Here is a 111,506-nt window from a genome sequence, read left to right as displayed (position 1 = left end):
AGCCCGGCTCCGGCGACGGTCTCCGTCGGCTGCCGGGGCGGGCGGCCCTCCCGGAGCGCGTACGGCGCGAGGTTCGCCGCGGCCCAGGGGCGGCCCTCGGCGGTGCGCGCGCCTCCGGGGCCGGGTCCGGTCTCCAGGGTGAGCGGGAAGAGGCGGTCGGCGATCGCGGCCCGGACGCCGTCGACCTCGTGGACCACTCTCACCACGTGCTCCGGGAGGCGGACGCGTTCGGTGAGGGCGGCACTGGTGTGCTGGCGCTCGCCGCCCCAGGGCTCGGCGCTGTGGCGGGTGGTCTGGTCGCCGGTGACGACCAGGTCGGCGGCGGCGTAGCGGTCCGCCCGGCCGTGTCCGAGGGCGGCGGAGCCGATGGTGAGGGCGCTCGCGCCGAGCAGCGTGGAGGCGAGGAGCACGGCGGCGAAGACGGCGGCCCAGGCCGCGCGGTGGGCGCGCAGCCCCCGGCGGGCCAGCAGTTTCACGGCGTTCACCGGGCCACCGCCGTGGGGGCGTCGGCGGAGCCCAGGACGCGCAGCGTCCGCCGGATCAGCTCCGCGTCGGGGCGGGCGAGCACTCCCGCGACCCCGCCCCGGTCGAGGAAGAGGACCTCGTCGGCCCATGCCGCCGCCGCCGGGTCGTGGGTGACCAGCACGACCGCGCGCCCGGAGTCGTCGGCGGCGCGGCGCAGCAGCGCGAGGACCGTCCCGGCGGTCTCCGGGTCGAGCGCGGCGGTCGGCTCGTCGGCGAAGACGACGTCGGGGCGGGTGATGAGGGCGCGGGCCACCGCGACGCGCTGGCGCTGTCCGCCGGAGAGTTCGGCGGGGCTGTCGTCGGCCCGGCCGGCCATGCCGACCGCCGCGAGCGCCGCCTCGGCCCGGCCGTCCTCGGGGAGGCCGGCCAGCAGCAGCGGCAGGGCGGCGTTCTCCCGTACGGTCAGCGAGGGCACCAGGTTGAGCGACTGGAAGACGAAGCCGATCCGGTCGCGGCGCAGCCGGGTCAGCTCGCGCTCGCCGAGACCGGCGAGCGCGGTGCCCCCGATCCGTACGGTCCCGGCGGTGGGCCGGTCGAGCCCGGCGGCGCACTTCAGCAGCGTCGACTTGCCCGATCCGGAGCGTCCCATCACGGCGAGGAAGCGTCCGCGCGGCACGGTGAGGCTCACCCCGTCGAGCGCGGTGCGCGCGGCCGGGCCCCTGCCGTACACCCGGCTCACGCCGTCGAGGGTCAGCGCCGGGAGCGCCGGGGCGGATCCCGTGACCGGTCCCGGATTGGCTCCGGTGCGCCGCTTCAACCTGAACATCCCGCTCGCTCCCCCTCGGTGGCCCGCGGCGTCGGCCGCTCGTCCACCACGCTAGGAAGTTCCGGTTCCGGGCCACAGACAGCGCGCTACCGTCCCGCCGGTGTAGCGGGCTCCACCACTGCGGCTCCCGGGCCCGGGGAAACCCGGTGGAGGCGGGCGGCGCGGGCGATCAGGATGGCGGGACGGACCGAGTGGGCGGAGTGGGCAAGGTGGACAGGGTGGACAGGGTGGACAGGGAAGCGTTCTTGGCGGAAGCCCTGCTCGTGGTGGACATCCAGCGGGCCTCGGCCGCCGGTCCCGGGGCCGTCCCGGGCGCGGCCGTGCTCCTGGAGCGGACGGCGGAGCTGATCGGGCGGGCCCGGCGGAGCGGGGCGCTCGTGATCCATGTACAGAACGACGGCGCGCCCGGCGCGGGCGACGAGCCGCACGCACCCGGCTGGGAGCTGTACCACCCGGTCGTGGACGGCCCCTTGGAGTTCGTGGTCCGCAAGCGGCGGGCCGACGCGTTCGACGGGACGCCGCTGGGCGGCCTGTTGACCGGCGCGGGGGTCCGGGCCCTCGCCGTCTGCGGAATGATGTCGGACATCTGCGTACAGGCGACGGCACGGACGGCGCTGGAGCGGGGGTACGGGGTCGTCCTGCCGTACGACGCCCACGCGACCCAGGACATCCCGGCGGCCCCGGGCATCAGCGACACGGTGCCGGCCGCCACGGTCTCCCGGGCCGCGGCCTGGGCCCTGGGCCAACGGGCCGACATCACCACGCACTCCGCCGACGTGATCTTCGCCGCTCCTGGAGGACGGACGGGTCAGGACAAGGCCGGTCCATTTACACTTAGCCAAGCCTAACCAAACCTGCGCCGGTCTCCCTCGCGCGACCTCGTACGAAAGCAGAACGTCCATGAACAGCAGCACCGCTTCGCGACGCCGCACCCTCGCCCTGGCCGCCGCTCTCGCGGGAGCGCTGACGCTCACCGCCTGCGGTTCCGACGCGGACTCCGCATCGGACGCCAAGGACAAGGGCGGGGACAAGGCCGGCGCGCAGACCCGGGTGGTCAAGACGGCCATGGGCGACGTCAAGGTCCCCGCGGAGCCGAAGCGGGTCGTCGTGCTCGACACCGCCGAGCTGGACTCCGTGATCACCCTCGGCGTGAAGCCGGTGGGCGCGACCCGCACCGACACCGCCTCCGGCTTCCCGGTGCACCTGCCCGCCGAGACGGTGGAGGGCGTGAAGATCGTCGGCGAGATGCCCGAGCCCAACCTGGAGACCATCGCGGCGCTCAAGCCGGACCTGATCCTCACCAACAAGGTCCGCCACGCCGACAAGTACGAGCAGCTGAAGGCCATCGCCGCCACGGTGATGACGGAGTCCACCGGACTCCCGTGGAAGGAGAACTTCCTTGTTCACGCGGACGCGCTGAACAAGAAGGACGAGGCCCAGAAGGCCATCGAGGGCTACAAGAAGCAGACCGCCGCGGTCACCGAGGCGCTGGGCGGCAAGGAGAAGGCCGCCGCCATCAAGGTGAACCTGGTGCGCTTCGTCGAGGGTGCGGACATCCGCATCTACGGCAAGGAGAACTACCTCGGCACCCTGTTCTCCGATGTCGGCCTGGGCCGCCCGGCCATCACCGACAAGGCCGAGGACGGCTTCATGCTCAATGTGAGCCCCGAGAAGATCGACCTCGCCGACACCGACGTCATCTTCCACTCGACCATCGGCGACCCGAAGAAGGCCAAGGCCACCCAGGTCCTGGGCGGCCCGCTGTGGAAGAACATGGACGCCGTGAAGAAGGGCAAGGCCTTCCAGATCAAGGACGAGCTCTGGATCCAGGGCATCGGCTACACCGCGGCCGGCAAGATCCTCGTCGAGATGCAGAACGCGCTCACCAAGTGACCCGCTGACGCACCCCGGCACCGCGCATCACCGCACATCACCGCGCATCACCATCCTGAGCGGGACCTCGCGACCAACCGAGGTCCCGCTCAGGCGTTCGCGGGCACCGGGCGGCCCCTCGCTTACGTCGTCACCGTCCTCGGCACCCAGCCGGGATCCCAGCTCTCGTCGTCGTCGGAGTGGCTCCACGGCAGGGGAACGGCCACGGACATAATTTTGGTCACCTTCATGACACTTACTCCATTCATTACTTTCATTGCCTTCACCGGATTTATGCCTTTGATTCTTTCTGTCCCCGCGTTCGCGATCAAGCTATTTCGAGGAGGCGCGCGAGCGCGGTATGCCCGAGCCCCGGCCGGACGACCGGTCGGGTGAGGTTCTGGGATCTGTCGGGCACGGTGGACGAGCACGGCGGCGCACGGGTCGCCGCTCAGCCCACCGGGTCCACCGGGTCTGCTGGGTTCGCTGGTCCGTTCGTCCGCCGTCCGGCATGCGGGGCGGTGCCACCGTCGGAGCGAGATGTCCGGACGGGGAGGGGTACGCCCGGAAAGGGGCGTACGACGGTGTTTCGGGTGTCTCTCACACGGCCCGGGCGAGCGTGTCACCGGGCTCACCGGGCGTGTGCGGTGTCCGCCTCTCCATCTGTCATACCGAGGATCGTGGCAGCCCTCCCGGGCATCCGCAACGAGGTTTCCCAGTGATCGACGGCGTCCGGCCAAGGCTCCGGACCAGCGCTTCGACTCCCTTGGCCGGTAGGAGAGTTGGAGGCTTTCCGTCCGCCACGGGGCGCCGATCCGGACGGACGCGGCGGGCCTTCGCGTAACACCGCGTGATCGGTGCGGGGGCCACGCGGACCCGGCCCGGTCCCCTCTGGTGCGGGGCCGGGCCGGGCGTATCGGTGGCTGGTGATGGGCGACGGATCAGCCCGCCCAGACGTCTTCCACATAACGGCCTTCGGCCATCAGGCCGGAGAGCCAGGCCGAGGCCTCCTCGGCGGACGCGCCGGTGTGGGCGGTGCGGATCGCGCGGAAGGCGTCCCGGACGGCGGGGGCCATGGCGCGGCCGTCGCCGCAGACGCGGATGTGCGCGCCGGCCGCGAGCAGGGACCAGACCTCCTCGGACTCGGCGAGGACGCGGTCCTGGACGTATCGCGCACCGTTCTCCGGGGCCTTGGAGAAGACGGGCCGCAGGGTGGCGGCCCCGCTCGCGGCGGCGGCCTCCAGTTCGGCGCGGTGGAGGTAGTCGACCTCGGGGTGGTCGCAGCCGAAGTAGCAGAGCAGCGGGGCCCGGTCGGCGGCCCCGGCCTCCGCGACGCGGTCGGCGACGGCGGCGCGGAAGGGGGCGAGGCCCGTGCCCGCCGAGATCAGCAGGACCGGGACGGCGGGGTCGGCCGGGAGCCGGAAGTCCTCGCGGCAGGGGGAGACCCGGCCGTGGACGGTGTCCCCCGGCTCCAGACCCGCCAGATACGCCGCGCCCGCGCCGAGGAAGAGGCCCTCGCCGTCGCGGTGCGGGACCGGGGACGCGGCGACCATCAGATCGGCGGTGTCCGGGGCGAGCGCGGGCGAGGAGGAGACGGAGTAGTGCCGGAGCCGCATCGGCGGCAGTACGTCGAGCAGTTCGGCGAGGCCAGGCCGGCAGGAGGCGTACCGCTCCAGCAGCTCGGGCACGGTCGCGCCGTCGGGCTCCGCCGCCAGCCGCTCCAGGGCGACGCGCTCCGGCGGGCAGGGGGTGTGCGCGGCGAGGGCGGCGGCCTGCCGGGCGGTGGCGGGACGGCCCAGCTCGGTGAAGCGCGTCAGCAGCGTGCGTACGGTCATCGGCCGGTCCACCGGCAGCCGCTCCGCGCCGGGCGCGGTCGCGCCCAGGACGACGACCCGGTCGGGGTCCAGGGCCAGGGCCCCGAGCACCCGGTCGACCAGCGCCGCCGGGTTGGCGGGCCGGATCAGCAGATGGTCGGCGCTGCGGTAGGCCGTCCCCTCGGGGAGCCGCAGCCGCAGGAAGCGCTTGGAGCGGCCCAGCGGGCTGTCCATGTCCACGAGTTCGGCGGTCTCGGTGACCGTGAACGGCAGCAGACCCTCATGGTCCGCCGCCGCGCCCTCGCGGCCGGGAGCGCTCTCATCGGCCGGGGCGTCCATGACCGTGTGGCGGGGGCCGGTGGCCGTCTCCCCGGCGGTGTCGTCGGCGGCGGGCACCCCGTACCGGTCGAGGAGCGCGGCCCACACACCCGCGCTCCACCGCTCGACCTCCGCGCCCACGTCCATCGAGACGTCCACGGCGGCCCGCTCGACCAGCGCGATACCCCCGGCGGCGGCCAGCTCCCGGTCGATGAGCGTGGGAACGCGCTGGTAGGTGGCCGACCAGTTGCGGTCACCGATGCCCAGCACCGCGTACGGCAGCGCGGCCGGGGCCCCGCCCGCCTCCAGCCATGCCACGAACCGGGCGGCGTCGTCGGTGGGCCGTCCGTTGTACGAGGAGGCCACGATCAGTACGGGGTGCTCCGGGTCGAGCGCGTCGACCGCCTCGTCCAGCGGGGCGAGGGCGGTCGTGAAGCCGTACCGGGCCCCCTGGGCGGCCAGCTCGGCGGCGAGCCCCCGGGAGGTGCCGAGGTTGGAGCCGTGCAGCACGGTGAGGGTGGTGCCGGGGGCGCGCAGCCCGGCCGGGGGCTCGACGCCTTCCGTCTCGGCCTTCCCGGCGGTCGCCGCCGCCGCCGCCGGACGGCGCTCGCCGGCGGTCCGGCGCACCGGGGTGAGGGTGAAGCCGTCCGGCTTGAGGGTGAGGGTCTCCTTGATCCGCAGCCGGTAGTCCTCGTGGTCGAGCAGCCGGTAGCGGTGGACGATCAGCCCGAGCAGCAGCGTCGCCTCGTGCAGCGCGAACTGGCGCCCTATGCAGGAGCGTTCGCCGTTGCCGAAGGGCTTGAAGAGATGGCCGGGGCGGCGGTCCATGTTCTCGGGGGTGAATCTGTCGGGGTCGAACAGCTCGGTGTTGTCGCCCCAGCCCGGATCGCGGTGCAGCGCGGGCGTGATGATGGTGATCGCCTGGCCCTTGCGCACCGGGTGCCGGCCGCCGATGACGGTGTCCTCCAGCGGTTCGACGGCGAAGGCGGGCGCGGTGGGCCACAGCCGCATGCTCTCGTTGAGCACCCGCCGCAGCCGGACGAGCCGCCCGACGTCCTCGTACGAGGGGTCCGGATCCGGGTCGTCCCCCCACAGCGCGTCGGTCTCGGCACGGGCCTCGGCGAGCACGGCGGGGTTCTTGAGCAGGTAGTAGAGGGCGAAGGAGAGCGAGCCGCTGGTGGTCTCGTGTCCGGCTATCAGGAAAGTGAGCAGCTGGTAGCGGATGTTGGTGTCGTCGAGAGGCTCGCCGGTCTCCTTGTCCACGGCGTTCAGCATCAGATCGAGGAGGTCGCCGCCCTCGGGGTCCGGGGCTCCGGGGCCCGCCGCCCGGCGGGTGCGCACGATGTCGTCGGCCAGCCGGTTCATGGCGAGGATGTCGGCCCGCTGGCGGCTCTCCGCCCTGGCGTAGAGGAAGTCCAGCCCGGGGATGAACCCGGTCTTCCGCTGGGCGTGGTCCAGCGCGCGGACCATCGAGGCGATGAAGGGGTGCTGTCCGCCCCGGTCGAAGCTCCCGAAGTCGTGGCCGAAGCCGCAGAGCCCGATGGTGTCGAGCGTGAGCCGGGTCATGTCCTCGGCGACCTCCACCGGGGTCCCCGCGTGGGCGTCCCACTTGGCGAGCAGCCGGCGGGCGACCGTCATCATCGTCGGGTGGTAGGCCCGCAGCGCGTTGAAGGAGAACGCGGGCATCAGGATGTTGTGCGCCTTCCGCCAGTTCGGCTCGTCCCCGAAGGCGGTGAAGAGCCCGTCCCCGGCGAACTTCCTGACGGTGGCCAGCGGCGCGGCCGATTTGCGGAAGCGGCTCTCGTCGCACAGCTCGGCGACCAGATCACCGCCCGAGACCATCAGCGCGTCCTCCCCGAAGAACCGCAGATTGAAGATCGGCCCCAGCGCCCGGGCCTCGCGCATCGCGTACTGGGTGAAGGCGTCGGTCGGCACGCTCAGCGCGTGCCCGAAGAGGGGCAGCGGTGTGCGCTCGGGGACCGCGCCCGTGCCGCCCGTGCTCGCGCTCGCGCTCGTGCCCTGTCGGATGGTCGTCGTGGAGTTCATCGATCCTGCCCTCCGGTGCTCCGGTGGTCATCGGGTAGGGCGACGCCGTGGTGCGCCCCGCTTCCCGATTCACTGTACAAGCGACATTGTCAGGTGACAATGTCGCCCGACAGGGGCGCTTGACTATGTCGCTATAGTGGCTTGTATGGCACATGTAACCGCCGCCGAGCGCCGCCCCCAGCTCATCGCAGCCGCCATCGAGCTGATGGCCCGCGAAGGCGTCACGGCCGGCTCCACCAGGGCGATCGCCGCCGAACTCGGAGTCGCCCAGGCGACCGTGCACTACACCTTCGGCACCAAGGCCGACCTCTACCGCGCCGTACTGGAGTTCCTCACCGAGGAACTCCTCACCGGCGTCCAGCTGTCCGTGGCCCGCGCCACCAGCCTGGAAGAGGCGCTCCGGGCCACCGTCGACGCCTTCTGGGCCGATCTCGCCGAGCGCCCCGAACTCCATCTGCTCTGGTTCGAACTGATCACCTTCTCCCTCCGCAGCCCCGACCTCCGCGAAGTCGTCGAGCGCTACTACGCCGGCATCAACGACCTCGCCACCACCGTCCTCACCGACACCGAACGCCGCACCGCCCGCCCCTTCTCCCTCCCCCCCGCCGAACTCGCCGACTTCCTCCTCTCCGGCCTCGACGGCATCGGCATGCACCTCCTCATCACCGGCGGCGGCATCCCCGACGAGAGCACCCGGCGGGCGCTGGACCGGCTGGTGACGGCGGCGGTGGGGCTGGCGTACGCGGACTCCTCCGGCACGGAGTAGCACCGGCGGGTCGGTTCAGTAAGTTCAGTAAGTTCAGCAAGTCCGGCAACCACTTTCAGGCGGGATGAATCCACGGGACACTTGACTCCGAGAGGACGCGCGAAGCTGACTCCGCAATCCACGAAGCCAGCTTCGCAGATACCTGCTATCGTCTTTAGTAGGACAGGGGATCTCGGAATCTGTCTCACACCGCCGCGCCGGAGTTCACGCACCACGGCCGGCACTCGCCTCATTGATCGCCGCGCCGCCCTGCATGGTTTCGACGGCCCACAGGGCAGCGCGGCCTGCCGCCCTCGCGCGAGCGAGAGCAGTTCTGGAGGAACACACCTCATGTCGAGGAGTCCCAGCAACACCCATCATGCCTGGTGGCACCGGCCCCCGGCCAGGAAGCTCATCGTGCTGGTCGTCGGCATCGTCATCGTCTCCTCGGCGGTCACGGCCGTCGAGGGGCACGGCTGGACGGCGCTGTACGTGATCGCCACGGCCCTGCTCGCCGTGCTCGCCGAGGAGGCGGTGCGGCTCGCCCTGCGGTACAGGTTCCGCCCGCGGTACAGGTTCCGCGCGGTCTGACACACGGCACGGTCCGGGGGCGGCGGGGGCACCATGCCCCGCCGCCCCCGGGCCGTGGCCCGCGAGGGCATCATGTCCACGAGAGATCCGGAAGAAGAGAGGGGAGCGGTCCTGTGCCGGGACACGACTCGACCAACGCACGACTGATCCCGCTCGGCCGTATCTGCGAGGTGACCGCCGGCCCTTCCGGCTCCTTGCTGGACAGCCTGCACGAAGGGCCCGAGGGCGTCCCGGTGGTCTCCCCGCCGGACATCACCGCCCAGGGCCGGATCGGCGTACGGAAACTGCGGCGCGTGCCGTGGGAGACGACGGAGCGGCTGGCCCGCTTCGCGCTGCGGGAGGGCGATGTCCTCCTGGTCCGCCAGGGCGCGCTCGGCAGACTCGCGCTGGTCGAGGCGGAGCACACCGGCTGGTTCTACAACTCGTCCTGTCTGCGGATCCGGCCCCGGCCGGAGATCGTGCTGCCGGCCTATCTGGCGGCCTGGCTCTCGTTCCCCGAGGCGCAGGGAGCCCTGCTCGGCCAGGCCCTGCCCGGCACGGTCCCCTCGGTCAACTCCACGATCCTCCGCGAACTCCAGGTCACCGTGCCCCCGATGCCGGTGCAGTACGACACCGTCGCGACCCTGGCCGACATGGACGACCAGATCAGGATCCACCGCCGCTCGGCCGACCGGCTGGAGGCCCTGCGCCCGGCGGTCTTCAACGAGCTGATCGAGGGATCCTGATGTACATGAGACGGCTGACCGCCAACCGGCTGGTGCGACGGCTCCTCGACATGACCGACGGCCTGCGCGGAGGGGTGGCGTCCGACGCGTATCCCGACGTCCTCTCCGCGTTCCTGGTGCTCAAGCGTTTCCAGGACGAGCCGAGCCTGCGGAATCAGGACGATTCAGCATTCTTCAGCAGTGAGCTGTTCTATGGGCTCTACGGCCTCCAGGATCCCCGGGAGCTCCGGGACGCGCTCTCGCGCTTGGGCCACCGCGTTCCGCTGGAAGGCGTACCGGATCATCTGGACCTCACCGCCGACCTGACCCGGTCCGATCTTCAGCGCCTCTCCTATCAGTTCTCCGACCTCGATCTCGCCGACGAGCACCTTGAGTTCCGCGACACCGTGGGCCGCGCCTATGACCTGCTGCTGGGCCGGTTCGCGGAGAGCGGGGGCAAGAAGGGCGGCGAGTTCTACACGCCCCGCTCGGTCGTGCGGACCATGGTCCGGCTGGTCGATCCGCAGGAGGGTCAGTCGGTCCACGACCCGTTCGCGGGGTCGGGCGGAATGCTCATCGCGGCCAGGGACCATGTCGAGGCGCACGGCGGGGACGGCTCCCGGCTCGGCCTGTACGGCCAGGAGCGGAACGGGGGCGCGTGGGCCACCGCCCGGCTGAACCTGCTGCTGCACGGCCTGGACAACAGCCACATCGTGCAGGGCGACACCCTGGCCGATCCCCTGCTCACCGCCGACGGCCGGCTCAGACGATTCGACCGGGTGCTCGCCAACCCGCCGTTCTCCATGAACTACGACGAGCACACGATGCGTTTCCCGGAGCGCATGAAGTACGGACAGGTTCCCAGCAGGGCCAAGAAAGCCGACCTGATGCAGGTTCAGCATGTGCTGGCCGTGCTGGAACCCGAAGGCGTCGGAGCCGTGGTCGTCCCCCACGGAGTCCTGTTCCGCACCGGCGCGGAGTACCAGATCCGCCGGGGGATGATCGAGGACGACAGAATCGCCGCCGTCATCGGCATCGGCCCCAATGTCTTCTACGGTACGTCCGTGCCCGCCTGCATCCTCGTTCTGCGCGGAACGGCGGGAGCGGCCCCGGAGCAGCGCGGCAGGATCCTCTTCGTCAACGCCGAGCACGAGACGGCCACGGGCCGCACGAGAAAGTATCTGGATCCGCAGAGCGCCGAGAAGATCGTTGAGACCTACCTCCGCCAGGAGGACGTCCCCGGCTTCTCCCGCGTGGTGCACCGCGACGAGATCGCCGCGATGGACTTCAGCCTCAACATCCCGCTCTACGTCGACGGCGCGGCCCCGTCCGAGGGGCAGCTGGATGTTCGCGCGGCGCTCTTCGGAGGCGTTCCCCGGCGGGAGATCGCCCTCGCAGAAAGGAAGTTCCGCTCCTTCGGCGTGGATCCGGACACCCTTTTCACCCCCCGGGACAGCCGCTACGTCGACTTCCTGGACGAGGGGTACAAGGCGACCGCCCATCGGATCCTGGAACTCTCCCAAGCGGGCGAAGAGCGCGGTGTCCGCCTCTGCCGCGCGTGGTGGGGCGAGATCGGATGGGCTCGGGTGGACGATGCGGTGGGATCAGGAGACTCTCCGGCTCTCCGTGAACCTCTGCTGCGCTCCTTCCGCGATGCGCTCCTCCCCCTGGGCGTCCTCGACCGGCACCAGCTGGCGGGAGTCTTCGCGTCCTGGTGGTCGGAGCGGCGCGAGGACCTCGAAAGCCTCGATCGCTGGGGCTACCCCCACGTCCTCATCCGGTGGAGCGACCCCGTCAACGACCCGCCCCAGCGGGTTCGCACCGACGGCACGCCCCGGGAATGCGTGCTGGACGCCCTGATGGACGACCTCTGTGCCCGCCTGCGGAGAGTCCTTTCGACGGAGCGGCTGGCGCTCCGCGACAGTTATCTCTCCTGGGGGGACCGGTACGCCGTCTCCCTCGCCGACCTTGAGGAGCAGGGGAGAGAGACGGCGCAGCGGCTCCGCGACCGCCTGGGGCGGCTCGGGTACGGCTGAACTCACCCGGAGGGGCGGGTCACTTCACGGGCTGGGGCACCGCCGGGCGGCGCGGTGGGCGGACCGCGGTGACGGTGACGATCAGGCCGGCGGCGAAGAGGGCCGCGGCGACGGCGAAGGCCGTGGTGTAGCCGTGGGTGAGGGCTTCGGCGGCCTGGCCGAGGAGGGCGGGGTCGCCCTCGGCGGCGGCGCGGTAGAAGGTGCCGGCGGCGTCGCCGAGGCGGTCGTCGGCGGCGGTGGCGGAGACGGTGGTGAGGACGGCGAGGCCGAGGGCGCCGCCGACCTGCTGGGCGGTGTTCAGGAGGGCGGAGGCGATGCCGGTGTCCTGGGGCCGTACGCCGCTGACGGCGGCGAGGGTCATCGGGACGAAGCCGGAGCCGAGGCCGAGGCCGGTGAGGAACATCGCGGGGGCGAGCTGGGTCGCGTACGGCGAGCCCGTGTCCAGGGTGCTGAACCAGAGCATGCCCAGCGCGGCCAGCAGCAGGCCGGGGCCGGCGATGCGGCGGGGTGAGAAGCGGGCGACGAGCTTGGAGCCGGCGGCGGCGGCGAGGGCCATGCCGATGCTGAAGGCGAGGTAGGCGAAGCCCGTGCGCACCGGGCTGTAGCCCAGGATCTGCTGCATGTAGAGGGTCAGGAAGTAGAAGGTCGCGAACATTCCCGAGCCCATGAACAGCATGGTCGCGTACGCGCCCGAGCGGCTGCGGTCCCGGAACAGGTGCAGCGGCATCATCGGGTGGGCGATCCTGGCCTGGAGGACGAGGAAGAGCGCGAGCAGGACGAGGGCGGCGGCGAGCGAGCCGAGGGTGAGGGAGTCGGTCCAGCTGTGCTCGCCGCCCCGGGTGATCGCGTAGACGAGGGCGATCAGTCCGCCGGTGCCGGTGATCGCGCCGGGGACGTCGAGCCGGCCGGAGCGCCGGTCGGCCTCGGCCTCGGCGAGCACCCGGGTGCCCGCCAGGATCGCCACCCCGATGGGGATGTTGACGAAGAAGACCCAGCGCCAGTCGAGGTAGTCGGTCAGCACCCCGCCGAGCAGCAGCCCGACGGTGGAGCCGAGGCCGGCCATGGCCGCGTACACGCCCATCGCCTTGTTGCGCGGCGCGCCCTCGGGGAAGTTCGTGGCGATCAGCGAGAGCGCGGTGGGCGCGGCGATCGCGGCTCCGACGCCCTGGAGGACCCGGGAGGCGATCAGTACCTCCTCACCGCTCGCCAGGCCGCCGAGCAGCGAGGCGAGGGTGAAGACGACTATGCCGGCCCGGAACATCCGGCGGCGTCCGAAGAGATCCCCGGCCCGGCCGCCGAGCAGCAGCAGACCGCCGAAGGCGAGGGCGTAGGAGTTGACGATCCAGGCCAGACCGGAGGCGGAGACTCCCAGGTCGGACTGGATGCTGGGCAGGGCGATGTTGGTGATGGTGCCGTCGAGGACGACCATCAGCTGCGCCGCCGCGATGACGAGCAGGGCGCGGCCGGCGTGGCGGCCCGGCGGGGTGGGGCTGGACATGTGGGGGTTCTCCCGGTGCGGTGCGGGCCGCGCGGTGGCGCGGGCCACCCACAAAAATATACAAGTGTTGAGTTTTATTTCTCACCGGGCGTTGAGAAATGCGTCACGGGGGTGGGCCTGTGAGATGCACCCCCATCCCCACCTGGAGGTTTAAACGACATCGTTCACCCGTTCGAGTGATCTGGGCGCGACAATTTCCCAAGATGATCTTGGTAGGGAGATCATTTCTTCGACCACTTCGTCAGTACTTCTGCCACGAAAGGCGGGCACAACCATGGCGGTTGACACCCCGGGGAACCCGTTCGCACTCAGCACCGACGAGATCGCCAGACTGGAAGCGATCCGCGAGGCGCTGAAGGACCCGTCGCCGCGCCGGATAGGCCGCCTGGACCAGTGGGGCCTGGCCGACGCCTACGAGACGTACGCCGAGAGCTCCACGTACTCGGAGGTCTCGATCACCATGGACGACGGGACTGTGCTCGACGCGTCGCTGAGCGTCCCGCGCGATCTCGCGCCCGGCCAGAGCCTCCCCACGGTCGTCATGCCCGCCCCGCTGATCGGGATCGGCCACCGGGCCTATCTCGGCATGATTCCGCGCCTGACCCTCGGCGGCTACGCCGTCCTCGCCTACAGCCAGCGCGGTCTGGCCGCCTCCAAGGGCGAGATCCACGTCGCCGGACCGCTGGACGTCACCGACGCCACCACCGTCGTCAACTGGCTGTCCCAGCACGACGCCGTCGACTCGGAGCGGATCGGATTCTTCGGTTCCTCCTACGGCGCCGGAACGAGCCTGCTGGCCGCCGCGCAGGACCGCCGGATCAAGGCCGTGGTCGGCACCAGCGCGTGGGGGGACCTGTTCACCTCTCTGTACGAGAACGGCACCCGCCATCTGAAGGCATTCGAGGCGCTCGTCGAGCTGTTCGGCGAGGACCGGTGCTCGGAGGAGTTCCGGGGCATCATCCAGAAGATCCGCGCCAACACCATCGACGACGAGGTACGGGAGTTCGCCCGGGTCCGGTCGCCCAAGCACCACCTGGACGCGTACAACGACAACCGGACGCCGATCCTGCTGACCACCGCCTGGCACGAGACGATCTTCTCGGTGCCCGGCGTCGTCGACCTGTTCACCGGCCTGACGGGCCCCAAGTCGCTGCTCGTCCAGGTCGGCGACCACGGCAACGGCGAGCTTCCCGGCCTGGCCGGTCTCTTCTCCAAGCCCACCGAGATGGCCTACCGCTGGCTGGACCACCACCTCGGCGGCCACGCCGGCGACGGACGGGAGCCCCGCTTCGGCGTCCGCTCGGAGTACATGCACAACCTGCTGTCCGACCTGCACCATGCCGACTGGGAGAGCTACGCCCTGCCCCAGGAGCGCTTCCACCTCTCCGACGCCGTCGCCGGAGAGCGCGACGCGCGGCTGGTCCGGGGCGAGCCGCAGGCGGACTGGACCCGCTCCGTCAAGGCCACCGGCCAGGGCACCGAGGTCGTCGTCGCCCCGAAGCTGGTCCAGACCGGTCTGGTCGAGCGCATGGGCATGCCCCACGTCTACAAGACCGCCGAGGTCGACCGCGGCCTCGCCGCGATCTGGACCACCGATCCGCTGGAGCGGACCATGCGCGTCCAGGGCGAACCGGCGGTGCGGGTGACCGTGAAGCCGGAGGAGAAGGAGGCCACGATCGTGGCCTATCTGCTGGACTGCGACCCGGCCACCGGCAAGGCCGCCATCATCACCCACGCCCCCTACACCCTCGCCGGAGAGCAGCCCGGCCAGGCGGCCACCGTGACCTTCTCCCTCCAGCCCGCGCACTACGTCCTGGCCGCCGGCCGCCAACTCCAGCTGGTCATCGACACCCACGACGATTTCTTCGCCGACGCCAACACCACACCGTCCGCCATCGAGATCACCTCCCCGCAGGGCGCCGAGTCCTACCTCGACATCCCGCTCGACGCCCAGGGCTGATCCCCGGCATGCGAAAGCCCGCGCGGACGGCGGTCCGCGCGGGCCTCTCGACAGCTTCCGGGGAGGGTCCGGCTCACTCCGCCGGAGCGATCAGGGAACCCAGCAGCGGTACGGCCAGCCGCAGGATGTCCTCCAGGTCCGCCTCGGCGAGATCCGGCATCCGCAGCAGATGGCGCTGGGTCGCGATGCCCATCATCATCGCGCCGACCAGCGCCGAGCGGAGCCGGGCGTCCGGGCCGTCGATCGTCGCCGCGATCGGGTCGACCGCCTGCTCGGTGATCCGTCTGCGCAGCAGCTCGGCGGCCTCCTCGCCGGTCATGCTCGCCCGTACCAGCGCGGTCATCGGGCTGTCCGGGTCCTTGGACCAGCCGCTCAGCATGGTGCGGAGGTAGTTCTCCACCGACTCGGCGGGGTCCTCCGTGGTCAGCTCGGCGATCGGGATCTCCCAGCGCACCGCCTCGCGGAACAGATCCTGCTTGGTGCCGAAGTACTGGATGACGGAGGCCTTGTCGACCTCGGCCTCCGCCGCGATGGCCCTGATCGTGGCCCGCTCGAAGCCCACCCGCGCGAACTGCCTGCGGGCGGCCTCCAGGATCCGCCGCCGGGTCCGCTCCCCCTTGCTCTCGGGGACGCCTTCCCCGGTCGCCCTGGTCACACCGGCCGCCGTGCGGGTGCGGGCCGTCTTCGCCTCGTGCTCGTTCACAGAACGGACCCTAACCGCCCGCGCGAAACCGCTACAGCGGGTCGCCCTCGATCTCCGTGTACTCCTTGCGCAGCGTGTCGATGATCGCGTGGGCTCCGGGCAGCTCCACGCCGTCGACACCGCTGATCGCCCGGACGCCGATCGCCGCGTTGGTGGCGAAGGCCGCCCGCATCGCCGACACCTCACCGAGCCGGACCGGCCTCGTGTCGTGGCCGTGGACCGCCTTGAGGAGATCCATCGTCACCCCGGGCAGACAGTCCGCCTCCGGCCAGATCACCCGCTCGCCGTCGAAGAAGCCGATGTTCCACGTCGCCCCCTCCGACACGAACCGGTCCTGATCGGTGAAGAGCGCGTCGTCGAATCCGCCCAGCTGGGCCTGGCGGCGGTGGTGGAGGCCGCCGAAGAGACCGACGCTCTTCACCCCCGGGACATCGCGTACGTACGCCGTCGACCGCACCCTCAGCGCCGGCAGCGGCAGCGCGCCCGCCGGCCGGGAGGTCACGAGCACCTGGGGGTCGTCCGCCGTGCTCGGGTGCCCGAGGTCCAGACCGGGGTCGAAGACCGTGACCCGCACCGTGGTCGAACCCGTGCCGGGAACGGCCCGCCGCGCCAGTTCACGGACGCGCGACGGGTCCAGCTCCGCGCCGAAGAGGGTCCGGCAGTCGCGCCGCAGCCGGTCGAGGTGCAGCGACAGCCCGCGCACCCGGCCGTCGTCGACCCTCATCGTCGTGAAATGGCCGTAGTTCGTCAGCGCCAGGGCCTGGAGCTGCCCCGGCTCGGCCGGGGCCCCGTTGAGTTCTGCCATACGGCTCAGGATGCCACCGGGCGGGTTCTCCCCGTCCGGTGTACGGCGAACCCGCCACGCTGACGAGCCGGTTCAGGAGCCGGAGGAGTCCCCGGAATCGCCCATGGTCTCGACGATCGCCCTGCCGCCGACGAAGGCCACGCCGAGGGCGAGTGCGGCAGTGGCGCCGACCAGTACTCTCTTGAGCGCCCCGTCCAGGAAGTGTTTGCTCTCACTGTCCTTTTGGAACTGCATCCTCGCGGTTTCCTGGATCTGCTCGATCAGGAACTTCTTCTCGTCCCAGCTCAGGTTGTCCTTGCCGAGTTCGCCCCTGAGGATGTCCCTGACGTCCTGGCAGGCCCGGTGGACATGCTCCTGGCTCTGGTTGTTGGCCGAGAGCGTGGACTCGTGGGCTCTCTCGATCGCGCTCACGGCGTCCTTGGCGAAGTCCTTGAACGCGGGGAACTGCTCAACGATCTTGAGGGCCACCTCGGTGTCCATATCGGGCATCATGGTCGCGAACTTGATCATCTTGTCCTTGGAGAGGTGCCTCCAGGACTCGATCCCCAGTTCCTTCTTGATCTCGGCTTCGTCCCTGTACTTCATGCCGTCGCTCCCCCCTTGGCCCCATCAGCGGAGCAGCCAGGGGACCGAAGGTCCACCGATGCCGCTGCTCGCTCCAGACTCCCCTGAGTCGATCTGCCCGCAAATCTAACGCGAGCCGGCCGGCGACGATCGCGTCCACCAGTCCGCGACCCCATGATCGGGCGCGCCTGTGCGGTGTGCTCGACGGGCCTCAGTCGTGATTGTGGGTGGAGGAGGTGTCCGCCGGGGGCTCGGCGCGACCGCCGTCGCGGCCCGTGACGAGGACCGCGAGGAGTACGGCGAGGGTGGCTCCGGCGAGGACGCGGCCGGTGAGGCGGAGGGTCCAGCCGGTTGTGGAGCCGGGGTGGGCGCCGGGGGCGGACAGGCGCTGGGAGCGGCGGGCGGGGCGGAGGAGGCGGAGGAGGAAGAGGGCGGCGATGGGGAGTTGGAGGAGCCAGATCGAGGTGCGGAACCAGCCGTCGTACCAGACGTTGGTGCCGTACAGCAGGGTGTGCCAGACGCTCAGGACGTAGACGGCGATGACGAAGCGGTGCAGCACCCGCCAGGTGGTGGGGCCGATGCGGTGGCGTATGTAGAAGAGCAGCCCGAGCGGGATCGCGAGATAGAGGGCCGCCTGCCCGATCGGGATGGCGATGCGGCCGGTGCCGGAGGCGTAGCCGCCGGGGACGAAGGACTCGACGAAGGCCGTCCAGGCGGCGGCGTACCACGCGTCGGTGTCGTGGCGGATCAGCTCGGCGGCGAAGAGCAGCGCGTGGGCGGCGATCAGCGAGATGGTGTTGAGGCTGGTGGTGCGGTGCAGCCGTTCCAGCCGGGGGACGGACATCGGGAGCCAGGCCGGGCGGGGGCCGGAGAGCAGCAGGCCGAGGACGACCGTGCCCCAGGCCCAGAGCAGGGCGGACCAGCCGAAGGCCTGGCTGAGGAAGTACATCCAGAAGCCGCCGGGGTCGTCCGCCATGAAGGGCATGACGGTGGCGGTGGAGGAGGCGCGGGAACGGATCCGCGCGTAGAGGAGTACGAAGATCGCGGCGGTGATGACGAGCGCGACCGCTCCGTCGAGGACCCCGGCGCGCAGATCGGACCGCAGGGTGATCCGGGGGCGCGCGGGCGCGGACGCGGGCGTGCCCCCGCCCGACTGCTGCGGCACTCGGGCGGCGGGGGCCGTGTCCCCGGCGGTCGGCTCCGGATCCGGCGCGGTCCGGTCCGTGTTCGGCTGCATCGGCTGCGCTCCTTCGCTCGGATACCCGCGCGGGCCCGGAGCGCGTGCGGGGCGTCTCGTCTCAGAAGTCGGGCGGGTCGCCCGGAAAGTTCCCCGCATCTTGAAGTGACGCGCATCACTCGATTCCCTGTCCGCTCATACCGCCCGATCGGACGAACTGTCGGCATCAGCCGGTCTTTCCCAGTCCCTGGGTCCCACTGGCACCATGACCACCATGGGAGCCGGATCCGCACTCCGCCTCGCCCACACCGCGGTGCTCGCCGCGGTGGGCGTCGTGGTGTCCGGACTCGGCCACGATCTCTCCTCCGGGGCGTCCGTCTCGGTCTGGGGATATCTCTTAGCCCTGCCGCTCGCGGGTGCCGCGGCCTGGCGGCTCACCCGTACGGAGCGTTCCGCGCGGGCCGTGGTCGGCACGAGCGCGGTCGGCCAGCTGGCGCTGCATGTGCTGTTCGGACTGGTGTCGCCGCACGGCGCGCACGGTGCGCACGGCGGCCCGCACGGCGCGGGGCACTCCGGCGCGCACGCCCTGTCCCATCCGCCGGCCCCACCCGCCGGGGCGCTCGACATCACCGCGCTCGCCTCCCCGGGGGCCGCCATGGCCGGGGCGCACCTGCTGGCCGGGGCCGTGTGCGGCTGGTGGCTCTGGCGCGGGGAACGCGCCCTGGTCCAACTCGCCCGCGCCCTCGACCTCTTCGGCGGGGGCCGGCTGCGGCTCGCCCTCGCGATCCTGAGCGGCGGATGCGCCGCACTGCCCGCCGGCCCCGCGCCGGCCCCCACCCGGGCGGCCCCGGCCGGGCCGCCGGCCTCCCTCGTCCTCCTGCGCGCCCTCTCCCGGCGCGGGCCGCCGCTCCTTCCGTCCTGATCTCTCGTCACCTCGTCATCCATCACCACCCTGACGGGTTTCACCCGGACATGAAGGACGTTTTGTGATGCTTTCTTCCACTGAACGCGATACCGAGATCACCGGCTGGGCACTGGCCGCCGGGCTCGGGGACGAGCGGGCCGCCGAACTCTTCGTCGGCGCCACCTACGACGACGTACGGCGGTTCGTCGCCCATCTCACCGCCGACACGCGCGGCGCGGAGGATCTCACCCAGGAGACCTATCTGCGCGCGCTGCCCAGCCTGCGCCGGTTCGCCGGGCGCTCCTGCGCCCGGTCCTGGCTGCTGGCCATCGCCCGCCGGGTGGTCGTCGACCGCTACCGGCGGGCCTCGGCCAGGCCCCGTATCGCCGACACCACCGACTGGCTCGGCGCGGCGGACCGCGCCCAGCCGCGCCAGCTCCCCGGCTTCGAGGAGTCGGTCGCCCTCGCCGACGCGCTGCGCGCGCTGGAGCCGGGGCGGCGGCAGGCCTTCGTCCTCACCTGTGTGATGGGGATGCCCTACGCGGAGGCGGCCGACGTCCTCGGCTGCCCCGTCGGGACCATACGGTCCCGGGTGGCGCGGGCGCGCCGGGATCTGGCCGCGATCTGGGATGGGGGGTCCGAGGGGGTGGACGGGCGGGAGCCCGTCGGTTCGCGGGGGGTGGTGGCGGCCTGAGGGGGTGCCCTTGGGGTGACGGTCCTGAATTGACGGCCAGGCCCAGTCCGCGCCCCTGAGGTGCGGGGTCCGTCCTCAATCTCCCCCCTGGGCTTCGCCCGGGGGGGGACCCCCAGACGGGCTCAACTTTTGACGCCCTTGCCGGTGCAGGCCGCTGAGGTGCGGGGTCCGTCCTCAAACTCCCCCTGGGCTTCGCCCGGGGGGACCCCCGGACGGGCTGGAATGAGCGCCCTTGCCCGGTGCAGGGCCTTGAGGTGCGGGGCCCTTCCGGGAAGGGTGCCAATTTTCAGCCCGTCCGGCGCTTGAGGACGGACCCGCCCGGAAAGGACCCCGCACCCCGTCAGGCGGTTCAGGCCGGGTGGGCCGCCTGGCGTTCGACTTTCGCGGCGAATTCGGCCCAGATTTTGGCGTGGTCGCGGGCGAGTTGGGCGACGACGCCGCCCCAGTGCGGGGGAACGTTGTCAACGAGGTGGTCCCAGCCGGCGGCCTCCAGGGTGTGGACGTTGAGGAGGCGCAGCAGGGTACGGCCGCTTTCGCTGAGGCGGAGGGAGGGGTCCGCGCGGAGGCGGGCGACGAGGACGGCGCGGTCCTGGACGGCGGCGCGGGCGGCGCGGGCCACCCGGGCGGGCGGGGGCGGCGCGGCGCGGCCCCCGCGACCGCGCGCGCCTTGGCCGCGCTGCTCGGGGACGGTTTGGCCGCGCTGCCCCGGGACCGGGTCCTCGCCCCGGCTGAGCCGGTTGCGGACATCGCGTGCGGTCTCGGGCGAGATCCCCGCGGCCTGCGCGATCTGGCGCAGGGAGAGCTGGGGGTTCCGGGTCATCAGATCGCTCGCCAGCCGCCGGCCCACCGCGCGGTTGACCGGGCGGACCCGGCCGTCCTGGCCGATGCGGGCGCTGCCGAGAAGTCCCGCGCCGGGCAGGCGTTTTCGCATTCCGGCGACGGTCCTGGCGGCGATGCCGGTGACGGAGGCGACCATCCGGTCCGACCACTGCGGATGGGAGGTGATGATGCGTTCGGCCGCCTGTTTGCGGTCGGCCAGGGAGAGCGGCAGCCCGTGGGCGATGTTCATGCTGACGGCGATCACGAAGGCGTCGGCCTCGTCGCCGTCGAAGAAGCGGACGCCGATCGTGGGCAGCCGGCGGAGCTTGGCGGCCTTGAGGCGGTGCATGCCGTCGATGACCCGAAGGGTGGGCCGGTGCACGATGATGGGAGGAAGTTCCTCGTGCGCGGTGGCGAGTGTCTCGACATGGTCGGCGTTCTCTCCGAGGATGCGCGGCGAGTCCGCGGAGAGCAGTGAGCCGACATCGACTTGGACGACTGGTTCATGGACGAACTGAGCGTGCTTGGTCCCCGATTCCACTGAGACTCCTCACGATGTGATCCCACCCGGGAGCGAACACCCCGTGCCCGTCCGCGAAGCGACCCGCGCACGAACCGACCCGACCCGACCGGGACCGCGCAGCGTTGGGCGGTGTCGCGTCGATCGGGTTCGCCGGAGTGGTCGTGGTCTGCTGAAGAAGACGTAGTGGCGGAAAACTTCCCCCGTCGCGCACCCTCCCCGACGCACGATCTCCAAGGTGGAAGCCCCCGCTTCACCCCTTTGCCAGGCGTCCGGGTCCCCCTGACCCTCGCACCGGCTTTGCGCAAATGCGACTATAACAATCCGTGTTCTCGTGCGTACCCATACAGATCCCCTAAACCACCGACCGCCATCCCCTACCGCTCTTCGACGCTCCTTCAGGCGGCGCGGCGGACAGCGCGAAAGGAGGTACGGACCACCACCCCACGAGTGGTCCGTACCTCCCTCGGCCCCCTGCGGACGGCCCCCAATGCCGTCCGCGCCAGGCGGTCACGCGGTCGTGCGGTCGTACGCCATCCGGTCATCCGGTCATACGGTGCGCAGCGCCTCGGTCGGAGAGAGCCGCGCCGCCCGGATGGCGGGCAGCAGTCCGGCGAGCGCGCCGATCAGGATCGCGGAGACGATGCCTCCGACCCAGGATTCGACCGGGATCACCACGGCCCAGCCCTGGGTCTTGGCGTAGACGGCGGTGGCGGCGACGCCCGCGGCGACGCCGACCGCGCCGCCGATCAGGGCCAGGGCGACGGCCTCCGCCAGGAACTGCGTTCTGATCTGCCGCCTGGTCGCGCCGAGCGCGCGCCGCAGCCCGATCTCCGAGCGGCGTTCCAGAACCGAGATGATCATGATGTTGGCGACGCCGACCGCGCCGACGATCAGCGCTACCGCGCCCAGCCCCAGGAAGAGGCTGTTGAAGGCGCCCTCGGCCGCCGCGCGGGCGGTCAGCGCGTCGGAGGGCTGGGTCACGTCGACCTCGCCGGCCGCCTTGGGGTTCGCGGTCCGTGCCAGTACCGACTGGACCGCGCCCACCCGCTCGTGGACGGCGCGGACATAGACCGTGCTGGGGTGGCCGTCGGCCGGCTTCCCGTTCGAGACGCCGGTGTGGTTGAGGTACTGGCGGGCGGCCGGGTAGCCGATCAGCGCGCTGGTGTCGATCTCCGTGGTCAGCGTCGCGGGCCGCAGAATGCCCGCGACATAGAACCACTGGCCGCCGAGCCAGACGCGCTGGCCGGGGTAGACGCGGTTGATGCCCATCCGCTGGGCGGCGGTCGCGCCGAGCACGGTGACGGGCTTGGTGGCCGAGGCCTCGTTCAGCCAGCGGCCGTGGGCGACATCGGTGGTGATCACCGAGGGCAGATTGAGGCTGGCGGCCCTGATCTGGAGCCCGTTGGTGTGGGTGGCGGGGACCAGCGGGCTGCGGTACGCCTTGGCGTCGGTGACCGTCCCCACATGGGCCACCTGCTCGACCGGGGCCAGCATCGAGAGCCGGGCCGGGGCCTCGCGCGGCAGCTGCGCCTCCTTGCCGCTGAGCGTCTGGCCGTTGGTGGCCTTGAGCAGATTGGTGCCCAGCCGGTCGATCTCGGCGAGCAGTCCGGCCTGCGAGGACGAGGACAGTCCGAGTACGGCGACGATCGCGGCCACGCCGATGGCGATGCCGAGCGCCGACAGCGCGGCGCGCAGCGGCCTGGAGCGGATGCCGACGCTCGCCAGTCTGGCCTGGTCGCCCAGGCGCAGCCGGGCGGGGGCGGTGATGGCCTCGGTGTTCACGGGCGTCCCCCGACGACGGCGTCCGCCGCGCTGTCGGAGACGATCCGGCCGTCCAGGACATGCACCTGGCGCGGCAGCCGGGCGGCCAGCTCGTTGTCATGGGTGATCACGAGAATCGTCGCGCCCTCCGCGTTGAGCCGGTGCAGCAGCGCGACGATGGACGCGCCGTTGGTGCTGTCGAGATTGCCGGTCGGCTCGTCGGCGAGGAGGATCGCCGGGCGTCCCACCAGCGCGCGGGCGATCGCGACCCGCTGGCGCTCGCCGCCGGACATCTTCCCGGGCCGGAACCGCCGGCGGTGCGCCAGGCCGACCTGTTCGAGCGCTTCGGCGGCCCGCCGCCGGCGCTCGCCGACCTCGACCCCCGCGTACAGCAGTCCGTCCGCGACGTTCTCCAGCGCGGTGGTGTGCGCCGCGAGAAAGAACTGCTGGAAGACGAAGCCGATGCTGCGGGCGCGCACGGCGGCGAGCTGCTGGTCGTCCAGGTCGGCGATGTCGATGCCGTTGATCCGCACGACGCCGTCGGTGGGCCGCTCCAGGGTGCCCATCACCTGGAGCAGGGTCGTCTTGCCGGAGCCGGACGGCCCGACGACGGCGACGAGTTCGCCCTGCCGGACGGTGAGGGAGACACCGCGCAGCGCGGAGACGGGGGGCTGCTCGCCGTAGGTCTTGGTGACGGCGGCCAGCTCCAGCACGGGCCGGGCCGGGGGGAAGGCGGGCGCGGTCATGTGGCGGGCACCGCCACCCGGTCGCCCGGGGCGAGCTCCCCGATGACCTGGACCTGACCGCCCGCGTCGTCGAAGAGGCCGAGGGTGACGGGCACGGTGTGGCGCTTGCCGGCCGTGTCGACGCGTTCGACGGCGAATCCGCCGCCCGCGAGACCGGCCAGCGCGGTCACCGGCACGGTCAGGGCCTTCTTCACCCCGTCGGTGGTGATCTGCACCTGGACGGGGGCCTGGTCCAGGGTTCCCGCGTCCTTCGGGTTCTTCAGCGTGATGTAGACGGGGAGGGTGGCGGTGGACGCGCCCGAGGCGGACGCCTCGTCCTTCCCCCCGGCCGAGCTCGCGATGGTGCCGATCCGGCTGACCTTCCCGAGGGCGGTGCGATTGTCCGGCAGCGTGACCCGCGCCGGGTCGCCGACGTTCACCCCGGTCTGCTGGGAGGCGTTCAGCTCGACCCGCACCTGACGGGCGGTGGTCCCGGCCTCCAGCACCGGGGCCCCGGGCGCGGCCCGGGTGCCGGGGGCGGCGACCACCTTGGTGATCCGCAGCGGACCGGGCAGCAGCACCGCGTCCCCCAGCTTGAGCCGGCCGGTCTCCTCCGCGCCGACGGCGTCCTGAAGGTTGATCAGTGCCTCCTCGGTCTCGGCGGTGAAGTCGTCGAAGTCGTCGGATTCGGCGTCGAGTTCGGAGGAGGTGGCGTGCCCGAGAGCGAGCAGATTCCGGTTGAGCGCCTTGACGTCCCGGCCGGAGTCGCCCTGTTCGAGGTCGCGGTAGAAGGGCCGGGATCCGCAGAGCAGCGGTACGGGGGTGTCGGCCACGCCGTAGAGGGTCTGGCCGCACTTGATCACGTCGCCCACGCCCGGCAGCGAGGTGTAGATCCCCCTGGCCTGGTTGACCGCCGTGTACGCGCTGCCGTCGGGGCGGGCCGCGTACGACAGGGTGCCGACCTGGTTGATCTGGGCGGAGAGCGGGCCCTGCCGTACGGTCGCGACCGCGCCCACGCCGTCGCCCTCCCGCGCGGGCGTGGCCGGGCTCCCCCCGAAGGGGTCGGTCATCACGACCGCCGCCGCCGTCGCGGCCACCAGGGCCACGGCGGCGGCGACCAGCAGCGGACCGCGCCGCCGGGGCCCGGGCGGACGCGGGCGGTCCTTCCTCGGACGCCTCGGCCAGGGGGATCCGGCGGCCGTCACTTCCGTCTCCCCGGAAGTCTCCGGCGCGGTCTCCGGTGTCCCGGAGTTCATCGCGGCCACCGCCGGGCTCAGCTGCCGCCGGGCGCGGCGCCGCCCGGCATGTGCTGGCGGCAGGCTTCCTCGGCCTTCTTGAACGGGGCCGACTCGGGGTCGAGCCCCGGTCCCCGGTTGAGCTGGATCCGGCCGCCGACCGGGTCGGGGAACTCCTTGACGCCGTTCTCCCGCATGCAGGTGACGAACTTCAGCAGCGCCTTCTCCCGGCCTGCGTCCTGGCCCGAACCGGCGAGACCTGGCGGCTCCTTGTCCTTGCACGCGGCCAGCGCCGACTTGTAGGTGGCGTTCTCCGGGTCGAGCGGGCCGCCGCGCTGCACCTGGAGCCGGAGCCGGCCGTCGACCGGGTCGGGGAACTCCGCGACGCCGTTGTCCCGCATGCACTGGGAGTACTTCACCAGGGCGGCGGCCCGGTCGCCCTCGGCGGCGCTGTTCCCTTGCTGCTGCTTCTTCCCGCCGGAGTCGCCGCCCGAGTCCGATTCCCCGCAGGCGACGGCGGTCAGGCTCAGAACCGTGATCGCGGCGAACACCAGGCCCGCTCTCCTGGTGGTGCGGGCCGTGCCCGGCAACTGCGTTCCGCTCATGTGCTGGTCCCTCCGTGTGCGTGTGCCGACGGCTCCGTGCCCGGCCCGACGGGCCGGTCCCCCCGGTGCCGCCGGGGCGTTCCGGTGTGACGCACTCCGTTCTACGAGGCCTCCGGTCACAGGGCGGTCCGAACATCTGGAACCCGCCTGTGACCGCCCGGCGGCGGGTACGTTGAGGACGGGGGTCACTGAAGGGGCGGGCGCTGTGACCGCTGTGCGACCGGCGGCCCGGCAGGATCCTGCGAGACACGACCGAGGGGCGGGCGATGAGGGTTCTGGTGGTGGAGGATCAGACCGAGCTGGCCGCGTCGGTGGCGCGGGTGCTGCGGCGGGCGGGGATGGCGGTCGATGTCGTCCACGACGGCTCGGAGGCGCTGGAGCGGTGCTCCCTCGTCGAGTACGACGTGGTGGTCCTGGACCGGGACATCCCCGGCGTCCACGGCGACGAGGTGTGCCGGACGCTGGTGGCCGGCGCGACCTCGCGGGTGCTGATGCTCACCGCGTCCGGCACCATCGCCGACCGGGTGGAGGGGCTCAGCCTCGGCGCGGACGACTACCTCCCCAAGCCCTTCGCGTACGCCGAACTGATCGCGCGGATCCGGGCGATCGGACGGCGCTCGCAGCCGGCGCTGCCGCCGATACTGGTCCACGGCGATCTGAGCCTGGACCCGGGCAAGCGCATCGCGACCCGGGGCGGCGAGGATCTCGCGCTCAGCCCCAAGGAGCTGGCGGTGCTGGAGTACCTCCTCACCGCGCGGGGCCGCGCGGTCTCCGCCGAAGAGCTGCTGGAGCGGGTGTGGGACGAGGCCGCCGACCCGTTCACCACCACCGTCAAGGCCACGGTCAGCAGGCTGCGCTCCAAGCTCGGCAGCCCCGCCCTGATCGACACCGTCCCCCGCGGCGGCTACCGCATCTGAGAGGCCGATGCCATGTCCCGAGCGCTGTCGAAGCCCCGGGCCGCCCTTCGGCGGCTCGCCGCCCGGCTGCGGCCCAGCCGGGTCCGCACCCGGCTGACGCTGCTCTACGGCGCGCTGTTCACGGTCTCCGGGATCGTGCTGCTGGGCATCCTCTTCCTGCTGGTCAGCCAGTCGCCCAAGAGTGTGTTCCACGAGATCAAACGAGGTCCGGGACCGGCGGTGACCGTCGATCCCGGGCCGGGGCCCGCCTCCGGGCCGCTGACCGACCTGGGCAAGGAGATGCGGGAGCAGGCCGACCGGCAGCGCCACGCCGAGTTGCGGAACCTGCTGGTCCACTCGGGGATCGCGCTCGCCATCATGACGCTGATCTCCCTCGCGCTGGGCTGGCTGCTGGCCAACCGGGTGCTGCGCCCGCTCTCCACGATGAACACCACCATCCAGCGGATCAGCGCCCGCAATCTCCATGAGCGGCTGGCCGCCGAGGGCCCGCCGGACGAGATGAAGGCGCTCTCCGACACCGTCGACGGGCTGCTGGAGCGGCTGGAGACGGCACTCGCCGCGCACAAGCGCTTCGTCGCCAACGCGGCGCACGAGCTGCGCACCCCGCTCACCCTCGAACACGCGCTGATCGAGGAGATGCTCATCGACCGGGACGCGGGCCGGGGCGAGCTGCGGAAGACCTTCCAGCGCGTCCTGGAGATCTGCCAGCAGCAGGGCCGGCTGCTGGAGTCGCTGCTGACGCTCACCACCGGCGAACGCGGCCTCGACCGCAGGGAGCCGCTGGACCTCTCCGAGCTGACCGGGCAGGTGCTCGACGCCGCCCGCGCCGAACTGGACGCACGGGGGCTGAGCCTGGCGACCCGGATCGGCCCCGCCCCCGCCGCCGTCCTGGGCGATCCGGCCCTGCTGGAGCGGCTCATCGCCAACCTCCTGGACAACGCCACGGACTACAACGTGCCCGGCGGCCGGGTGGAGATCGAGTGCGGGGTACGGGAGGGGCGGGCCGTGGTCTCGGTCGCCAACACCGGCAAAGAGGTCCCCTCCGAACAGCTGGAGCGGCTCTTCGAGCCCTTCCACCGGCTCGACCGCACGGCAGGGCGCGACGGCCACCACGGCCTCGGCCTCTCCATCGTGCGCGCCATCGCCCTCGCCCACGACGCCTCCCTCGCCGTGAGCGCCCGCGCCGGCGGCGGGCTCTCGGTGCAGGTCTCCTTCCCCGTGCCGGCGGACCCCGTACCGGCCGAGCCCGGCGGACAGACCGAGCGCCCCGCCCTCAACCGCGCCTGACCCACCGCGCCTGACCCACCGCGCCCGACCCACCGCGCCGACACGCCCGACCCCGCCCACCGGCGGGCCAATGCCGCCGTGCCGGGCCCGCGCTGTCCTTGGATGGAACGTCAGCATCCCCCCATTCAGGGAGACCCCATGTCCTTCCGTTCCGCCGCCGCGACCGCCGTGCTCGCCGCCGGCCTCCTCCTGGGCGGCTCGGGCGCCGCCTCCGCCGGCAGTGACGCCGACGGCGCAGCCGCCGAGTCCCCCGGCGTCGTCTCGGGCAATGTGATCCAGGTGCCCGTCCACATCCCGCTCAACGTCTGCGGCAACACCGTCGACGTCCTCATCGCGGCGCTCAACCCGGCCTTCGGCAACCTCTGCGTCAACAGCGACACCCCGGCCTGACCCCGGCCGGAGCACACCCGGGGCCCGGGGGGCCGCACTCCCCCGGGCCCCGGACCGCGGCGCTACGAAGCGGACACCTCCTCGCCCGCCGCGCGCGCCGCGAAGGTCGCCTCGAACTCCTCGATGTCGTCCTGACCGAGTGAGATCAGGGAGAAGTCGGACGGCGTATGGCCGCCGCCGGCCCCTTCGGCGACATGGGCGACCAGCCCCTTCAGCACCTCGACCCAGCCGGTGAGCAGCTCTTCGAGCACCTGCGTGCCCAGCAGCCCCACCGGGCTCTCCAGCGTCACCGTCAGCTCCGGCCCGCCCGGCAGGTCCCGGACCGCGCCGCCCGCCTCCAGGATGTGCCGGGCCGCCATCCCGGGATCGATGGTGCCGCCCATCGCCCGCTCCCCGGCCGGCCGCCAGCCGCCCCCGCCGGACGGCTCGCCGTCACCGGCCGCCGCGCCGAAGCGGCCCATGTAGTTGAACGCGACCTGCGGCACCGGGAGCGCGGCCAGCGTCGGCGCGGTCGCCGGGTTGAGACGGCGGAGCATCCCGTACCCCAGACCGTCGCCCGGCACACTCCGCAGCTGCTCCTTGATCCGCTTGACCAGCCGTCCGGCCGCCGCGCCGCCGGAGCGGACCTCCGCGAAGTCGAGCACCCCGGGGTCGAGGCGTACCGGATGGACGCCGGTGAACCAGCCGACCGTACGGGTGAGGTCCATCGCCCCGGTCAGCGGCTCGCGGCCGTGGCCCTCCAGCGCGACCAGCATCCCGCCGTCGAAGCCCTCGCCCCGGCCGCGCCGCCACGAGCCGACGGCGGCGACGAGGGAGGCCAGCAGAACATCGTCCACCCCGGCGTGGAAGGCGGCCGGCACGCTGGTCAGCAGCTCGGACGTGACCTCGGCCGGGAGGGTCAGCGGCACCCGGTCGAAGCCGAGCGCGAGCTTGTCCTCCGCCGGGTTCAGCGGGCGCTCGCCGAGCACCTGCTCGGAGCCCGCGAGCATCGCGGTCCACAGCGGCAGCTCGCTCACCCGCGCCTGGCCGCGCGCCTGCTCGGCCAGCTCGGCGGACCAGCGCCGGAAGGAGGTGCCGACCGGTTCGAGGACCGGTCGGGCGCCGGACTCCAGGGTCAGATACGCGAGCGCCAGATCGGGTACGAGGATCCGCCAGGACACCCCGTCCACGACGATGTGGTGCGCCGCGACCAGCAGCCGTCCGGGCGCGTCCGGACCCAGATCGAACCAGACGGCCTGGACCATCACCCCCGTGTACGGGTCGAGACGGTCCGCCGCCGCCCGCGACTCGGCGTTGACCAGGGCGGACAGCTCCTCCTCGGTGAGCCCCCGGGCGTCCGCGCGGCGTATGCACCCCGCCGCCCGGACCCCGTCGGCCGCCTCGGGCACGAAGAGCCGCTCAACGGCTTCCGGGCCCTCGTCGGAGCCGGAGGAGGGGGCGACCAGCCGGGCCCGCAGCAGATCGTGGTGGTCCAGCACCGCCTGGAGCGCCGCCGCCAGCCGTCCGGTGTCCAGCCCGGCGGGGACGGCCAGCAGCATCGACTGCGTACCGGCGCGGGCCACCGAGCCGGACTGCTCGGCCAGTTCGCGCATCACCGGGGTGAGCGGCACCTCGCCGGTCGCCACGTCGTCGGCCTCGCCGGAACGCTCACCGGCGGCCACCGTGCCCGCGACCCGGGCCAGTTCGGCCGGGGTCTTCAGCTCGAACACCTGCCGGGGGGTGATCACCACCCCGGCCCGGCGCGCCCTGGACACCACCAGCATGGACATGATCGAGTCGCCGCCGAGGCCGAAGAAGGAGTCCTCGGCCCCCACCTTCTCCAGGCTCAGCACCTCGGCGAAGAGCGTGCACAGCAGCTCCTCGACCGGGGTCGCGGCGGCCCGGCCCACGACCCGGCCGGCGAAGTCCGGCGCGGGCAGCGCCTCCCGGTGCAGCTTGCCGTTGACCGTCACCGGCAGCCCGTCCAGGGCGATCACGGCGACGGGCACCATGTACTCGGGCAGCCGCTCGGCGACGTACTCCCGCAGCGCCTCCTGGTCGAGCGGCTCCGCCGTGGCCGGTACGACATAGGCGACCAGGCGCTTGACGCCCGGCTGGTCCTCGCGGGCGATCACGGCGGTCTGTTTCACCGCCGGGTGCGCGGCGAGCACCGCCTCGATCTCGCCGGGCTCGATCCGGTACCCCCGGATCTTCACCTGGTCGTCGGCGCGCCCGGCGAAGAGCAGCTCCCCGGCGGGGCTCCAGCGCGCCAGATCACCGGTCCGGTACATCCGGCGGCCGGGGCGGCGGGAGCCGTCGGGGCCGGGGAAGGGGCAGGCCACGAAGCGTTCGGCGGTCATCGCCGGGCGGCCGACATAGCCGCGCGCGAGCCCCGCGCCCGCGATGTACAGCTCGCCGGTCACCCCCGGGGGCACCGGCCGGAACGCCTCGTCGAGGACATAGGCGAAGGAGTTGTCCATGGGGCGGCCGATGGGCACCAGATCGGGCACCTCGTCGCCCGCGACGAAGGGGACCTGGGTGGTGAAGGCGGTGGTCTCGGTGGGTCCGTAGGTGGAGCGCACCACCATCCCGGGGTGGGTCCGAAGCAGGATCCGGATCGCGTTGGCGGAGACCACGTCACCGCCGGTCGACACCTCGCGCACCCCGGCGAAGATCTCCGGGTGCTGCTCGGCGAGCACGCCGAACAGCCCCGCCGTGGCATGCACATTGGTGACCTCGCGCTCGGCGATGAGCCGCCCGCGCGCCACGGCGTCGACCTCGCCGGGGGGCACGACCACCAGATGGCCGCCCCGGAGCAGGGGCGTCCACAGCTCGTAGGTGGAGGCGTCGAAGGCGTGGTTGGCCTGGACGAGGACCCTCTCCACGGTCTTCTCGCCCCAGCTGCCGTCCAGGCAGAAGCCGAGGACATTGCCGTGGGTCGCGCCGACTCCCTTGGGCTCGCCGGTGGAGCCGGAGGTGTAGAGGACGTACGCGAGGTTCTCGGCGGACACGGGGACGCCGGGGTCCTGGGCGTCCGGCCCCTCGGCGAGGCTCTCGAAGTCGACCGGGAACAGCTCGGCGGAGAAGACCCGCTCGCCCGCGAGCCGGTCGGCGGTCGCCCGGTCCAGCAGGACGAGGGAGACCTCCGCGTCGGCGGAGCGCCCGTGCAGCGGCACATACGCGCCGCCCGCCTTGACCACCGCGAGGAGCGCGGTCACCAGGGCGTCGGAGCGGTCCAGCACCACCCCGACCCGCGACTCGGGGCCCACCCCGGCGGCGATCAGCCGGTGCGCGAGACGGTTGGCGCGGGCGTTCAGCTCCGCGTACGTGAGGGTCCGCCCGCCGAAGGTGACGGCGGGGGCGTCGGGCGCGGCCCGGACCCGGCTCTCGAAGCGGGTGGCGAGGGAGCCCTCGGGCAGCGGGCGGTCGGTGTCGTTCCAGCGCTCCAGGATCAGCCGGCGCTCGCTCTCGTCCAGCGTCTCGATCCGGCCGACGAGGGTGCCGGGGTCGTCGGCGATCTGTTCGAGCAGCCGGACCAGCCGGGCCATCATGGCCTCGACGGCGCTCTCCTCGAAGACGTCGGGGCGGTAGTCGAAGCGGAGTTCCATGGCGTCGGCGGGGGTGACGACGAGGGTGAGCGGATAGTGGGCCGCCTCCTCGCCGCCCGCGCCGGTGATCCGTATCTCGCCGCGCCGGGGGGCCCGCTCGCCCGCGCCCTCGCCGGGGGGCGGGCCGCCCGCCAGCCGACCGGCCGCGCCGGGCGGGCGTCCTCCGTCGGGGCCGCCGCCGCCGTGCGGGGGGCCCTGCCGGGGGCCCCGGGGGCCGCCGCCCCGGGGGCCCCGGGGGCCGCCGCCCCGGGGGCCGCCGCCGGTGCGGGGCTGCTCCACGGGCCCGCGCGGATAGTTCTGGTAGACGACGAGCGCGTCGAAGGTCGCCCCGGGGCCCGCCGCCCGCTGGATCTGTGTCAGTCCGAGGTGCTGGTGCTCCAGCATCGCCGAGTGCTGGCCCTGGAGCCGCTCCAGGACCGCGCTGAACGGCAGCGAGGGGTCGAGCACCACCCGTACCGGCACCGTGTTGATGAAGAGCCCCAGCATCTTCTCCACGCCCGGCAGATCCGCCGGCCGCCCGGACACCGTCGCGCCGAACACCACGTCGGAGCGCCCGGACACCATCCCCACCAGCACCGACCAGGCGCTCTGCACCACGGTGTTGAGGGTGACGCCCCGGTTCCGCGCGAGCAGGCGCAGCCGCTCGGCCAGCTCGGCCCCGGCCTGGGAGACCACGTGCCGGAGCATCACCGGGGGGCCGCCCCGGTCGGCCGGGCCGACCAGCGTCGGTTCGGCCAGGTCGCCGAGCAGCTCCCGCCAGGCCTCCCGGGCGACGTCCTTGTCCTGCCGGGACAGCCACTCCAGATAGGTGCGGTACGGGGTGACCGGCGGGAGCGCCCGGGTGTCGCCGCCCGCGCGGTAGGCCGCCCACATCTCGTTGAAGAGGATCGGCAGCGACCAGCCGTCCATCAGGATGTGATGGATCGTCACCACGAGCCGGTGGCGCTCCGGTCCCAGCTTCACCAGCAGCACCCTCAGCAGCGGCGGCACCGCGAGATCGAACCGCGCCCGGTCCACGTCGGCCGCGCGGGCCTCCGCCTCCCGCGCCTCCGTCTCGCCCAGCCCGCTCAGATCCACCAGCCGCCACGGCAGCGGGGCCTTCTTCGCTATCACCTGGACCGCGTCGCCGCTGCTCCGCGCCTGGAATCCGGCGCGCAGACTGGCGTGCCGGTCGAGCAGCGCCTGCCAGGCGGCCCGCAGGGTCTCCGGCTCCACCTCCCCTTCCAGCGTCAGCACCCGCTGCCCGACATACACGTCGCGCGGCGCGTCCTCGTCGTAGGCGGCGTGGAACAGCAGCCCTTCCTGAAGTGGCGCGAGCGGCCACACATCCTCGACCTGCATCTGGCTCAACGTCTTCTCCTTCTCACCACCGGGAGTCACCGGCATGGGACGTGGTGCGGTACGGGAGGGGTACGGGGGGCTCAGCCGGGCGGCCGACGGCCGCCCGGGTGCCCCGGACCGCCCGGGGGCGGGAGCAGATGGGGGCGTCCGCCGCCGCCACCGCCGGGCGGCGGCGGGAGCAGATGCGGCCGGCCACCGCCGCCACCGCCGGGCGGCGGCAGCAGGAGCGGCGCTCCGACGGGCTCCGGCACGGGAGCGGGGGAGGCCTCGGCGGGCGGGGCCGGAGGCCGGGAGAACTGGGTGCGGTACAGCTCCGCGTAGAGACCTCCGGCTTCGAGCAGTTCACCGTGGACTCCGCGTTCCACGATCCGTCCGCCGTCGACCACGAGGATCTGGTCGGCCTCCCGGACGGTGGAGAGCCGGTGGGCGATCACCAGCGAGGTGCGGCCCTCCAGCGCGGTCGACAGCGCGCGCTGCACCGCCGCCTCGGACTCGGAGTCCAGATGGGCGGTGGCCTCGTCGAGGACGACGACGGCGGGGGCCTTGAGGAGCAGCCGGGCGATCGCGATGCGCTGCTTCTCCCCGCCGGAGAAGCGGTGTCCCCGGTCGCCGACGACGGTGTCCAGACCGTCGGGGAGCGCCCGGATCAGTCCCCAGATCCGGGCCGCCTCACAGGCCTCGATCAGCTCGCGCTCACTCGCCCCGGGCCGGGCGTACTCCAGATTGGCGCGGAGCGTCTCGTGGAAGAGGTGCGCGTCCTGGGTGACCACGCCGACCGTCTCCCGCAGCGAGTCCAGGGAGAGATCGCGCAGATCGTGCCCGCCGATCCGGACGGTGCCCTCGTCCGGGTCGTACAGCCGGGGCACCAGCTGGGTCAGGGTGGTCTTGCCCGCGCCGGACGGGCCGACCAGGGCGGTGAGCTTCCCGGCGGGCGCGTGGAAGGTGATCCCGTCGAGCACCCGGGAGCCGTCGGCGCGCTCCGGCGCGGGGGCCGCGAACGACTCCAGCGAGGCGAGCGAGACCTCGGCGGCGGCCGGATAGCGGAAGGAGACCCCGGTGAACTCGATCCCGGGGGCCGGCGCGGTACCGGGCGCGGGCAGTGCGCGGGCCCCGGGATCTTCGGTGATCAGCGGTTTCAGATCGAGGACCTCGAAGAGCCGGTCGAAGCTGACGAGCGCCGTCATCACCTGGGCCTGCGCGTTGGACAGCTGGTTGATCGGCCCGAAGAGCCGGGTGAGCAGGGTGGCCAGGGCGACGAGGGTGCCGATCTGGAAGGCCCCGTCGATGACCAGGGAGCCGCCGAGACCGTAGGTGACCGCCGTGGCCAGCGAGGCGAGCAGGGTCACCGAGAGCAGCAGCAGCCGGGAGTACACCCCGGTGGTCACCCCGAGGTCGCGGACCCTGGCGGCGCGCTCGGAGAAGAGCCGGGTCTCGTCGGCGGGACGGCCGTAGAGCTTGGTGAGCTGTGCCCCGGCGACATTGAACCGCTCGTTGAGCATGCTGCCCATCTCGGCGTCCACCTGCATGGACTGCCGCAGCAGCCGCTGGAGCGCGCGCCCGACGACCCGGCCGGGGAGGATGAAGAAGGGCATGATCAGCAGGGCCAGCAGCCCGACGGCCCAGGAGAGGTAGAAGATGGTGCCGAGGACGAGCACCAGCACCAGCGAGCTGGACATCACCATCGACAGCAGCGAGGTCATCGCCTGCTGCGCGGCGACCACGTCCGTATTGAGCCGGCTGACCAGCGATCCGGTCTGGGCCCGGGTGAAGAAGGCGAGCGGCTGCCGCTGGACATGGGCGAACACGGCGGTGCGCAGATCGTAGACGAGCCCCTCGCTCACCCGGCCCGACAGCCGGCTCTCGGCGAGCCCGGCGGCTGCCTGGAGGATCGCGAGGCCGCCGACGAGCAGGGCCACCTGGGCGACGACGGCGGTGTCCCGGGGCAGGATGCCCTCGTCGATGAGGACTTTGAACAGCAGCGGAGTGGTGACGATCATCAGCGCGTCGAGCGCGGTGACGACCATCAGGACGGCCACGGTCCCGCGATAGGCCCTGAGGTACGGAAGGACGCGCTTGAGGGTGCCGGGGGTGATCCGCCGGGCGCTCTCCGGGGAGTCGGGGCCCATTCCGCCCCGGATCTGGATGAGGGGTCCCCCTCCGCCGATCATGAGACGGGGACCTCCGCCGCGTTCGCCGTTCCGCTCTCCTCCATGGCGGCGACCAGGCTGAGCGGGCGCATGTCCGTCCAGTTCCGCTCGGTGAATTCCAGACAGTCCGCCCGGGTCCCGGGTCCGTGCGCGACGATCCAGCCGTCCGGGACGTCCGCGAAGACGGGCCACAGGGAGTGCTGGCCCTCGTCGTTGACGAGCGCCAGAAAAGTGCCGTCCTCGTTGTCGAAGGGGTTGGCCATCGCACGTCCTTTCCTTGAGCACCGGATTGCCCGGAATTTTCGTCCAAGGAATCCATGGTGAAGTCGGCCGGATGTGAAAGGAATTGATTCCCGTGACCAAGCGTCACATGGTCCGCGCGGGCCGGACAAGGGATTGCGAAGCTGTCCGAGTGCGGATCTCAAAGGCGCGCCGAATTTCACCGTGTCCAAATGCTGTCCATCCGCACTTGGACGAGAAAGGGATTACCGCTCCCTAGACTTGGTACCCCTCCAGGGGGAGCATGAGATGGAGCGGCAGATCGGTTCTGCGCGACACGTCGAGCTTGCGGTAGACACGGGTCAGATGCTGTTCCACGGTGCTCATGGTGATGTGCAGCCGGTGGGCGATCTGCCGGTTGGTGTACCCGCCGGCCGCGAGTCCGGCGACGCGCCGTTCGGCCTCGCTCAGACCGGCGACGCGGCGCTCCGCCTCGCTGAGCCCGGCGAGCGGGTCGCTCTCCTCGTACGGGGCGGGCGGCAGCGGCTCCCGGGGGACGGTCAGCGGGGTGCGCAGCGGCACGAGGTCCTCGGCCCCGCACTCGGCGGCGAGCAGCCGGGCCCGCTGCCCCATGGCGCGGGCGGGCCCGTCGTGGCCCTGGGCGTCGTAGACCGCGCCGAGGTCGGTGAGGGCCCTGGCCAGCTCCAGCCGGTCGCCGGACTTCTCCAGCAGCCGCACGGCCGCGCCGAGCGCCTTGACCCGGGCGTGGGGTTCGCAGGCGGCGGCGAGCACCCGCAGGGTCATGCCGCGCGTCCGGAACTGGCCGGGCTTCAGCCGCTTGAGCTGTTCGCCCGCGAGCCGTCCGGCGGTGGCCGCGTCGCCGAGGGCGAGATGGGCCTCGGCGAGATCGGTGCGCCAGGACAGGAATCCGGGTACGTCGATTTCCCATCGGGTCATCAGTTCGCCGCAGGCCTGGAAATCGGCGAGGGCCGCCTGCGGGCGGTCGATCACCAGATAGTAGCGACCGCGTGCCTGGAGATAGGGAAGGCAACTCGGGGTGTGGAACATCGCGTCCGGGACCGGGGTGGCGAAGTACTCCTCGAACTCCTCGTGCCGGCCCCGGGCGGTCAGCGTCGCCAGCATGACCGAGAGCGGAATGCCCAGGGCGACGCCCCACCCCTGCGGGGTGATCAGCCCGAGTGCCTCATGGGCGAATTTCTCCGCCCTTTCCAGTTCGCCCCGGCGCAGATGGATCGCGGCGCGCAGGGACATGAAGAGGGCGTTGCCCAGGGGCAGTCCGTGGGCGACCGAGCGCGCGACGCGGTCGCAGGCGCGTTCCGCCCGGTCCAGTTCGTCGGTGTACATCAGCGCCGCGATCGCCGCCAGGGGCTTGAGCGTGCGGGTGCTGTGGCCGGGCTGCCGGAGGATGTGCTCGGCGCGGTCGATCGTCTCCCCGGGGTCGCCCGGGGGCAGCACTCCGGCCAGCAGGGCGGCGGTCTCGCGGGAGCGGGCCAGCGGCGAGGGGAGCGCCACGGGAGCGGTCCCACCGGCCGTCGCGGCCGGTACGGCGGGCGCGCGGGCCGGTTCCCCGTCGGCGGCGGGGCGGGCCAGCCCGGGGTAGCCGTACCGCAGCCACCACAGCGGGCCGCCGGGGCCGCAGGAGCGGGCGGCCGGATCCGGCGGGCCGTCCATCAGGCCGACCGCCTCGTCGACCCGGCCGAGCCAGAGCAGCCAGGAGACGGGCCGGACCGCGCTGGCCGCCGGGAGCCGGCCCTCGCCGATGGCCCGGATCAGACCGGGGAGCCGGCGGGCGGCGATCGCGGGGTCGAGCTGCCACTCGGCGCGGGCCAGATCCAGCAGCACGGCGGGCCGCTGCTCGTCCGCGCACTCCTGGAGGGCGAGCCGCAGACAGGCGATGGCGTGCGTGGGCTCCCCGTCGGACCAGGCCTGCCGGGCCGCGTCCCGCAGCACCTCGACGGCCCAGGGCTCGCCCGCCCGGTCGGCCGCGAGGAGTCTGCGCGCGACGACCCGCGCGGGCGCGCCGTGTCCGTGCAGCACCTGGGCCACCCGTACGTAGAGCGCGGTACGGGCCTGGGGGCGCATTCCGCCGAGCACGGCGGCGGGGACGGCGGGGTGGGCGAAGCCCTCGTCCCCGAGGAGTCCGGTGGCCCGGAGCGCGCCCCGGGCCAGGGAGATCGACTCGGCGTCGTACTGCACGAGTTCGCCCAGGGCCGCGTCCGAGGCGTCCTCGCCGAGGACGGCGGCGGCCCGGGCGAAGGCGCTGGCCTCGGAGTGGAAGAGACAGGTGAGGACGGCCTGCCGGAACGCCTCGCCGAAGACGAGCGAGGAGACGGGGGCGGGGGCGGCGGGATCGGTGCCCGGCGGTCCGTCCTGGAGCCCGGCGGCGTCCGGGAGTTCGGTCTCCGGTACGGGGACGGGCGGGGGTAAGAGTCCGGGGCGCGGGGCGAGGGTGTCCTCGATCAGGGCGTGCGCCAGCAGCGGATTGCCTCCGGTGGCGGTGTGGCACTCGGCCGCGAGGCGTTCGGCGGCGGGCGGCGCGAGGTGTCCGGCGAGCAGGGCGGCGACGCCCCGGGGCGAGAGCGGCTCCAGCCGCAGCCTGCGCGCGCCGGGTCTGCGCAGCAGCTCGGCGTGGAGCAGCGGGTGCGGGCGGGAGGTGCGCATGCACTGGGTGAGCACCAGCAGCAGCCGGGGGGCGGCGGCGCGGCGGACGAGATGGAGCAGGAGGTGCAGGGAGGCGGCGTCCGCGTGGTGGACGTCGTCGATCCCGATGACCAGCGGGGTGCGCCCGGCGGCGGCCAGCAGGACGGCCCCGAGCCCTTCGAGGATCCGGCCGGGGACCCGTACGGCCGCGTCGGGCTCCAGTCCCGGCCCGTGGGAGAGCGCGGCGAGCGCGCCCTCTCTCAGCAGCTGTTCGGCGCGCGCGGTCTCAACGGCGGTGAGCACGGGGCTCTGGAAGAGCCGGCCGACGGCGCTCAGCGGCAGCTCGCGCTCCACCCGGGAGGCGGAGGCCGCGAGGAAGACCCGGCCGGCCTCGGGGGCCCGGTCGGCGAAGGCGTGCAGCAGGCTGGTCTTCCCGACGGCCGCCGCGCCCTCGATCAGGACCACGCCGACCGGGCCCCGCTCGTCGGCGAGCGCCTCGGCCAAGAAACGGAGTTGCTCCGTCCGCTCCACCAGACTCATGCCGGCCATGTCCCCTCCCCCAAGCACCCGCCCCCCTGCCCGCGCGCACCCGCACCCCGTCCCGAATGAGCGGCGTCAGGGCCCGGGAGAGGCCGGCCGGCCACCGCTCGTGCTGACTCTCGCACCGCGAAGCCCCAAGGACAAACGTCTGTTTGCGGACTGTTTCGATCCCGAACACGCCGCCGGGCGCGCGCCCGGCCGGACCGGGAGCACCCCGCGCGTTCGCGCCGCGCACCGCGCGAACCCGGCCGCTCACAGCCGTCCCACAGTCAACCACCAGCCAGAACAGTCGAATTGCCCCCCGTTCGACCCGTACGGAACCCGGCATCGGCGGTGACCTTCCTGTGACGGTCCACGTGGTCTACTCCTCACGCAGGGCACCATTCCCGTCACCGTAAGTCCAGTCGACGTCAGGACCAGAGGAAATACGCCATCTGTTGAGGACACGTCTATGCAGCTGATCGAACGCGACCGAGAGCTGGCGACACTGCGGGCCCTGTTCGCCGGAAGTCTGGACGGCCGGGGCGCGGTGGTGCTCCTCAGCGGCGCGGTGGCCACCGGCAAGACCGCGCTGATGCGCGCCTTCGCCACCGGCGCGAGCGCGGCCGGGGCCCGCTTCCTCCAGGTCACCGCCGCGCCCGGCGACGCCGGAAACCGGCTCGGCGTGGTCCGCGGACTGCTGCGCTCGCTCGCCGCCGCCGACGGGAACCCCGACCCGGCCGGGACCGGCCCCAGGGCCGGAGCGAGAGCCGGGGCCGAGACCACGGCGGACGCCCTGCGCGGCTTCTGCGACACCCTGCTCACCCGCTCCGCCCGCACCCCGCTGATCGTCGGGGTCGACGACGCGCACCACGCCGACCCGGCCTCCCTGCGCTGTCTGCTGGCGCTCGCGCACCGATTACCGTCCGCCCGGATCCTGCTGATCCTCACCGAACGCCCCGGCGGCTGGCCGGACCACCCCCTGCTCCACGCCGAGCTGAGGGGCCGCCCGCACTGCGCCCGGCTCACCCTGCGGCTGCTCTCGCCCGCCGGGCAGGCCCGGCTGCTCGCCGACCGGCTCGGCACCGCCACCGCCATCCGCCTCTCCGCCGTCAGCCACCCGCTCACCGGCGGCAACCCCCTGCTGGTGCGCGCCCTGCTCACCGACCACCCGGTGCTCGGCCCCGGCAAGGTCGAGACCGTCGTGGGGCCCGCGTTCACCCAGGCGTGGACCGGCTGTCTGCACCGGGGGGAGCCGGGGCTCCACGAGGTCGCCCAGGCCCTGGCCGTCCTGCGCGAACCCGCGCCGCCCGGCGTGCTCGGCAGGCTCCTCGGCATGGACACGGAGTACGTCACCCACCTCCTCTCCTCGATGAACGCGGCGGGCCTGCTCGACGGCGGCCGGTTCCGCCACCCGGCGCTGCGCACCGCGCTGCTCGACGCCATGGGCCCCCGGCGGCGCGCCGCGCTCCACACCCACGCCGCCGGCCTCCTGCACGACCAGGGCCACACCGCCCCCGCCGTGGCCGGCCACCTCCTCGCCGCCTTCGACGCCGCGCCCGCCGGGGAACGCCCGGCCGCGCTCCGGGAGCCGTGGGCCGCCACCGTGCTGCACGAGGCCGCGAGCCGCGCCGGGGCCGACGGCGAGCGGCGGTTCGCGCTGGACTGCTACCGCCGGGCGTACGAGATCTGCCCGGACGGCCCCCGGCGGACCCTGGCCGCGAGCGCGCTCGCCGAGGCCCAGTGGCGCACCGAGCCCGCCGCCGTGCTCCCCCTCCTCCCCGCGCTCTCCGACGCGGCCCTCGACGGCACCCTGGACGAGCGGTCCACCCGCTCGCTCCTCGCCCGGCTGCTCTGGTTCGGGCGGACCGGCGAGGCCGCCGAACTGCTGCGGACCGGCGGGGCCACGGCCGGACCGGCCGCCGCCGCCGAGTGGGAGGCCATGGGCCTGCTGATGGCCTGCGCCTGCCCCGGCCTGCTCGAAGCCGTCCCCCGGTCCCGGCCCGAAGCCGTCCCCGGCACCGCCGCGCCCCCCGGACCGGCGGGCGGCGGAGCGCACCCGCCGTCGGCCGGGCCCCGGCTGCGCGCGGCGGACGCCCTGTCGGCCGCGCTGACCGGCGCGCCAGGACCCACCGCCCGGGAGGGCGCGGAACACGTGCTGCGCGAGACCCGGCTCGGCGAGGCCTCCGCCGGCCATGTGCTCGCCGCCCTCGCCGCGCTCATCTACGACGACCGCCCGGCCGAGGCCGCCCGCTGGTGCGACCCGCTGCTCAAGGAGGCCGCCACCCGGGGCGACGCGGTGGGCCACGCCCTGCTGGAGTCCGCCCGCGCGGTGATCTCGCTGCGCCAGGGCGAGCTGGCGGCGGCCGAGGCCCGCGCCGGGGACGCGCTGGCGCGGATCTCCCCCGCGAGCTGGGGAGTCGCGGTCGCCGTCCCGATCTCGGTGGCCGTCCTCGCCGCCACCGCGACGGGCCGGCACGAGGAGGCCGCCGCCCACCTCGCCCGCCCGGTCCCCGACGCCCTCTTCGAGACCCCCTGCGGACCGCACTACCTCCAGGCCCGGGGCCGGCACCGGCTCGCCACCGGCCGCCCGCGCGAGGCCCTGCGCGACTTCACCGACTGCGGCGAGGCCATGGAGTCCTGGGGCTTCACCGCCCCCGCGCTCGTCCCCTGGCGCGGCGAGGCGGCCCAGGCCCTGCTGGAGCTGGGCGAGACCGCGCGCGCCGCCCAGCTGATCGGCGAACAGCTCGCGCTGCTGCGCCCCGGCCCCTCCAGGACCCGGGGGATCTCGCTGCGCGTCCAGGCCCTGACAGCCCCGCTGACCGAGCGGCTGAATCCGCTGCGGGAGTCGGCGGCCCTGCTGGAACGCTGCGGCGACCGGTACGAACTGATGCTGGCGCTCACCGACCTCAGCCACACCCAGCACGCGCTGGGGGCCCACGACGAGGCCTTCGTCTCCGCCCGGGGCGCGCACCGCCTCGCCCGGCGCTACGGCCTGGCGGGCCCCGGGCCCGCCCCCGGCGGCGAGCCCGAGAACCGCCCCCCGGCCCCCGGAGCGCCCGGAACGGCCCCGGAGCGCCCCCCGGCCGCCGCCCGGGGCGAACTGACCGAGGCCGAACGGAAGGTGGCCGCACTGGCGGCGCACGGCCACACCAACCGTCAGATCGCCGAGACCCTCCTCGTCACGGTCGGCACCGTCGAACAGCACCTGACCAGGGTCTACCGCAAACTCCAGGTGAACCGCCGCACCGAGCTGCGCCCCCGGCTGCGGATCTCCCCGGTGTAGCCCCTGCGGGGGGCACGAAGACGGCGTCGCCCGCCCCGGAGCCGGGAAGAACTCCCGGGCCACCCGCACAGGCCCGGGGGCCTCGTCACCCCCCGCGCCCGCCCCAAGGACAGGCCTCGGAACCTCCCGGGAGTACACCCAGAGGCCCGGGGCCCCTGGCGGCACTCCCCCTGGCTCTGCCGGAGGCACCTCTCACCGCCCGCCGCCCCCGCCGCCCCCGACGCTCTCGTACGAGAGCTGCTCCGGGCGCGGCGCGGCGGCGGCCCGCCGCCGGGCGAGCCACACCACGGCCGCCCAGAGCAGCAGCGGAAGCAGCAGGCTCTGGGCCCCGACGGCGAGCCAGAAGCCGGAGGCGCTGCCCGCGTCCTCGGCGGCGGCGTACAGCGGGCCGCCGAGGAGGGCGGCGGCGAAGGCCCCGATCCCGGCCGCGAGGCGCTGGCGGCCGAAGACGGTCGCGGCGGGCTCGCGGGAGCGGTCCAGCGCCTCCAGGTCGTTGCGGAGGAAGAGGACGGTCTCCACCAGGCCCAGCGTCAGCACGCCCGCCGCGATGCCCACCGGTCCGCCGGTCGCGATGGCCAGCATCCCGAGCGCCATCGCGCCGAACCCGAGCCGCAGGGCCCGGGGGTAGCGCAGTCCGGCGATCCACCCGGCGAGCAGCGGCTGCGCGGCGACGATCACCAGCGAGTACCCCGTGAGGAGGACGGCGTAGTACGCGGTGGAGGTGCGGCCGACCGCGAACAGCGCGATGTAGTGCTGGAAGAACATGAAGACGTAGACGGAGAGCAGGGTGTACGCGAAGGGCGGCAGCAGCCGCGCCACCACCGCGCCCCTGCTCCCGGCCCCCTTCTCCGGCTCGGCGACGGACTCGGCCACGGGCTCGGCCACGGGCTCGGCCACGGGCTCGGCGGGTGCCGCCGGGGCGTCCGTCACCCCCGGCAGCGCCGCGTGCGCGATCCCCACCACCGCGAACAGCGCGGCGACGGCGGTGAACAGGGCGGCGGTCGACCCGAGGACGAAGGGCGCGGCGGCCAGCGGCCCGAGCGCCATCCCCGCGTTGAACGCCGATCCGCTCGCCGCGAGCAGCCCCGGCCTGCGCTCGGCCGGGCACCCCGCCACCAGATAGGCCTTGTTGGCGGGGAGGTAGAGCGCCGCCCCGGTCGAGACCAGGAAGAGCGCCGCCACGGCGAGCGCGGGCCGGTCCATCCCCGGGACGAAGCAGGCGAACCCGGCGGTCCGTATCCCGATCGCCACCAGCATGGTGGCCCGCAGCCCGATCCGGGCGGCCAGCGCCGCCCCGACGACCCCGCCGCTGAACTGCACCAGCGAGGCCACCGCGAGCACCACTCCGACGAAGCCGAGGCCGAAGCCCCAGCGTTCGTGGAGCAGCACGGACATGAACGGCAGTACGGCGAAGCTGCCGAGGGTGATGAGAAAGGAGGCCCCGAGCAGCAGGAACTGGGGCCAGGTGACCCGTCTCACGACCCGGCGGCCGACTTCATGACCGGCCGTACGGAGGTGGCCGCGCTCCACGCCCGGTGCTGGGCGAGTTCGGCGGTGGCGGCCTCGGCGAGGACCATTCCGGTGCAGCCGCGCTGGTCGCCGAGGTCGGGCACCTCGTCGCCCGCCGCCCGTACCGGGTACCACTGGACGGAGCCGGGGTAGGCGTCGAGACCGTCGAGACCGTCCCAGCCGTTCAGCACCCCGGGCAGCTCCGGGTAGACCAGCACGAAGGCGACGGCCGGGCCGTCGGCGGCCGTGTCCGTGTCCGTGCCCGTGTCCGTGTCCGTGTCCGTGTCCAGCAGCGCGGGTCTGCGGCCGAGGGTGACGTCGATCAGCGCCTCGTACACATTGACCCGCAGCGAGCGGCAGAGCGCCTCGCCGATGAGCGCGCCGCCGATCCTGCGGTTGATCTCGACGAGTTCGGGGCCCTCGGCGGTGAGGACGAACTCGACGTGGGCGAAGCCCTGGTCGTGGCCCGCCGCCGCCAGGGCCGCGCCGACCCAGCGCGCGATCCCGTCCCGCTCGTCCTCGGGGAGCGCGACCGGGAAGGCCGCGCCCTCCTCCCGTACGGCGGGGGTGCGGGAGGTCAGCCGGCTGGAGACGCCGAGGAGCCGGGTCTCGCCCGCCCAGCTCAGGGTCTCCGCGCTGTAGAGCGGCCCGGCGAGGAAGGGTTCGGCGAAGAGCCGGCCCTTGAGGGTGGCTCCGGCGGCCTCGGCGAGCGCGGTGTGCAGGGCCTCGGCGTCCCGGACGATCCACACGCCCCGGGAGGAGGTGCCCGAGGAGTCCTTCAGCACGGCGGGCAGCCCGATCTCCTCGATCACCCGCTCCGCGCTGTCGGGAGCCGCGTCGACGGCGAGCGCGGTCCGGCCGCTGACTCCCGCCCGGTGCAGCGCCCGCCGTACCTCCGACTTGTCGCGCAGCAGCCGCACGGCGGCCGGGTCGGGCCCGGGGAGGCCGTACTCGGCGGCGAGTTCGGCGGCCGGGGTGGACCAGGTGTCGGTGGTGTTGATCAGCCCGGCGAGGTCGGCGACGCCGCTCAGCACCCGGCGTACGGCGTCCTGGTCGGTGGTGTCGACATCGGCGATGTCGAGGGCGTCGGCGGGGAGTTCGGCCAGCTCGTGGCGGTAGACGGACCGGTCGGACGTGAGCAGGAGGAGGCGGTGGCCGCGCGCGGCGGCGGCCTCGACGGTTCTGGCGATCCCGAAGGAGAGCGATTCGAGCGAGGCGATGGTCATCGGGTGCTCCCGGCGGTCGGAGTGGTCTCGGCTGCGGCGTCCGCCCGGGACGGCCCGCCCGCGTGAACGCCCACGGCGGCCCGGCCTCCCCCGGCGGTCCCGGCCCCGGCCGCGTTCACCGGGGAGAGCCCCTGCGGAACGACGGCCTCGACCCGCCCGGCGGAGTCGACCCGCGCGCCCGGGGGCGCGGAGCGCCCCGCCCATTCCATCACCGCCCACGGCGGGCGCAGTTCGTCCAGCTCCGCGATGTGCTCCGGCTTCAGCGACTCGGGGTCGAGCGCCTCCTCGTGCCGGGCGAACACCCGCTCCGCGTACCGGTGTCCGGTGTCGGCCCCGAGCACCAGCAGATTGGCCCCGGGGTCGCGGCGCGCCTCCCAGTCCGCGACGAGGTGCGCGGCTCCGGTGGAGAGCCCGGCGAAGACCGCGTGGCGGCGCAGCAGTCCGACCGCCCCGGCCATGGCGTGCCGGAAGTCGAGCCAGTGGATGGTGTCGTACAGCTCGTGGCGGACATTGCCGAAGGGGATCGAGCTGCCGATCCCGGCGATGATCGCGTCCGGGTCGTTGAATCCCTCGCTGCCGAAGGTGACGCTCCCGAAGGGCTGTACGCCCACCAGCCGCACCCGGCGTCCGGCGGCGCGCAGCGCCTCGGTGAGTCCTCCGGTGGACGAGCCGGTGCCGACCGCGCCGACGACGGTGATCGGCCCCTCCGGCAGCGCGCCGGCGGCCAGCTCGGCGAGCTCGCGGTATCCGGCGTAGTGCACCCCGTCGTGGTACTGCCGCATCCAGTGGAAGTCCGGCCGCTCCTTCAGCAGGGCGCGGACATGCCGTACGCGCCTCTCCTGGTCGAGCAGCAGACTGGTGGAGGGCGGCATCTGGTCCACGGTCACGCCGAGAACTTCGAGTTGGGCGCGCATGGTGGCGTCCACGGTGGTGGAGGCCACGATGTGGCACTTCAGGCCGTAGCGGTGGCAGGCCATGGAGAGCGCGAGCGCATAGATCCCGCTGGAGCTGTCCACCAGTGTCTGACCGGGTAATACCTTCCCGGAGTCGAGCAGCGCGCGGACCGCCCCCAGGGCGGCGTACACCTTCATCGTCTCGAACCGGGCCAGGACGACGGAACCTGAGAGCCGGATGAAGGCGGGGTCCTTGAGGGCATCGGTGATGTGCTCGTGGACGGGTATGGAGGGCTGAGCCATGGTGTTACAGGTCTCCTAGAGTCTGCGGGGTTCCTCGGCCCGGCTCATGACGTACGTCCCTGGACGATGAGCCTGCGCGAGTGGTGGTCGTAGGGGCCCCCGTCGAAATCGCCGAAGATCTCCACGTCGGTGAAACCGGCCTCGACGAAGAGGTCGTGGAGTTCGGCGGCGCTGTAGAGAAAGGAGTGGATGGTGGAGGTGCGGGCGGTGTCGCCGCGCACCAGGGTCCAGTCGGTGCGCAGCCGCCGCCAGGAGTCGAGGACGGTGTCGCGCTGCACGACGTACGAGCCGTCCGGCAGGTCGACGGCCTGCGGGCGGCCGATCCAGCCCGCGAGGACCTCTTTGCCCATGACGTCGACCAGCAGCCGCCCGCCGGGCGCGAGGCTGCGGCGCGCGTTGCGCAGGACCTGGAGGTTGTCGGCCGGGTCGGTGAAGTAGCCGAAGGAGGTGAAGACGTTGAGGATCACGTCGTAGCCGCCGGGCTCGGTGTAGTCGAGCATGTCGGCGCGGATCAGCTCGACCTCGGCCCCGGCGCGGTCGCAGGCCTCGCGGGCGCGCTCCAGCATGGCGGGGCTGAGGTCCACTCCGGTGACCCGGTAGCCGCGTTCGGCGAGCGGTACGAGGAAGAGGCCGGGGCCGCAGCAGAGGTCGAGGACCCGGGAGCCGGCCGGGAAGTCGAGGAGGGCCTTGTCGCGGACGAGCGCGGCGACGGTGTCGGCCCGATCCCCGGAGAACATCGCGGGTGCGAAGTCGACCCATAAGCCGTCGTCCGCGTACCACTCCTGCGAGGGTTCCTCCCCCAGGTCCCCGGCGCTTGCGTCACTTACGTCCCGTACTTCCCGCACGTTTTGCTCCTGCGCATCGCTTGTCACATGAACCTCCCTACCCCAGCCGTCACCCGAGTAGTCGGATGGTGACGGCCTGGAGTTCCCCAGACATTGCGTGCACGGCTCATCTGCTCTTGCAATCGGCCGTATCGGCGTGCCTCACGCCAAAGCGGGACATAAGTAGAGAATATCCACAGTGTCCTTTCCTGTGGCGCGATCGACCCGATCGCCGACGTCGGTCGGGAGTCCAGATGCCGGAGCCGCACGCCCCCGACTCCCCGCCCGCGCGCCCCCCTGCGGGCGTCCTGCGCAGGACCGGCGAGTGGTGCGCCCGGCACGCGGTCGTCGTCATCGTGCTGTGGCTCGCCGCCCTCGCCGGGCTCCAGGTGCTGCACCACACCTACGGCGGCGAGTACTCCGACGACTTCGCGCTCCCCGGCGCCCAGTCGCAGAAGGGGCTGGACGTCCTCACCGAGCACGCCCCGGCCGCCGCCGGGTACAGCGCGCAGATCGTCCTGCACGACGGCGACCACCCGCTGACGGACGCCGCCGGCCCGATCGCCTCCGTCACCGGGAACCTCCAGAAGCTCCCCGACGTGCTCTCGGCGCAGAACCCGCTCTCCGTCCCCAGCGCCCCCGGCGTCGGCCCGCTCTCCGCCGACGGCAAGACCGCCTACATCACCGTCCGGTTCGACGTCTCGCCGTCCACCCTCGGCGAGGAGTACCTCCACGGCGTGGACGACGCCGTCGAACCGCTGCGGGCGGCGGGCGTCGAGGTCGAGTACGGCGGCCAGCTCGGCGAACTCGCCCGCCCCATGGCCGACGACCGCACCAGCGAGGTCATCGGCTTCGCCGTCGCGATCGTCGTCCTGCTCATCGGCTTCGGCAGCGTCGCCGCCGCCGTACTGCCGCTGATCACCGCCGTCGTCTGCGTCGTCTGCGGACTGGCCCTGCTGGGGCTGCTCGCCGCCGCGTTCACCTTCGCCACCGTCTCGCCCACCCTGGCCACGATGATCGGCCTCGGCGTCGGCATCGACTACGCCCTCTTCCTCGTCACCCGGCACCGCCAGAACCTCATGAACGGCGACGACCCGGTGACCGCCGCCGGGAAGGCCACCGCCACCAGCGGGCACGCCGTGCTGCTCTCCGGCTGCACGGTGATCATCGCGCTCTCCGGGCTCTGGGTCTCCGGCATCAGCTTCATCGGCAAACTGGGGCTGGCCGCCGCCGTCACCGTCGTCACCGCCGTCATCGGCTCGATCACGCTCGTACCCGCCCTCCTCGGCCTGATCGGCCGTCATATCGACCGGCTGCGGGTCCGCACCCCCATCGCCGAGACGGACGCCGAGCCCGGCGAGGCGGTGCAGGGCGGCTGGCACCGGTACGCGATGCGGGTGCAGCGGCGGCCCTGGTGGTATCTGACCGGCGGGGTCGCCGTCCTCGCCGTGCTCGCCTTCCCCCTCTTCTTCATCCAGCTCGGCCACATCAGCGACGAGGCCGACCCCACGTCCTTCACCGACCGGCGCGCCTTCGACCTGATGTCCTCGGCCTTCGGCCCCGGCTCCAACGGCCCGCTGACCCTCGTCATCGACCAGTCCGCCGTCCCGCTCCAGGACCGGTCCGCGCTGGCGGCGAAGGCCCAGCAGACCCTCGCCCACGTCCCGGACACGGCCACGATCACCCCGCTGGCCCCGAGCCCCGACGACGACGTCCTGATCGCCACCGCCTACTCCGTCGCCTCCCCCCAGGACGAGCGGACCACCGACCTCGTCAACCGCCTCATCGAGGACACCCTCCCCCAGGCGGTCTCCGGCACCGCCGCCCACGGCTACGTCGCCGGCAACACCGCCGCCCAGGTCGACTTCCTCGACATCGTCTCCCACCGCCTCCCGGTGATCATCGCGGTCGTCGTCGGCCTCGCCTTCCTCGTGATCCTCATCGTCTTCCGGGGGCTCCTCGTCGCGGTCAAGGCCGCCGTCCTCAACGTCCTCTCGATCGCGGCCTCCTACGGAGTGGTCGTCGCCGTCTTCCAGTGGGGCTGGGGCGGGCCCGCGCTCGGCGTCGCGGGGGAAGTGCCCATCGAGAGCTACGTACCGATGATGATGTTCGCGATCGTCTTCGGCCTGAGCATGGACTACGAGATCTTCCTGCTCTCCCGCATCCACGAGGCCTGGCTGCGCACCGGCGACCCCCGCGCGAGCGTGGCCCACGCCCTGGAGATCACCGCCCGCGTCATCACCTGCGCCGCCCTCATCATGGTCAGCGTCTTCGCCGCCTTCGTCATCAGCGACAACATCGTGGTGAAGATGCTCGGCCTCGGCCTCGCCGCGAGCGTCCTCATCGACGCCACCGTCGTACGCCTCCTCCTGGTGCCCGCCGTGATGACCCTGCTGGACGAGCGGGCCTGGTGGACCCCGCGATGGCTCGACCGGATCATGCCCCACCTGGAGGCGGAGGGCCACGACGACGGACCGAGGCCCTCCGGGGTCTGACCTTCTAAGGCTTCGCGTCGCGCCCGTGCGCGCACACCGAGTGCCGCGCCCCGCCGTTCCCGCCCGTACGGGCCGCCGCCTCCGTCCCCGCCCGTACCGCCTTCCCGGCCGCCGACTCCGCCTCGTACACCGGCACCCCGCCCGCCAGCGTCAGCCGCACCCGCGTCCCGCTGATCTCCCGCACCGGCACCCGGGTCACATCCCGGTCCAGCACGATCAGATCCGCCCGCCGCCCCGGCGTCAGCCTCCCGGTCCGGCGCTCCAACCGGAGCTGGTACGCGGCCCCCGAGGTGTGCGCCCGCAGACTCGCGGCCCGCGAGACGCCCTCCAGCTCCGGGTGGAGCGGGCCCTGCGTCGCCCCCTCGCCCTCGCGGTCGACCGCCGTACGGATCTGGTTCCACACCGCCAGCGGATCCACCGGCCAGTCCGAGCCCCCGGCCAGCACCGCCCCGGCGCGCTCCAGACCGCGCGCCGGATACAGCCGCCGGTGCCGCTGCTCGCCGATGTACGGGAGCAGCGCGTCCACCGTCCAGGTGTCGCGGATCGCCCATTGCAGCTGCATGTTCGCCACCACTCCGAGCCGCTGGAACCGCCCGAGGTCGGCCGGGTGCACCAGCTGGAGATGGGTGATCGTGTGCCGGTTGCCCCGGCGGCCGTTGGCGCGCAGCGCGGCCTCGTAGCCGTCGAGCGCGGTGCGCACGGCCCGGTCGCCGATCGCGTGCGTGTGCACCTGCCAGCCGTGCCGGTCGAAGAGCACCGCCAGCCGCGCGAACTCGGCGGGCGTCGCCCACAGCTCGCCCCGGTTGGCGGTCGGCCGCCCCTCGCCGTCGAGATACGGCTCCAGCAGCGCGGCCGTCGGGTCGGGGTGCTCGATCACCCCGTCCAGGAACACCTTCACCGCGCCGACGCTCAGCCCCGGCACCCCCCGGTACGCCGCGCGCAGCTCCCGCGCCCACTCCAGCGCGCCCGCCGGGTCCTTCACCGTCTCGGCGTCCAGCGCCACGGCGACGGCGACCCGCTGCGGCAGCCGTCCCGCGCGCGCCAGCGCGGCGTACGCGCCCAACTCACCGTGCGCCACCGCCGCATCGAAGACCGTGGTCACCCCCTGCGCGGCGGCCCGCGCGAGCACGGTGGCGCAGGCCTCCCGCACCATCGCCTCGGGGAAGTCCGGCACCAACCCGGTGACCAGTGCCTTCGCCTCGTCCTTCAGCAGCCCGGTCGGCTCCCCGCCCGGCCCCCGGACGATCTCGCCGCCGGGCGGATCCGGCGTCGCGGCGGTGATCCCCTCCAGATCGAGCGCCCGCCTGCTCGCGAGCGCGGTGTGTCCGTCCCCGCCGACCAGCACCACGGGCCTGCGCGTCGGCAGCGCGTCCAGGATGCTGTGGTGCGCGACCGTGCCGGCGGGCAGCAGCCCCACCGGATTCCAGTCCTCCACCACCAGCCAGCCGTCCGGCTCCCTCCCCGGCTCCGCCGCCAGGAACCCGCCCACCAGCTCCCGCAACTCCCCCACCGTCAGCTCCCGGTGCCCGAGCGAGGGGCTCAGCGACCGCACCGCCGCCATCACCGGATGCGCGTGCCCGTCCACGATCCCGCTCATCACCGTCCCCCCGCCGGCGTCCACCACCTCCGTGTCCCTCCCCGCGAACCTCCTCCTGATCTCCCCCGACCCCCCGACCCCGGCGATCCGCCCGTCCCGCCCCACCGCGACCGCCTCCGCCATCCCTCCGCGCGCCCCGGTCACCACCCGCGCGTTGTGCACCACGAGCGCGGCGGACCGCCTCGGCGCGGCGGCGGCGGGCTTTCCGGGGGACGCGAGGACAGTGGCGGCGGTGAGGGCGGTGGCGGTCGTGAGGAGTCGGCGTCGGGGGAGTTCAGAAGTCATGAAACAGCATCTTTAACGCTCAACTCGCCTCACACCACGGGTTTTCGAGGAGGTGCGTCAACCTGCTGAAACACTGCCCCCGCCCACTTGACCACCACTCTCCGCACATGAATGATCACCGAGTGTTCCAGTAGGCCGGCCCCTTCCCGTGGGCCTCGACGACAGGGCACATCCATGTCTTCAGCCATGCGCAGGACTACGAAATCTCCGATGCTGCGGCGGCTGACCGCCGCGGCCGTCGCGCTGGGCGGCTGCCTGGCGCTCGTCGGCCCGGCGGGAAACGCGGGCGCGGCACCGGCCGACCCCGTACCGACCGTCTTCTTCGGCGACTCCTACACCGCGAACTTCGGCATCTCTCCCGTGAACAACACGGACAGCGAGAGGGGCTGGTGTTTCCAGGCCACGGACAACTATCCCGCCGTCGCCACCCGCCGCCTCGCGGACAAGAGCATCACGCTCGACGTCCAGGCGGACGTCTCCTGCGGAGGCGCCCTCGTCCACCACTTCTGGGAGAAGCAGGAGCTGCCCTTCGGCGCCGGCGAGCTCCCGCCGCAGCAGGACGCGCTCAAGCAGGACACCCGGCTGGCCGTGGGCAGTCTGGGCGGCAACACACTGGGCTTCAACCGCATCCTGAAGCAGTGTTCCGACGAGCTGCGGAAGCCCTCTCTGCTGCCGGGAGACCCGGTGGACGGGGACTCACCGGCCGCCAAGTGCGCTGAGTTCTTCCAGACCGGTGACGGCAAGCAGTGGCTCGACGATCAGTTCGAGCGGGTCGGTGCGGAGCTGGAGGAGCTTCTCGACCGCATCGGCTACTTCGCCCCCGACGCCAAGCGGGTCCTGGTCGGCTATCCCCGGCTCGTGCCCGAGGACACGTCCAAGTGCCTGACCGCTGCCCCCGGTCAGACACAGCTGCCGTTCGCCGACATCCCCCAGGACGCCCTGCCGGTCCTGGACCAGATCCAGAAGCGGCTGAACGACGCCACGAAGAAGGCCGTCACCGAGGCCGAAGGCGGTGCCGACTTCGTCGACCTGTACGCCCGCACCGGCGGCAACACGGCGTGCGACGGGGCCGACCGGGGCATCGGCGGCCTGTTCGAAGACTCCCGGCTCGAACTCCTCGGCACCAAGATCCCCTGGTACGCGCACCCCAATGACAAGGGCCGCGACATCCAGGCCGAGCAGGTGGCCAACACGGTCGAGCAGGCCCTCAACCGCTAGAGGCCCGCGCGCCGCGGGGCTCATGGAATCGGCCGTTCCGCCCGGGTGCGGGAGGAACGGCCGATGACGAGCCGGGCAGGAGACCGTCAGGTGCAGTTGATGACGAGCGCGGTGGTCGCCGTGCAGGTGCGGGACGCGCTGTCGTTCGCGGGGTTGGGGTCGGTGGGCGTACTGGCGGTACGGGTGGCGGTCACCGTGTAGGAGGTGCCGAGGCTGAGGGCGGACACGGGCACGGTGACCCGGCGGGTGACCTCTGCACCGGGGGCGAGGCCGGTGGCGGTGCAGGTGGCCTTGCCGGTGGTGAGGGCGCAGTCGGGGCTGGTCGCCCCGGTGCCGCTGGGCAGGTTGAGGGTGACCGTGGCGGAGGCGAGGGTGCGGGGTCCGTGGTTGGTGAGGGTCGCGGTGTACTCGATGCGGCCGTTGAGCAGACCGGGGCGGGGAGTCGCGGTCAGTTTCACGCCGAGGTCGGCGGTCGGACGCTCGGCGATCGCGATGTCGACGGGGGTCGTGCCGACGGGGACGGCGGTGGTGGTGTTGGCGGCGATGTCGATCACGGAGACGGCGGCCGAGTTGCCGTTGGCGGTGTAGACCTTGCGGCCGTCCGGGGTGACGGCAACTCCTCGGGGGGTGTTCCCGGCGGCGGTGGTCGCGGTCACCGTGTTCGTCGCGGTGGCGATCGTGGCGATGGTCGCACCCTGGCCCCGGGAGACGTAGACGTGCGCGCCGTCCGGGGACACGGCGAGGTCGTACGGGCCGTCGGTGAGGGGGACGTTCGCGGACACGGCGTTGGTGGCCGTGTCGATCACCACGACGGAGTTGGAGTAGGGACGGGTGACATAGGCGCGGGTGCCGTCGGGGGTGACGGCGACGCTCTGGGGGAATCCGCCGACGTTGACGGTGGCGGTCACGGTGTTCGTCGCCGTGTCGATCACCGATACCGAGCGGGCGTTGTAGTTGGTGACATAGGCCCGGCCGCCGTCCGGGGAGACGGCCACCTGCTGCGGGGCGCTGCCGACCGTGATGGTCGCGGTCACGGCGTTCGTCGCGGTGTCGATCACCGTCAGCCGCTGGAGCGCGCTGTTGACGACATAGGCGCGGGTCCCGTCGGGCGAGACGGCGATCCCGTTCGGGCCGTCACCGACGGGGACGGTCGCCGTGACCGTCCCCGTCGCGGTGTCCGTCACGGAGACGGAGCCCGCGTCCCCGTTGCTCACATAGAGCCGGGCCCCGTCGGGGGAGGCGGCCACGGCCTTGGGGCCGTCGCCGACCGCGAAGGTGGACGTGACGGCGGTGGTGGCGGTGTCGATCACGGAGACGGTGTCGTCGCTGTAGTTCGTCACATAGGCGAGCGGTGCCTCAGCCGCGGCCCGTGCCGCGGAAGCGGCGAGCGGTGCCGGGGCGGAGTGCGCGGCCGGGGCCACGGCGGTCAGCGAGGCCACGGCCAGGCCGCAGGAACCGGCGATCGCTAGAAGGCGCCGGCCGCGCTGCTTCTTCGGCCGAACGGATGCGCTGAGCAGTCTCATACGGGATTCCTCTCCCATCGGACCCCGGCGCGGGAGCACATGGCCGTGCGGCCGGCCGGTGGCGCGTGCGGTGATGTCACGGAAGTGGGACAGCCGGTGATCACTGTGAGGCCTCCCACGCCGGTCCGATCACGGCCACCGGCACAACCATCCGAACGAATGATCATTCGGTCACATGTTCCGCCCGCTCATGCTGGGCGGGGACGGGCTACGGCCGGGAGTCCACCCAGCTCAGCTTGTGCCCGTAGAGGACCCGTTGGCAGGTCGCCGTGCATTCCTCCGCCGACGGCGCGTGCTCGGAGACGGACCACAGCCGGCCCGTGCCGCGCTCGATGTAGAGGTCTTCCGGCCCGACGGCGGTGAGGATCGGTGAGCCGATCGTTTCCAGCACGCCGTTGTGCCAGCCGGCCCGGAACAGCTGACCGTTGTTCTTGTTGTTGCTGACGTTTACATACAGCTTGTTGTTCTGGGCTACGACTCCCTGGGCTCCGCCGCTCGGGAGGGGGAGGTAGTTGCTCCAGCCCTGCGCGGGTACGTCGGCGGTCCGGCTCTCCAGGGCCGCGACCGGGTAGGAGGCGATACGGCCCGTGGACGGAGGGGTGCCCGGCTTCGGACGGCAGTACTCACCCATGATCAGCCGGTCGGGGACGGTGGAGCGGTCGAGGGAGAGGTACGAGGCCTTCGGGGCCCCGGTGGAGACGCAGGACGTCGCCCCTGCCGGGTTGGACTGAGGTGCCTTGAACTTCCAGGCGGCCACCTGCGGCATGACATAGCGGTAGCCGAAGGTGTACCAGACGTTGTTGTGGCGTCCCGCCTTCGTCTTGTCCTGGGTGTTTGAGGTGGTCGGCACCCCGTTGAGGTCGGCCCCCATCGGGTCGCGGGTGGTGACGTCGTTGTCCGGGTCCAGGTCCATGATCATGCGCATGTCGAAGACCCGGATGCCGTTGCGGGTGTCCGCGACATAGAGGTAGTTGCCGTACCAGACCATGCCTCCGGCGTGGATGCCGTTCTGCATGGGGCTCTCGGCGGAGTGCAGCCCGTCGAACGAGATGTTGCCCGCGGAGTTCACGTACGTCCAGGCCAGCAGCACATGGCGGTACTTGACCGACTCGACCCCGGTGACGGGATCGACCTTCTTCTGGGAGAAGGTGACGCGTACGCCCTTCTGGTTGCAGGCGTCGTCCGCCTCCAGCTCCGCCGGGGTGCAGTCGCCGACCTGCGTGTCACCGCTGTTGTTACGGCCCGGGTCGTAATCGTCGTACGCCGAGAAGAGGTGGATGTTCCTTCCGGCGTCGCTGCCCCACGCCTCGTTGTCCTTGGCGTCCGAGACGCCGGTGATGGACTGGGGTATCCACTCCTTCGTCACGGAGTCGTCGTTCTGGAGGCAGTACTTGACGTCCGGCTGCGGGGCGGCCGAACCGAAGGGGTCACGGTTGGTGCAGCCGATCTCGGCGGTGCGATTGAGGTTGCCGAGGAGATTGGTCAGGCTCTGCTTGGGCAGTACGGCGTCGAGGCGGGTGACCCTCTCGGCGGTGGCGGCGTTCTGCGCGCCGGGGGCGAGGGTGTAGTCGGCCGGATCGGCCAGACCTCCCGGCCCGGTCCACGCCTGCGGGCCCAGGGTCGGGGGCGCCGGCGCTTCCGTGGCCCGGGGGTCCTGCTGCTGGCTCAGGGGCAGGACCGGGTCCGGGGGGTGAGCCGGGTTCTCCTGTGCTTGTACGGGTACGGAGAGCGCGCCGAGCACCATCGCCGCCGCCAGACAGGCCGTGAGCCGTGCCCCGCGCGTACGGGTGCGAGAAGCGGCCTTTGTCCCTGCGGATCTCTTCTGTAACGGTATGGGAGTCATGGAACAGAGGCTTGCAGCATCCTTTCCCCGTCACAAGGAAATCGATTCCGTGAACTCCGTTACCGGCCGGGGATTTGCCGGGCGGGACTCATCCCCGGGTGATGGGTCTCCCGATGGGCTCTGCTGTGACGCGGATGGAGTGCGACCGAGCCCCACCGCTCCGGGAAATGGGAAGCGGCGGGGCTCGGGGGGGTTACAGGGTGATGGTCCGGGCGAGGGTGACCAGACCGGCGAAGGCCGGGGTGGACACCATCAGGACCGGACCGGTCGGACGCTTGCTGTCCCGGACGGGCACCGTGCCGGTGACGGACGCGTGCGCCGGAACCCACTCGATGCAGGTGCCGCCCTCAGGGCCGCTGTGGGTGCTCTTGACCCAGACAGCGGCCTGCGGATCGAATTCGGACGTCATACGTACTCCTTCGAGATCGGCGGTGCTCGGGAGGGGTTGTGCGGATCTACAGGTCGGCGGAGCGGGCGAGGGTGACCAGACCGGCGAAGGCCGGGGCGGACACCATCAGGACCGGACCGGACGGACGCTTGCTGTCACGAACCGGAACGGTGCCGGTGACGGAAGCGTGCGCCGGGACCCACTCGATGCAGGTGCCGCCGTCAGGGCCGCTGTAGGTGCTCTTGACCCAGACGGCGGCCTGCGGATCGAAATCGGACGTCATAGGTACTCCTTGCGGATCTCTTGAATGCGTGCGACAGAGGCATCATGCCCCAGCGCCTCGGCCCGCAGCCGGTCGAAGATCGACAGGGCCCTGGCCACGACCCTCGGCGTCTCCACCGGCCTGCCCCCGTGGGGGCCTTCGACATGCAGAACGGTCGGCTTCCGGTCGAACGTCAGCAGAGTGAAGGCGGCGCTGATCGACGGTACCGTGCTGAAGGGCATGAGCTGGAGGGTCACATTGGGCGCTTCCGCCTCCGCCACCAGCCGTTCGAGCTGCTCGGCCATCACCTGGCGGGAGCCGACGAGCGTACGCAGGCAGGCTTCGTGCAACACCATCCACAACTCCGGCGGATTGTCCTGCTCCAGCACCTCATGGCGGCGCATCCGAGCGGCCAGCCGGGACTCGATGGCGACCGCCGAGAGCCGTGGCGCGCTCGCCCGGTAGAGCGCGCGGGCGTACTCCGGGGTCTGGAAAAGCCCGGGTATGAAGAGGGTGGTGTAGTCGAGGATCTTCACCGCTTTCCGCTCCTGCTGGGTGTACGGCTCGAACCAGCTCGGGTGGTCCCCTTCCACCGCCGCCTGCCACTGCCGCAGCAGCATGCTCCCGGTGCCAAACACCCGGTCGCACCCGGTCGCGAACTTCTCGCTCGGCACCTGCTTCCCGTTCTCCACCGTGGAGACGTAGGCCCCCGAGTACCCGATGGCGGAGCCCAGGCCCCGGACGCTTATGTCCCGGGCCGTACGCATCTCCCGCACATGGACACCGAATTGCTCAACGGGATTTAACGGTTCCTGGGTCGCGTCATGCTCCATCGCTCTGACCTGCTCTCTCTGTCTTTTTGGTGTGCTCGAACGACGTTCGAGATGTTCAGCACCCTGGCTTAACTGCACCGCACCCAGGGCGCGTTGTGCTCATCTGGTCACCCACCGAAACCATCCGGGGAGCGAGCAAGGAGGCGGCCGGATGACCAACAGCCCACAGCCCGAAGAGGACACGGGTCGAGATCTGGAGATCGGCACACTCGCGTACGACATCCGCATCGAGCGGGTGGGCGTGGTGATGGAGGAGTGCGGCAGGCACTACGCGCTTCGGCCCCCGTGCGGTGGACGCGAGTGGGAAGCGCCGGCCGCCGACCTCCGCCCGGCCACCGTCGCCGAACGGATCTCCTCGGAGCTGGCCGAGCGCAACGCCAACAGCCGCAAGGGGACCTCCTGGCGTTGACCTGGACCCCGCTCCGGCGCGGCGGCATCCCCCGGTGCCGCGGGAAATCGCGCGGAGCGGCCCCCTCGGCCGGGCGGCGGGCCCGTCACCCGTCACCCCCGTCCGGCCGAGGAAGAGGGAACCGGGCCCCACGGCCCGGTTCCCTGCCCCGTACACCCGTACCCCCGTACCCCGTACCCCCGTACCCCCACATCCCGAACAGAGCAGGAGGCAGCGGTGCCAGGCCGCACAAAAGAGGAGAAGGCGACCGCGCGGGAACGCGTCATCGTCGACCGCGACACCGTCATCACCCGCTACACCCGGGGCGACTCGCTCCGCGCCATCGCCCGCACCTACGACGTCCACGCCCCCTGGCTCGCCGCCCGCCTCACCCGCTGGGGCGTCCAGGTCCGCGCCCACAACACACCCCCCACCTCCCACTCCCACGTCCTCCGCGACCACGAAACCGGCGCCGTCACCGCCCTTCGCTGCCCCGACCCCCACTGCGGTCGCCTCACCCACATCACCCGCAACCGTCTCGCCCCCCACACCACCGCAACCACCGGCACCGGCTGCCCCCTGTCGAACGCCCCCGTCCAGGACCGGGCCCAGACCCGGGCCCACCGCTGATCCGACACCCCTCAGAAGAAGGGCACGGCGATGACCGATCTGTACGACCTCCCCATCGAGGGAGCCGAGTTCTCGAAGGCCTGCGGCGGTAACACCCACCCGGACGGCGAGGCATGTGTGACGCTCGCCCGGATCGGTCCGGACGCGTGGGCCGTGGGCGACAGCAAGCGGCCGGCCGCCGAGCCGCTGCGGTTCACCACGGCGGAGCTGGACGCGGCGGGCGTCGACCCCGCGCGCTTCGGGCGCTCCTCCTGAGCAACGGAGCGGCGACAGTGCACCACCACGGCTACACCTGGACCGGAGAGAAGCGGGCCTTCGACGACGAGGCCCTCCGGCGGCCACCGCACCCCGACCCGCCCCCGCCCGCCGCGCCGGGGGACCCGGCCGGGCAGCGGCTCGTGGAGCGGTACCGGGAGGTGGTCGCCGGGTTCAGGGCAACGGAGGTCCCGCCGATCCAGACGGCGCACTGGCTGATGAAACCGGGCTCGGCGATTCGCGGGACCTGGGAGGAGCCGAAGGAGGCCGGGGAATGGCTCGGGCTCCAACTGGCCGCGTACGCACCCCGGTTCGCGTCGGACCAGGAGCGGGACCCCGCCCGCACGGCGATGCTGGTCAGGGCGGCGGTCGAGCGGCTGGCCCAAGGCGGGGATGTTGCGCTGGGCCACTATCTCGGGGGTAGCGTCTTCCATTCGGTCGCCCTGGTGACCTGCTCCCCCAACCGCTCCAGCCCCGAGCTGCGCTGCCCGCTCGGAGACAGGGAGGTCCGCCATGAGCGAGCCGAGTGACGGGTCGACGGCTGTGGCAGAACTGATCGGCGACGCACGCGAGGAGGCGGAAGGACGGGCCGGCGACTTCGCGTACCGGGAGTCGGGAGGCTGGGAATCAGTCGTCGGCAATGCCGACTTCTGGTGCGAGTGGCACTGGGACGAGGTGAAGGAAGAGCTGGAGGGCCGGGCCGAGGAGCACGGACTGCGCTGGGAAACCGTTGAGGCCGCCGTTCAGGCCGCCTTCGAGGAGACGTTCCGGAAGTCCTTCGGCTGAGCCGGATCCCTCGTCAGAGATGGACGATCTCGACCGTCGTGACGACCAGCACCGGCGCTCCCGCGATGTAGTACCGGACGAGCGCACCCGCGACGGTGGCGTGCCGGCGGTCCTTCTCCCTCGGCGGACCGGCCGGGCCCGAGCCGTGGCCGTAGGGGTTCCGGCCGAGGGTGCGGGCGATCTCGGCGTCGAAGCGGGCGCGGAAGAAGGAGGGCATCTGGGCGCGGACCTTCTCGGCCTCGCCCGCGTACTGGATGCGGTATCCGGTCACGCGTCGTCCCCCGGATCGGACTCGTCGCGGCGGGGGACGCCCGCGAAGAGTTCGGCCTTGAGCCGGTCGATCAGGGCATCCTCCTCCGCGAGCCGCTCGGGCGGATACCCCCAGCGCAGCGTCGCGTAGACCAGCTCCTGCGCCGGCACGCTCACGATGTCCCGCTCGAACTCCGCGAGCCGCTCACCGCGCAGCTCCGCGCGGATCCCCTCGATCGTCGCGGGGAAGGTGACCGAGCCGACGGGAAAGCCCGTCTTGTACGTGGCGGAGGGGCGCTCGCCGGTGACGGGGTCGCGCGGCGGGTGGCTGGGGGCGACCGGCCTGCCCTCGCCGTCCAGCACCCCGGTGAAGTCCCCCGCCCGCAGCCGGGCGACCGCGGCGGGGTCCTCGGCCGCCGCCCACCGGGGCAGCGCCCAGTCGAGCACGGTGTAGACCAGGCTCGCCCCCGGCGTACGCACCGCCTCGGCGTCGAACTCGGCGGCCCGTGCCTCCTCCAGCGCCGCCCGGACCCCCCGCAGGCTGGACGGGATCTCCACCCGTCTCCCGGCCAGCGGAACACTCCACACCGGCTCTCTGTACGCGGTCATTCCCGCCCCCGTCCCGCTCGTCCCCGCACGGCTGCTCCGGGCCCCACCGTACGGAAGCCCCGGGCAGGCCGTGCCGCCGGGCGAGGGAGGAACTCCAGGAGAAGGAAGTCGACGGCGAAGTCCCCGGCCTGCCGGGAGACGCTGCGCCGGGTGACGGTGCGCAGCCCGCATCCGGCGGCCAGCCGGTTGAGGCGGTCGAGGTTGCCGAGGCTGTTGAACCCGAGCAAGAGACGGCCCTTCTCCGTGCCGCCCGGCGGGTAGGGCAGCCAGGCGCTGAACACCTCGGTGGACGTCGTGCGGACCGGGGCGAAGACACCGGGCAGCAAGTCCCAGCTCCTGCCCAGGAGTTCGAATTCCTTCGGGCGTTCCTCCAGGCTGCTGTGCAGCGCGGCGAGCCGCCGGCCGATCTCGAACGCCTCGGGTGTGCCGCTCACGGCGGATCCTTCCCGTCCATGACCACGGTACTTCGGCCGACCAGGACGTGCGCGGCAGCGCGCGCGGGCAGATCACGGTCAGCAGCGGCGGTGCCGCCACCCGGGCTCCGGCTCCGCCGTGGGCTCGTGATGCGTCCGCCGGAGCAGCACCTCGTCCGGGCGTTCTACGCGGCCCTAGTGGCAATCGTGGCGGTGGGCGACGGGAAAACCGGGGCAGCGGCGGCAGAGGAAGACGTACACGCCTCCCCCGTCGCCCATGTCCATGTCGACGTGCTCGTCCCCGGTGACGCTGAGGAGGTGCTCCATGCGCTCGCCGCAGTCGCAGACGGGCCAGTCCGGCGGCTGGATCCAGGCCGGGTATCCGCCGGCCTTGGTCTCCAGCACACAGGCCAGTTCGGGGTAGCGGTCGAAGCCCTGGTCGAGCTCCAGGACGCGGGCTCTGAGGTCCTCGGGCAGATCCTGGTTCGGATGGTCGACGGAGACGACGGGTGACACGGTGCAGGGCGGGGTGGGCAGAAACTCGTCCTCGTACTCGCCCTCGGCGGGCCGGGGGATGTCCCGCAGCACACCACGGGCGAGGACGTCGGCCTCCGCGCGCCAGTGGAGGGCGGGCAGCGGGGCGTCCTGCTCCCGGGGGTGGATCAGGGTGCACCAGAGCAGTTGCAGGAGGTCTTTGCCCTCGGGAAAGCGCAACTCGGGCACATCGCGGGCGAAGAGCTGCACCACCGGCACCAGGGGGACCCGGCCCGCCGGGCGGGTCTCGCCGCCCATGACCGCGTGGCCGGGCTGCTCGCAGTGGGGCCAGGGTTCGTCGGCGGGCCAGAGCACCGGGCCGCCGACGGAGCTGTCGCGGGCGGTGGGGGTCCCGGGCCTCGGGCGCAGCGCGGTCGCCCGCAGGGCGAGGGGGGCCAGCTCGGGTATCCGCTCGGTCAGAACCGGCAGGAAATGATCAAGTCCCTTGCGCACAGTGCTGTTCCCCCCTGAGGTGCGACGGTCGAGTACAGGGAAAGCTACCTCCCGGTACCGACAGCGGCCCCGGCCGCGCCGACGGGCCAGGACCCCACGCAAGCCCCGAAGTTCACCATATGCAGAATGTCCGTATGGCGATAACAAACGTGCCGAAGACGGCAACAATCGACGACGCCGAGCTGGTCAGCCGTGCCCTGGCCCTTGCCTTCGACGATGACCCGATGATGCGCTGGTTCTTCCCCGACGAGGCCTCACGCAAGGCCTCGCTGGCCGCTTACTTCACCACGATCTTCACTCGTCAGTACGCCCACAGCGCCGTGTGCGAGGTCACCCCGGCCGCCGCCGCCTTCTGGGTGCCGCCCCAGGCTCAGGCCGTGCCCGACGCGGAGACCATTCAGGAGCTGATGGCCATCCTCGGCGACCGCGCCGGGCTGTTCGGGGAGGCCGTCGAGGCGTCCGCCAAGCACACCCCCTCGGAGCCGCACTGGTTCCTCGCGGTGGTCGGGGCCGACCCCGCCGCGCAGGGCCAGGGGCATGGGGCCGCGCTGCTGCGCTCGGGCCTGGCCAAGGCCGACGCGGCGGGCCTGCCCGCCTACCTGGAGTCCTCCAAGGAGGCCAATCTGCCCTTCTACGAGCACTTCGGCTTCACCGTGCGCGAGCGGATGACCCTGCCGGGCGGCGGGCCCGAGCTGTGGGGCATGTGGCGCGAGGCGCGCGCCTGACCCCCTCCCGAAGCGCGGGCCGGGCGACCACCCGGCCCGCGGACACTCCCGCGCCCAGGCCCTACGCCTTGCCGGCCGGCCGGTAGACGCAGACATTCACACCCGCGTCACTGGTGACGGAGGAGACGAGTTCGAGGGCCCGGAGCCCGCCGTCGTCCGGGAAGATCGACTTACCGCCGCCGAGCAGCACCGGCATGATGATCAGCCGGAGTTCGTCGACCAGGCCCTCGCTCAGCAGCGTACGCACCAGCGTGGGGCTGCCCATGACCACCAGATCGCCGCCGTCGCGCTCGCGCAGCTCGCGGATGCCGGCCACCAGCTCGTCGCCGGGTATCAGCGTGGTGTTCCACGTCAGATCCGACTCCCCCAGCGTCCGGGAGACGACGAACTTCGGCAGCGCGTTGAGCTTGTCCGCGAAGGGGTCCCCGGCCCGCTCCGGCCACGCCCCGGCCATCGTCTGCCAGGTGCGCCGCCCGAACAGCAGCGCGCCGGCGTTGGCCGTCGCGTCGACGAAGGCCCCGCCCACGACCTCCGCGTCGAAGAACGGGTGCGACCAGCCGCCGTGCGCGAAGCCGCCGTCGTCGTCCTCGCCCTGTCCGCCGGGGGCCTGCACGACGCCGTCCAGGCTGATGAACTCGCTGATGAGGATGCGCATGAGGGTCTCACTTCTTCTCGTTCACGGTGGCTGTACGACAGGGGAGACCGCCGTACGCGTCAAAGGTCATCGGAATTCACCGATCGCGCCACCGTGATCCGCGCCACACCACTCCCCGGGCAGTCGCCGAAGCCCCCGCCACCTGGGCGACGAGGGCTCGTATCGAATTCGAGGGCGGGGTCGCGGCTGGAAGAACATCCACGCCGGGGTCGGATTCCCGTTGACACGGCCTCCCTTCACGGTGGCCTCCCTTCCAGGGTCCGCCGTGCCGGAGCCGTCCGCCAGTTCACGGACCGTGCGCGCAGTGGGTATCACGCAGCGCGACGCCGAGTGATACCGCGCCCCGGCACAACCCTTCCGACGACGTGAAGGTCGAGCCGGGGTGGGACACCGCTCGATCCGAATGAGGATGCTCATGAATACACCCAGCACGCACAGACGCGGCGCGGCACGCGCGCTGGGGCTGCTGGCCGCGATCGCGGTGCTCGGCCCCCTGGCCGCTCCGGCCGCGTTCGCCGCCGCCCCCGCCGCCCAGGCGAATGCCCAGGCCGCCCCGGCCGCCCCGGCCGCCCCGGCGAAGAAGCCGAAGGGAAAGGCACAGGACGATTTCAACGGTGACGGATACCAGGACCTCGCCGTCGGCTCACCGTTCGCGACGGTCGGCGGGAAGCGCCCGGCGGGCCATGTCTCCGTGGTGTACGGCTCGAAGTCGGGTCTGAACATCTCGGGCACCTCGGGGACCCCGGGGAAGCAGGTCCTCCACCGGGGGAGCAAGGGGATTCCCGGAACTCCCGCGGACTTCGACTACTTCAGGTTCGGCCTCGGCTCCGCCGACTTCGACCAGGACGGCTACCGGACCTGGTGGTGAGTTCGTACGGGAAGGGAGTCCCGCCCAGGGAGGGGAATCCCCTCGAACTCACCGTGATCTGGGGCAGCCCCAAGGGCCTGGCGCGCGGAGCGGCCCCGGCCGGCGTCACGGACGGTCTCGCCACCTCCCAGGCGGCTGGAGACTTCGACGGCGACGGCCGCCCGGACCTCGCCACCGCCGACGGGGACGGCAGCATCTGGGTCCTGCACGGGCCGTTCACCAAGGACGGCGCTCCGGCCCGCAGGACGTTCACACCCGCCGACGACCGCGGCGGGGACCGCACTCTCGAAGCTCTCGCGGCGGGCGATGTGGACAAGGACGGGATCACCGACCTCGTCGGGATGATCGGATGGCGCGAATCGGACATCGACGCCCCCAACCTCTTCTTCTGGAAGGGCACGCGCCAGGGCATGGCCCCCCACCGGACCGTGGACAACCACCTCGGCGAGCTGGTGCGCGGTGACGCGCTCGACGTCGGCGACGTGAACAAGGACGGCTTCGAGGACATCGTCGTCGGCGAGACCTACAAGGGCGAACACGGCCCCGACATCCCGCCCGGCGGAAAGATCACCTACCTCCCCGGCTCCGCGAAGGGGCCCGTGGACGCCAAGTCCCGCTTCTTCCACCTGGAGACCCCCGGTGTGCCGGGCTCCACACGCGACACCTGGGCCTTCGGCTCGGCCGTCTCCATCGGGGACACGGACGGCGACCGGTACGAGGACATCGCGATCGGCGCGAGGAAGACGGTGGGCGGCAAGGCGAACGCCGGCACCCTGATCGCCCTGCGCGGGGGCAAGAACGGCCCGACCGTCACCGGGGCCCGGGAGTTCACCCAGGACACCAAGGGGGTGCCCGGCACGGCCGAGAAGGACGACATGTTCGGTTCGCGGGCGAAGTTCATCGACGGCAACGGCGACGGCCGCAAGGATCTCGCCGTCACCGCGATCGGCGAGAACAAGAACGCCGGGTCGGTGTGGTTCTTCACGTCCAACTCCACCGGGCTCACCGCCGCCGGCTCCTCGGTCTTCGGCGGCAAGGCCATGGGCGTGTCGACCGCCGCCTGGCAGCGGTTCGGCGAGCGGTACACCGGCTGAGCCGGGCCGCACCGGGCCCGCACCGGCCCCCGCCCGGCGGCCCCGATTTCCGGGTGCGCCCGCGCCGTACCCCGTGGTACCCCATCGGGGTGGACGACATCATCACCCCCAGGCTCGTACTGCACCCGCTCACCCGCGCCGAGGCCGAGCGGCTGGCCGCCGGAGCGCCCGACCCCGGCGAGGAGCGGGCGGACGGATACCCGGACGAGGGCGACCGGGCCGGGGCGCGGCGCTTCCTCCGGGTCTGGGCCGAGGAGGGCGACCCCCGGCCGTTCGGGGCGTACGAGATCCGCCGCCGGGCGGACGGGCGGGCGATCGGCGGGGCGGGCTTCCACCGGCCGCCGGACGGGCGCGGCTCGGTGACGATCGGGTACGGCCTGATCGTCTCGGCGCGGGGCGAGGGGTACGCGTCCGAGGCGGTGCGGGCGCTGCTGGAACTGGCGTGGAAGCTGGGCGTCGTAAGGGTGGAGGCGGACACCGACCTGGACAACATCGGCTCGCGGCGGGTGCTGGAGGCGGTGGGGATGCGGCAGGTCGCCGAGGACAGCGAGCTGCGGTTCTACCGGATCGAGCCGGCCTGACCGGCAGCCCGTTCCGAGAACGCCGAAGGGCCCCGCCACGGCGAGGTGCTCGCCGTGGCGGGGCCCAAAAGCGGGTCAGCGGGTGAAGGTGAAGTACTTCCAGGAGCCGTACGCGGTCGAGTTGACCGTGTCGCCGGAGCTGCCGTTGATGTACGCGGAACGCATCCGCAGCCGCTCGCCGACCGTGCGTTCGACGGTGTACCAGACCTTGGAGAGGCCGGCCCGGTCCAGGGCGAAGTACATGTCGCCCATGCTGTACCAGTCGCCCCGGTACTGGTACTCCACGGTCATCCGCTGCTGGCGGCCCTGGTAGTGGTTCATCCGGGTGTCGAAGCGCGGTTCCTTGGACTTCTTGAAGTGGTAGTAGGTCTGGCCTCCGAGCTTGCCCGTCTTGTAGTGGCCGACCACCGTCGTGGACACCTTCGCGCGGGTGCCGACCCAGGTCTTCGCCGACGCGGACGAGGTGCGGGAGTCGCCGTCGTACACGGCCGTGACGGTCGTGTCGCGGGTGAGCTTCACCTTGACGGAGATCGTGCCGCTGCCGTTGACCTTGCCGGTCTTGACGAGCTTGCGGCCCTTGCCGTCCCCGGCCGGGTCCGCGTACAGCTTCACCGTGCGGTTCTTGTAGGTCTTGCCCAGCTTCGCGGTGAAGTTGACCGTGTTGTCGTAGTTGTAGATCTTGTTGTTCTTGTCCAGCGAGAGGGTCGCCCTGGAGCGCGAGACGTCGACCTTGTCGGAGGCGCTCGCCCCCGCGTGGTCCTTGCCGCCCGCGTAGCTCACCTTGTAGGTGACCTTGCCGCCGGAGTGCGGGGTGTCGTTGAAGGAGTAGGACCCGTTCCCGGCGACCTTCTTCTTGCCGAGCGACTTGCCCTTCGGGGACTCCGCGTCGGTGCGTACGACGGAGACCTCGGTACCCGCCGGGAAGGCCAGCGTCGCGGTCAGCTTGCCGCTGACCTTGAGGGACTTGCCCCGGGTGGCCTTCGCGGGGGCGTCGACCGTGAGCCTCGGGAGCGCCTTGACGGGGTCGTCCATGGTCCGCAGCGAGAACGCGTTGCCGGAGTTGACGCTCACCGCGAAGAGCCGGCCCGCGGAGGTGTCCCAGGCGAGGCCGCCGGGGACGAGGGTGTCGCCGCCGCTGTGGCCGCCGGTGTTCGGGAAGTCGTACTGCCGTACCGACGCGGCGGAACCGGGCCGGTAGACGAAGACATCGGGGTCGTACCAGGCGAACGCGCCGACGGCGAGCGTGCCGCCGGGGGCGATGGCCACCGAGTTCGCGCCGTACGAGCTGGTGTACCTGCCGGACTGGGTCAGGTCCGAGGTGTTCCAGGCCAGCAGGGCGTTACCGCCGGTGGCGGTGACGAGCTTGCCGCCGTCCGGGGTGATCTCGGCGTCGTCGGTGCTGCTGCCGCTCTTGCCGAGAGCCGTCCGGGTCAGGGTGTCACCGGCGACGGCGTACGTCTCCAGGACGCCCGACACCGACCGCGTGTCGACGGCGACCAGCGTGTCCGGGGCCCCGGGCGCGATCTTGAGCAGCGGCGGGCCGTCCATGGTGGAGTCGGCGTGCTGCCGGCCGAGTGTGACGACGGGCTCGGCACCGGAGAGGTCCAGCAGGCCGATGTCCCCGGCGTAGCCGAACCAGATCTTGTCGCCGACGACCGCGAGATGCTGGGGGTCGGTGCCCTCGCCGATCGGGTAGCGGGCGGTCTGGGTGACCGAGCGCGTCTCGACGGAGACGATCGAGTCGTCGCCGGGGACGGCCGCGTACAGCTGACGGGAGTCGCCGGAGAGCGCGAGGCCCTGCACACCGGGCAGATTGCCGACGGTGGCGACGACCTTGCCCGCGTAGTCGGTGGCGACGATCTTGCCGGAGAACGGGTCCGAGACGAAGACGCGCCTGTGGACGCTGTCCACGACGACGTCGACCACGGACTTCACCGGCAGCACCCTGGCGGAGTCGGCCGCGGCCGTTCCCGCGGTGCCCGCGACGAGGGCTGCGGAGCTGAAGAGGACCGCGAGCGCCGTCGCGGTCGCCGTCACGGTAGAGATGCTGCGCCTGCGCACAGTGACTGGTACCCCCACAAGGAATCGCGTGAGAACGCGAGGAAGTGCGCCGCGCGACACCCGTGACGAAGTGCCGAAAACGGCTCCCGGGGCGCGGCCTGTGGAGGGAGCGTAAGGCATGTTCATGCCCCTTCACACCGCAATAACCTGCAACGATGTCATTACGGAGATCCAGGGCGGCAGTTCGGGGGCGCTCCGGGCGGATGTTCCGTCAGCGCGGTCCGGCCACTGGTCCGTTGCGGGTGCGCGCGCGTTCCGCCGGGGTGCGGTGACAGCGGAGCCGGTGGATCGTTGGACCGGGGGCGAATGCGGGCCGGTGCGCGGCGCGGCGTGCGAATTCATCCACAGCCTGTGGACAACTTTCCCGCACGCCCCCTTTCCCCATCTCTAGAACGATCGCTCTATCTACTGTGCTACGGTCTCCCCCAACCACTAAATAGAGCGTTCGTTTTAGGAGACCCCACATGTCCGGTACCCCTCAGCCCGTCACCGTCGTCGGACTCGGCCCCATGGGCCGCGCGATGGTCACCGCCCTCCTCGACCGGGGCCACGAGGTCACCGTCTGGAACCGCACCGCCTCCCGGGCGGACGGACTGGTCGAGCGCGGCGCGATCCTCGCGAAGAGCGTGGCGGACGCACTCGCCGCGAACGAGCTGGTGATCCTCAGCCTGACCGACTACGCCGCGATGCGTCAGCTCCTGGAGCCGGCCCCGGCCGCCGGGGCGCTCGCGGGCCGGGTGGTCGTCAATCTCAGCTCCGACACCCCGGAGGAGACCCGTGCGGGCGCGGAGTGGATGAGCCGGCAGGGCGCGGTGATGATCGCCGGAGGGGTCACCGTGCCGCCGTCCGGCATCGGACAGCCGGAGTCCTCGTCCTTCTACAGCGGCCCGCGCGAACCCTTCGAACGCCACCGGGCGACGCTGGAATCCCTCACCCGCACCGACTACCAGGGCGAGGACCCGGGGCTCGCGGCCCTGATGTACCAGATCGGCATGGGCATGTTCTGGACCTCGATGCTGAGTTACTGGCAGGCGGTCGCCCTCGCCGACGCCAACGGGCTGAGCGCGACGGACATCCTCCCGCACGCCGAGTCCACCATGAACGCCATGCCGGGCTTCCTCCGCTTCTACGCGGGGCGCATCGACGCGGGCGAGCACGGCGGGGACGTGGACCGGCTGGCCATGGGCGAGGCGAGCGTCGAACACGTCCTGCACACCATGTCCGACGCGGGCGTCGACACCGCCCTCCCGGCCGCGGTCGCCGCCCTCTTCCGGCGCGGCACGGCCGCCGGGCACGGGGCGGACAGCTTCTCCAGCCTGGTGGAGCTGCTGAAGAAGCCGTCGCCCTGAGGCCCGCTCAAGGCCCAACGGGTCAGCTCTCGCAGCGGATGTCGCCCTCCGGACGCTCGCCCGTGGTGAGGAACCCGGTCACCGTCCGGTCGGCGCAGGCATTGCCCACCCCCAGATAGACCCCGTGCCCGCCCGCGTCGACGGAGACCAGACGGGCCCGGCGGCCCAGCGCCTCACGCAGCTTCACCGCGCCGAAGTGCGGGGTCGACGGGTCGCGGAGGGCCTGGACCACCAGGATGTTGGACGGCCCCTCGGAGGTGATCCGGGCGGGCTTCTCGGCGGGGGCCCGCCAGAAGGAACAGGGCATGATGTTCGCGGGCATCCCCGCCGTGAGCGGATAGCGGGCGCGGTCGGCGCTCACCGCGCGCCGGTACTCCGGGACCGAAGCGGGCCAGCGGACGTCATTGCAGATGACGGCCGTCGCGACGGCCGCGTCCTCGTCCGATATGGGGTTGACCAGCGCCCCCGGCAGCACCGGAACACGCTCCGGATCCCGGGCGTCCCGCACCAGCCGGGCGAAGGACTCGAAGGCGCTGTCGCTGTAGAGCGCCGTGTGCAGGGCCTGCCGCAGGGCGTTCCCGGTGAGCGGCGTGTTCGGAGTCGTCGTCCCCTTCGGCCTGCGGTCCAGCTCCGCCGCCAGCCCGAGCACCAGCGGACGCACCTCCTCCGCCCGTTCCGCCAGCCGCAGCGCGGGCTCCCGCGCCGGGTCGGACGCCCACGCGGCGAAGTCGGGGAAACGGTCCTCCACCGCACGCCCGGTGTTGGTCATCCACTTCTGCGCGACCTTCCGGTGGTCCGGGTCCCCACCGCTGTCGAGGACCCAGCGGTCGGTGCGCTCCGGGTACTTCTGCGCGTACAGCGCCCCCACGTACACCCCGTAGGAGTGCGCCCACGCCGACAGCTTCTCCGCCCCGAGCGCCTGCCGGAACCGCTCGATGTCCCGCACCTGATTCGCGCTGCTGAAGCTGAACAGCTCCGCCCCGCCGTGCTCCGCACAGGCCTGCGCCACCCGCCGCGAACGCTCCACGGTCTCCTCGATGCCGCCGTCGGCACCGGGCCACGGACGGAAGTTGACCAGCATCCGATCGTCCGCCGGCAGCCGGCAGCTCGCCCTCGTGCTCCGGCCCACCCCGCGCGGATCCAGCGTCACCAAGTCGTACGCCCCGTCCGTCTCCGCCCGCAGCGCCGCCCCCTTCTGCCCCAGCCGCTGCACTCCCGAGCCCCCCGGCCCCCCGGCCAGCACCAGCAGCACCCCTCGCCGCGCCTGGGGCCGCTCGCTCTTCAGCCGCGACACCCCGACCGTCATCCGCGGCCCGTCCGGCTTCGCGTAATCCACCGGCACCGACAGCGAGGCGCACTCCTGGTCCACCGGCCCGTCCTTCTGCGCACACGGCGTCCACCGCAGCGCTCCCGCCGCCGCCCCGGCCCGCACTTCGGATACCGCGGCCCCCGTACCCGTACCCGTACCCGTACCGGAGAGAACCGCCGCGACGGCGGAGGCGGAGAGAGCGAGAGCGATGCTGCTGGTCGGTAAATTCATCATGCCTTCAGGCTCGTCCATCCGGCCGCCCCGGCCCATCCGGCGGGCTGTACACCCTGGGTGGGGACAGCCCCCGGGCGGGCCGGGCGGCCGGTGGCCGACGGTCAGCGACCGGCGGACTGCCAGAGGGTCATGGTCAGGGCGGCGCAGGAGGTGAGCGCGGCCAGGGAGGGCAGCGGCCAGCGGGAGCGTTCGAGGGCGTCGAGGCGGTCCTCGTGGTCGCCGAGGGTTTTGTCGGTCTGATCGGCGCGCTGGAGGAGCAGCGCCAGATCGCCGCGGGTGGTGGCGAAGCCGACGTCCACGGCGCGGCGCAGCCGTTCCAGTTCGATGGCGACGCCTTCGGCCTCACTGGGATTCATGGGCGTCCTCCTCCTTCCGTCCTCGCAGCCAGGGCGGCAGCACCCGCTCCACCGCCGGTACGGACATCAGCCGGCTGACCGCCCCGGCGACCGCGATCAGCGCGGCGAGCGCCGGCAGATCGGCGACGCCGGGGTCGTCGGCGAGCAGGGGAAGGGCGGCGAGCAGGGCGAAGAGGACCTGGACAGCGGTGCGCAGCGCTCTGCGCGCAGGTTCGTTCATGGTGGTGCCTCCGCGGTCAGGCGTGTGGGTGGTTCATGTGTTCAGTGGGTTCGGGGATTCAGTGGGTACGGGGGTTTCAGGAGGTACGGGGGACCTTCAGCCGGTCCCAGCTGGCGCGGCCGGGCACCCCGTCCGCGTCGGAGCCCGAGTAACCGAGCTTGCGCTGCCAGGCGGCGTACGAGACCCGGTCGGCATCGCCCCACCGGGGGCCGGGCCCGATCGTGTACCGGCCGCAGCCCTCGGCGACCAGCCGCCGCCCGACCGCCGTGATCAGCGGGCTGCGGCGGCCCGGGACGAAGAAGGCCGCGCCGGGGAACGGCTCGTACACCGGCTTCGGCGGGGGGCCTTCGGCGCGCAGCCGGGTGGCGACCCGGCCGCGCATCCCCGTCATCGAGAAGGACGGGTCGATCTTGCGTCTGGTCCACTCCTTGTGGGCGACGACGCTCTCGGCGGACCAGCCGTGCGCCCGGCACACGGCGGCCGAGACCCGTTCGGCGGCGTCCAGCTGGACGGCGGGGTAGGGGTCGCGGCCGTCGCCCAGGTTCTCGATCTCGAACCCGTAGAAGTGCGCGTTGCCGTCGACGGCGTCCGGCCCCGGCCGGGCCGGCGCCCGCGCGCCCGCGCGTACGGCCGCGAGCAGGGCCGCCGAGCCGTCGCCCGCGTGGTTGGTGCGCCCGTGCCCGAGCAGATGGACCGTACCGTCCTTGCTGATCAGGCCGATGCACAGCGGCCCGGGGAGGCTCCGGGTGCCGTCGCGGCACAGGGCGAGGCTGTCGCGCCCGGCGGTGTGGTGCAGCATCACACCGTGCACCGGGCCCCAACGGCCCTTGTGGTTGCGGTTGCGGGTCTTCCAGTCGGGATGTTCGCGAACGCGGACGCCTTCGTCGCGCAGGGCGCGGACGAAGGCGTCGGCGGTCAGGGGTGTGGCCATGGGTGACGGCCTCCTGGATGGGTGTCGGGCGGATGGCTCTCTACGGGATGGGGTCGATCCGGAGGTAACGGGAGTCGAAGAAGGCGGTGTTGCCGGTGACGCTCGACCGATAGGCGGCGGTGGCCGTGTGGACCGTTCCTACGGCCAGCCCGGTGACCAGGAACTGGGTGGCCACCGAGGTCCGGCCGGTGTGGGGAGAGGCCGCAGCCTGAGAGTCGGCGGCGGCGTTCACCACCGTCCCGGCGGCGTTGCGGAGATTGACCCCCATGAAGGCGATGGCAGAGGCCGCCGAGCAGCGGGTGTAGCTGCCGACCCCGATGACGACCTGCCCCGAGGCGGGCACGGTGAAGGTCGCCGTGAGCGCCCCGCCCGCGGAGTTCGCCAGGGTCTCGGTGAAGGTGAGGGAGGTGGTGTCCCCGTCGTCCAGGTTCGCCCGGAAGACCGGGACGGGCGCGACCGGCACCCACGCGGATCCGGTGTAGTACATCAGCCTGCCCGGAGTCCCGATCCAGGCGATCATCCCGGCGGCCGGGGCGGTCACCTTGGCATCACGGGCGGCGGCGTCGGCGAACCGCAGGACCGTCCGGCCGTCGGCGGCCTCCGCGAGGCTCTTGAGATGGGCGGGCAGATCGGCGGGGTCGGTCGGCTGGGGATAGGGCAGCGCGCTCAGGGGTGTGTACTGGATGGTCATACGGGTTCGCCCTCCTTGGGGATCTCGGTGCCGTACGGCGGGGTGACTGTCGAAGCGGTGGGTGCGGCGGCGCCGGGCTCGGGCGGAGCGGGCGTTACGGGCGGGGGCGGGGTTCCCGGCTCCACCACCACCGTCATCGGGGTGGAGTGGCCGGCGGGCTCGGGGGCGGTGCTCTCCCGGATCTCCTGGCTGTTCTGGCTGTTCTGGCTGTTCTGCTCAGACACCGGTGTTCTCCTTCACCTCGCGCCAGGTCCCCCTGGCCGCCAGCAGCGCCGCCAGCGTCGGATACGCCGTCTTCACCGACGCGTAGGTGGCGAACAGATCCGGCGGGGGCGGGGCCACCGGCCCGTCCGGGGTCAGACCGGTGTCGGTGGGCACACCGTTGGAGCGGGTGCCGCGCAGGCTGAGCGTCTGCTGCACACCGCCGTCGCCGCCCGCCGTCGTGCTGATGCCGACGACCCAGGCGAGGGTGTCGAGGACCGCCCCGCCGGGGTCCTGGATCCGCACCACATCTCCGAGCTGCACCCGGGGGTCGTAAAGCACTTGGACATCGCCCATGACCGGCACCGGGTACTCGCCCGCCGCGCGCATCGCGTTGGCGAGCTGCTGCGCGGCACGGGAGTCCTGTATCCACTCGTCGGCCTCGGCGTAGAACTCCTGCCGACCGTAGAAGCGCTCACTGGCGCTGCCCGGCCGATAGGAGACCGACTGCCGCTCCACCGGCTCGCGGCTCGGCTTGAGGGAGACGATGCGGACGGAAGGCTTGCCGTCCTTGGTGATGGTGTAGAGCCGCAGTGGGGTGCGGTTGGTGAGCCGCAGGACGACGTACCCCTCCTCACGGCGGATCAGCGCGTCCACCGCTCCCTTGATGGCGAACGCCCCTCCCGCGAAGTAGGGCGCGACCCGGAACGACGATCCATAGGTGTGGACCGAGTCGTCGTCCGTGTCCGGCGGACCGATGTCCAGCTCTTCCTCGGCGAAGGTGTACGAGACGGTGAGCGAGCCGTACGGCGGGATCTCGCGGATCTCGGTGTCGTTGACCACCGCGCCTTCGACAATCCCCACCGCCGACCAGTCCTTGACGGGCTGCACACAGTAGTTGCGGCAGGCGTCGATCTCCTCGGTGAGCGTCAGCGAGGCGATGTCCCGCACGGTCGTCAGGGTCAGATCCGGCGAGGTCGGCACGGTCGCGAAGCGCGTGAAATTACGCCAGCGGAACATGCCGCGCTCATCGATCTCGGCCGTCGACAGACTGGCCTTGGCGATCTGGGTGATCGCCTCCCACTGGGAGCCCGACACCTTCGGAATCACCATCAGCGGCAGAATCGGCTCGTCGAGCGTGGCCGTCTTGGTCCAGGTGCCGGTGTGCGCGAACTCCTCCGCGGTGGGAATCCCCGGCAGCCCCGCCGTGACCTGGAGGCCCTCGGCCGCCATGGAGGTCACCAGCCGGACCTTCCGCAGCTCGGACGAGACCTGCTGGCCGAAACCAGGGGTCATCGGGGTCGCCGTGCCGGCGAAATGAGTACCGTCGGGGGCGGTCAGCCGGGGATGGACCACCGGCTGCACGGTGCTGCCCGAGGCGGTCAGATCGAAGAACGCGCCGAAATGCCACACCCCCCGCTGAGCCTTCATCGCGGCGCCCCATTGGCTCCACACCCAGGTCCCCCCCTGGGTGGCGGAGCTCTCGGAGCCGACGGTGACCGTGCCCGCGACGAAATCCACCTCGACGAAGAGAGTGCCGGTGGCGGTCCCGGAACGGTTCAGCTCCAGCTCTATCCGTGCCGTGTCCCCCGTCCCGAGCGCGGTGTTCACCCACACCTCGGCGAACAGTTTGCTGCCGGGGCAGGTCACCCTGGAGCGCGGGAACCAGGACATCATCACGCCCTTGCCACCCGGCGGCGTACCCCTGGGCACCAGCGCCATCTCGTGCGGCGCCCCGGCCCTGGTCCAGGTGTAGTGACGCGGATCGGGCAGATCCTCCGGCATCCCGTACGGGGTGGCGAAGCCGCCGTGCAGGGTGGCGTGCACCAGCGACAGCGGCTGATCCGGCTGGAACTCCGGGGCACGCGGCGGCGGCGAACTATGGATGCCCGCCTGACGCAGCAGCTCGTCCACGCACCAGGTGGCGGTGGCCACCGGCCGCCGCCACCACAGCCCGGTGTACGGACGCGGAAGCTGCGCCGGACCGCGCAGCCGCTCCGCGCCGTCCAGCGCGGACAGCTCCACGGTGTCCGAGCCGGACGCCGCCGACCTGTTGCGCAGGGTGCCCCGGAAGGCCGGCAGCGCGCCACCGCCCCCGACCCCGGCCTCATGGACCACCGACTGGCCGGGCCGCGCCGCATCGCCGCTGGCGCGCTGCGCCCACGGCGAGTACAGCTCGGGCGAGGACTTGCCGCCCGTACCCGACAGCTGAAGCTGGAACTGGGCTGCGGAGCTTCCCGCGAAGGCTCGCATCGCCTCCGGCAGATCGGTCGCGTACGACCGCTCCACCTGCCAGGACTGCACCTGCGCGGAGACGTCCCGGCCGCCGAGCCGGGTGGTGTGGGTGGCCGTCCGCTCCCCAGCGGCGAGCGCGGCCTTGGTGGTGTCGTCAGCCGGTTGCACTGGACACCTCCACCAGATCGAGGCCGATGGAACGGTAGGGCTGCGGGCGCGCGGGCGTGTCGCTGTAGCCGGTGATGCCCATCGGCGGCATCCCGTCCCCAGGGACGTCCTGCTCGGCCGGGCCTCCGTACGTCAGACAGGCCCCGGCAAGCGAATAGGTGCCGATCGCCCCGGGGGCCGCGCAGGGGGTGGCGAACGCGGCCTCGGCCGGAACAGTGGCCGTGACCAGCGGGCCGTTGGCGCTGACGGTCGACAGATAAGTGCCGTCCGCCTTCTTGAAGTCGACCTGCGCCGTGACCGTGGGCAGCGCCGCGAAGGCCCCCGGGGCGTGGAAGGACACCCGCATACCGGGCGCCACCGGGAAGTTCGACCAGGTACGGGCCCGCCAGGCGAGCTTGCCCGTGACGTCGGTCGCGGTGAAGGAGAAGGTCCCGGGCACCGTCGCCGACTCCACCACCGTGCCGGTCACCGACACCTTGAACCACTGGTTCATCCCCGTCTGGCCCGGGTCGCCCTTCCCGGCCGCCTGCCGCAGATCCAGCACATTCCCCGCCGCCGGGTCCACCAGCACCAGCGGCCCCGACCCGTCGAGCCGCCGGGCCAGCCGGTCCAACAGCCGCGCGTGGCGCGGGGCCAGCAGCTCCCAGCCGAGTTTGACCCTCCGTACGGCCGAGGGATTTCGGGTCAGCGTGACCCGTCCGCCCAGCGCCTTGAACTCGTTGACACCCAGCTCGGCGGAGCGGTCGAAGCTCTTGGCCGCCTGATCGATCTCGTGCAGGGCACCAGGTGTTCCGATCCAGAGGTTGCCCATGGGTTTCACCTCGTCTCGTTGTCTTCGTCAGCTCTTTGTCAGCTCATGACGAGAGCCGGCCGCAGGGGCGTGCGGCCGGCTCTCAGGGTTGTTCGGGTCGTTCAGTCGGCTATCGGCGGGCGAGCTGCCGCTGTCCCATGAACACCGCCCGGGCGATCGTCTGACTGTCCACCTTCACCAGCACCGGCCGGTCCGCGAGCTTCTCCACCGCGACGGCCAGCCTGCGCAACTCGGGCCCCGAACCCATCATTCCGCCGAGCTTGCTCAACGGAATGACCGCCTCCGCCTCCCCCGCCTCCGCGACCAGCGCGAGCGTGCCGCCGGAGCGCGGCTGGACGATGCCGCCCTCGGCGAGCTTGGGGACGGGGATGGTCGGGATGCTGAAGCCGAACTTCTTGCCACCGATGACCGGGACCCAGTCCGGCACCGAGAACTTGATCTTGTTCATCGCCCCGATGAGGATATTCAGCCCCGTCACCACCATCCGGGTCGGGAAGAGCATCATGTTCCCGATGTCCTTGAGCAGCGGCCCGAGGAACCTGCCGGCTGCGGAGGCGGCGTCGCTGATGCCCTTGAAGGCGGATTTGAGGCCGCTCATCACGGCCTTGCCGATCTTCTCCAGATCGACGAACTTCAGGATCAGCGGCGCCAGCAGCGCCATGATCAGACCGAGCGGGTTGGCCGCCATGACGGCGTTGAGACCCCGCTGAGCCGCAGAAGCCCCTCGTGCACCCCTGCTGAAGTTGCCCATCGCCTTGTCACCGCGATCGGCGTTCTTGCCCGCGTTCCCGACGGACCTCTCGACCGCGTCCGCCTGTGTCTTGACCCCCCGCAGCGCCGTCCTCGCACGATTCGCCGAGCCGCGCAGCCGGTCCAGGGAGGAACGGAACCGGTCCGATCCGGTCCGGGCCTGCCCCAGGGACGTATTGGCCCCGCGCACACCGGTGTTGAGCCTGCCGACGGCGCTCGCGCTGTTGGTCGACGCGGTACGGATCCTGCCGATGGAGGTACCGGCGTTGTTGGAGGTGGTGCGGAGACGGCCTATGGAGGTGTTGGCGCTGTTGGTGGAGGTGCGGAGGCGGCCGATGGACGTGTTCGCGTTATTGGCGGAGGTACGAACCCGACCGACAGCCCCCGAGGCCGAACCCGCATTGCGCTGAAGGCTGCCGAGACCGGACCCGGCATTGTTGGCCGTGGTGCGGAGGCGACCGACGGACGTGTTCGCGTTATTGGCGGAGGTACGAACCCGACCGACAGCCCCCGAGGCCGAACCCGCATTGCGCTGAAGCGCGCCAAGGCCTCCCCCGGCCTCGGACGCCGCAGTCCGCATACGGCCGAGTTGGGTGACCGTCGCGCTGATTTTCTGATTGAGAGCCATTGATCACTCCTGAAGAAGAACGGGGTCAGAGCCGGCTTTCCACCACTCGGAGCCGCTCCTCAAGCCCACTGAGTGCGATTCCCGCCCGGTGTGCGGTTTCGCTGAGACTGCCGATATCTCTATTCTGGGTGCTGTTGGTACTCTGAACAGCTGACTTATCAGCCTTTAGCCTGATCTTTCCTTCGAGCTCCTGGGAGAGATTCCTGACGCGATTGCCGATATCGGTTTCGAGTTCCGTCCGGTCGGATTCAACCTTGCCTCGCAGCCTGAGGATATCGGCATCGGATTTTTTGATGTCTTCCTGCGCCTGGGACAGCTCCTTGCGAAGCTGCTCGGGGGTCTGCCCCTTCAGCCCGTCCCACGCCTCATTGAGGATGCTCTTGTCCCAGCCGACAAGCCTTATGGAAGAGGACGCACCGGTCAGATCCGCCGAAACGGCGGAGGCGGTTCCGGTGGCTACGGTGGCAGCACCTATCACACCGACGTTCTCAAATTTTCCGTAGCCGTGCTCACCCTTCCACCCGAACTCTTCATAGGGGAATTTATCCTCCTCTTTCTTCTCTCCCCCCTCTTTCTCCCCCTTTTCTTCAGGGGCACCCTTCCCCTTGAGCACAACCAAATTTTCCAGGCCGAGATCCTTCTTAAGCTTGGTGAGGAATTCTTGAGAACTGGTGTGTTCGCGTACCTCTTTATTAATGTCCGACATAGACGTTCACCTCTGCTCTTGCGATGGGTGATCCGGGTGCGAAAGACTCCGGGCGACTACCGGAGGAGGGGCTGATGGAGGTAACCGGATGGGGCGCACGAGAAGTGCGGATCCCCCCGGGGCTGGCTGGCCGTGTTGTGGTCGAAGCCACTGGTGGGCTGATCAACCCGCACTTCTGGCTCGTCGCGGACATCGCGTCGAAGCAGGGGACCCGAGAGGAGAAACTCTTCCTGCTCGGCGGCTGGCCCTGGCAGAAGGGCCGGGCACAGGCTCTGATCGACCTGTCGGTGCTCAGGAATATCCGCATAAAGGCACCCGAGGGTAGCTGGGTCAGCCGTTGGAAGCTGACGTTCCGTAAGTCCGAGGAGGTCGAGCTGGTAACAGCCGAGAGCCGAGGCACCGGAAGCCGGATCCTGCGGACCCCGGACCGGCCCGGCTCGGTCACCGTCAAGTTCGGCAAAGCCGGAGGCCGGCTGTACCAGGGCATCAGCGCGGATCGACGCAGTGACACCGAGCCGCTCGCCGGGCATTACGGCCCCATGACCCATACGGTCGAGGTGGCCGCCGACAGTTTCCTCATGGTGCGGAACGGCAGTGGTGACTGGGGCCCGATGATGCCCTGGACGCTCCACTGGACCGCGTCGGACTGACCCTGCGGTGCCGCGAGTCCGGTCAGGGGCTTGAGGGTGCCACCCGCTCGTACGGCGTCGGCGTCGGCAGCGGCGTCGCACCGTCACCGATCGCCGCCTCCGGTGCGCCGACCGGCACCTGGGGCGGGTCGCGCAGCAGGAGGTAGCCGGGGAGGAGTTCGGCCAGGCGGCGGGCGAGGATTTCGAGCTGTTCGTCGGTCATGGTGGTGCTCTCCTGGTGAGGGATGGGGTCAGGCGACGGAGCCGGAGACGGGCGGGTCGGGGGTGAGGCCGGTGTCGGTGGGGACGCCGTTGTAGGCGGCGCCGCGGAGGGTCAGGGTCTGTTTGACGGCCTGGCCCTCGGCCTCGGTCTTGATGCCGACGACCCAGGCGAGGGAGTCGAGGACCGCGCCGGTGGTGTCCTTGACCCGGACGACGTCGCCGAGCTGGATGCGGGGGTCGGCGAGGATCTCCACGTCCTGGAGGAGCGGGACGGGGTAGACCCCGGCGGCGCGCAGGGCTTCGGCGATCTCGCGCGCGGCGCGGTCGTCCTGGACCCAGCCCTCCGGGTCGTGCTCGTAGAGCTGGACGCCGTAGTGGCCCTGGCTGATCGTGTTCCAGGCGGAGTACCAGTGCTTGCCGGGGCCGCCGTCCCCGGACACGGTCGGCGCGAGCATGTCCATGGAGCGTGCGCCGCCGCGCAGCCAGACCGTGGAGCTGCTGCGGTTGCGCATGGTGACCGTGACGATGCCGTCGGAGATGACCGTGCCGACCTCGACCGCGCCATGGACGTTGGCCGCCGTGTCGCTGTCGGCGTTCCTGAAGCTGATGCAGCCGGGGAGGGCGTCGATGTAGGTCTCGGGCGGCCAGCAGTCGTACTCGTCGTCGCCCCTGCCGAAGACGATAGTGCCCGTGGTGCCGGCCGGGATGCTCAGCTTCGCCGTGCTGATCTTGGATTTGGCGATTTTGTTGACGGAGACGTTCTCCCAGTTGTCCCACGTCACCGAGCAGTAGTTGCGGCAGGCGTCGATCTCCTCCGTCACCGTGAGCGAGGCCAGTTCGCGGGCCGAGGTCACGGTGAGCTGCGAGGTCGCGGGCGCGTTGGCCCAGCGGCTGCGGTTGCGCCAGCGGAAGATGCCGTTGCCGTCGAACTCGGCGGTGGACAGGGTGGCACGGGCGATGGCGGTGATGGCTTCCCACGCGGTGCCGGAGACGGCCGGGATGACCCGCAGCCCGGTGTCGGGCGGGTCGAGGGCCGCCGTCTTCGTCCAGCGTCCCTCCTGAAGGATGTCGGCCGGGGTGCTGGGCACGGTGGTCAGCGACGAGACCTGAAGGCCCTCCACGCGCAGATTGCCGAGCCGCAGGATGACATTGCCCAGATGGGAGGCCGCCACCGCCCCGGCCACCGTGCCCGGGGTGCAGTGGATTCCGTTGCCGTCCGGGTAGCGCACCCGGGCCTCGAAGGTGGGCACCCCGGCGCTGGAGAACTTCAGCCAGAAGCCGATGTGCCAGCGGCCGGACTGGGTGGTCAGCGCGGGAACGGTCCAGATGATGCTGCCGTTGCCGGTGGGCACCTTGTCCTTGCCGCTGAATGCCTGGAGCTCGCCCTTGGCGAAGTCGACGCGGACGGTGGTGTAGTGCGGGGTGAGGTTGGCCGGCGTCCAGGACAGGGTCAGATCGAGTTGGCGGGTGCCGGTGGCGGAACCGGTGTTGTCGAACCACGCCTCGGCCCACAGCCCGTCGCCGAGACGGTTCACGGGCCGTACGGAGGGGATGTACTCGGCGGAGGCGAGCCCCGAAGCGGGGCCCTGCACAGCCGCCTCCCAGGGCGCGTTGGTCTTTGTCCACTTGGTCCAGTCGCCGGACAGCGCGGTCAGATAGCCGATGTTGGCGGCGGCCCCGCCGTGCAGGGAGGCGTAGAGAATGCTGGTCGGGCGGGGCGGCGGGCAGGTGTGGATGCCCGCGTTGCGCAGCAGGTGGTCGACGCACCAGGTCGGGCTCGCCGTCCAGTTGTTCGCCACGCTCGGGCCGTACGGCGCGTCCCCGTCGATGCCGCCCGAGGGCCGGGGCAGCCGGGCGGGCATCCGCAGCCGTTCCGCGCCGTCGAGCGCGGTGAGGGAGACCGTGTCGCCGCCCGACTGCGCCGAGCGGGACCGTACCGTGCCCCGGAACTGCGGCAGGGTGGAGCCGGCCAGCCCCCAGTCCATGGTGACGGACTGGCGGGGCCGGATCACATCGCCGGTGGCGCGCGGCGCCCACGGTCCGTAGAGAGCGGGCGCGGACACTCCGCCCCGGCCGCCGAGGGTGAGTTCCAGCTGAGCACTGGAGGAGCCGGAGAAGGCGCGCATCGCGTCGGGGAGATCGGTGGCATAGCTCTGGTCCAGGGACCACGAGCCGACCTGCGGGCCCAGCTCCCTGCCGCCGAGCCGGATCCGCTGGTCGGCGGAGCGTTCGCCGTCCCGGAGGGCTTTCGCGAGAGAGGGATCAGCCGGTTGCATGAGCCACCTCCACCAGCTCCAGGCTCACATCACGGGAGTTGAGCATTCCGGGGCGCACGGTCTGGCTGTAGTCGGTGACGCTGTACAGGCCGGTGCCCTCGCCCGCCGGCAGCGAAGGCACGGCGTCCCACAGCACCAGGGAGCCCGCGCCGATCGGGGTGGGGGTGGTGACGGCCGAGGCGAAGACCCAGGGCCGCGCGTAGACGGCACCGGCCGGGGCCCGCATCGCCGAGAGGTCGGTGCCCGAGATCACTGCGCCCGCCGTGTCGAGGAAGTCCACCCCGGAGAACTCGATCTTGCTGAAGGAGGTGGTGAACACGGCTGTCTGACCGGGGGTGACGGGGAATCCCGGCTTGCCGTCCCCGGGCACCCAGACGAAGGTTCCGCTGCCGGGGATGGTGACCTGGGCAGCGCCGGCCGCCTCACTGAGGGTGGCGCCGGCCAGGGCCTGCCACTGGGTCAGGGGCGCGAGGCCCTGCTGCTGGGTCGTGGAGAACGCCTGCCGGTTCGCCAGCCGGAGCGAGGCGTCCTCGGGGACGGCCGTCCGGAGTATCGATTCGCCGACAGGGATGTCCCGGCAGGACCGGTTGAACTTCACCGCCGGGCGGGCATACGCGACGTCGGACGGGACGGTGACGGTCATCGGGCGGTCCATGATGCTCGTCCAGTTGTTCCCGGCCGAGGTGCCGTCCGTCTTGATCCAGTAGAGCCTCTGCTGATGGGCGGTGGTCGCGAGCGAGGGAGCCCACCAGGTGATCCGGGTGCCGGGGACGACCGGATAGCCGTAGCCCGCGTTCGGCCCGTAGTAGACGAAGGTGGTGATCTCGTCCGGCTGGCGGACGGTGACGGTCACCGGGTCGTACGCCCCGGTGCCCCCGCCGATGGTGACCGGGGGCGCCCCGAACCACAGCGAGGTGCCGTAGCCCCCGCGTACCCCCTTGGCCTGGCTCGGCAGCAGCCAGTTCGCCGAGGCCGGGTCGATCACCGCGACCGGGCCGGGGCCGTCGACCCGGCGGGCGAGCCGGTCGAGGTGGGCGAGGTCGTCGGGGAGCATGTTCTGCCAGGCGAGCTTGAGACGGCGGGGACGGATCTGGGGGGTCCAGGTGGTGATGCCCCCGGCGAGGGAGCGGAATTCGGTGGTACCGGACTGGGGGGACCGGTCGAAGGTGGTGGCGGCTTCCTTGAACGCCCGGAGATGCCCCGGGCGTCCGATCCACATGGTCATGTGCGTATGTCCTCTGTCCTTTTCCGGTGCTGCCTGGCGTGGCGCGGGCGCGGGCTACGAGAAGAAGGCGGCGAGCTGGGCGGGGCTCGGGACGTCCGCGCCGTCGCCGGGCCCGGTGGACTCGGCGGTGCCGGGGGAGACGTCCGGGGCGGGGTCCGGGTCAGGGTCCGGCACCCGGTCCGGCGAGGGCTTCTGGCCCGGCCTGGGCACCGGCTTCGGGAAGTCCAGCGGATCGCTGTCCTCGTCGCGGTTGACCGTCGCGAACATCCAGTTGGACTCGGCGAGCTGGTCGATCACCTGGGCCAGCAGATAGTCGGTCGGCGACCACTCGGCGGCCTCGCCGTTCAGCTCGCGCGCGACCGCGCTGTCGCGCGGAAGGTGCCGGAGCAGCACCGCGAGCCGGCGGGAGGAGAGCCGGCCGCGGTGCCAGTCGAGCAGGTCGAGGCCGTAGTGGCGGAGCAGATCAGCCTCAAGGGCCTCGGCGTGTTCGTCAACGAACGCGCCGAGGCTCAGCCTTCCCCCAGGCCGAGCCCGGTCTCCTTGCCGTATGCCTCCAGGATGGCGGCGATGTCCTGCATGGTGACGTCATGGCGCTCGAAGCGGGTGAACTGCCGGTCGCCGAGGAGGAGTCGGAGCAGTCCGTCGACGTCGTTGTCGTCGAGGTCGCGGAGCTTGCGCGCGGTGGTGCGGTTCAGCTCGGTCGGCAGTTCAAAGCTGTCCTCGTCGAGGTCGAAGGACCAGGTGCGGCCGAGCGCTTCGAGGCGCTGGGCGCGGGCGGCGTTGACGTTGAATCCGGCCATGGGTGTCTCCGTTCGGAAGTTGGTGGCAGAGGGGGCCGGGGCGGCCCCGGACAGGGGAGTGTCCGGGGCCGCCCCGAGAGGGAGCGAGGGATGCCCGGTCGGTCAGGGCCGACCGGGCGGCCCGATCAGGCGTACGCCGAGGCGTCGTCCTTGATCCGGAAGCTCGCCAGCGGCGCGGCGTCGTCCACGGCCAGGGCCGTGAAGGTGATGCCCAGCCGGACGGCGCCCGTACGGGTCAGGGAGATCTCCTCGGTCTCGGTGACCTGGCCGCGCGGGACCACGAAGCGGTAGCGCGAGGTGCCGTCCACGAACTCGACGCCGATCGCCCGCTCGTCCGGACCCGGGGTGTTGGCGAGGTCGTACTTGTACTCACCGGCGACCCCGCCGGCCGTGACCGCGCCACCGCCGAGGAAGAAGGGCAGGGTGTGCTTGTTCAGCTGGAGCAGCTGGAACTTCACGGTCAGATCGCGGTCGGAGTAGATGAACCGCGCCGGGCTCACCGACTGCCAGGTGTCGACCGGGTCGATCTTGTCCTTCTTGTTGAACTTGATGCCGTCGGTGGTGGTGTAGCCCAGCTCGGTCCACTTCGCCGCGTCCCAGGCGATGGTGGCATCGGCGGGGGCTGCGGTACCGGCGGCGGCGAAGAGGACCTTGCCCGATCCGGCGACGCGGATTTCCTTGCCGTTGTTGCTTCCAGCCATGTGAACTCCTCAGTTCATCCTGATCAGTTCGTACTGATCAGTGGTGCGGATATGGCAAAGGCCCCGCCGGAGAGGCGAGGCCCGTCTGTGGGGTGGCGTGTGCCGTTACGCGGGGCGTGCGGGGCGTACGGAGAGCCGGATCGTGGAGAGGTAGCGGTTTCCGGCGGGCCGGTTGTAGTCGGGCAGCCAGCGCGGCCCGTCCTCCTCGTTGACATCGCTGACGAACGCGGTGCCGTACGAGGTGCCGGTCAGCTCCAGTACGCAGGCCCGGGCGGCCAGCGCCAGGGTGTGGGCCGCGGTCTTGTCCGGCCCGTAGACCTCAAGGTCCAGCAGCGGCCGGTCGAGGTTGAGGTCGTCGACCCAGGCGCCACCGACGCGGGAGACGAGGACGGCCCGCTGGGTGCCGTCGAACACGGCCGGCGGGCGGTTGTCGACCGCCGCGCCGGTCAGTTCGGGGCGGGTCTTCAGAAAGTCGACGACGAGTCGTTCGGCGTCGGGGAAGGTCAGTGCTGCCACATGGACGCTCCCTTGTCGGGCTGCCCGGAAGGCAGCGGGGGCGGTTCGGAAGACGCGAGGGGTGAAGCGGGAAAACGCGAAGGGGTAACGCGAAGGGGTAACGCGAAGCGGCAGGTCCGCCGCCCTTGCCTGGTGGCCTTCGGGCGCAGCTCTGCCGCTGCATCAAGTGTGACCCGGGGTGCCGGATCCCGCAACTGACCCTGTGTCAGCGCATGCGAAGGGCCCCGCCGGATGCTCCGGCGGGGCCCTTTCACGCGGGTACGGCGGTCGGTCAGCCGGGGGCGGACCCCGGGGCGATGTCATGGGCGCTGCGTTCCGCCGCGAAGACGTCCTCCAGCCGGTACAGGCTGCGCCTGCCCTGCCGGCCCGCGGCGGCCAGATGGCCGCGCTGCACCCACTTGCGGATGGTCGCGGGGGAGACTCCGGCCTCGGAGGCGGCGAGGTCTCCGGTGATCAGCGGGGTTCTGAGGGCGGTGGCGGTCATCACGCGGCCTCCTGAACGTCCGTGCGGGTGTCCGTGTCGGCGTCCGTGGCGGCGTCCGTGCCGGTGTCCTGGACGGGCGGGCGGTCGCACACGGGGTTCACACAGCGCACCTCGTCCCGTTCCGGGAAGGCCCGCAGCGAGACCGAGGAGCAGCCCCGGCAGCGGCCGGGCAGCCGGATCATCTGCTCGGGGTCGCCGAGCGCGTGGGCGCAGCGCCTGGCCATCCGCCGGGCCTCGTCCTCGACATGGGCGGCGAGATCGGCGTCGGCGTCGATCCGGTCCAGCACTCCGGCGATCCGGCGCAGCCGTACGGGAACGGGCGCGGGGCGTACGGGGCGCAGGGCGAGGCGTTCGCGTACCGCCTCCTCCAGCTCCGCGACTCCGTCGGTGATATCACGCAGGGTGTCGGAGACGAAGAGCCTGACGGGCGAGGATCCGCCGCCGGTGGGCCGGGGGCCGCGCGGGCCCGCCGGGGCCCCCGGCCGGGGCTGGGGGCGAGTTCGTCGAGGAGTTCGGGGAAACGGCGGGCGAGGGCATCGAGCCAGAGTGCGGCGCTCATGCGGCGGCCTCCTCGGGGGCGAAGTCGAGGTCGAAATCGGGGTCGAGGTCGGAGGCGGGGTCGGAGTCCGGGTCGGGGCCGGGGGCGGTCGCGACGGCCCGGCCGTTGCGCCAGAGCCGGCCGCCGCTCACCCCGTCGAACCAGGTGCGCTCGGGATCCACGATGGTTTGGCACTGCCGCTTAATGGGGCAGTAATTGCAGGCGCGCAACGCTGGAGCCGCTTCAACCGGGTTGCGGGTGAAGACGGAACGCTGGGGGAGCTCGGAGCAGGCGGCTGCCCTGCGCCAGTCAAGCTCATCGACATCTACATCAAAATACCTGGTCAGAGGAGTTTCAAGGGATTTCGATCGGGTACGCACGTGCAACCCCTCCCTGGGTGTGCGAACATTTGTTCGACAGTTGCGAACGCGAGATCAGGGTTACATGGTGCGAGCGCGTGCGCAAGTGACTACGCTCCGGAGGCGATGACCACGTAATGTCGTCAACGGACTCCGCATTCGGGGCCGTTGACATCCGGCCAATGAGGCCGAGCCGTGCTACGCGCGCGTGCGCACTGCTTTCGTTGCGCACGCGCTCGGTACGCTGTCCCCGCGACGAGGGGAGAGCGAGAACATGGGTTCCAGCTCGTGGGCCAGCGCCCACAACGACCAGGGATTTCGCGGGGAACAGCCGCGTGGTCGCACCGAGGGGCTTGAGGAGTTCGCGGCATGGATCGAGGATCTGATGCGCGGGCGGGGCTATGACATCGACAATCCGCGCGGTGGCGGCAAGTCAAAGCTCGCCGATGACGCCGGAGTGCACCGCGCGGCCGTCAGCAGACTGCTCCAGCGGCAGAGCATGCCCGATCTGGAGACGATGCGCAGACTGTCCGCCGTGCTGTCCGTCCCCCTGCGGGACATGCTGATCCGGTCGGGCAGGCTGTCCGAGGACGACCTGCCGGTGACCGTTCATCGCCATCAGGAGGAGGTGAGCGGAGCGCAGCGCCTCACGCCCGAGGAAGCGGCACGGAGAATGGGGGTACCCACCGAGCTGCGGGAGACATTCGTGAAAGTCGCGAAGCAGTTCCTGCCGGAGGGGACATAGCGGCTCCCAGGGGCGGGCCGACGGGGGTGTGAGGAGTGGGCAGTGGTGAGAGAGGCGGACGAGGAAAGTCACGAGGGGGAAAGGTCGGGGTCCGGTCGCGGTCGCGATCATGGTCACGGTCACGGGCACGCCGAATCAGAGCGCCTGTCCCGCCTGCTGGCCGAGCTGAGCGAGAAGGTCCGGCAGGCGGGAGTCGAAGGAGTCCGCATCCTGACCGAGGACGAGATGCAGCGTGACCAGCTGCTCTGGTTCAGATCAGGCTGGGAGGAACACGGCCGCGCCATGGAGCCGGAGCGGCCGGACCCCGGCACACATCCTGCGGACCACCCCGGCGATCACCCGGGGGACGACCCCGACGGCGGCCCCGACAAGGACCCGCCGCCGGGCAACGGCCCTGGCCGGCTGCTGCGTTTTCCCAGCGGCGCGGGCCAGCGGCCCACCCATCCACTGCCGATCGTGGGCGCGGGCGATGCCTCGGTCCGCGATCTGATGCCCCACCGGCCACGCGCCCGCACCCGGACCCGTACCCGTGACGTCCGTACCCGTGACTCGGGCCCTGTGACAGAGGGCGTGAAACGAATGCCCGACACGGACGACCAATTGGGCCCGTACTGACCGGCCCGGGTCGGCCCGGCCCGGCCGGATCAGGCCGGGTCCGCCGCCGGCGACGCGGATGCCCGTCCTATTGCACGGTGATTCCCGGGTCCCCCGGGGCCCCCGGGTTCCACATCCCGAACCACTGCTCGGCACCGTACGCCTCAAACCGCTCCACCTCGGCGAACCCCAGCTTCGCCGCGAGGCGCATCGAGGGGACATTGGCCGTCTGCGTGGCCAGCACCACTGGTTCGCCGGGAAGCTCCCCGGCGAACCAGTCGAGCACCGCCCGGCACGCCTCGGCCGCGTATCCGCGTCCCCACGCCTCCGGCAGGAACAGATAGCCGAGTTCGGCCTTCCCGGCGGCCTGCGGCAGATATCCCGTCTCCTTGGTGAGCAGGATGTGGCCGATCAGCTCTCCGTCCAGCTCGACCACAAATCGCCCGGACCGCGTCTCGGGTATCCCGGGCACCTCCCGCTCGACCTCCTCACGCGGCCGAGCCCCACCCAGGTAGGCGTGCACCTCCGGCGAGGCGAGCAGCCCGATGTACGCCTCACGGTCCCGCGCCAACCGCGCGCGCAGCACGAGCCGTTCGGTCTTGATCGGGACGGGCGGCCAGGTGACGGATCCGAGTTCGCTCATGGCGGGCAAAATATCCGACGCCGCCGAGCTGCCACGCGATCACCGACGGCGCTCTCTCACTCGGGACTCTCTCGGGCGTCGTCCCCGTCCCGCGGTGCGAAGGCCGCGAGAGCGTCGGCATCGGTCGCCCGGGCGTTCAGGAAGTAGTCGGCCCACTCGGCCAACTCCGGATAGGACGAGTCCCGGCGGATCCGGGTGGTCGCGGCATCGATGTCGAACTCCGTGGTGCGGAGTTCGACTCCCGGGCCCAGGAGGGCCCAGTGCGCTCCGGTGCGTCCGTAGGGCATGCCGACGCTGCCGGGGTTGACCACGAGCCTGCCGTGGGCGAGGCGGACGAACGGCATGTGGGTGTGGCCGCAGACCACGGTGCGGATCTCGGTGCCGAGACCGCCGAGGACTTCCTCCCAGCGGTCGAGAGGGGAGTCGACGAGAACGACCTCCTCGTCGTCCCGAGGGGTGGCATGGCAGAACAGCACCTCCCCCAGTCCCCTCACGGACAGGGAGAGCGATCGCGGCAACGAGCCCAGAAGATCGAGCTGGTCCTCGCGGAGCTGCGCTGCCGCCCAGGAGGCGATCGGATCGGGGATCGTTCCGCGCCGCCCCCTGCGGTATTCAAGGAGTTCGCGATCGGCGTTGCCGCTGATCCAGCCGACGCGCCCCCCGAGAGCGGTCAACAGGTCGAGCACCTGGGACGGTTGCGGACCGGCGGCGATGTCGCCGGTGAGCACGATGAGATCGGCGGCCCTGACATCAGGTTCGGCGAGCACCGCCTCCAGGGCCGGCAGGACTCCGTGAATGTCGGACAGAACAGCTACTCGGTTCGGCATGGTTCCCACTGTCGGGCAGCGCGGGGCTCTCGCCCATGTGGTCGGCGTCGGCCTTGACGACGTAGACCTCCCAGGGTTCGCGGCCGGGGCCGTGGACCCAGACCTTGTCCTGGAGGGCGTAGCAGCAGGAGGTGTCGTTCTCCTCGAAGGTGGCGAGGCCGGCGGTCTTGAGGCGCTCGGTGGCGGCGGTGACATGGTCGGTGGAGGCGACCTCGACGCCGAGGTGGTCCAGGCGGGTGTCCTGGCCGGGGTCGCCCTCGATGAGGACGAGCTTGAGGGGCGGCTCGGCGATCGCGAAGTTGGCGTAGCCGGGGCGGCGCTTGGCGGGCTCGACGCCGAAGAGCCGGGCGTAGAAGGCCACGGAGGCTTCGAGGTCGGCGACGTTGAGGGCGAGCTGGACGCGGGACATGACGGTCTCCCCGATCGGGCTGTATTGATGCCTGTCGATACAACCTTGCGTCTTGAATCGAAAAACGTCAACATAGAAGAATGTCAAAACAAGAGCTTCCGGTGATCGTGCGGGACGAGACCGTTCAGGGCTGCTGCCCCGGCCTGCTGTCGGCGCCGCTGGACGAGGAGCAGGCGGTCGTCCTCGCGAAGGTGTTCAAGGCCCTCGGCGACCCGGTGCGCCTGCGGCTGCTGTCGATGATCGCCTCCCGCGCCGGGGGCGAGGTCTGCGTCTGTGATCTGACGCCCGCGTTCGATCTGTCCCAGCCGACGATCTCGCACCACCTCAAGCTGCTGCGCGAGGCCGGGCTGATCGCCTCCGAACGGCGGGGAACCTGGGTGTACTACCGGCTGCTGCCGGAGACGACCGACAAGCTGGCCGGCATCCTGACCCGCCCCGCCGGGCAGCCCCTGCCCACAACCGCCGGGGTCCCCGCGTGAGCGGACCCGCCGCGGCGGCCGGGGGCCCGGTCTCCGCCCGGCTGTCGTTCCTCGACCGCCACCTCGCCCTCTGGATCCTCGCCGCGATGGCCGCCGGTCTCGGCCTGGGCCGTCTCGTCCCGGGGCTGGGAGACGCGCTGGCGAAGGTCACCGTCGCCGGGGTGTCTCTGCCGATCACGCTCGGCCTGCTGGTGATGATGTACCCGGTTCTGGCGAAGGTCCGGTACGACCGTCTCGACACCGTCACCCGCGACCGCAGGCTGCTCGTCTCCTCGCTGGTGCTGAACTGGGTCCTCGGCCCGGCGCTGATGTTCGCCCTCGCCTGGCTCCTCCTCCCCGATCTGCCGGAGTACCGCACCGGGCTGATCATCGTCGGGCTCGCCCGCTGCATCGCCATGGTCATCATCTGGAACGACCTCGCCTGCGGGGACCGCGAGGCCGCCGCCGTCCTCGTCGCCCTGAACTCCGTCTTCCAGGTGCTCGCCTTCGGCCTGCTCGGCTGGTTCTACCTCGATCTGCTCCCCGGCTGGCTCGGCCTCGCGACCACCGGCCTGGACGCCTCCGCGTGGGAGATCGCCCGCGCCGTCCTCGTCTTCCTCGGCATCCCGCTCGCGGCCGGGTTCCTGACCCGCCGCATCGGCGAGAGGACCCGGGGCCGGGAGTGGTACGAGACCGAACTCATCCCGCGCATCGGCCCCTTCGCCCTGTACGGACTGCTGTTCACCATCGTGGTCCTCTTCGCCCTCCAGGGCGAGGCCATCACCTCCAAGCCCCTGGACGTCGCCCGCATCGCGCTGCCGCTGCTGGTGTACTTCGCCCTCATGTGGGCCGGTTCCATGGCGCTGGGCAGGGCCGTCGGCCTCGACCACCCCAGGGCCACGACGCTGGCCTTCACCGCCGCCGGCAACAACTTCGAACTCGCGATCGCGGTCGCCATCGCCACCTTCGGCGCCACCTCCGGCCAGGCCCTCGCCGGAGTCGTCGGCCCCCTCATCGAAGTCCCCGTCCTCATCGGCCTCGTCCATGTCGCCCTGCGCGCCCGCCGCTTCTTCCCCGAGCCCGAGCCCGCCACAGCAATCGCCGCCGCCCCGGAAGGTTCCGCCCGTGTCTGAGTCCCGGCCCTCCGTCCTCTTCGTCTGCGTCCACAACGCCGGCCGCTCCCAAATGGCCGCCGCCTTCCTCACCCACCTCTCCACCGGCCGCGTCCAGGTCCGCTCCGCCGGCTCCGCCCCCGCCGACGCCGTGAACCCGTCCGCCGTCGCCGCGATGGCGGAGATCGGCATCGACCTGTCCGCCGAGACCCCGAAGATCCTGACCGTCGACGCCGTCCACTCCTCCGACGTCGTCATCACCATGGGCTGCGGCGACACCTGCCCCGTCCTCCCCGGCAAGCGGTACCTCGACTGGCCCCTCGACGACCCCGCCGGCCAGGGCGTCGAAGCGGTCCGCCCCATCCGCGACGCGATCGAACAGCGCGTACGCCGTCTCCTCGCCGAACTGCTCCCCGAGGGAGTGTCTTCTCAGACCGGCAGTTCCCACCCCGGACCGTCCTCCGCGCCGATCCACACACGCTGACCGGCTGCGGAGACCGTGATACCGAAGCCCTTCTGATGCGGCTCCCCCGCCGCCCTCCAGCGCTCGACCGCCTCCTCAACCCGATCCCACAGACGCACCGGCCCGCGCTGCACCACCGTCCAGCCCCCATCGGGCCCGGCCGCCGTCCGCGCCTGCGAACCGGTGGACACGTCCCACAGAATCTGCTGAGAACCAGCGCCCATCCGCTCGGCCGACGGCGCGGCGAGCTGAGCCACCCAGCTCCCGCTCCAGGTATCGATGATCGCCGGATCGATCAGGCTCGTACGCTCCTCGCCCGGCAGCAGAGCCAGGACCGGGCGCGGCGGCCGATCGTGCGGGCGGGCGATCATAAAGCTGGTGTGCCCGGGGAGGAACCGACCGGTGGCGGTACCGGGGCCGGTCACGGTAAGCAGCGCCAGACCGGATGCGTAGCTCCACCCCGAGAGGGTGACCAGGATCTTTCCGCCCGGCTTCACCTGATGCAGCCACGGCAGGGGGATGTACCGGACCGCGCAGGTGGCGATCAGCCGGCCGTACGCTCCCCCCTCGGGGTCCCCGCGCAGACCGTCCCCGACGATCAGCCGGGGCGTGTACCCGGCTGACGTGATGGCGGAGGCGGCGGCCTCGCCGACCACCGGGTCGTACTCGACGCTGGTGAGGTTTCCGTCCCCGAGGCGGTGCGCGCCAAGGGTGGTCGAGTACCCGGTTCCGGTGCCGATCTCCAACACTCGCTGCCCCTGCTCGACTTCGAGCTGCTGCCACATGCGCAGCACCAGCGACGGCAAGGTGGACGAGGACGATGGAGAGCCTTCCACGGTGCTGCCGGTGACGTCGTCGGGCCTGATACGGCCGTCGAGTTGAGTGATGAGCGTCCGATCGGTGTAGATCCCCTGGAGCCACCCCTCACCGCCCTGGCGGACTGGCCGGTAGCGGGTCGGGACACTGCCCGGGACCTGTTCGAAGTAGGACCCGGTGAACAGTTCCCGGGGAACCGTCTCGGCGGCGCGAAGCCAGTCGGGGTCGGTGAGCGCGCCGTCTTCGGCGAGTGCGCTCACCAACGCGCTGCGCAGTTGGGCGGATGTGCTCATGTGCCGGAGCCTTTCTCCAGCCGGTCGGCGATGGCGTGTGCGACCGCGTCGGTGATCTCGGGCGGCTGCCAGGCCCACTGTCCGTTGGGGTTGCACTCCAGGAAGTACCAGGTGTCATCGGCGGTCACCGCGAAGTCGAACGCGCCGTACACCAGGCGGAAGTGGTCGCGGTAAGCGGCAACGGAGTACGCGACCGCTTCGGGGACAGCGATCGGCTCGCACCTCATGAGGTCCTGCCGGTGACGCCAATCGAGATCAGGGCTGTCGATCCGGGCCCCGAACAGCAGATCACCGACGACGGTCACCCGTGCGTCGAATGCCTTGTCCACCTTGGTCTGGAACATGTGCGGGCACATCGTCACAGCGCTGGTGATCTCATGTCCGCGCACCTCCCGCACCCACACGCTGTGCGGCCGGCCGTCCACACGGTAGGGCGTGTTCCAGACGGGTTTGTAGACCACTCCGCCAGGCTCACGCGCCGCGAATTCCCGGGCCTCGCGCTCGTCACTCGTGATCAGCGTGTCGGGCACCAGGAACCCGCTCCGTCGCGCGGTCGCGAGCTGAGCGGGCTTGTACTCGGCCGCGCGGTTGTCCCACGGGTGGTTGACGTAATGCGCTCCCGGAAGAGACGCGAGGATGCCCCCCGTTCCCCAGAAGGACTGCTCAGCGGCGAACCTGCGGTCCTGTCCGTCCAGCCCGGGAGGTCCCTCGTAGGGCGAGGGCCTGCGGACCCAGACCGATCGCACCTGTGTGAGATCAAGTGTTCGGCTCGGGGTGCGCAGGATGCCTCGCTGTTCGCCCGTGCCGTACACGGCGGACAGCGAGGCTCCTGCGTACGGGTCGGTGCCGGGATCCAGACGGGCCACGGGAACCCTTCGCGCGGCGAGTATCCGCAGCACCACGTCCGAGGTCACGTCGTAGTTGTTGGTCAGCACCAGCACCGACCCGCGTCGGTCGGCCATCAGTCGGACTCGTTCTGGTCGTAGGACTCAACACTGTCGGAGTCGGTCGCTCCGTCCGGCCCGGAGCCGTCACCGGGGGTGGTCGTGGTCGAAGTGAGGCCGCTGGTGCTGGTGCCGTGGCCCCCCAGCTCGATCGTGCGCCCCTACCGAGTACGGCCCCATCCTGCCCGTGCCCCAAGGTGTGAGCGTCTGCGTCATCTGTGCCGCGCCTCCTTCTCGTGTCGACAGGGAGCGTAGGGAGGCGCTTTCCCCTTGGAAAGGAAATTTCTCAGAATTTCTAGTGAGACGTCGCAGGGGGTGCGTGGTGCGCCATCAGGAGCCATCTTCCGATGCCTCGGGAGCGAGTTCTTCGATCACTCGATTGATGATCGCTCGCGCCGCCCTGCCGTAGTCGGCGACGGCTGCGAGCTGCTCGAAGGCACTGCTGTACAGCCTGATTTCCTGCGGCTGGCGAAGGTCAAGCTCGGCCGACAGTGTTTCAATGAGCACCCGCTCGTTGTCGTAGATCCAGAATCCGTGCCAGGGCGAGACAGCGTATTGAGCCTCGAAGCCAATAACGCCAAAATGCACATGGGGAAGCTGTGACAGTGAGATCAGCCGATCAAGCTGACCGAGCATGACATCCGGGGTGCAGAGACGAAACCTGAGCGCCGCTTCAGTAAGAACGAAGTGGAATCGCTTGTCCGATCGGTACAGGATCTCCTGGCGTCTTGACCGCTCCTTGACGGCTTCGTCGATGTCATGGGGAAGATTCAGTCGGCGGATGCCTTCGGCGAAGCGAGCACGCGCGTACTCCGGTGTCTGAAGAAGGCCCGGAATTACGGTCGCTTCAAAGGCACGGAAGAGCCGGGCCTTCTGGTCCCACGAGATCAGCTCTTGCTGATGGGGCTTCAACCCGGCGCGAAGGACGCGCCGCCACTCGGCGTGCTGCACTTCGAGCGTGTGCAGCGAAGCGAGCAGAGCTTCGGTCTCGTCTTCACCCCCCGTGGCCCTCGCCCACTGGCGGATGTCGTCATCGGCGGGTGTCTGTCGGCCGTTCTCCAGCTTGGACACCTTGGAGGGCGGCCACGACAATGACTCCGCGAGCTGTCTGCCGCTCATGCCGGCGGCTTGGCGAAGCTCGCGGAGTCGTTTGCCCAGCGCGTTTCTGGCCTCGTGTACGTTAGACGAACCCGAGGTGTTGTTCGGTGGCAAAGTCATCCCGCCTGATGGCGTGATGCCAAGCAGCATCGCGCCAGTAGTTGTGCTGCACGATCTCGTTGACATCTTCGACGACCTCGCCGCCAACGAACGCGTCGGAATCGTCGAAGTGCATACGTACCAGCTTGCGCGAGTCGAAGAGCCAGTAGTCATGGTTGGGGAGGTGCTCGGCAGCTGCTCGGTCACGCATCAGGTAGCGAATGTCCTCACCCGCCCCGTTGGTGAACTGGGCACACCACACACCGAACCGGCTGTAGTCGGTGAGCGGCGAGCTGACCACTCGCACACGCGTGAAGCGCCGCCCCTCGAACACAGCATCACGGATCATGGTCAGCCAGTCCTGCATCCATGGCAGGTCGTCCTTCTCCCGCGCAAGAAACTTCCGCAGCGACTCGTTCTCGTAGTCCGCGTCGTAGCGGTCGCGCACTTCAAGACGGAATGCCGTGTGCTCGAACGACTGGAAGATCTTGCCGAACTCTTCTCCCGTCAGAAAGCTCAGCGTTCTCCCTCCTCCATGTGGCGGCGGGCATACATTTTGAGCACGTCTTCCGGGATCTCGATCAGAGTCTCGTTGTCCGGGACCTCGCCGACATCAGCCAGTACCTGAGGGTCGGTCACCTTCCAGCCCTGCGCGATGTAGGTGACACGGTCGATGCGGTCGGTGGCGAACAGCGTCGGGGAGTTGCCGATCTGAGACTCAGGGTCCTTGCCGAGGAACCGAGCACGCATGGGGTATCCCTTGCTCGAAACTTGGCGAACTGTTCTCACACATGGTGAGACGGCCGCCTCGAACGGTCAAGGGCCGCGCATGGAGGGGCCCGGGCCCGCAGGCCGGATGGGTGGTGGATGCGGGCTCGGGCCCCGGTTGGGGGGGAGGGGGGTCAGATGAGGTCGCCGCGGCGGTCGTCGTCGGGGTGGTAGACGGCGAGTGCCCAGATGATGAACACGTCGATGGCGATCATGATGACTGCCCAGATCGGCAGATAGGGCAGGAACAGGAACTGCGCGATCAGGCTGATCGACGCGAAGAAGATGCCCGCGTAGCGTGCCCAGGCCATGTTCTTCAGGACCCCGTAGCCGACGATCACCAGACAGATCCCGAGGATCAGATGGATCCAGCCCCATCCGGTGAGGTTGATCCGGTAGACGTAGTCGCCCACCCGGCCGTAGACGTCGTCCTCGCCGATCGCCGCGATGCCCTGGAGGATCGCGAGGATTCCGTTGCAGAGCATCAGGATGCCCGCGAAGACGACGCCTCCCACCGCCCAGCCGCTGTTGTGGGCGGGCTCGGAGCTTCGATGGGGGTTCGGTGGCGGAGTCCCGGCCGGTCGCTGTGATGCGTGGCTCATGGGACCTCCCTTCCTTGGCCCCGTACGCCCAACGCGGACGGGGATTCGAGCGTCAGCCCGGCCCGGTGCCACCGCCATTCGGATTCGGCCGTTCGGGTGAATTCTCCGGATGATCGCGGGCCTCGTCGTGGGTCCCGTCTGGGGTCCCGTCGGACGCCAGGAAGTCCAGCAGGGCCATCGCGAAGAGCAGCGCGAGGGCGAGGCCGACGACCACCCAGGCGGTCGGGTGGCTCCAGAGGAGGCAGGTCAGCACGGCGGCGGCGACCAGGACCCACACCACCCAGCGGCGATGGCCGCGCAGCCAGGGGCCGACCGGTCCGGTGCGCAGGCCGGCGTGGTCGGCGACGCCGCGGAGGGCGGTGATGCCGGAGTGCCAGAGGCGGCGGACGGCGAGGGCGTGGCGGCCGGGGCCGGTCAGCCAGGCGGCGAGGGCGATGACGAGGCCGAGGGTGACGACCATGCGGACGGTCGTGCGGAGGAAGCGGATCAGCTCGTCGTAGACGGCGGAGGCGGCGGGCTGGGAGACACCGGCGGGCAGCCGGTCGAGATAGACGGCGCGGAAGGCGTCGAGCGCGATGCCGAGCAGAAGGAGGGCCGCCGCGACGCCGAGGGCCGCGGTGACGACGGCGCGGCGGCGGCGGACGGCGAGGAGGACTCCGGCGACCACCAGGATCAGGGCGGCGATCGGGACCCAGATACCGGCGAGCTGGAGCAGCCGGAAGCCGGTCTTGAGCTTGCCGATGTCGTCGGAGCGGGCGACCACGAAGGAGGTGTGGATCTCGGGGATCTTGGCGGCGACGGTCAGACCGTCCGCCACCAGCCGCTGCTTGACCTGGTCGACGACGGGGGCGAGGTCGATCTCCACCGCGTTGTCCGTGAGCTTGACCGCGCCGCCGCCGCTGCCGGTCAGCGCCTTGTCGAGGGAGTCGTGGACCTTGCGGTTGGCCTCCGTCCAGAGGGTCTTGAAGGCGGAGGAGGAGACGATGGCGTCCGCCTTGTCGTGGACGAAGCTCTTGAGGGCGCTCTCCAGCGGGCCGCTCAGCTTCCCGAGCGCCTGGGCCAGCCTCGGCCGGTCGGCCGGAGCGACCTCCTCCAGCAGGGAGTTGAGGTCGATGTGGCTCATCACGGCGTTGGTGACCCGGTTGGCCACCGCCGCCTGGATGTCCGGGTCGGAAGCGAGCGGCGCGACCGTGGCGACATAGCGGTCGGTGTCGCCGACCTCGTCGGCGGTCCAGGAGGCGACGGCCCCCAGCGGGGCCAGCACACAGCCGAGGAAGATCAGCAGGACGGCGAAGAACGACCGCACCCGGTGGTGGGGGCGGGGCGGCGGCCCGGCCTGCTCCAGCGCGGCGATCCGCGCCCTGAGCCGCTCCAGCTCGCTGTCGTCCGGCAAGTCCGGCACCGCCGCCGCCTCTCCCCGGGCCGCCCGTCGGCGGGTCGGCCGTGTCCAGATGTCCCGGTGTCCAGGGAACGCGCGGCCCGGACGGACGGCGACCCTTGGCGGGCATACGGGTGGGAGCGGACGGGCCGTTCACCCGTACGGGCCCGCCCCCGCGCCGGGCCGATCCCTCTCGCCTTGCATGGAGTCATGCGTACCTCGCGTGCCCACGGACCGACCGCGCCCGGCGGGCCCGTATGAGCACGCCGCCGAAGGCGGAGGCAGAGCCCGCGGACCGGCCCGCCCCCGCCGAGTCGCTGCGCGCCATCCTCCTCAGCCGCGGCTACGGCAAGCTCCTGCTGCTCTCCGCACTCCTCGGCGTCCCCATCGCCCTGGCCTGCTTCTTCTTCGTCAGCTTCCAGCACGAGCTGCAACACGCCGTCTGGGAGTCCCTCCCCCGGGCGGTCGGCTACGCCGAGCCGCCCTGGTGGTGGCCGCTGCCCTCGCTGCTGCTCGCGGGGCTGCTGCTGGCCCCCGTGGTGACCCGCTTCCCGGACGGCGGCGGGCATGTGCCGGTGCACGGGCTCGGCGGCCCGCCGCTGGGGCCGCGCGCGCTGCCCGGGGTGGTGTTCGCCGCGCTCGCCACCCTGCCGCTGGGGGTGGTCCTGGGCCCCGAGGCCCCGCTGATGGCGCTCGGCAGCGGGCTGGCGCTGCTCGCCGTACGGTCCTCGAAACGCGCCGCGCGGCCCGAGGCGGCGATGGTGCTGGGCACCGCCGGGTCCACGACCGCGATCTCCACCATCCTCGGCGGGCCGCTGGTCGCCGCCGTGATGATGGTGGAGGCGGCCGGCCTCGCCGGCCCCCGGCTGGTGGTCCTGCTGCTGCCCTGTCTGCTGGCCAGCGGCGTCGGCGCGCTGGTCTTCACCGGCTTCGGCGAGTGGACCGGGCTCTCGATCGGCGCGCTCCGGCTGTCCTCCGTACCGCCGAACACCGGCCCCGACGCGGGGGACTTCCTGTGGGGCGTCCCCGTCGCCGTGCTGATCGCGCTGATCGTCGGCTTCGGGCACCGGCTCGGATACGTCACCGAGAGCTGGACCGCGCGCCGCACCGCCGTCCGCACGGTCGTCGCCGCCGTCGCGGTGGGTGTCTGCATCTCCGTGTACGCCCTGGTCACCGGCCGTTCCCCGGCCGAGGCCGCCCTCTCGGGGCAGGTGACACTGGGCGCGCTCGCCGCCGATCCGCACGGCTGGCCGGTGGCCGCGCTGGTGATGCTCGTCCTCTGCAAGGGCGTCGCCTGGGGCATCTGTCTGGGCGCGCTGCGCGGCGGGCCGATCTTCCCGGCGGTACTGCTCGGCGCGGCGGCCGGGGTGGCGTGCTCGGGGCTGCCGGGGTTCGGCACGACATCCGCGCTCGCGGTCGGCATCGTCGCCTCCGCCTCGGTGGTGACCAGGCTGCCCGTCACCAGCGCCGTACTGGCCGTGCTGCTCATGGGCCCGGACGCGAACAATCAGATGCCGCTGATCGCCGTCTGCTCCGTCGTCGGATTCATCACCGCGCAACTACTGGAGCGGAAAAGCCCACCCGGGCCATCATGAGGTACACAGCACGGAAAAAAGGCACGAAGAGGGGCGGGGATGGACGATCGCGAAGTAATGTCCGGCGGGGTCAACAGCGTCATACGCGAGGGTACGAGGGTGATCCGGCCGACCGGGCCGTGGTCACCGCTCGTCCATGGCCTCCTGCGGCACGTACGGGCCAGGGGCTTCACCGCCGCGCCCGCCGTGCACGAGGTGACGGACGACGGCTTCGAAGTCCTCGATTTCATACCCGGCGAGGTCAGCGACTACCCGGCCACCCCGGCCGCTGCCTCCCGTACCGCCCTGGAGAGCGCGGCCCGGATGCTGCGCGCCTTCCACGACAGCACGGCCGGCTACGCGCGCACCGGCGAGGCCGAGCCGTGGATGCTGCCCGCCAGGAACCCCGCCGAGGTCATCTGCCACGGTGACTACGGCCCCCACAACTGCGTCCTGGACGGCGACCGGGTCATCGGGGTGATCGACTTCGACGCCGCGCACCCCGGCCCCCGGATCTGGGACATCGCCCTCGCGGTCTACCGCTGGGCCCCGCTCACCGCACCCGCCAACGCCGACGGCTTCGGCACCACGGAGGAACAGGCGCTGCGGGCCCGGCTCTTCTGCGACCGGTACGGACTCCATCCGGCCGGGCGCGCGGAGCTTCTCGACACCGTCGTGGAACGGCTGCACGCGATGGTCGCGTTCATGCGCGCCAGGGCCGCCGCCGGGGACGCCGCCTTCGCCTCGCACCTGGCCGACGGGCACCACGTCCAGTACCTCGCCGACGCGGAGTATGTGAAGGACCGGCGGGCCGAGTTCGAAGGTTTCATCCTCGACGACCGCTGAACGCGCGTACGAACACGGCACGGGGAGGACGGGGGGACCGAGGGGGACCGCTCCCGGAACCCCGTCCTCCCGGCGGCGGTCGGTGTCACACTGACGCCCGGTACTCCGAAGGGGCCATACCGTGCCGATGATCCGCAAACTGCGCAGAGCGATGCGCGGCGCCTACCGCCGCACCGTCGACCTCAGCCATCCCGCCCGCTCCCCGCTCGGGAGCACCGTCGTCAACTGCGTGGTGTACGAGGGCGGGGTGCGGCAACCCTGCGACGGCGACGCCCGGGAGGCGCTGCGCCAGGTGCGCAAGAACGGCAGCGGGTTCGTCTGGATCGGTCTCCACCAGCCGACCGAGATCCAGCTCGCGGTCTTCGCCGAGCTGTTCGGGCTGCACCCGCTGGCCGTCGAGGACGCCGTACAGGCCCATCAGCGGCCCAAGGTGCAGCGGTACGGCCGGGACGGACAGCGCGGACAGGGAGAGCGGGGAGAACGGGGAGGGCGCGGCGGACGGGACGGACGGGACGGCGAGGGAACGCTGTTCGCCGTCCTCAAGACCTGCCGTTACGTCGCTCATGAGCAGCTCACCACGGCGAGCGAGGTGGTGGACACCGGGGAGCTGATGGTCTTCACCGGCGCCGACTTCGTGATCACCGTCCGGCACGGTCCGCACGGCTCGCTCGGCCCGCTGCGCGAGGCGCTGGAGGCCAGTCCCGAGCAGCTCGCCAAGGGACCGGCCGCCGTTCTCCACGCCATCGCCGACCAGGTCGTGGACGACTATCTCGCCGTCGCCGACGCCGTGCAGCACGATGTCGACGCCGTGGAGAGTGCCGTCTTCAGCGAGGACGCGCGGAGCGCCGACGCCGGGCAGATCTATCTGCTCAAACGGGAGTTGCTGGAGCTGAAGCGCGCCGCCGCCCCGCTGGAGCGGCCGATGCTCTCGCTGGCCACCGCGCCGCTGCCGCCGGTGGGGCCGGACATGCAGCCGTACTTCCGCGATGTGGTCGACCATCTCGCCCGGGTGAACGAGCAGATCAGCGGGTACGACGCCCTTCTCGACTCGATCCTCCAGGCACATCTGGCACAGGTGACGGTCGCGCAGAACGAGGACATGCGGAAGATCACCGCATGGGCGGCGATCATCGCCGTGCCGACGATGGTCTGCGGGATGTACGGGATGAACTTCGACCATATGCCGGAGCTGCGCTGGACGTACGGCTATCCGCTGGTGCTCGGCGTCATGGCGACGGCCTGCGTGGTCATCCACCGGGCGTTCCGCCGCAACGGCTGGCTCTGAACTGCCCACGGGACCCGGCCCCGGGTCCTAGAGGAAGGTCACGAAGAGGCCGAGCGTCAGCAGGGCGACGAGACAGCCGTAGAGCGCGAGCGTGAGGGAGCGCGCCTCGTCCGAGGGGTCGCTGCGGCCCGCGCTGGAGAGGCGGAGCGCCGAGGTGGCGATCAGGAGCAGCGCGGCGGCGGAGAAGGCGGCGATCAGGGGCAACGGGATGGCTGCGAGCAGGGATTCGATCACCCGGCGACCGTCTCACGCGCTGTCGGGGCCCGCACCCGGAAGTACTCCGTCCCGGTAAGGGCGTTGGCGGGCGATCGGGTACGGCGGTCCGGGCCACGCGGGTGTCGCCGTCTTACCGGCGGGCGGTGTGCGGGCTACCGTGGGGGCGGGACTTCGGGAGGTCGCCGCGATGGAGGTCACGCCAGGGACGGGCATCGGCGGTGAACCGGTCGGACTCGCCGGGCCGGAGGCGGTGTGAACGGCTGCCGTGTTCAGTACGCGCCGCCCGCCGACCAGTCGCGCAGCGCGATGGGTTCGTGTCTCCGGGCCAGGTTCGACACGGCCATGCGGCGGCTCGCGGCGCATCCGTACGGCCATGGCTCGACACCCGTGAAGGGTGATCATGACCGCCGTGAGGCGACGGTCGCGGGAGCTGTCGTTCGCTATTACGTCAGTGCGACCGTGCTGACGGTCTCGGTGGTCCGGGTCGTTTACGTCTGAACCGTGCGGGACCTGCCCGGAGTCCGGGAGGGGCATCGTGGTCCATCGCGGGGCCTCGCGCCGGTGCGATGGGTCCGACAAGCGTCTTATTCACCCTTTCAGGTGATTCATGCCCTCTCTGGGCCGCGTGCGTCCTACCTTGCGAATGTGGCGGGAATTAAGCAGTTGAGCGCACTGGGAATCGCGGCGGTACTGGGTTCACAGGGGGTGGTGGCGGCTGCGGCTCCGAGCGGGCCGGCGGAGAGACCCGTGGTACGGGCGGTGCCGTCGAAAGCGGTTCCGGGCGGTCCGGGCGGTCCGGGCGGTCCGGGCGGTGTGACGAGTGGGCCGAACGGCCGAGTGCCGCCCCAGGTCTCGGCGCGGGTGTCGGTACGGATCCATCGCCCCGGGCTCGTCTGCGCCCACGGGTCGGCGGCGGGCGGCGGGCCGAGGCCGGTGTGGGTGAAGGTCTCCGTGTCGGTGCGGGTGCTGCGGCCCTGTCCGGGGCCGCCGAAACCGTCGCCGCCCGCCCCGAGCCCCACTCCGACGCCCACTCCCACTCCCACTCCGACGCCGACCGGCCCGCCGGAGCCTTCGCCGACCTCGACGGGATCGCCGAGACCGACCCAGAACCCGACGTCGTCGCCGACCTCGACCGGATCTCCGACGGCACCGACGGCGACACCGACGGCGTCACCGACGTCCGGGGCCGGGAACCCGGCCTCCGCCGGGCCCACGCCCTCAGCGCCCTCCGGGTCCGCCGGATCCACGTCCGCGGCGTCGAGCGGGACACCGGAGGCGTCCGAGAGCCGTCGCGCGGACGCCGGACCGACCGCCGCCGCCGGGCCGTCGTCGTCGTCCGCCCCGGGCGAGGCCTTCCCCGTACGCCCGTACCGCCCGGCCGCCGAGCGGCCCGGGACCCAGGGGTTTCCCCTGCTCACCCTGGTTCTGATCATCACCGTTCCGGCCGTTCTCGCGGCCGTGATGCTGCGGCCCCGGCGATCGCGCGGCTGAGCCCGCGCGGGCCCGGCCGGGGGCCCGCTCCCGCACCCCCACGCGCACACCCGCACGTACACCCGCACGTACAGAGCAGCACTGAACAAACATGGAGGTCACCATGGCCGAATGGCTGGTCCTGACCATCGCGATGGCCGTCACCTGCGCGGTCGTCCTCGCGGTCATCCTGCTCAGTCAGAGCAGACACGGAGCCCTCGCGACCGGGGAGGAGCCCCGCGAGGTGCATACGCCCGACGTTCTCGAATACATGACGATGATGGTCGGCGTCATCTACGCCATCGTCCTCGGCCTCGCCATCGCCGGGGTCTGGGAGGCCCGGGGCGCGGCCCAGGACAACGTACGGCGGGAGGCGCAGGCGCTCCACGAGATCTCCCAGCGCGCGGAGGCGCTCCCGGCCGATGTGCGCACGCGGATCCGCGCCGACATCGGCGAGTACGTGTCCTACGTGGTGCGCACGGAGTGGCCCCGGATGACGCACGGCAAGGAGCTGTCGGCCCGGGGCGGCGAGCTGCTCGAAGCCGTGCGGAAGGACATCACCCGCCGTACGCCGAAGAACGATCTGGAGGCCGGGGTCTACCAGCCGATGGTGGAGCAGGCCGCGGCGGCGGCCGACGCCCGGATCACGCGTGAGGAGAGCGCGGAGTCCTCCACCCTGCCGGCGGTGGTCTGGTACGGGCTGATCGGCGGGGCGGTGGCGACCATCGGGCTGATCTTCACCATGCGGATGGGCGGCAGCTCCCGTGAGCTGCTGATCGCCGGGCTGTTCAGCGCGCTGATCACCTTCCTGCTCTTCCTGGTGTGGGACTTCGACGCGCCGTTCGGCCGGGCCGGCTCGGACACGGCGACGGCCGATGCGTTCCGTCGGCTTTTCCCCGGTTCGACCTAGGTCATCCTGGCCATTTCAAGGCCCTGACCTGCCAGGACGGGGTGCGGAATAGCCAGGGCGGGTCTCTCGTTGTAGAGTTTGGTTCAACATTCAACCATCCTCATTCTGGACATCGAGAGGTGAGCCTCATGCAGTTCGGCATCTTCACCGTCGGCGACGTCACCACCGACCCGACCAACGGGCGCACGCCGAGCGAGCACGAGCGGATCAAGGCCACGGTCGCCATCGCGCGGAAGGCCGAGGAGGTCGGGCTGGACGTCTTCGCGACCGGCGAGCACCACAACCCGCCGTTCGTGCCCTCGTCCCCGACGACCCTTCTCGGGCATGTCGCGGCCCGCACCGAGAATCTGATCCTGTCCACCTCGACCACCCTGATCACCACCAACGACCCGGTGAAGATCGCCGAGGACTACGCCTACCTCCAGCATCTGGCGGACGGGCGGGTGGATCTGATGATGGGCCGGGGCAACACCGGACCGGTGTACCCGTGGTTCGGTCAGGACATCCGTCAGGGCATACCGCTGGCGATCGAGAACTACGCGCTCCTGCGCAAGCTGTGGCGGGAGGACGTGGTGGACTGGGAGGGCAAGTTCCGCTCGCCGCTCCAGTCCTTCACCTCGACCCCGCGCCCGCTGGACGGCGTCCCGCCGTTCGTCTGGCACGGCTCGATCCGCTCCCCGGAGATCGCGGAACAGGCCGCCTACTACGGTGACGGCTTCTTCCACAACAACATCTTCTGGCCCATGTCCCACACCAAGAAGATGGTGGAGCTCTACCGGAAGCGGTACGCCCACTACGGCCACGGCACCCCCGAGCAGGCCATCGTCGGTCTCGGCGGCCAGATCTACATGCACAAGAACTCCCAGGACGCGGTCAGGGAGTTCCGTCCCTACTTCGACAACGCACCCGTCTACGGACACGGGCCCTCGCTGGAGGAGTTCAGCCGGCAGACCCCGCTGACCGTGGGCACCCCCGAGCAGGTCATCGAGCGGACCCTCGGCTTCCGTGAGGCCGTCGGCGACTACCAGCGACAGCTGTTCCTGGTGGACCACGCGGGACTGCCGCTCAAGACGGTGCTCAAGCAGCTCGACATCCTCGGCGAAGAGGTCGTGCCGGTGCTGCGCAAGGAGTTCGCCAATCTGCGGCCGGCCGGAGTGCCGGAATCCGCTCCGCTCCACCCGGCGGTCACCGCCGCCCGTACCGCCCGTACCGCGATCACCGAGGAGGCATGACGATGAGCAGCACACTGAAGCTGGTGGCGGTCTCCGCCGGTCTGAGCGTGCCCTCGTCGACGCGGCTGCTGGCCGACCGGCTCATCGAGTCGGCGCGCGAGACGCTCGCCGCCGAGCACGGGACGGACGTCGAGGTCCAGATCGTGGAGCTGCGCGAGCTGGCGGTCCCGATCGCCAACCACCTGGTGACCGGATTCCCCTCGCCGGAGCTGGCGGAGGCGATCGAGGCGGTGACCGAGGCGGACGGACTGATCGCGGTCACCCCCGTCTTCACCGCGTCCTACAGCGGGCTCTTCAAGTCGTTCTTCGACCTGGTCGAGCCGGACGCGCTGACCGGGAAGCCGGTGCTCGTCGGCGCGACCGGCGGCACGGCCCGGCACTCGCTGGTGCTGGAGCACGCGCTGCGCCCGCTCTTCGCCTATCTGCGGGCCGTCGTCGCGCCGACGGCGGTGTACGCGGCCTCGGAGGACTGGGGCGGCACGGGCGATCCGCTCACCGACACCCTGCCGACGCGGATCGGCCGGGCGGGCAGGCAGCTCGCCGCGCTGATGGCGACGACGGAACGCCGGACGGTCGACGAGGTGCCGGTCCTGTCCTTCCCGTGACAGGTCCGGCAGCACTGGCAGGACCGGCAGAACCAGCAGAACCGGCAGACCCCGAACAGGGGTTTCGCTCTTCCGGAGGCGCTTTCCGGGAGCGGAGGCGGCACTGGCGGCGCACAATCCCCTGTGCGCACTGTCAGTGCCGCCTTCTATCGTTTTGGGCATGGCCCCTGTACTCATCGGTCGCAACCATCCCGCGAGCGTTCTGCGGACCCACACCACCCGGGCGACGGAGAGCCACGGCGGCCTGGTGCTGATCGCCGGAGAGGCCGGGATAGGCAAGACGGCGCTGGTCACCGAGGCCGCCGACGAGGCGCGGCGGCGCGGTGCGCTGGTGCTGAGCGGCTCCTGCTGGGAGTCCGACAGCGCCCCGGGCCACTGGCCGTGGGTGCAGGTGGTCCGCGGCCTGCGGCGCGGGGTGACGGACGAGGAGTGGGCCGGGGCCCAGAAGGCGGCGGGCGGGCGGCTCGCGGTGCTGCTCGGGGAAGCCACGGACGGCGCGAGCGGCACGGAAAGCACCGGCGGCACGGGCGGCACGGCCGGGCGCGAGGGCGAGGAGAGCTTCCCGCTGTACGACGCGGTGACCAGCGCGCTGGTCACCGCCTCCCAGCGGCGGCCCCTGGTGGTCGTGCTGGACGATCTGCACTGGGCCGACCCCGCGTCGCTGAAGCTGCTGGAATTCGCCGCCCAGCACGCCTGGTTCGAACGACTGCTGCTGATCGGCACCTACCGCGATGTGGAGGTCGAGAGCGCCGGTCATCCGCTCCAGAGCCTGATCCTGCCACTCGCGGCGCGCGCCGCCGCCACCCTCACCCTCACCGGACTCGGACGCGACGAGGTGGGCGCGCTGATCGCGCTCACCGGAGGGACCGAGCCCGGCCCCGAGCTGGTGGAGGAGGTGCACCGGCGGACCGGGGGCAATCCCTTCTTCGTGGAGCAGACCGTCCGCATCTGGCGCGGCGGCGGCCCGGTGAGCACGGTCGCGCCGGGGGTGCGCGAGGCGGTGCGGCGGCGGCTGGAGCTGCTGCCCGAGGAAGTGAGCGCGCTGCTGACGGCGGCGTCCGTGCTGGGCCGTGAGTTCCACCGCCAGGTGCTGGCGGCGGCCGTGGGCGAGCCCGCGCCCCATGTGGACCGGCTGGTGGACCGGGCGATCGCGGCCCGGCTGGTCACCGTGCGGCCGGGCGGCCGGTTCGCCTTCGCCCACGACCTCGTCCGCGAGACGCTGTACGCGGGGCTGGACGGGCCGGCCGTGCGGCGGCGGCACGCCGATGTGGTCCGCGCGCTGGAGGGCTCACCGGCGCTGCGCGAGAAGACGTTCCCCGCCGATCTCGCGCGCCACGCCTATCTCGCCGGGGACGAACTGGAGCCGGGGGCCCGGGTCGACCTGCTGGTGGCCGCCGCCCGGCACGCCTCGGGGCGACTGGCGCACGAGGAGGCCGAGGGCCACTTCCGCCGCGCGCTGGAGGCGGCGGGGGACGACGCCCGGCGGGCCGCGCTGGTCCTCCTCGAACTGGGCGGCGCGCAGTGGCACCGCGGCAATGCCGAAGGGACCCGGCAGTGCTTCGGCCGCGCCATGGAGCTGGCGCGCGAGGTGCCCGAGCCCACCCTGCTGGCCCGGGTCGCGCTGACCGTCCATCAGCACGAGGGCCCGGACGTCGACATGGGGGGCGGGCGCCTGCTGAGGGACGCCCACCGGGCGCTGTTCGAGGTCGGCGGGGACGGCGGAGGCAGCGGGGACGGCGGGGCGGATCTGAGCGGTCTGACGCCCGAGGAGATAGCGCGGGACATCGCCGTGAAGACCACCGCGCTGGCCCGCAGCGGCGCGGACGACGACGCGCTGGCGTTCTCGCTCTGGGCGCGCCACGACGTGATCTGGGGTCTCGGCAGCAGCAGGGAGCGGCTGGCGCTCACCGACGAGATGATCTCCCTGACCCGGCGCACCGGCGACACGGACATGGAGCTGCACGCCAGTTCCATGCGCTGGGTCACGCTGGTGGAGCTGGGCGACCCGCGCTACGCGGAGCAGCTGCGCTCCTTCAACGCGCTGGTCGAGCGGGCCGGGAGGGGCACCCATGAGCTGTCGAAGCTCGTCGACAACTCCCTGATCGCCGCCCTCAACGGGCGGTTCGCGGAGGCCGTCGAGCTGATGTCCCAGGTGGAGACCTCCGAGCCGGGGTTCACTCCGTACGGCTACATGGCCGACCACATGCGGTGGGCGCTGCTGCTGCTCCAGGGCCGGCTGGAGGAGGCGCAGCAGGCGCTCGGCGCGCTGGAGCGGGTGGGGCATCCCTATCCGGCGCTGCTGGCCGGGCTGACGGCGGCCGAGCGCGGCGACACCGCTCTCGCGCTGCTCCACGCGGACGAGCCGGAGGCCCGGCCCGAGGGGCTGCCCCGGGCCTTCCAGCCGCTGGCGCTGCGGCTGCGGGCCCAGGCCGCGGCGTCCTCGGGCGATCCGGAACGGATCGCGAGGGCCCGGGAGGCGCTGCTGCCGCACACCGGCCAGTGGGTGGTCTCGCTGTACGGGTGCGACATCGGCGGGCCCGTCGACCTCTGGCTGGGGCTGCTGGACGCGGCGGCCGGCGACCGTGCGGCGGCGGTGGCCGCTCTGACCGCCGCGTACGAGTCGGCGGACCGCATGCGGGCCCGGCCCTGGTCGGTTCGGGCGAGGGCCACACTGCTGGGCGTGCTGAGCGCCGACGCGGATGCGGGTGCGGGCGCGGGCGCGGGCCGGAGCTTCGGCTTCGATCTGGAGGAGCTGGCGGCCGGGGTGCGGCGGGACGCGCGCGAGCTGGGGATGGCGCTCCCCCCGGCGAAGGCCGTCGGGCCGGTGTCCGCCGCCCCCGGGCGCGCGGCCCCGGCACCCCCGGCCGCCGAGCCCGCCGAGGCCGCCGAGGCCGCCGGTCCCGAGCGGCTGTTCCGGCGGGAGGGCTCGGTGTGGGCGCTCTCCTTCGGCGGGCGGGAGGCGCACATGCCGGACGCCAAGGGGCTGCGGGATCTGCACACCCTGCTCTCCCACCCGGGCGAGGACCTCTCCGCCGTGGTCCTCCTCGCCCCCGAGGCCGGTGAGGCGGCCGTCGCCGCCCGCGGCTTCGGCGGCGACCCGGTGCTGGACGAAGAGGCCAAGCTCAGCTACCGGCGGCGGCTGGAGCGGCTGGACCAGGAGATCGACCGCGCCGACAGGCTGGGCGACGCCCGCAGGGCCCGGGAGTTCACCCGGGAACGCACGGCCCTCCTCGACGAGCTGCGCACGGCCGCCGGTCTCGGCGGCCGCACCCGGCGGCTGGGCGACGAGGCGGAGCGGGCCCGTAAGACGGTCACCGCGAGAATCCGCGACACCCTGCGCAAGCTGGACGCGGTCCACCCCGGACTGGCGGCGCATCTGCGGGAGTCGGTGACGACCGGGGCGCACTGCGCCTACCGCCCGGCGCGGCCGGTCGGCTGGCGGCTGTGAGCCGCGCCGCTCAGTGGCCGTCGGCCGACCGGCCCGGGCCCAGGGCTCTGGGCTCCGGTCGCGGCTCCCGCGTCACATCGGCCACGACACAGGCGATGTTGTCGGGGCTGCCCGCTCCATGGGCCAGGGCGATCAGCGCGTCGACCGTCTCCTCGGGCTCGGCGACGGTGGCCAGCGCGTGCTGGATCCGCTCGTCCGGCACGGCGGTGAAGAGCCCGTCGGAGCAGAGCAGATACCGATCGCCGGGCAGGGCCTCGTGCAGCCGCAGATCGGGGACGGCGGTCGTGCCGCCGTCGAGGGCCCTCAGCAGCAGGGTTCGCTGAGGGTGCGAGGCGGCCTCCTCCTCCGTCAGCGAACCCGCGTCGATCATCGACTGGACCACGGTGTGGTCATGGGTGATCCGGGAGAGTGCGCCGTCGCGCAGCAGCAGGACCCGGGTGTCCCCGATATGGACCAGACCCAGCCGGGAGCCGGATCTCACCAGCGCGGTGAGCGTCGTTCCGGAGCCCTGGGAGTCCTCCAGCGCGCCGATGGCGGAGTTGGCGCGGTCGACCGCGTCCTCCAGGGCGTTGAGCAGATCTCCGGCGAGGGGCGGCACACCGGGGCGGTCCAGTTCCCGGAGCGCTTGGACGGCCGCCGTGCCCGCGTCCCCGCCCCGGTCGCCGAAGCCGTCCGCGACGGCGAGGAGTCGGTGGTCGGCGTAGGCGATGTCGTGGTTGGCGGTGCGGACGGCCCCCCGGTCGGTGCGGGCGGCGTAGCGGATTCCCAGAGCTGTCATGGCGGTGGTGTCCTTCCCCGGTGACGCGTCGAGCTGGTCGGCGAGGAAGAGCGCCAGATCCCGGCGGACGGCGGTCTCCGCCTCCACCCGCGCCCAGTGGGCCCGGACGGCCCGGGCGGCGGCTGCCGGGTCCGGTCCGTGGAGATCGCAGACCTCACGGACGAGCGGCAGCGGCATCCCTATCCGCCGCAGCCAGGCCACCAGCCGGGCCCGCTCCAGCTGCGACCGCTCGTAGTACCGGTATCCGGTGTACGGGTCGACGCTCGCCGGGGGCAGCAGCCCCAGCTCGTCGTAGCGGCGCAGCGCCTTCGCGGACAGTCTGGACGCCCGGGCGAACGCCCCGATCGTGAGCCGGTCCATGGGGTCCCCTCCTCGCGCCGGGCGGTCGGCCCGGCCCGATCGATGCTGGTCCTTCCCCGGGGGAGAAGGTCAACCCCGATCGGCCGGGACACCCCCGGCGGGGGTGTCCCGGGCGGCTCGCGAACCGGTGCGCGGTGTCACTTGCGGTTGTAGAGCCGCATGGTCCAGGCGCCGAAGACGATCACGAAGAAGGCGGACCATCCCAGCGACCAGGCTATGTCCGCGGCCGGCCACTCACCCGCCATCAGCTCGCGCACCCCGGTGGCGACATGGGTGACCGGGCTGTTGTTCACAAAGGCCTGGAGCCAGCCGGGCATGGTCTTCGGGTCGACGAAGACATTGCTCAGGAAGGTCAGCGGGAAGATGACCATCATGCTGACGCCCATGACCGACTTCTCGGACCGCAGCATCAGCCCGAACATCGTCCAGACCCAGGAGAAGGAGAACGCGAAGATCACCAGCAGTGCCACCCCGAGCAGCACGCCCAGCGGGCCGCCGGCCGGCCGGTAGCCGATGATCATGCCGACCGTGAGCATCACCGCGGAGGCGAGGACATAGCGCAGGACGTCGCCGAGGAGATAGCCGACCATCGGGGCCGGCCGCCAGATCGGCAGGGTCCGGAAGCGGTCGAAGACGCCCTTGCTGATGTCGGTGTTGATCGCGACGCCCGTGTACATCGTGACCATCACGACGCTCATGGTGAGGATGCCCGGCAGCAGGAACTGGATGTACTCCGAGGTCGACCCGGCCAGCGCCCCTCCGAAGAGGTACGTGTACATCAGCACCATCATGATCGGGAAGGCCGTCACATCGAAGAGCTGCTCGGGCACATGCTTGATCTTGAGTACGGTCCGCCAGCCGAAGGTGAGGGAGGCCGAGAGCGCGCTCGGCTTCGGCGGTCTCTCCTTGTTGATCAGCAGCGAGGCGAGGTCCTCGGCCTTCGGCGCGTCGAGGAACTGGTCGTCGGCGGCCTGCGCGGACGTTGTGGTGGTCGCGGTGGTCATGCCGCCTTCTTCCGGTCGGTCAGGGCGAGGAAGACCTCGTCCAGGCTGGGCTGTCCCAGCGCGAAGTCGTCCACGGTGATTCCTGTGCGGGCCAGCTCCGCGAGGGCCCTGGCGGCCTGCTCGGCCGCGCCGCGCTCGGTGCCGTGGCCGCCGACCCTGGCGGTCAGGGCGACCGGGTCGGAGTCGAGCTGCACCTCGGAGCCCAGGGTCTCGGTGAGCACCCGGACCGCCTCGGGCCGCTGTGCGGCCTCCCGCAGCCGCACATGGACCGAGCCGGAGCCGACCGATGCCTTCAGCTCGCCCTTGGTGCCCTCGGCGATCACCCGGCCGTGGTCGATGACCGCGATCCGGGCGGCCAGCTGATCGGCCTCGTCCAGATACTGGGTGGTCAGCAGCACGGTGGTGCCCTGGGCGACCACCGCGCGCACGATGTCCCACACCTGATTCCGGCTGCGCGGGTCGAGCCCGGTGGTGGGCTCGTCCAGGAAGAGCAGGTCGGGGGTGTTGAGGATGGAGGCGGCGATGTCGATACGGCGCCGCATGCCGCCCGAGTAGTTCTTCACCTGCCGGCCCGCCGCCTCGGTCAGCCCGAAGGCGTCGAGCAGCCGCTCGGAGCGGTCGGCGGACGCGGGCCGGGAGTGACCCAGCAGCCGCGCCAGCAGGACGAGGTTCTCGTGGCCGGTGAGGTCTTCGTCCACCGAGGCGTACTGACCGGTGAGACTGACCCTCGCGCGGACCGCCGCCGCGTCCTTCACCACGTCCCTGCCGAAGACGCGCGCCTCGCCGCCGTCGGGCCGCAGCAGGGTGGCGAGCATCTTCACGGTGGTGGTCTTGCCCGCGCCGTTCGGCCCGAGGACTCCGTAGACGGTGCCGGCGGGCACGGTGAGATCAACGCCGTCGACGGCGCGGTTCTCACCGAAGACCTTCACCAGGCCTCGGGTCTCGA

108 protein-coding genes (2 of these 108 running past the window's edge) are annotated in these 111,506 nt (G+C 71.8%); 39 read left to right on the top strand and 69 right to left on the bottom strand.

Features of this window, described 5'->3' with window-relative positions; all coding sequences use genetic code 11:
- On the bottom strand, positions 1–485 hold the 5' portion of the coding sequence (locus ABD371_RS13665) for an FtsX-like permease family protein (RefSeq protein ID WP_344476406.1). Its footprint begins 1,999 nt before the window's first position; 485 of the gene's 2,484 nt are visible here — the first part of the coding sequence; its start codon is at positions 483–485; its stop codon lies beyond the left edge, outside the window.
- Entirely contained in the window at positions 482–1,291 is an 810-nt protein-coding gene (locus ABD371_RS13660; RefSeq protein ID WP_344476404.1) for an ABC transporter ATP-binding protein, read from the bottom strand. The genes ABD371_RS13665 and ABD371_RS13660 overlap by 4 nt, the downstream gene beginning before the upstream one ends.
- Positions 1,292–1,536: 245 nt before the next feature.
- On the opposite strand from ABD371_RS13660, the gene ABD371_RS13655 reads away from it, so the two are divergent.
- Both ABD371_RS13655 and ABD371_RS13650 read left to right on the top strand, forming a co-directional pair.
- Positions 1,537–2,139 (top strand): isochorismatase family protein, encoded by a 603-nt coding sequence (locus ABD371_RS13655; protein ID WP_344476402.1) that lies wholly within the window; start codon positions 1,537–1,539, stop codon positions 2,137–2,139.
- Between the two features lie 52 nt (positions 2,140–2,191).
- Positions 2,192–3,184, top strand: coding sequence for an ABC transporter substrate-binding protein (locus ABD371_RS13650; RefSeq protein WP_344476400.1), 993 nt, complete (start codon positions 2,192–2,194; stop codon positions 3,182–3,184).
- Positions 3,185–4,104: 920 nt separating this feature from the next.
- On the opposite strand, the gene ABD371_RS13645 is transcribed toward ABD371_RS13650, so the two are convergent.
- Positions 4,105–7,341, bottom strand: coding sequence for a cytochrome P450 (locus tag ABD371_RS13645; protein ID WP_344476398.1), 3,237 nt, complete (start codon positions 7,339–7,341; stop codon positions 4,105–4,107).
- 145 nt (positions 7,342–7,486) lie between these two features.
- On the opposite strand from ABD371_RS13645, the gene ABD371_RS13640 reads away from it, so the two are divergent.
- The 4 genes from ABD371_RS13640 to ABD371_RS13625 all read left to right on the top strand — a co-directional run bounded on the left by ABD371_RS13640 (position 7,487) and on the right by ABD371_RS13625 (position 11,417).
- Complete coding sequence (locus ABD371_RS13640; protein WP_344476396.1) at positions 7,487–8,107, top strand: TetR/AcrR family transcriptional regulator; 621 nt, start codon at positions 7,487–7,489, stop codon at positions 8,105–8,107.
- 330 nt (positions 8,108–8,437) lie between these two features.
- Positions 8,438–8,677, top strand: coding sequence for a hypothetical protein (locus tag ABD371_RS13635; protein ID WP_344476394.1), 240 nt, complete (start codon positions 8,438–8,440; stop codon positions 8,675–8,677).
- Between the two features lie 113 nt (positions 8,678–8,790).
- The gene (locus ABD371_RS13630; protein ID WP_344476392.1) at positions 8,791–9,402 is read left to right on the top strand and encodes a restriction endonuclease subunit S; all 612 of its coding nucleotides are present in this window, start codon (positions 8,791–8,793) and stop codon (positions 9,400–9,402) included.
- Between the two features lie 5 nt (positions 9,403–9,407).
- Positions 9,408–11,417 carry an N-6 DNA methylase gene (locus ABD371_RS13625; RefSeq protein WP_344476390.1) on the top strand — a complete coding sequence of 670 codons (2,010 nt, stop codon included), beginning with the start codon at positions 9,408–9,410 and terminating at the stop codon, positions 11,415–11,417.
- Positions 11,418–11,436: 19 nt separating this feature from the next.
- Here ABD371_RS13625 and ABD371_RS13620 read toward each other — a convergent pair whose 3' ends face one another.
- On the bottom strand, positions 11,437–12,915 hold the full coding sequence (locus tag ABD371_RS13620) for an MFS transporter (protein ID WP_425575808.1): 1,479 nt from the start codon (positions 12,913–12,915) through the stop codon (positions 11,437–11,439).
- A 274-nt stretch (positions 12,916–13,189) separates the two neighbouring features.
- Between ABD371_RS13620 and ABD371_RS13615 the strand changes: the two genes are divergently transcribed.
- Positions 13,190–14,875, top strand: coding sequence for an alpha/beta fold hydrolase (locus ABD371_RS13615; RefSeq protein ID WP_344476386.1), 1,686 nt, complete (start codon positions 13,190–13,192; stop codon positions 14,873–14,875).
- Positions 14,876–14,948: 73 nt separating this feature from the next.
- Here the strand turns inward: ABD371_RS13615 and ABD371_RS13610 are convergent, their stop codons facing one another.
- From ABD371_RS13610 to ABD371_RS13595, 4 genes are all read right to left on the bottom strand, one after another.
- The gene (locus ABD371_RS13610; protein WP_344476384.1) at positions 14,949–15,578 is read right to left on the bottom strand and encodes a TetR/AcrR family transcriptional regulator; all 630 of its coding nucleotides are present in this window, start codon (positions 15,576–15,578) and stop codon (positions 14,949–14,951) included.
- 31 nt (positions 15,579–15,609) lie between these two features.
- Positions 15,610–16,383 (bottom strand): aminotransferase class IV family protein, encoded by a 774-nt coding sequence (locus ABD371_RS13605; RefSeq protein WP_344476382.1) that lies wholly within the window; start codon positions 16,381–16,383, stop codon positions 15,610–15,612.
- A 72-nt stretch (positions 16,384–16,455) separates the two neighbouring features.
- Complete coding sequence (locus ABD371_RS13600; RefSeq protein ID WP_344476380.1) at positions 16,456–16,968, bottom strand: hypothetical protein; 513 nt, start codon at positions 16,966–16,968, stop codon at positions 16,456–16,458.
- Positions 16,969–17,158: 190 nt separating this feature from the next.
- Positions 17,159–18,184: a ferric reductase-like transmembrane domain-containing protein gene (locus tag ABD371_RS13595; RefSeq protein ID WP_344476378.1), complete on the bottom strand. Its 1,026-nt coding sequence runs from the start codon at positions 18,182–18,184 to the stop codon at positions 17,159–17,161.
- A gap of 205 nt (positions 18,185–18,389) precedes the next feature.
- Here ABD371_RS13595 and ABD371_RS13590 point away from each other — a divergent pair, with 205 nt between their 5' ends.
- Together ABD371_RS13590 and ABD371_RS13585 are read left to right on the top strand one after the other, a co-directional pair.
- The gene (locus ABD371_RS13590; protein ID WP_344476376.1) at positions 18,390–19,046 is read left to right on the top strand and encodes a hypothetical protein; all 657 of its coding nucleotides are present in this window, start codon (positions 18,390–18,392) and stop codon (positions 19,044–19,046) included.
- Positions 19,047–19,113: 67 nt separating this feature from the next.
- Complete coding sequence (locus tag ABD371_RS13585; protein WP_344476374.1) at positions 19,114–19,722, top strand: sigma-70 family RNA polymerase sigma factor; 609 nt, start codon at positions 19,114–19,116, stop codon at positions 19,720–19,722.
- A 349-nt stretch (positions 19,723–20,071) separates the two neighbouring features.
- On the opposite strand, the gene ABD371_RS13580 is transcribed toward ABD371_RS13585, so the two are convergent.
- The 5 genes from ABD371_RS13580 to ABD371_RS13560 form a co-directional block, all read right to left on the bottom strand.
- The gene (locus tag ABD371_RS13580; protein WP_344476372.1) at positions 20,072–21,082 is read right to left on the bottom strand and encodes a ParB/RepB/Spo0J family partition protein; all 1,011 of its coding nucleotides are present in this window, start codon (positions 21,080–21,082) and stop codon (positions 20,072–20,074) included.
- A gap of 528 nt (positions 21,083–21,610) precedes the next feature.
- Positions 21,611–22,846 carry an ABC transporter permease gene (locus ABD371_RS13575; RefSeq protein WP_344476369.1) on the bottom strand — a complete coding sequence of 412 codons (1,236 nt, stop codon included), beginning with the start codon at positions 22,844–22,846 and terminating at the stop codon, positions 21,611–21,613.
- A complete protein-coding gene (locus ABD371_RS13570; RefSeq protein WP_344476366.1) occupies positions 22,843–23,571 on the bottom strand; it encodes an ABC transporter ATP-binding protein in 729 nt (242 codons plus the stop codon). Before ABD371_RS13570 ends, ABD371_RS13575 begins: the two co-directional genes overlap by 4 nt.
- Positions 23,568–24,806, bottom strand: coding sequence for an efflux RND transporter periplasmic adaptor subunit (locus ABD371_RS13565; RefSeq protein ID WP_344476364.1), 1,239 nt, complete (start codon positions 24,804–24,806; stop codon positions 23,568–23,570). Before ABD371_RS13565 ends, ABD371_RS13570 begins: the two co-directional genes overlap by 4 nt.
- Before the next feature lie 17 nt (positions 24,807–24,823).
- Positions 24,824–25,390, bottom strand: a complete 567-nt coding sequence (locus ABD371_RS13560; protein ID WP_344476362.1) for a hypothetical protein — start codon at positions 25,388–25,390, stop codon at positions 24,824–24,826.
- A 266-nt stretch (positions 25,391–25,656) separates the two neighbouring features.
- Here ABD371_RS13560 and ABD371_RS13555 point away from each other — a divergent pair, with 266 nt between their 5' ends.
- The 3 genes from ABD371_RS13555 to ABD371_RS13545 all read left to right on the top strand — a co-directional run bounded on the left by ABD371_RS13555 (position 25,657) and on the right by ABD371_RS13545 (position 27,984).
- Positions 25,657–26,307 carry a response regulator transcription factor gene (locus tag ABD371_RS13555; RefSeq protein WP_344476360.1) on the top strand — a complete coding sequence of 217 codons (651 nt, stop codon included), beginning with the start codon at positions 25,657–25,659 and terminating at the stop codon, positions 26,305–26,307.
- Between the two features lie 12 nt (positions 26,308–26,319).
- Positions 26,320–27,594 (top strand): sensor histidine kinase, encoded by a 1,275-nt coding sequence (locus tag ABD371_RS13550; protein WP_344476358.1) that lies wholly within the window; start codon positions 26,320–26,322, stop codon positions 27,592–27,594.
- Between the two features lie 138 nt (positions 27,595–27,732).
- A complete protein-coding gene (locus ABD371_RS13545; protein WP_344476356.1) occupies positions 27,733–27,984 on the top strand; it encodes a chaplin in 252 nt (83 codons plus the stop codon).
- A 62-nt stretch (positions 27,985–28,046) separates the two neighbouring features.
- Here ABD371_RS13545 and ABD371_RS13540 read toward each other — a convergent pair whose 3' ends face one another.
- From ABD371_RS13540 to ABD371_RS13525, 4 genes are all read right to left on the bottom strand, one after another.
- A complete protein-coding gene (locus tag ABD371_RS13540) occupies positions 28,047–32,912 on the bottom strand; it encodes an amino acid adenylation domain-containing protein (RefSeq protein ID WP_344476563.1) in 4,866 nt (1,621 codons plus the stop codon).
- 80 nt (positions 32,913–32,992) lie between these two features.
- Positions 32,993–35,080 (bottom strand): ABC transporter ATP-binding protein, encoded by a 2,088-nt coding sequence (locus tag ABD371_RS13535; RefSeq protein WP_344476354.1) that lies wholly within the window; start codon positions 35,078–35,080, stop codon positions 32,993–32,995.
- Positions 35,077–35,322 (bottom strand): MbtH family protein, encoded by a 246-nt coding sequence (locus tag ABD371_RS13530; RefSeq protein ID WP_344476352.1) that lies wholly within the window; start codon positions 35,320–35,322, stop codon positions 35,077–35,079. Before ABD371_RS13530 ends, ABD371_RS13535 begins: the two co-directional genes overlap by 4 nt.
- 232 nt (positions 35,323–35,554) lie before the next feature.
- Positions 35,555–38,488: a helix-turn-helix transcriptional regulator gene (locus ABD371_RS13525; protein WP_344476350.1), complete on the bottom strand. Its 2,934-nt coding sequence runs from the start codon at positions 38,486–38,488 to the stop codon at positions 35,555–35,557.
- 442 nt (positions 38,489–38,930) lie between these two features.
- Here ABD371_RS13525 and ABD371_RS13520 point away from each other — a divergent pair, with 442 nt between their 5' ends.
- Positions 38,931–41,744: a helix-turn-helix transcriptional regulator gene (locus ABD371_RS13520; protein ID WP_344476348.1), complete on the top strand. Its 2,814-nt coding sequence runs from the start codon at positions 38,931–38,933 to the stop codon at positions 41,742–41,744.
- A 192-nt stretch (positions 41,745–41,936) separates the two neighbouring features.
- On the opposite strand, the gene ABD371_RS13515 is transcribed toward ABD371_RS13520, so the two are convergent.
- Genes ABD371_RS13515 through ABD371_RS13500 form a run of 4 tightly spaced genes read right to left on the bottom strand, consistent with a single transcriptional unit; the run spans position 41,937 to position 46,478 of the window.
- Positions 41,937–43,223, bottom strand: a complete 1,287-nt coding sequence (locus tag ABD371_RS13515) for an MFS transporter (RefSeq protein WP_344476346.1) — start codon at positions 43,221–43,223, stop codon at positions 41,937–41,939.
- On the bottom strand, positions 43,220–44,479 hold the full coding sequence (locus ABD371_RS13510; RefSeq protein ID WP_344476343.1) for an ATP-grasp domain-containing protein: 1,260 nt from the start codon (positions 44,477–44,479) through the stop codon (positions 43,220–43,222). The genes ABD371_RS13515 and ABD371_RS13510 overlap by 4 nt, the downstream gene beginning before the upstream one ends.
- Entirely contained in the window at positions 44,476–45,675 is a 1,200-nt protein-coding gene (locus tag ABD371_RS13505) for a pyridoxal-phosphate dependent enzyme (RefSeq protein ID WP_344476341.1), read from the bottom strand. The genes ABD371_RS13510 and ABD371_RS13505 overlap by 4 nt, the downstream gene beginning before the upstream one ends.
- A gap of 44 nt (positions 45,676–45,719) precedes the next feature.
- Positions 45,720–46,478, bottom strand: coding sequence for a class I SAM-dependent methyltransferase (locus tag ABD371_RS13500; RefSeq protein WP_344476561.1), 759 nt, complete (start codon positions 46,476–46,478; stop codon positions 45,720–45,722).
- A 275-nt stretch (positions 46,479–46,753) separates the two neighbouring features.
- On the opposite strand from ABD371_RS13500, the gene ABD371_RS13495 reads away from it, so the two are divergent.
- Positions 46,754–48,994: an MMPL family transporter gene (locus ABD371_RS13495; RefSeq protein ID WP_344476339.1), complete on the top strand. Its 2,241-nt coding sequence runs from the start codon at positions 46,754–46,756 to the stop codon at positions 48,992–48,994.
- A gap of 4 nt (positions 48,995–48,998) precedes the next feature.
- Here the strand turns inward: ABD371_RS13495 and ABD371_RS13490 are convergent, their stop codons facing one another.
- Complete coding sequence (locus tag ABD371_RS13490; protein WP_344476337.1) at positions 48,999–50,876, bottom strand: amidohydrolase; 1,878 nt, start codon at positions 50,874–50,876, stop codon at positions 48,999–49,001.
- Between the two features lie 210 nt (positions 50,877–51,086).
- Between ABD371_RS13490 and ABD371_RS13485 the strand changes: the two genes are divergently transcribed.
- Entirely contained in the window at positions 51,087–52,094 is a 1,008-nt protein-coding gene (locus ABD371_RS13485; RefSeq protein WP_344476335.1) for an SGNH/GDSL hydrolase family protein, read from the top strand.
- Between the two features lie 86 nt (positions 52,095–52,180).
- On the opposite strand, the gene ABD371_RS13480 is transcribed toward ABD371_RS13485, so the two are convergent.
- The 5 genes from ABD371_RS13480 to ABD371_RS13460 all read right to left on the bottom strand — a co-directional run bounded on the left by ABD371_RS13480 (position 52,181) and on the right by ABD371_RS13460 (position 56,943).
- Entirely contained in the window at positions 52,181–53,617 is a 1,437-nt protein-coding gene (locus tag ABD371_RS13480; RefSeq protein WP_344476333.1) for a YVTN family beta-propeller repeat protein, read from the bottom strand.
- A gap of 208 nt (positions 53,618–53,825) precedes the next feature.
- Entirely contained in the window at positions 53,826–55,460 is a 1,635-nt protein-coding gene (locus ABD371_RS13475) for a hypothetical protein (protein WP_344476331.1), read from the bottom strand.
- Positions 55,461–55,653: 193 nt separating this feature from the next.
- A complete protein-coding gene (locus ABD371_RS13470) occupies positions 55,654–55,869 on the bottom strand; it encodes a DUF397 domain-containing protein (protein WP_344476330.1) in 216 nt (71 codons plus the stop codon).
- 46 nt (positions 55,870–55,915) lie between these two features.
- Positions 55,916–56,131 (bottom strand): DUF397 domain-containing protein, encoded by a 216-nt coding sequence (locus ABD371_RS13465; protein WP_344476329.1) that lies wholly within the window; start codon positions 56,129–56,131, stop codon positions 55,916–55,918.
- Complete coding sequence (locus ABD371_RS13460) at positions 56,128–56,943, bottom strand: helix-turn-helix domain-containing protein (RefSeq protein WP_344476328.1); 816 nt, start codon at positions 56,941–56,943, stop codon at positions 56,128–56,130. The genes ABD371_RS13465 and ABD371_RS13460 overlap by 4 nt, the downstream gene beginning before the upstream one ends.
- A 151-nt stretch (positions 56,944–57,094) precedes the next feature.
- Between ABD371_RS13460 and ABD371_RS13455 the strand changes: the two genes are divergently transcribed.
- From ABD371_RS13455 to ABD371_RS13435, 5 genes are all read left to right on the top strand, one after another.
- Positions 57,095–57,352, top strand: a complete 258-nt coding sequence (locus ABD371_RS13455; protein WP_344476326.1) for a hypothetical protein — start codon at positions 57,095–57,097, stop codon at positions 57,350–57,352.
- A 216-nt stretch (positions 57,353–57,568) separates the two neighbouring features.
- A complete protein-coding gene (locus ABD371_RS13450; protein ID WP_344476324.1) occupies positions 57,569–57,961 on the top strand; it encodes a hypothetical protein in 393 nt (130 codons plus the stop codon).
- Between the two features lie 30 nt (positions 57,962–57,991).
- Positions 57,992–58,216, top strand: coding sequence for a DUF397 domain-containing protein (locus ABD371_RS13445; RefSeq protein ID WP_344476322.1), 225 nt, complete (start codon positions 57,992–57,994; stop codon positions 58,214–58,216).
- Between the two features lie 17 nt (positions 58,217–58,233).
- A complete protein-coding gene (locus ABD371_RS13440; RefSeq protein WP_344476320.1) occupies positions 58,234–58,746 on the top strand; it encodes a hypothetical protein in 513 nt (170 codons plus the stop codon).
- Positions 58,730–59,002, top strand: a complete 273-nt coding sequence (locus ABD371_RS13435) for a hypothetical protein (protein WP_344476319.1) — start codon at positions 58,730–58,732, stop codon at positions 59,000–59,002. Before ABD371_RS13440 ends, ABD371_RS13435 begins: the two co-directional genes overlap by 17 nt.
- A 13-nt stretch (positions 59,003–59,015) precedes the next feature.
- Here the strand turns inward: ABD371_RS13435 and ABD371_RS13430 are convergent, their stop codons facing one another.
- The 4 genes from ABD371_RS13430 to ABD371_RS13415 form a co-directional block, all read right to left on the bottom strand.
- The gene (locus ABD371_RS13430) at positions 59,016–59,273 is read right to left on the bottom strand and encodes a hypothetical protein (RefSeq protein WP_344476317.1); all 258 of its coding nucleotides are present in this window, start codon (positions 59,271–59,273) and stop codon (positions 59,016–59,018) included.
- Positions 59,270–59,860, bottom strand: coding sequence for a hypothetical protein (locus ABD371_RS13425; RefSeq protein ID WP_344476315.1), 591 nt, complete (start codon positions 59,858–59,860; stop codon positions 59,270–59,272). Before ABD371_RS13425 ends, ABD371_RS13430 begins: the two co-directional genes overlap by 4 nt.
- The gene (locus ABD371_RS13420; RefSeq protein WP_344476313.1) at positions 59,857–60,294 is read right to left on the bottom strand and encodes a hypothetical protein; all 438 of its coding nucleotides are present in this window, start codon (positions 60,292–60,294) and stop codon (positions 59,857–59,859) included. Before ABD371_RS13420 ends, ABD371_RS13425 begins: the two co-directional genes overlap by 4 nt.
- A 174-nt stretch (positions 60,295–60,468) precedes the next feature.
- Positions 60,469–61,260, bottom strand: a complete 792-nt coding sequence (locus ABD371_RS13415) for a hypothetical protein (RefSeq protein ID WP_344476311.1) — start codon at positions 61,258–61,260, stop codon at positions 60,469–60,471.
- Between the two features lie 134 nt (positions 61,261–61,394).
- Between ABD371_RS13415 and ABD371_RS13410 the strand changes: the two genes are divergently transcribed.
- Positions 61,395–61,985: a GNAT family N-acetyltransferase gene (locus ABD371_RS13410; protein WP_344476309.1), complete on the top strand. Its 591-nt coding sequence runs from the start codon at positions 61,395–61,397 to the stop codon at positions 61,983–61,985.
- Between the two features lie 61 nt (positions 61,986–62,046).
- Here the strand turns inward: ABD371_RS13410 and ABD371_RS13405 are convergent, their stop codons facing one another.
- Entirely contained in the window at positions 62,047–62,640 is a 594-nt protein-coding gene (locus ABD371_RS13405; RefSeq protein ID WP_344476307.1) for a dihydrofolate reductase family protein, read from the bottom strand.
- A 415-nt stretch (positions 62,641–63,055) separates the two neighbouring features.
- Here ABD371_RS13405 and ABD371_RS13400 point away from each other — a divergent pair, with 415 nt between their 5' ends.
- The 3 genes from ABD371_RS13400 to ABD371_RS13390 all read left to right on the top strand — a co-directional run bounded on the left by ABD371_RS13400 (position 63,056) and on the right by ABD371_RS13390 (position 65,183).
- Complete coding sequence (locus tag ABD371_RS13400) at positions 63,056–63,508, top strand: integrin alpha (protein ID WP_344476304.1); 453 nt, start codon at positions 63,056–63,058, stop codon at positions 63,506–63,508.
- Positions 63,505–64,602 carry an FG-GAP repeat domain-containing protein gene (locus tag ABD371_RS13395; RefSeq protein WP_344476302.1) on the top strand — a complete coding sequence of 366 codons (1,098 nt, stop codon included), beginning with the start codon at positions 63,505–63,507 and terminating at the stop codon, positions 64,600–64,602. The genes ABD371_RS13400 and ABD371_RS13395 overlap by 4 nt, the downstream gene beginning before the upstream one ends.
- Before the next feature lie 89 nt (positions 64,603–64,691).
- The gene (locus ABD371_RS13390) at positions 64,692–65,183 is read left to right on the top strand and encodes a GNAT family N-acetyltransferase (protein ID WP_344476300.1); all 492 of its coding nucleotides are present in this window, start codon (positions 64,692–64,694) and stop codon (positions 65,181–65,183) included.
- Between the two features lie 75 nt (positions 65,184–65,258).
- Here ABD371_RS13390 and ABD371_RS13385 read toward each other — a convergent pair whose 3' ends face one another.
- Positions 65,259–67,220 carry a YncE family protein gene (locus tag ABD371_RS13385; protein WP_344476298.1) on the bottom strand — a complete coding sequence of 654 codons (1,962 nt, stop codon included), beginning with the start codon at positions 67,218–67,220 and terminating at the stop codon, positions 65,259–65,261.
- A 488-nt stretch (positions 67,221–67,708) separates the two neighbouring features.
- Between ABD371_RS13385 and ABD371_RS13380 the strand changes: the two genes are divergently transcribed.
- Complete coding sequence (locus tag ABD371_RS13380; protein WP_344476296.1) at positions 67,709–68,593, top strand: NAD(P)-dependent oxidoreductase; 885 nt, start codon at positions 67,709–67,711, stop codon at positions 68,591–68,593.
- 22 nt (positions 68,594–68,615) lie between these two features.
- Here the strand turns inward: ABD371_RS13380 and ABD371_RS13375 are convergent, their stop codons facing one another.
- The 10 genes from ABD371_RS13375 to ABD371_RS13330 form a co-directional block, all read right to left on the bottom strand.
- A complete protein-coding gene (locus ABD371_RS13375) occupies positions 68,616–70,136 on the bottom strand; it encodes an alpha/beta hydrolase (protein WP_381733670.1) in 1,521 nt (506 codons plus the stop codon).
- Between the two features lie 101 nt (positions 70,137–70,237).
- Positions 70,238–70,492 carry a hypothetical protein gene (locus tag ABD371_RS13370; protein WP_190121098.1) on the bottom strand — a complete coding sequence of 85 codons (255 nt, stop codon included), beginning with the start codon at positions 70,490–70,492 and terminating at the stop codon, positions 70,238–70,240.
- Positions 70,479–70,712 (bottom strand): hypothetical protein, encoded by a 234-nt coding sequence (locus tag ABD371_RS13365; protein ID WP_344476293.1) that lies wholly within the window; start codon positions 70,710–70,712, stop codon positions 70,479–70,481. The genes ABD371_RS13370 and ABD371_RS13365 overlap by 14 nt, the downstream gene beginning before the upstream one ends.
- 76 nt (positions 70,713–70,788) lie before the next feature.
- The gene (locus ABD371_RS13360) at positions 70,789–71,643 is read right to left on the bottom strand and encodes a peptidoglycan-binding protein (RefSeq protein WP_344476291.1); all 855 of its coding nucleotides are present in this window, start codon (positions 71,641–71,643) and stop codon (positions 70,789–70,791) included.
- 40 nt (positions 71,644–71,683) lie between these two features.
- Positions 71,684–72,334 (bottom strand): hypothetical protein, encoded by a 651-nt coding sequence (locus tag ABD371_RS13355; protein ID WP_344476288.1) that lies wholly within the window; start codon positions 72,332–72,334, stop codon positions 71,684–71,686.
- A complete protein-coding gene (locus ABD371_RS13350) occupies positions 72,331–72,558 on the bottom strand; it encodes a hypothetical protein (protein WP_344476286.1) in 228 nt (75 codons plus the stop codon). The genes ABD371_RS13355 and ABD371_RS13350 overlap by 4 nt, the downstream gene beginning before the upstream one ends.
- Entirely contained in the window at positions 72,551–74,938 is a 2,388-nt protein-coding gene (locus tag ABD371_RS13345; RefSeq protein WP_344476284.1) for a hypothetical protein, read from the bottom strand. Before ABD371_RS13345 ends, ABD371_RS13350 begins: the two co-directional genes overlap by 8 nt.
- Entirely contained in the window at positions 74,925–75,749 is an 825-nt protein-coding gene (locus tag ABD371_RS13340; RefSeq protein ID WP_344476282.1) for a hypothetical protein, read from the bottom strand. The genes ABD371_RS13345 and ABD371_RS13340 overlap by 14 nt, the downstream gene beginning before the upstream one ends.
- A gap of 109 nt (positions 75,750–75,858) precedes the next feature.
- Complete coding sequence (locus ABD371_RS13335) at positions 75,859–77,127, bottom strand: hypothetical protein (RefSeq protein ID WP_344476280.1); 1,269 nt, start codon at positions 77,125–77,127, stop codon at positions 75,859–75,861.
- Positions 77,128–77,152: 25 nt separating this feature from the next.
- Positions 77,153–77,833, bottom strand: coding sequence for a hypothetical protein (locus tag ABD371_RS13330; protein WP_344476277.1), 681 nt, complete (start codon positions 77,831–77,833; stop codon positions 77,153–77,155).
- A gap of 74 nt (positions 77,834–77,907) precedes the next feature.
- On the opposite strand from ABD371_RS13330, the gene ABD371_RS13325 reads away from it, so the two are divergent.
- Positions 77,908–78,483 carry a hypothetical protein gene (locus ABD371_RS13325; protein ID WP_344476275.1) on the top strand — a complete coding sequence of 192 codons (576 nt, stop codon included), beginning with the start codon at positions 77,908–77,910 and terminating at the stop codon, positions 78,481–78,483.
- A 22-nt stretch (positions 78,484–78,505) separates the two neighbouring features.
- On the opposite strand, the gene ABD371_RS13320 is transcribed toward ABD371_RS13325, so the two are convergent.
- The 10 genes from ABD371_RS13320 to ABD371_RS13275 all read right to left on the bottom strand — a co-directional run bounded on the left by ABD371_RS13320 (position 78,506) and on the right by ABD371_RS13275 (position 85,406).
- Positions 78,506–78,685 (bottom strand): hypothetical protein, encoded by a 180-nt coding sequence (locus ABD371_RS13320; RefSeq protein ID WP_344476273.1) that lies wholly within the window; start codon positions 78,683–78,685, stop codon positions 78,506–78,508.
- Between the two features lie 28 nt (positions 78,686–78,713).
- Entirely contained in the window at positions 78,714–80,960 is a 2,247-nt protein-coding gene (locus ABD371_RS13315) for a hypothetical protein (protein WP_344476271.1), read from the bottom strand.
- Positions 80,947–82,185 carry a hypothetical protein gene (locus ABD371_RS13310; RefSeq protein WP_344476269.1) on the bottom strand — a complete coding sequence of 413 codons (1,239 nt, stop codon included), beginning with the start codon at positions 82,183–82,185 and terminating at the stop codon, positions 80,947–80,949. Before ABD371_RS13310 ends, ABD371_RS13315 begins: the two co-directional genes overlap by 14 nt.
- Positions 82,186–82,239: 54 nt before the next feature.
- Entirely contained in the window at positions 82,240–82,578 is a 339-nt protein-coding gene (locus ABD371_RS13305) for a hypothetical protein (protein WP_381733677.1), read from the bottom strand.
- 116 nt (positions 82,579–82,694) lie between these two features.
- Positions 82,695–82,985: a hypothetical protein gene (locus ABD371_RS13300; protein ID WP_344476267.1), complete on the bottom strand. Its 291-nt coding sequence runs from the start codon at positions 82,983–82,985 to the stop codon at positions 82,695–82,697.
- A gap of 125 nt (positions 82,986–83,110) precedes the next feature.
- A complete protein-coding gene (locus tag ABD371_RS13295; RefSeq protein WP_344476265.1) occupies positions 83,111–83,686 on the bottom strand; it encodes a phage tail tube protein in 576 nt (191 codons plus the stop codon).
- Positions 83,687–83,791: 105 nt separating this feature from the next.
- Positions 83,792–84,202 (bottom strand): hypothetical protein, encoded by a 411-nt coding sequence (locus tag ABD371_RS13290; RefSeq protein ID WP_344476263.1) that lies wholly within the window; start codon positions 84,200–84,202, stop codon positions 83,792–83,794.
- Positions 84,203–84,473: 271 nt separating this feature from the next.
- Positions 84,474–84,686: a helix-turn-helix domain-containing protein gene (locus tag ABD371_RS13285; RefSeq protein ID WP_190121113.1), complete on the bottom strand. Its 213-nt coding sequence runs from the start codon at positions 84,684–84,686 to the stop codon at positions 84,474–84,476.
- Complete coding sequence (locus ABD371_RS13280) at positions 84,686–84,973, bottom strand: hypothetical protein (protein ID WP_344476260.1); 288 nt, start codon at positions 84,971–84,973, stop codon at positions 84,686–84,688. Before ABD371_RS13280 ends, ABD371_RS13285 begins: the two co-directional genes overlap by 1 nt.
- Positions 84,974–85,241: 268 nt before the next feature.
- Entirely contained in the window at positions 85,242–85,406 is a 165-nt protein-coding gene (locus ABD371_RS13275; protein WP_344476258.1) for a hypothetical protein, read from the bottom strand.
- Between the two features lie 562 nt (positions 85,407–85,968).
- Between ABD371_RS13275 and ABD371_RS13270 the strand changes: the two genes are divergently transcribed.
- Both ABD371_RS13270 and ABD371_RS13265 read left to right on the top strand, forming a co-directional pair.
- Entirely contained in the window at positions 85,969–86,328 is a 360-nt protein-coding gene (locus ABD371_RS13270) for a helix-turn-helix domain-containing protein (protein ID WP_344476555.1), read from the top strand.
- A 225-nt stretch (positions 86,329–86,553) separates the two neighbouring features.
- Positions 86,554–86,943 (top strand): hypothetical protein, encoded by a 390-nt coding sequence (locus ABD371_RS13265; RefSeq protein ID WP_344476256.1) that lies wholly within the window; start codon positions 86,554–86,556, stop codon positions 86,941–86,943.
- A 67-nt stretch (positions 86,944–87,010) separates the two neighbouring features.
- Here the strand turns inward: ABD371_RS13265 and ABD371_RS13260 are convergent, their stop codons facing one another.
- The 3 genes from ABD371_RS13260 to ABD371_RS13250 are packed head-to-tail and all read right to left on the bottom strand — an operon-like array spanning position 87,011 to position 88,801.
- Entirely contained in the window at positions 87,011–87,565 is a 555-nt protein-coding gene (locus ABD371_RS13260; RefSeq protein WP_344476254.1) for a GNAT family N-acetyltransferase, read from the bottom strand.
- Between the two features lie 56 nt (positions 87,566–87,621).
- Positions 87,622–88,392 (bottom strand): metallophosphoesterase family protein, encoded by a 771-nt coding sequence (locus tag ABD371_RS13255; RefSeq protein ID WP_344476253.1) that lies wholly within the window; start codon positions 88,390–88,392, stop codon positions 87,622–87,624.
- Positions 88,316–88,801: an ArsI/CadI family heavy metal resistance metalloenzyme gene (locus ABD371_RS13250; RefSeq protein ID WP_344476251.1), complete on the bottom strand. Its 486-nt coding sequence runs from the start codon at positions 88,799–88,801 to the stop codon at positions 88,316–88,318. The genes ABD371_RS13255 and ABD371_RS13250 overlap by 77 nt, the downstream gene beginning before the upstream one ends.
- Before the next feature lie 80 nt (positions 88,802–88,881).
- On the opposite strand from ABD371_RS13250, the gene ABD371_RS13245 reads away from it, so the two are divergent.
- From ABD371_RS13245 to ABD371_RS13235, 3 genes are read left to right on the top strand one after another with little or no spacing between them, the layout of a single operon-like run.
- The gene (locus tag ABD371_RS13245; protein WP_344476249.1) at positions 88,882–89,280 is read left to right on the top strand and encodes an ArsR/SmtB family transcription factor; all 399 of its coding nucleotides are present in this window, start codon (positions 88,882–88,884) and stop codon (positions 89,278–89,280) included.
- Positions 89,277–90,392, top strand: coding sequence for an ACR3 family arsenite efflux transporter (arsB, locus tag ABD371_RS13240; protein ID WP_344476247.1), 1,116 nt, complete (start codon positions 89,277–89,279; stop codon positions 90,390–90,392). Before ABD371_RS13245 ends, arsB begins: the two co-directional genes overlap by 4 nt.
- The gene (locus ABD371_RS13235; protein WP_344476244.1) at positions 90,385–90,855 is read left to right on the top strand and encodes an arsenate reductase ArsC; all 471 of its coding nucleotides are present in this window, start codon (positions 90,385–90,387) and stop codon (positions 90,853–90,855) included. Before arsB ends, ABD371_RS13235 begins: the two co-directional genes overlap by 8 nt.
- On the opposite strand, the gene tgmC is transcribed toward ABD371_RS13235, so the two are convergent.
- The 8 genes from tgmC to ABD371_RS13195 all read right to left on the bottom strand — a co-directional run bounded on the left by tgmC (position 90,801) and on the right by ABD371_RS13195 (position 96,856).
- Positions 90,801–91,943 (bottom strand): ATP-grasp peptide maturase system methyltransferase, encoded by a 1,143-nt coding sequence (gene tgmC / locus ABD371_RS13230; protein WP_344476242.1) that lies wholly within the window; start codon positions 91,941–91,943, stop codon positions 90,801–90,803. The genes ABD371_RS13235 and tgmC overlap by 55 nt on opposite strands.
- Entirely contained in the window at positions 91,940–92,905 is a 966-nt protein-coding gene (tgmB, locus tag ABD371_RS13225; protein WP_344476240.1) for an ATP-grasp ribosomal peptide maturase, read from the bottom strand. Before tgmB ends, tgmC begins: the two co-directional genes overlap by 4 nt.
- Positions 92,905–93,033, bottom strand: coding sequence for a hypothetical protein (locus ABD371_RS13220; protein WP_344476553.1), 129 nt, complete (start codon positions 93,031–93,033; stop codon positions 92,905–92,907). Before ABD371_RS13220 ends, tgmB begins: the two co-directional genes overlap by 1 nt.
- 184 nt (positions 93,034–93,217) lie before the next feature.
- Positions 93,218–94,135, bottom strand: a complete 918-nt coding sequence (locus ABD371_RS13215; protein WP_344476238.1) for a helix-turn-helix domain-containing protein — start codon at positions 94,133–94,135, stop codon at positions 93,218–93,220.
- Positions 94,068–94,532, bottom strand: a complete 465-nt coding sequence (locus ABD371_RS13210; RefSeq protein ID WP_344476236.1) for a DUF6879 family protein — start codon at positions 94,530–94,532, stop codon at positions 94,068–94,070. Before ABD371_RS13210 ends, ABD371_RS13215 begins: the two co-directional genes overlap by 68 nt.
- A 68-nt stretch (positions 94,533–94,600) precedes the next feature.
- The gene (locus ABD371_RS13205; RefSeq protein WP_344476234.1) at positions 94,601–94,834 is read right to left on the bottom strand and encodes a hypothetical protein; all 234 of its coding nucleotides are present in this window, start codon (positions 94,832–94,834) and stop codon (positions 94,601–94,603) included.
- Positions 94,835–94,986: 152 nt separating this feature from the next.
- Complete coding sequence (locus ABD371_RS13200; RefSeq protein WP_344476232.1) at positions 94,987–95,454, bottom strand: DUF7144 family membrane protein; 468 nt, start codon at positions 95,452–95,454, stop codon at positions 94,987–94,989.
- A 52-nt stretch (positions 95,455–95,506) separates the two neighbouring features.
- Positions 95,507–96,856 (bottom strand): hypothetical protein, encoded by a 1,350-nt coding sequence (locus ABD371_RS13195; protein WP_344476230.1) that lies wholly within the window; start codon positions 96,854–96,856, stop codon positions 95,507–95,509.
- A gap of 233 nt (positions 96,857–97,089) precedes the next feature.
- Between ABD371_RS13195 and ABD371_RS13190 the strand changes: the two genes are divergently transcribed.
- The 3 genes from ABD371_RS13190 (at position 97,090) to ABD371_RS13180 (ending at position 100,537) form a co-directional block, all read left to right on the top strand.
- Positions 97,090–98,427 carry a chloride channel protein gene (locus ABD371_RS13190; RefSeq protein ID WP_344476228.1) on the top strand — a complete coding sequence of 446 codons (1,338 nt, stop codon included), beginning with the start codon at positions 97,090–97,092 and terminating at the stop codon, positions 98,425–98,427.
- Positions 98,428–98,466: 39 nt separating this feature from the next.
- Positions 98,467–99,252 (top strand): aminoglycoside phosphotransferase family protein, encoded by a 786-nt coding sequence (locus tag ABD371_RS13185; RefSeq protein WP_344476225.1) that lies wholly within the window; start codon positions 98,467–98,469, stop codon positions 99,250–99,252.
- Positions 99,253–99,379: 127 nt separating this feature from the next.
- On the top strand, positions 99,380–100,537 hold the full coding sequence (locus ABD371_RS13180) for a magnesium and cobalt transport protein CorA (RefSeq protein WP_344476223.1): 1,158 nt from the start codon (positions 99,380–99,382) through the stop codon (positions 100,535–100,537).
- 27 nt (positions 100,538–100,564) lie between these two features.
- Here ABD371_RS13180 and ABD371_RS13175 read toward each other — a convergent pair whose 3' ends face one another.
- Entirely contained in the window at positions 100,565–100,771 is a 207-nt protein-coding gene (locus tag ABD371_RS13175) for a hypothetical protein (RefSeq protein WP_344476221.1), read from the bottom strand.
- Positions 100,772–101,059: 288 nt separating this feature from the next.
- Here ABD371_RS13175 and ABD371_RS13170 point away from each other — a divergent pair, with 288 nt between their 5' ends.
- Positions 101,060–101,251 (top strand): hypothetical protein, encoded by a 192-nt coding sequence (locus ABD371_RS13170; protein WP_190121408.1) that lies wholly within the window; start codon positions 101,060–101,062, stop codon positions 101,249–101,251.
- Positions 101,252–101,385: 134 nt separating this feature from the next.
- Here the strand turns inward: ABD371_RS13170 and ABD371_RS13165 are convergent, their stop codons facing one another.
- The gene (locus ABD371_RS13165) at positions 101,386–102,186 is read right to left on the bottom strand and encodes a hypothetical protein (protein WP_344476219.1); all 801 of its coding nucleotides are present in this window, start codon (positions 102,184–102,186) and stop codon (positions 101,386–101,388) included.
- A gap of 161 nt (positions 102,187–102,347) precedes the next feature.
- Between ABD371_RS13165 and ABD371_RS13160 the strand changes: the two genes are divergently transcribed.
- The 4 genes from ABD371_RS13160 (at position 102,348) to ABD371_RS13145 (ending at position 108,418) form a co-directional block, all read left to right on the top strand.
- A complete protein-coding gene (locus ABD371_RS13160; RefSeq protein ID WP_344476217.1) occupies positions 102,348–103,133 on the top strand; it encodes a bestrophin-like domain in 786 nt (261 codons plus the stop codon).
- A 128-nt stretch (positions 103,134–103,261) separates the two neighbouring features.
- Complete coding sequence (locus ABD371_RS13155) at positions 103,262–104,365, top strand: LLM class flavin-dependent oxidoreductase (protein WP_344476215.1); 1,104 nt, start codon at positions 103,262–103,264, stop codon at positions 104,363–104,365.
- A 2-nt stretch (positions 104,366–104,367) separates the two neighbouring features.
- The gene (locus ABD371_RS13150; RefSeq protein ID WP_381733689.1) at positions 104,368–104,970 is read left to right on the top strand and encodes an FMN reductase; all 603 of its coding nucleotides are present in this window, start codon (positions 104,368–104,370) and stop codon (positions 104,968–104,970) included.
- A gap of 160 nt (positions 104,971–105,130) precedes the next feature.
- On the top strand, positions 105,131–108,418 hold the full coding sequence (locus tag ABD371_RS13145) for an ATP-binding protein (protein WP_344476211.1): 3,288 nt from the start codon (positions 105,131–105,133) through the stop codon (positions 108,416–108,418).
- 10 nt (positions 108,419–108,428) lie between these two features.
- Here the strand turns inward: ABD371_RS13145 and ABD371_RS13140 are convergent, their stop codons facing one another.
- The 3 genes from ABD371_RS13140 to ABD371_RS13130 form a co-directional block, all read right to left on the bottom strand.
- Positions 108,429–109,556: a MerR family transcriptional regulator gene (locus tag ABD371_RS13140; RefSeq protein WP_344476209.1), complete on the bottom strand. Its 1,128-nt coding sequence runs from the start codon at positions 109,554–109,556 to the stop codon at positions 108,429–108,431.
- Between the two features lie 137 nt (positions 109,557–109,693).
- The gene (locus tag ABD371_RS13135) at positions 109,694–110,560 is read right to left on the bottom strand and encodes an ABC transporter permease (protein WP_344476207.1); all 867 of its coding nucleotides are present in this window, start codon (positions 110,558–110,560) and stop codon (positions 109,694–109,696) included.
- A protein-coding gene (locus tag ABD371_RS13130; RefSeq protein ID WP_344476205.1) for an ATP-binding cassette domain-containing protein crosses the window boundary here: on the bottom strand, positions 110,557–111,506 show its 3' portion. The gene runs 19 nt beyond the window's last position; the window shows 950 of its 969 coding nt (coding positions 20–969); its start codon lies beyond the right edge, outside the window; its stop codon occupies positions 110,557–110,559. Before ABD371_RS13130 ends, ABD371_RS13135 begins: the two co-directional genes overlap by 4 nt.

This window comes from Streptomyces amakusaensis (assembly GCF_039532665.1).
GTDB classification, from domain to species: domain Bacteria; phylum Actinomycetota; class Actinomycetes; order Streptomycetales; family Streptomycetaceae; genus Streptomyces; species Streptomyces amakusaensis.
Note: the sequence above shows the minus strand (reverse complement) of the source record. Positions and strands in the feature narration are given on the sequence as shown.

What these genes read in the sequence shown, in the direction of transcription:
- ABD371_RS13660 (WP_344476404.1), bottom strand. Translation starts at nt 1,291, where the DNA reads ATGTTCAGGTTGAAGCGGCGCACCGGAGCCAATCCGGGACCGGTCACG.
- ABD371_RS13650 (WP_344476400.1), top strand. Translation starts at nt 2,192, where the DNA reads ATGAACAGCAGCACCGCTTCGCGACGCCGCACCCTCGCCCTGGCCGCC.
- ABD371_RS13645 (WP_344476398.1), bottom strand. Translation starts at nt 7,341, where the DNA reads ATGAACTCCACGACGACCATCCGACAGGGCACGAGCGCGAGCGCGAGC.
- ABD371_RS13640 (WP_344476396.1), top strand. Translation starts at nt 7,487, where the DNA reads ATGGCACATGTAACCGCCGCCGAGCGCCGCCCCCAGCTCATCGCAGCC.
- ABD371_RS13635 (WP_344476394.1), top strand. Translation starts at nt 8,438, where the DNA reads ATGTCGAGGAGTCCCAGCAACACCCATCATGCCTGGTGGCACCGGCCC.
- ABD371_RS13625 (WP_344476390.1), top strand. Translation starts at nt 9,408, where the DNA reads ATGAGACGGCTGACCGCCAACCGGCTGGTGCGACGGCTCCTCGACATG.
- ABD371_RS13620 (WP_425575808.1), bottom strand. Translation starts at nt 12,915, where the DNA reads ATGTCCAGCCCCACCCCGCCGGGCCGCCACGCCGGCCGCGCCCTGCTC.
- ABD371_RS13615 (WP_344476386.1), top strand. Translation starts at nt 13,190, where the DNA reads ATGGCGGTTGACACCCCGGGGAACCCGTTCGCACTCAGCACCGACGAG.
- ABD371_RS13605 (WP_344476382.1), bottom strand. Translation starts at nt 16,383, where the DNA reads ATGGCAGAACTCAACGGGGCCCCGGCCGAGCCGGGGCAGCTCCAGGCC.
- ABD371_RS13600 (WP_344476380.1), bottom strand. Translation starts at nt 16,968, where the DNA reads ATGAAGTACAGGGACGAAGCCGAGATCAAGAAGGAACTGGGGATCGAG.
- ABD371_RS13595 (WP_344476378.1), bottom strand. Translation starts at nt 18,184, where the DNA reads ATGCAGCCGAACACGGACCGGACCGCGCCGGATCCGGAGCCGACCGCC.
- ABD371_RS13590 (WP_344476376.1), top strand. Translation starts at nt 18,390, where the DNA reads ATGACCACCATGGGAGCCGGATCCGCACTCCGCCTCGCCCACACCGCG.
- ABD371_RS13585 (WP_344476374.1), top strand. Translation starts at nt 19,114, where the DNA reads ATGCTTTCTTCCACTGAACGCGATACCGAGATCACCGGCTGGGCACTG.
- ABD371_RS13570 (WP_344476366.1), bottom strand. Translation starts at nt 23,571, where the DNA reads ATGACCGCGCCCGCCTTCCCCCCGGCCCGGCCCGTGCTGGAGCTGGCC.
- ABD371_RS13565 (WP_344476364.1), bottom strand. Translation starts at nt 24,806, where the DNA reads ATGAACTCCGGGACACCGGAGACCGCGCCGGAGACTTCCGGGGAGACG.
- ABD371_RS13560 (WP_344476362.1), bottom strand. Translation starts at nt 25,390, where the DNA reads ATGAGCGGAACGCAGTTGCCGGGCACGGCCCGCACCACCAGGAGAGCG.
- ABD371_RS13555 (WP_344476360.1), top strand. Translation starts at nt 25,657, where the DNA reads ATGAGGGTTCTGGTGGTGGAGGATCAGACCGAGCTGGCCGCGTCGGTG.
- ABD371_RS13550 (WP_344476358.1), top strand. Translation starts at nt 26,320, where the DNA reads ATGTCCCGAGCGCTGTCGAAGCCCCGGGCCGCCCTTCGGCGGCTCGCC.
- ABD371_RS13545 (WP_344476356.1), top strand. Translation starts at nt 27,733, where the DNA reads ATGTCCTTCCGTTCCGCCGCCGCGACCGCCGTGCTCGCCGCCGGCCTC.
- ABD371_RS13540 (WP_344476563.1), bottom strand. Translation starts at nt 32,912, where the DNA reads ATGCAGGTCGAGGATGTGTGGCCGCTCGCGCCACTTCAGGAAGGGCTG.
- ABD371_RS13535 (WP_344476354.1), bottom strand. Translation starts at nt 35,080, where the DNA reads ATGATCGGCGGAGGGGGACCCCTCATCCAGATCCGGGGCGGAATGGGC.
- ABD371_RS13530 (WP_344476352.1), bottom strand. Translation starts at nt 35,322, where the DNA reads ATGGCCAACCCCTTCGACAACGAGGACGGCACTTTTCTGGCGCTCGTC.
- ABD371_RS13525 (WP_344476350.1), bottom strand. Translation starts at nt 38,488, where the DNA reads ATGGCCGGCATGAGTCTGGTGGAGCGGACGGAGCAACTCCGTTTCTTG.
- ABD371_RS13520 (WP_344476348.1), top strand. Translation starts at nt 38,931, where the DNA reads ATGCAGCTGATCGAACGCGACCGAGAGCTGGCGACACTGCGGGCCCTG.
- ABD371_RS13510 (WP_344476343.1), bottom strand. Translation starts at nt 44,479, where the DNA reads ATGACCATCGCCTCGCTCGAATCGCTCTCCTTCGGGATCGCCAGAACC.
- ABD371_RS13505 (WP_344476341.1), bottom strand. Translation starts at nt 45,675, where the DNA reads ATGGCTCAGCCCTCCATACCCGTCCACGAGCACATCACCGATGCCCTC.
- ABD371_RS13495 (WP_344476339.1), top strand. Translation starts at nt 46,754, where the DNA reads ATGCCGGAGCCGCACGCCCCCGACTCCCCGCCCGCGCGCCCCCCTGCG.
- ABD371_RS13490 (WP_344476337.1), bottom strand. Translation starts at nt 50,876, where the DNA reads ATGACTTCTGAACTCCCCCGACGCCGACTCCTCACGACCGCCACCGCC.
- ABD371_RS13485 (WP_344476335.1), top strand. Translation starts at nt 51,087, where the DNA reads ATGCTGCGGCGGCTGACCGCCGCGGCCGTCGCGCTGGGCGGCTGCCTG.
- ABD371_RS13480 (WP_344476333.1), bottom strand. Translation starts at nt 53,617, where the DNA reads ATGAGACTGCTCAGCGCATCCGTTCGGCCGAAGAAGCAGCGCGGCCGG.
- ABD371_RS13475 (WP_344476331.1), bottom strand. Translation starts at nt 55,460, where the DNA reads ATGACTCCCATACCGTTACAGAAGAGATCCGCAGGGACAAAGGCCGCT.
- ABD371_RS13470 (WP_344476330.1), bottom strand. Translation starts at nt 55,869, where the DNA reads ATGACGTCCGAATTCGATCCGCAGGCCGCTGTCTGGGTCAAGAGCACC.
- ABD371_RS13465 (WP_344476329.1), bottom strand. Translation starts at nt 56,131, where the DNA reads ATGACGTCCGATTTCGATCCGCAGGCCGCCGTCTGGGTCAAGAGCACC.
- ABD371_RS13460 (WP_344476328.1), bottom strand. Translation starts at nt 56,943, where the DNA reads ATGGAGCATGACGCGACCCAGGAACCGTTAAATCCCGTTGAGCAATTC.
- ABD371_RS13455 (WP_344476326.1), top strand. Translation starts at nt 57,095, where the DNA reads ATGACCAACAGCCCACAGCCCGAAGAGGACACGGGTCGAGATCTGGAG.
- ABD371_RS13445 (WP_344476322.1), top strand. Translation starts at nt 57,992, where the DNA reads ATGACCGATCTGTACGACCTCCCCATCGAGGGAGCCGAGTTCTCGAAG.
- ABD371_RS13435 (WP_344476319.1), top strand. Translation starts at nt 58,730, where the DNA reads ATGAGCGAGCCGAGTGACGGGTCGACGGCTGTGGCAGAACTGATCGGC.
- ABD371_RS13425 (WP_344476315.1), bottom strand. Translation starts at nt 59,860, where the DNA reads ATGACCGCGTACAGAGAGCCGGTGTGGAGTGTTCCGCTGGCCGGGAGA.
- ABD371_RS13410 (WP_344476309.1), top strand. Translation starts at nt 61,395, where the DNA reads ATGGCGATAACAAACGTGCCGAAGACGGCAACAATCGACGACGCCGAG.
- ABD371_RS13405 (WP_344476307.1), bottom strand. Translation starts at nt 62,640, where the DNA reads ATGCGCATCCTCATCAGCGAGTTCATCAGCCTGGACGGCGTCGTGCAG.
- ABD371_RS13400 (WP_344476304.1), top strand. Translation starts at nt 63,056, where the DNA reads ATGAATACACCCAGCACGCACAGACGCGGCGCGGCACGCGCGCTGGGG.
- ABD371_RS13380 (WP_344476296.1), top strand. Translation starts at nt 67,709, where the DNA reads ATGTCCGGTACCCCTCAGCCCGTCACCGTCGTCGGACTCGGCCCCATG.
- ABD371_RS13375 (WP_381733670.1), bottom strand. Translation starts at nt 70,136, where the DNA reads ATGATGAATTTACCGACCAGCAGCATCGCTCTCGCTCTCTCCGCCTCC.
- ABD371_RS13370 (WP_190121098.1), bottom strand. Translation starts at nt 70,492, where the DNA reads ATGAATCCCAGTGAGGCCGAAGGCGTCGCCATCGAACTGGAACGGCTG.
- ABD371_RS13365 (WP_344476293.1), bottom strand. Translation starts at nt 70,712, where the DNA reads ATGAACGAACCTGCGCGCAGAGCGCTGCGCACCGCTGTCCAGGTCCTC.
- ABD371_RS13360 (WP_344476291.1), bottom strand. Translation starts at nt 71,643, where the DNA reads ATGGCCACACCCCTGACCGCCGACGCCTTCGTCCGCGCCCTGCGCGAC.
- ABD371_RS13355 (WP_344476288.1), bottom strand. Translation starts at nt 72,334, where the DNA reads ATGACCATCCAGTACACACCCCTGAGCGCGCTGCCCTATCCCCAGCCG.
- ABD371_RS13340 (WP_344476282.1), bottom strand. Translation starts at nt 75,749, where the DNA reads ATGGGCAACCTCTGGATCGGAACACCTGGTGCCCTGCACGAGATCGAT.
- ABD371_RS13335 (WP_344476280.1), bottom strand. Translation starts at nt 77,127, where the DNA reads ATGGCTCTCAATCAGAAAATCAGCGCGACGGTCACCCAACTCGGCCGT.
- ABD371_RS13330 (WP_344476277.1), bottom strand. Translation starts at nt 77,833, where the DNA reads ATGTCGGACATTAATAAAGAGGTACGCGAACACACCAGTTCTCAAGAA.
- ABD371_RS13325 (WP_344476275.1), top strand. Translation starts at nt 77,908, where the DNA reads ATGGAGGTAACCGGATGGGGCGCACGAGAAGTGCGGATCCCCCCGGGG.
- ABD371_RS13320 (WP_344476273.1), bottom strand. Translation starts at nt 78,685, where the DNA reads ATGACCGACGAACAGCTCGAAATCCTCGCCCGCCGCCTGGCCGAACTC.
- ABD371_RS13315 (WP_344476271.1), bottom strand. Translation starts at nt 80,960, where the DNA reads ATGCAACCGGCTGATCCCTCTCTCGCGAAAGCCCTCCGGGACGGCGAA.
- ABD371_RS13310 (WP_344476269.1), bottom strand. Translation starts at nt 82,185, where the DNA reads ATGACCATGTGGATCGGACGCCCGGGGCATCTCCGGGCGTTCAAGGAA.
- ABD371_RS13300 (WP_344476267.1), bottom strand. Translation starts at nt 82,985, where the DNA reads ATGGCCGGATTCAACGTCAACGCCGCCCGCGCCCAGCGCCTCGAAGCG.
- ABD371_RS13295 (WP_344476265.1), bottom strand. Translation starts at nt 83,686, where the DNA reads ATGGCTGGAAGCAACAACGGCAAGGAAATCCGCGTCGCCGGATCGGGC.
- ABD371_RS13285 (WP_190121113.1), bottom strand. Translation starts at nt 84,686, where the DNA reads ATGACCGCCACCGCCCTCAGAACCCCGCTGATCACCGGAGACCTCGCC.
- ABD371_RS13270 (WP_344476555.1), top strand. Translation starts at nt 85,969, where the DNA reads ATGCGCGGGCGGGGCTATGACATCGACAATCCGCGCGGTGGCGGCAAG.
- ABD371_RS13265 (WP_344476256.1), top strand. Translation starts at nt 86,554, where the DNA reads ATGCAGCGTGACCAGCTGCTCTGGTTCAGATCAGGCTGGGAGGAACAC.
- ABD371_RS13260 (WP_344476254.1), bottom strand. Translation starts at nt 87,565, where the DNA reads ATGAGCGAACTCGGATCCGTCACCTGGCCGCCCGTCCCGATCAAGACC.
- ABD371_RS13255 (WP_344476253.1), bottom strand. Translation starts at nt 88,392, where the DNA reads ATGCCGAACCGAGTAGCTGTTCTGTCCGACATTCACGGAGTCCTGCCG.
- ABD371_RS13250 (WP_344476251.1), bottom strand. Translation starts at nt 88,801, where the DNA reads ATGTCCCGCGTCCAGCTCGCCCTCAACGTCGCCGACCTCGAAGCCTCC.
- ABD371_RS13245 (WP_344476249.1), top strand. Translation starts at nt 88,882, where the DNA reads ATGTCAAAACAAGAGCTTCCGGTGATCGTGCGGGACGAGACCGTTCAG.
- tgmC (WP_344476242.1), bottom strand. Translation starts at nt 91,943, where the DNA reads ATGAGCACATCCGCCCAACTGCGCAGCGCGTTGGTGAGCGCACTCGCC.
- tgmB (WP_344476240.1), bottom strand. Translation starts at nt 92,905, where the DNA reads ATGGCCGACCGACGCGGGTCGGTGCTGGTGCTGACCAACAACTACGAC.
- ABD371_RS13215 (WP_344476238.1), bottom strand. Translation starts at nt 94,135, where the DNA reads ATGCTGCTTGGCATCACGCCATCAGGCGGGATGACTTTGCCACCGAAC.
- ABD371_RS13205 (WP_344476234.1), bottom strand. Translation starts at nt 94,834, where the DNA reads ATGCGTGCTCGGTTCCTCGGCAAGGACCCTGAGTCTCAGATCGGCAAC.
- ABD371_RS13200 (WP_344476232.1), bottom strand. Translation starts at nt 95,454, where the DNA reads ATGAGCCACGCATCACAGCGACCGGCCGGGACTCCGCCACCGAACCCC.
- ABD371_RS13190 (WP_344476228.1), top strand. Translation starts at nt 97,090, where the DNA reads ATGAGCACGCCGCCGAAGGCGGAGGCAGAGCCCGCGGACCGGCCCGCC.
- ABD371_RS13185 (WP_344476225.1), top strand. Translation starts at nt 98,467, where the DNA reads ATGGACGATCGCGAAGTAATGTCCGGCGGGGTCAACAGCGTCATACGC.
- ABD371_RS13180 (WP_344476223.1), top strand. Translation starts at nt 99,380, where the DNA reads ATGATCCGCAAACTGCGCAGAGCGATGCGCGGCGCCTACCGCCGCACC.
- ABD371_RS13170 (WP_190121408.1), top strand. Translation starts at nt 101,060, where the DNA reads ATGGGTTCGTGTCTCCGGGCCAGGTTCGACACGGCCATGCGGCGGCTC.
- ABD371_RS13165 (WP_344476219.1), bottom strand. Translation starts at nt 102,186, where the DNA reads ATGATCAGAACCAGGGTGAGCAGGGGAAACCCCTGGGTCCCGGGCCGC.
- ABD371_RS13160 (WP_344476217.1), top strand. Translation starts at nt 102,348, where the DNA reads ATGGCCGAATGGCTGGTCCTGACCATCGCGATGGCCGTCACCTGCGCG.
- ABD371_RS13155 (WP_344476215.1), top strand. Translation starts at nt 103,262, where the DNA reads ATGCAGTTCGGCATCTTCACCGTCGGCGACGTCACCACCGACCCGACC.
- ABD371_RS13150 (WP_381733689.1), top strand. Translation starts at nt 104,368, where the DNA reads ATGAGCAGCACACTGAAGCTGGTGGCGGTCTCCGCCGGTCTGAGCGTG.
- ABD371_RS13145 (WP_344476211.1), top strand. Translation starts at nt 105,131, where the DNA reads ATGGCCCCTGTACTCATCGGTCGCAACCATCCCGCGAGCGTTCTGCGG.
- ABD371_RS13140 (WP_344476209.1), bottom strand. Translation starts at nt 109,556, where the DNA reads ATGGACCGGCTCACGATCGGGGCGTTCGCCCGGGCGTCCAGACTGTCC.
- ABD371_RS13135 (WP_344476207.1), bottom strand. Translation starts at nt 110,560, where the DNA reads ATGACCACCGCGACCACCACAACGTCCGCGCAGGCCGCCGACGACCAG.